Here is a 115,343-nt window from a genome sequence, read left to right on the forward strand (position 1 = left end):
TTTCCGCGGCGGCAAGCCCGATCGCACACCGTCCGAACTGCTGGATCAGGACAAGAAATAATAAGACGCCATCATCCCGCGTGAGCCACAAGCCCGCGCGGGATGATTTTTTAATCCCCGTCCCAGAAAAATCATTATGCATAGAAAGTCATAATTATCATTTCGTAAACATTTCGATGAAATTAACGCCATGAGGCATGCTTGCGGTTACAATACCGCGAGGCCTAACTACACACCTTTAAGCCGGTCCTGTGAGACCGGGAAGGAGAATTATGGCGAACAACCATACCGCGGGCGCTGCCGCCCGCACCTTCGCGCCCAGCGAGCTTTGCCAGCGTATGCTGGCCAAAACCAGCAAGGGCACCTGCGGTCCCTGCATTCTGTATCTTGAGGATGGGACCATTTTTTATGGACGTGCATGCGGCGCCGAGGGCACCGAGACCGGCGAAGTCTGCTTCAACACCTCGCTCGAGGGCTACTTTGAGGTCATGACCGACCCGAGTTATGCCGGCCAAATCGTAACCATGACCTATCCGCAGATCGGCAACTACGGTATCGACGAGGCCGACGTCCAGTCGGCCTTCCCCGGCGACGCCGTGCGCCCTGCGAGCGCTCCGGCCATGCGCGGCATGATCGTTCGCGACATGTGCGCCACGCCTTCTAACTGGCGCTCGGCCGTCAGCGTGCCGGAGTACCTGCGCGCTCACGGCATCGTCGCTATCGAGGGTGTCGATACCCGCGCCCTGGTGCGCCATCTGCGCGATAATGGTTCCAAGATGGGCATTATCTCGACCGAGATCTTCGACGTCGACGAGCTTGCCGAGCGTCTGGCCGCAGCGCCCACGCTGGTAGGCGAGAACCTGGTCAAGACCGTGAGCTGCCCTGAGCCCCACGCCTTTGCCGCCGTCGACCTGCCTGCCACGCATGACTTTGCACTTGCGGCTGCCGCTCCTGCCTGTCACAAGGTGGTCGCCTACGACTGCGGTGTGAAGCGCGGTATTCTGGAGGGGCTGGTCCGCGCCGGCTGCGACCTTACCGTCGTGCCGTGGGATACGCCCGCGAGTGAGGTGCTCGACATGAATCCCGACGGTGTCTTTTTGTCCAATGGCCCCGGCGACCCCGACGCCGTGGTGGAGACCTACGAGCAGGTGCAGCAGCTGATCGGCAAGGTGCCGGTCTTTGGTATTTGTCTTGGTCACCAGATGATCAGCCTGGCCTGCGGCGCCCAGATGGAAAAGCTTAAGTTCGGTCACCGCGGTGGCAACCAGCCGGTTATGAACCTGGTAAGCCGCCGTGTGGAGATCACCGCGCAAAACCATGGCTTTGGCCTGCTGTTCCCCAGCTTGGGCAAGCTTGTCCCCGAGCTTTCCGGCGGCGAGACCGAGCATGCGGCCGATGGAGATCTGCGCGTCTGGGTGCGCCGCGGAATCGCGCCGGTCGTGGTGAACGAGCGCTTTGGTCGCATTCGCCTGACACATGTGAACCTCAACGACGGCACCGCCGAGGGCATCCAGCTGCTCGACGCACCGTGCTTCTCGGTCCAGTACCACCCCGAGGCCTCGCCTGGCCCCACCGATGCCCACTATCTCTTTACCGCCTTTACGCGACTCATGGACGGCGAGGAGAACTACCTGGACATCGACACCGCGAAGGACCGCCTTGCCGGCTGGAACTTTGCCGACGATGGTTCCGCCGTTCTACCGAACGGCGGACCGGTCGACGCTGCGGCTGCATCTGGCACATCATCTTGCCGCTCTGCTTCGGACGCGCGGGCATAAGCCCAGCGCGCCCTCGCATCACGGCAACCTGATGCACCAGCTGCACCCTCGCTGACTTTTCCAAAACATTGAGTCAGCCTCTCTAGGAGGTTTTAAACATGCCGAAACGTACTGACATCAAGCGCATCCTCGTTATTGGTTCGGGCCCCATTGTCATTGGCCAGGCCTGTGAGTTTGACTACTCCGGCGCCCAGGCCTGCAAGGTGCTCAAGGAGGATGGCTTTGAGGTCATCCTGGTCAACTCCAACCCGGCGACCATCATGACCGACCCGGGTCTTGCCGACCGCACCTATGTCGAGCCCATCACCGCCGAATTTATCGAGCGCGTAATCAAGAAAGAGCGCCCGGACGCGCTGCTGCCCACGCTGGGCGGCCAGACCGGTCTGAACGCCGCCGTCGAGCTGGCAAAGGACGGTACGCTCGACAAGTACGGCGTCGAGATGATCGGCTGCGACCTGGCCGCTATCGAGCGCGGCGAGGACCGCAAGCTCTTTAACGAGGCCATGGCCGAGATTGGCCTGGAGGTCGCGCGCTCGGGCTATGCCTACAGCGTGGCCGACGCCGAGACTATCGCCGAGCGCGTGGGTTATCCCTGCGTACTGCGCCCGAGCTTTACCCTCGGCGGCGCCGGCGGCGGCATCGCTCACACCCACGAGGAGCTCGTCTCCATCGTGAGCCAGGGCTTGGAGCTCTCGCCTGCCCACGAGGTGCTGGTCGAGGAGTCCATCGAGGGCTGGAAAGAGTATGAGATGGAGGTCATGCGTGATCACGCCGGCAACGGCATCATCGTGTGCTCCATCGAGAACCTCGACCCCATGGGCGTGCATACCGGCGACTCCATCACCGTGGCGCCGGCGCAGACGCTCTCCGACCTTGAGTATCAGCGCATGCGCGTGGCCTCGCTCGCCATTCTGGAGAAGATCGGCGTCGAGACCGGTGGCTCCAACGTGCAGTTTGCCGTGAACCCCAACACCGGCCGCCTGATCGTCATCGAGATGAACCCGCGCGTGAGCCGCTCGTCCGCCCTCGCTTCCAAGGCCACGGGTTTCCCCATCGCCAAGGCCGCCGCGCGCCTGGCTGTGGGCTACACGCTCGACGAGATCGTCAACGACATCACCAAGGCTACGCCCGCCTGCTTTGAGCCCACAATCGACTACTGTGTGGTCAAGGTGCCGCGCTTTGCCTTCGAGAAGTTCAAGGGTACCGACCCCACACTCACCACGCGCATGAAGGCCGTGGGCGAGATTATGGCGATCGGTCGCACCTTTGAGGAGGCCTTTGGCAAGGCTATGCGCTCGCTGGAGGATGGCCACCAGGGCATTTGCGCCGGTGGCAAAGAGGGTGCCGATAAGATGAGCGACGACGAGCTTGCTCAGGCCGTGGCAACCCCGACCGAGCATCGCATCTTCTTTGTGGTCGAGGCCCTGCGCCGTGGCTGGGGCATTGCCCGCATCCATGCCATCTGCGGTATCGATCCGTGGTACCTCAACCGTATCAACGACATGGTGCAGGTCCAGGAGAGCATCCGTGGCCTGCGTGTGGAGGATATCGACGCCGACGCGATGCGCCTGCTCAAGCAGTACGGCACGAGCGACGCCGAGATCGCCGCGCTGACCAGCTCGGACGAGCGCTTTGTGCGCGCCTATCGCAAGGGCCTGGGCGTGGTTCCCAGCATGAAGACGGTCGATACCTGCGCTGCGGAGTTCTCGAGCGCCACGGAGTACCATTACAAGACCTACGAGAACATCTACCGCACGAGCCCAGTCGCCAAAAAGTGCGTGGCCCCCGACGAGACCATGCCGGCAGATAGGCCCAAGGCGATGATTCTGGGTGCCGGCCCCAACCGTATTGGCCAGGGTATCGAGTTCGATTACTGCTGCGTGCACGCGAGCTACGCGCTGGCGGCCCGCGGCTTTGAGACCATCATGGTCAACTGCAATCCCGAGACCGTCTCGACCGACTACGACACGTCCGACCGCCTTTACTTTGAGCCGCTCACCTACGAGGATGTCATGGACGTCATCGATGTTGAGCGCCCCGACGGCGTCGTGGTGACGCTCGGCGGCCAGACCCCGCTTAAGCTGGCGCGCATGCTCGAGGAGAGCGGCGTGAACATCATGGGTACCAAGCCCGATGCCATCGACTTTGCCGAGGATCGCGAGCGTTTTGCCGCCCTGCTCGACAAGCTGGGCATCATGTACCCGCCGGCGGGCCAGGCCACCTCGTTTGAGGAGGCCGAGGCCGTGGCCGCGCACATTGGCTACCCGCTGCTGGTACGTCCGAGCTACGTGCTGGGCGGCCGCGGCATGATGATCGCCTACGATGCCGAGCACCTGCGCGATTACATGGCCGAGGCCGCGCGCATTAGCCCCGACTACCCGGTGTACCTGGACCGCTTCCTGGAGGGTGCGATCGAGTCTGATGTCGACGCCCTGTGCGATGGCGAAGAGGTCTACATTGGCGGCATTCTGGAGCATATCGAGGAGGCCGGTATCCACTCTGGCGACTCCGCGACCTGCATCCCGCCGTTCAGCTTTAGCGAGAGCCTGCAGGCAAAGCTTCGCGAGACCACGCGCCGCATCGCGATGGCGCTGGGCGTACGCGGCCTGGTCAACGTGCAGTACGCCATCAAGGGCGAGACCGTCTACGTGATCGAGGCAAACCCGCGCGCGAGCCGCACCGTGCCGTTCATCTCCAAGGCAACCGGCGTGCCGCTGGCCAAGTGCGCGGCGCGTATCATGGCGGGCGATTCTATCGCCAGCCTGGGTCTGCCGAGCGACGAGCGTCAGCTCGATTGGTTCTGTATGAAGGAAGCCGTTATGCCCTGGGGCCGTTTCCCGGGCGCTGACGTTATCCTGGGGCCCGAGATGAAGTCGACGGGCGAGGTCATGGGTATCGCCAAGAGCTATCCCGAGGCATACGCCAAGACACAACTGGCGATTGACTACAAGCTGCCCGACCCGAGCGCCGGCAAGGTGTTCATCAGCGTGTGCGACCGCGACAAGCGTCATATCCTTTCGGTCGCTCGTATCCTGCGCTACCTGGGCTTTGATATCTGCTCCACCGAGGGTACGGCGCGCGTGCTGCGCGGCGGCAACGTGACGTGCGAGGTCGTGGAGAAGATCAGCGGCCCGCACGACGGCGAGCGTCCCAACATTGGTGACCTCATCGCCGATGGCAAGATTGCGGTAATCATCAATACGCCGTACGGCCCGGGCTCGCGTGGCGATGGCTACCTGCTACGCACCGAGGCCGTCCGTCGTGGCGTGACCTGCGTGACGGCGATGTCTGCGGCCAACACGTACGTGAGTGCCATCGAGGCCGTGCGCGAGGACCAGCAGGGTCACGGCAGCGCCAACGACATGGGCATGGACGTCATCGCCCTGCAGGACCTGCCGCAGCACACGGTGTAGTGTGACCTGTCCGGCCGGGGCGGGAGGGGCCGAGATTTCCCCCTTTCGCTCCGGCTGCAAGCAGAGTCGCTCAGGAGGAAACTCGGCCCCTCCCGCCCCGGCCTGCGGTGACTTGGCTGCACCGTGTGCTGCGGAAGGGGCTTTGCGCGATGACTAGGGCTGAATAAAAAGTGAGTGTGGGATCCGCCGTTCGTTCGAACGGCGGATCCCACGTTAATATTTCAGCCAACGTACGTCATAGCAATTCCCGGTAGGTCGCAGGGCGCTTCGCGGGCGGGCCAGGCTTTATCTGAACGACTTTGCGAAGCAAGCGGAGTGAAGATAAAGCCTGGCCCGCCCGCGAAGCGCCACAAAGACCGCAGGGACGGGAGCAGCTATACTACTCTCAGTAGTTAAGGGTCGCGGATCCGCCGCGTCACCGCTCTCAACGGGAGGTCTTTGTTTATGGCAGATCAAAAGCCGGTTGTCGGGATCATCATGGGCTCCAAGTCCGATCTGGGCGTTATGGAAGGTTGCACCGCCGAGCTCGAGGCGCTCGGCGTGCCCTATGAGCTCGTCATTGCGAGCGCACACCGCACGCCGGCGAAGGTCCACGAGTGGGCTTCGACTGCTGCCGATCGCGGTATCAAGGTGATTATCGCCGCCGCTGGCAAGGCCGCTCACCTGGGTGGTGTCGTGGCTGCCTTTACGCCGCTGCCGGTTATCGGTGTGCCTATGAAGACGAGTGACTTGGGCGGCATGGATTCGCTGCTGTCGATGGTGCAGATGCCTTCGGGCGTGCCCGTGGCCTGCGTTGCCATCAACGGCGCCAAGAACGCCGCCATCTACGCCACGCAGATTCTAGGCGCTTGCGACCCCGAGTACCGCAAGGTTATCGAGAAGATGAAGCAGGAGATGGCCGACGCCTAGGCGTTCTGCCGTTTCACCGCAGTATAAGGAGAGCCATGTCCGACTATCAGGGAAAACGATTCAAGGCTTCTCAGATTCCCAATCCATCGAAGCCGGGTGCTGCCCATGCGGCGCAGCAGGGTCGGGCATCCTCTCCTCAGCAGCCGCGCGCGCTGCGCCCCGTGACACCGGCGACGCATCGTCGACAGGACGCGCCAGCCGCATATCGACCTTCATCTTATAGCAACGCTAAGAAGCCGCTCCGGTCTTCATCGCATGCCGCGCCGTCGGATTACACCGAGCCGCCGCGCAAAAAGCGCCGCTCCATTATTCCCATTCTGCTCATCATCATCGGCATCGGTCTGATTGTCGCCGCCGCCGCTATCTTTATTAATGCTCAGATTGGCTATAAGCAGGCGAGCGATTCGTATCAGAAAATCGAGAAGCAATATGTAAGCGATAAGGACGCCAGCGGCGTGCCGATTATCGACTTCGATGCACTTGCCCAGACAAATCCCGAGGTTGTGGGTTGGATTTACGAGCCGGGAACCAACATCAACTATCCCGTGGTGCAGACCAATAACAACTCCAAATACCTCAACACGCTGTTTGACGGTACGTCCAATGCATCGGGTGCGATCTTCTTGGACAGCGACGATACCGCGCCAGGAATGGTTGACCAGCAGACTACGATCTATGGTCACCACATGAACGACGGATCGATGTTCAATGTGATCTCGGACACGGCCGATCAGGCGACGTTCGACAGCATAGAGTACGTGTATTACATCACGCGCGACGCCACCTATAAACTGCGACCACTGGCGACCAAAGTTGTCGAGGACACGTATGCCAAGGCGCGCACGCCCAATTTTGAGGGCGATGACGGGCTCAAGAACTACCTGTCCGAGATGCTCGACGGCGCCTCTGCCGTGGCGAGCGATGCCACCGATCGTGCCGCTTCGGCAACCAAGGTCGTGACGCTTGTGACCTGTCGTTCGTTATCGCTGAGCAACACGCGTGCTGTCATGGTGCTCACGCCGGTCGAGGAATAAGTTGTTCGAGAGTAGCTAAAAAGCCCCGTTCCAAATTGGCTACTCGACGACGGTAAGGGAGAAATGATGCTCGAGAATGGCAAAACGATGCCTTCGGTTGATGCTTGGCTGCGCGAGGCCAAGGCCGATTCGTCGGCACCTGCGTGCGGTATGTATCTGACACATAACGGTGTGGTGCGCGCGACGCCCAAGGCCGAGGCGCGCGGTGTCGAGACCGATGGCGTGGCGCCGGGCCACAAGGTGGGCGGCATGGTGTTTGGCTACGACGCCAGCAAGGTGCAGGCTGCTATCGAGGCCACGCGCGCGATGCCGGGTATCGGCTATGTGCGCGTGTGGCTGGCAAGCGGCGAGCTTGCCGTAGGTGACGACATCATGCTCGTGCTCATTGGCGGAGACATTCGCCCGCATGTGGTCGATGCGCTGCAGTCGCTCGTCGGCACCATCAAGAACGAGTGCGTGAGCGAGGTCGAGCGCGAGGCGTAAGGCCTCGTCGGCAATCCGAGTCTGTCTATAGCGAAAGCCCGCCGGCAGTTCATGTAGATCTGCCAGCGGGCTTTGATGTGTTGGAGCTATTTTGCTCTGGCGTTTGCTACACGCGTGTGGCGTCCTTGGGGCTCATGGTCATACTCTGAAAACGGTTCTCCATATATTCGTTATCGAAATGCTTGTCATAGAACTGTGCGACGGGAATATTTCGAACGGTTCCGTTGACGCGCTGATACCAATAGTCGAGCGATTGCAACGTCATGACGCCGTCGATCAACATGACGGCGGTCAGGATGACGGTAGCAGAGTAGCGGCGTTTCCATGGAATCATATTGATGAGCTTAAGCAGGCGCGGCAGCAAGACCTTGATCCAGATGAGGCCACCCAGGCCCCACATGCAGGCAAACGGCGTGCATGTGCGTCCCCCGGTCAATACCGCGATGGGATCGGGCATGCCGAATAGCCTAATGTGTGAATAGCTCCACGACACCACGCCAAATGAGGTCTGCATAAACCAGCCTACAAACACCTCGAAAGCGCCGCCGATCAGGGCACTTACCAGGAAAATGATCAGAGGATTCTTTTTATAGAAGCGGTTGAGCGCCATGGTCATGAGCACCGCGCCAAATCCGTAGATGGGGCTAAAGGGGCCAAATAGCATACCGGCACGGTCCTGATAGACGCCGGGATCGACGACGACCATATGCCAGACTTCCTCGAGAATGAGACCTAACACGCTGCAGACGAAGAATACCCAGAACAGGTTGAAGTAGTTGAGCTTGATGTAGCCCTCGCCGGTTTCGTCGCGGCCGAGCATCCCCTCGGCGGCGGCATCGCGGTCGAGCATCTCTTGCAGACGGCGCTGCAGTTCGCGCTCCTGGCGTAGCGTGGGGTCGACGGTGGCCGACAGCGCAATGAGGATGACAAGCTGGACGGCGGGGCGCAGCAGGAAGGGTCCGATGCCCTGGAGCATCACGTCAACTAAAAGCTCCACGACGGTAAATGCGATGAGGACGTAAGACAGGCGGGCGGCATTGCGCCGCTGGTCCTTGATGAGGTCCAGGCCAAAGACGATCAAGATGATCGCGCTTGCCGCCGAGAGCATAATGCCGGCGACGATAAGGCCAACCGCGACCAGGGTGTTATCACCGAGCTTAGCGGCGACGTTGCCGTTAATGAGTGCGGTGATGACCTGCCACATAAAGACGGCGACTGACGGGAGCGTGCCCACGCCAGATAGGGTGCACAGGACTGCGTAGACCTTGATGATAAGGGGGATCTTCTTGGCCTCCGTGGTGCTGGGGACACTGGGGTCGAGTTGATTTCGATCCATACGCTACCTTTCTCGTCTTGTAGGAGCCTACAAGGATACGCCGACGACCAGCTAAAAGACAGGACGAACGTCCCAATTGCAACAATGTAGCCCCTAGCGCGGGCGAGACACGGCGCACGGGAAGTCTTCGAGGCCGTTGCCCCTGAGAGTGGACTACCCAATAAAATGTTTGGTCGCAAAACGGATAATAAGCTCGGTGGGCTTTTAAAAAGCGCTGCTCATGCGCGGGGGAGCGCGTCGCGCCGTGCGTATAATAAGGCGGGTAACGCCAAAATACGAGGCTCTGAGGGGATGCCATGTCTCAAGAAACCATCCGCGCGGCCGAGCGTGCCGCGGGACAGGTGAACGCCATGTCGACGTATGATCCGGACTCTGACCAGCTGCATGAGGAATGCGGCGTTTTTGGTGTCTGGGCGCCCGATCGCGACGTGGCTCGACTGACGTACTTTGGCCTGCGTGCACTGCAGCATCGCGGCCAAGAATCGGCGGGAATCGCCGTTGGTGACGGCGGTACGGTTATGGTCCGCAAGGATCTGGGCCTGCTCGACCGCGTGTTCTCCAATGCCGACTTGTCGACGCTCTCCGGTCAGCTGGCCGTGGGTCATGTGCGCTACGGCACCGCCGGCGCCAAGAGCTGGGAAGCCTCTCAGCCGCACCTCTCTACCATCAATAGCGTCATTATCGCGCTCGCGCACAACGGCACCCTCGTCAACACCGACGAGCTGCGTCGTCAGCTGATCGAGCTGGGCGTACCGTTCCTCTCCAACTCGGATTCCGAGGTCGCGACCAAACTCATCGGCTACTTTACTCAGCGTACTGGCCATCTGCGCGAGGGCATTCGCAAGACCATGGAGCTCGTGCGCGGCGGCTACGCCATGACGCTAATCAACGAGCAGGCGCTCTACGCATTCCGCGATCCGCACGGCATTCGCCCGCTCGTGCTGGGCAAGCTGGTGGATGAGGGCCTGGACCAGGCCGATGCCGCATCCGTTTCGCAGCTGCCGTCGCAGGACGGCGCCGCGACGGTCGACGCCACCACCCATGTCACGCGCGCCGGCGGCTGGGTCGTTGCCTCCGAGACCTGCGCGCTCGATATCGTGGGCGCCGAGTACGTCCGCGACGTCCGTCCCGGTGAGATTTTGCGCATCAGCGCCGAGGGCCTTGTGTCCGAGCAGGGCGTGCCTGCCGCCGAAGAGCCTGCTAACTGCATTTTTGAGCAGGTCTACTTTGCTCGCCCCGATTCCATCATGAACGGCAAGAGCGTCTACGCCTGCCGTTATGACATGGGTCGTCAGCTGGCACATGAGGAGCCCGTCGAGGCCGACCTGGTCATCGGCGTGCCCGACTCCGGCCTGCCGCCCGCGGAGGGCTATTCGCACGAGAGTGGCATTCCCTTTGGCGAGGGCCTCATCAAGAACCGCTATGTGGGCCGTACGTTTATCGAGCCTACGCAGGAGCTGCGTGCCATGGGCGTGCGTATGAAGCTCAACCCGCTGCGTGACAACATCGAGGGCAAGCGCCTGGTCGTCATCGACGACTCCATCGTGCGCGGCACCACCATGGTGCAGCTCGTCAAGATGCTGCGCAACGCCGGCGCCAAGGAGATTCATATCCGCATCAACTCGCCCGAGGTCATCTGGCCGTGCTTCTACGGTATCGATACCGACGTGCAGTCGCAGCTTATCAGCGCCAACAAGACGGTCGACGAGATTTGCGAGTATATCGGCGCCGATTCGCTGGCCTTCCTTTCGGTCGAGGGCCTGCTTAAGGTCATGCCCAAGGGCGGTTACTGCGATGCGTGCTTTACCGGCCGCTACCCCGTGGCGATTCCCGAGAGCTTTGGCCGCGACAAGTTCATGGAGGGCTTTAAGCCCCGCAACCTGGACAGGCCGCTGCACTTTGATGACGACGCCGTGGTCGAGAAATACGACGATCGCAGCTGGGAAGAGGAACACGGCGAGGCCTAAAACCTGCCATGTAGGGACAGGTTTATTTTGGCAGGTTTTATCTGCTGTTTTGTTGATACTACGGCGCGCGCCGCTGCGGTGTGCGCCGATATGAACGCAACTATGAGCACCGTTTGGCGCCCGGGCGGCGGACGGTAGTGGGAGAGGAAGGCTCAGATGAGCGACAGCAAACATGTGACGTATGAGGATGCCGGCGTCGATACCGCCGAGGGCGGCCGCGCCGTCGACGCTATTAAGCAAATGGTTAAGGACACCAACCGTCCCGAGGTCATCGGCGGTATCGGTGGCTTTGGTGGCCTGTTCTCGGCTGCCGCGCTTAAGGATATGGAAGACCCGATTCTGATTAGCGGTACCGACGGCGTGGGCACCAAGCTCGTGCTCGCCCAGATCATGGACCGTCACGAGACGGTGGGCCAGGACCTGGTTGCTATGTGCGTCAACGACATTCTGGCTTCGGGCGCCGAGCCGCTGTTCTTCCTGGACTACGTTGCCATCGGCCACATCGAGGCCGAGCACATGGCAAAGATCATCAAGGGTGTAGCCGACGGCTGTAAGCTCGCGGGCTGCGCGCTCGTGGGCGGCGAGATGGCCGAGCACCCGGGCGTTATGGCTCCTGCCGACTACGACCTTGCCGGATTTACCGTGGGCGTCGTCGACCGTCCCAAGATGCTCGACCCCGCGAACGTCCGCCCGGGCGATGTGATCCTGGGCCTGCCTTCCACCGGCGTGCACTCCAACGGCTACTCGCTCGTGCGCAAGGTCATCGGCGTCGACGGCATTAAGCCGGGCACGCCCGAGGCCGCCGCTAAGGCCGAGGAGCTGAGCCGTCCGCTCGAGGAGCTCGGCGGCGCATCGCTGGCAGACGCCCTGCTGGCTCCCACGCGCATCTACGTCAAGCCGATCCTGGAGCTGCTGCGCGGCGGCGCCAACGTTCATGCCATTGCCCACATCACCGGCGGCGGTATTACCGAGAACCTCAACCGCGCGCTCGCCGACGACGTCGACGCTGTGGTCACCCGCAACGGTGCCGAGATGGGCTGGGACGTTCCGCCCGTCATCACCTATGTGTCGCGCCAGGCCGAGCTTGCGCCCAACGAGGCGTGCAAGACCTTCAACATGGGCGTTGGCCTGTGCCTGGTCGTCGCCCCCGAGGACGAGGCTGCCGTGACCGAGGCTCTGGTCGCGCTGGGAGAGAAGCCGTTCCGCGTGGGCGAGTGCGTCGAGGGCTCCGGTAAGGTCGTGTACTCCGATGAGCGCTAACGAGCAGATGGCTGCTGCCGCGAGCCTGGGCTTTGTGCCCTACACCCGTCCGACCGGCACCGATACGGCCGAGCCGCTCAAGATCGGTGTGCTCATCAGCGGTTCGGGTACCAACCTGCAGGCGCTGATCGACCTGATCGCCGCCGGCAAGCTCAACGCTTCGATTGAGCTTGTGGTGTCGAGCCGTCCTTCGGCTAAGGGTTTGCAGCGCGCTGAGCGCGCGGGCATCCAGACGCTCACGCTGTCCAAGGATGTCTACGCCGACCCCATCGCCGCTGACGAGATCATCGCGCACGAGCTTCTCGAGCGCGGCTGCGAGTATGTGGTCATGGCCGGCTACATGCGCATGGTGCACACGCCTCTGCTGGCGGCGTTTCCCAACCGCGTGGTCAATCTGCATCCGGCGCTGCTGCCGAGCTTTACCGGTGCGCATGCGATTGACGATGCCTTTGCGCGCGGCGTCAAGGTGACCGGCGTGACCGTGCACTTTGCCAACGAGATTTACGACAACGGCCCCATCATCGCCCAGCGCGCGCTGGCTGTCGGGGAGGGCTGGGATGTCGACACGCTCGAGGAGCACATCCATGCGATTGAGCACGTGCTGTATCCCGAGGTCGTGCAAATGCTCGCCGACGGCCGCGTCCACGTGCTGGAGAGCGGCAAGGTCGCAATTGACGCGCCTCGCGGCTAGCGGCGCACAGTACAATTTAGCCGAGTAGTCAGGGTGGTCATTGGCGCCAAGGCGCACGTGGCCACCCTTTGTTTGGGTAGTCACCTGCGACGTTCTTTAACGGCTAGTCATTTAAGAACGTCCCCGATGGCTAGGTGAGAGAGGTGAGCGCATGGCGGATAACGAAGCGCTGTTTACGCCTGAGCTGGTGTTTTTTGATTGGGAGTGTGCGACGCCGGATGAGGTGTTTGCGCGGCTCGAGGGCGAGCTTGCTCCACGTGGCTACATTGCCGAGGGTTGGCTCGACGCCGTTCGCACGCGCGAGGATGCCTATCCCACGGGTCTTGCCATGCCGGCGGCAAACATTGCCATTCCGCATACCGATCCGGGGTTTGTGGCCAAGCCCTATATCGCGGTGGTGAAGCCCGCCGCGCCCGTGACATTTAACGCTATGGCTGGCATGGGCGCTCCGGTGTCGGCGCAGATCGTCATTAATCTGGGCATCGCCGAGCCGGGAGGCCAGGTCGAAGCCCTGCAGGCGCTCATGAACATCTTTATGGACGCCGATGCCGCAGCCGACGTGCTCGGCCAGACCACGTCCCAGGGCATGGTCGACGCCATCCGCCGTCACTTCTAAGGTGGGGCTGAGCCGGCACTTGGGGACGTTCCTTTTCTGCCGGCAGTTAGGGACAGTTCCCAAGTGTCGGCACATAAAGAACGTCCAACTGCCAAGTGCCACATCTGTCCCCTTTGCACCAAAATGGTGCAGATTAACCTGTCCCCAATGCACCAAGCGTGCCGCGGGGGCCGCGTTGTGACACAATGGCGTTTGTTCGATTCGTTATGCGAAAGGCCAACTATGGCAAATAAGAAAAAGAACCCTGCGCCCGAGCCGACGCCCGAGCAGCAGGCTCGCGCTGCCTCCAGCTCTCGCAAGAAGCAGCGCAAGACGTACGTGTCTAAGACCGTCAAGATCGTCCTGGTGGTCATCGGCGTGCTGGCGATGCTGCTTTCCGTCTCGGCGATGGCGTGCTCCGGCCTTATGTCGCAGGCCGAGGACACCTCGGGCTACAAGCTGACCGGCGGTGTTGCTGCAACTATCAACGGCACCAACCTCACCGAGGACACCGTGACCAAGCAGATCATGAGCATGCGCACGTCCTACGGCTACACCAAGGATAAGGATTGGGCGCAGTATCTGGTTGACAACGACCTCACGCCCAAGAAGTACCGCAAGCAACTCATCGACTCCTACACGCAGCAGATTCTGCTTCAACAGGCACAGAAGGAGAACGGCGTGACGGTGTCGGACGAGGAGGTCGAGAAGGCTTGGAAGGACGCGTGCAAGAGCGCGGGCGGCGCCAAGGCCTTTAAGAAGACCCTCAAGACCTACGGCTATACCGAGGACACCTACAAGGACTCACTCAAGGAGAGTCTGGCGCAGCAGAAACTCAAGGATGCCGTTGCGCCCACGAGCAAGCCCAAGGACAGCGAGATTGTCGATTACATCAACGAAAGCCTGTCCAGCTACAACGACGCCCGCCGCTCGTCGAACATCCTGATCAAGGTTGATTCTGACGCTTCCGACGAGGACAAGGCTGCCGCCAAGGCCAAGGCGCAGGAGTGCCTGGACAAGATCAACTCCGGTGAGCTGAGCTTTGAGGACGCCGTTGAGCAGTACTCCGAGGACACCGGTTCCAAGGAGAAGAAGGGCGATGTGGGCTGGGATAAGCTCACCACTTTCGTCGACAGCTACCAGACGGCGCTCGAGGGACTCAACAAGGGCGACGTGAGCGAAGTCGTCGAGTCGACCTATGGCTACCACATCATCAAGTGCACCGACTACTTCCATGTCGATAATCAGGTTGATGACATCAACCAGGTGCCCAAGGACATCAAAAAGTACGTCTCCAACGTGGTGAAGACGCAAGCGGCCAGCACCGCGTACAGCGAGTGGCTGGAGCAGTACAAGAAGGATGCCGACATCACCGTCAACCCCATGCCCAAGGACGTACCCTATAACGTGAGTCTGAAGGGCGTCACCAAGAGTTCGACCGACGATTCGTCGAAGACTGAGTAACCATGGGGCGGTGCTCGCGTGAGTGCCGCCCACGCTATTAGAGAGGATTTGCAGATGACCAACGAAGAGCTGCAGAAAGAAATGATCGCGGCCATGAAGGCCAAGGACAAGGTTCGCCTGTCCATCATTCGCCAGGTCAAGGCCGAGGTGAAGAATATCGAGGTTAACGAGCGCCGCGATGTGACCGAGGAAGACGTCAACAGCATGATCAAGCGCCTGATCAAGCAGACGAGCGAGACGCTGGAGATGTCCATCAAGGCCGGCACCGACCAGGAGCGTACCGACAACCTGACCGAGCAGGTCAAGATCCTGGAGAGCCTGCTGCCCGCGCAGGTTTCGGGCGAGGAGCTCGAGGCCCTGATCGAGCAGGTTATCGCCGAGCTGGGCGCCACGTCCAAGAAGCAGATGGGCCAGGTCATGGGTGCCCTGGGCAAGGCCACCGGCGGCAACTTCGATAAGCCGGCCGCAGCAAAGATCGTCGGAGCCCGCCTCGCGTAGGGGCCGAGTGGCACACAGTTGAGGCTGAGGGGGCGTGGCCGTCATGGTCGCGCCCCTTTTTGCTGGGCGGGGCACTCATTGGGGACAGGCTTAAATGAGTGCCCAATGAGCAGGTACTCATTTAAGTCTGTCCCCAATGAGTGGGTGGAAGGTTGCGGGTTCTTTACGGGAATGTAGTGTGGGCTGCGGAAACGTGGTTCTTTCCGTACAATAGTTCAACTCGTGTAAACGCAGGGAAGGGACATTCATGGCAGACATGATCGAGATCAAGCATCTCAACAAGTACTTTGGCGACCTGCATGTGCTCAAAGATATCAATCTCACCGTCAAACGCGGCGAGAAGCTCGTAATGATCGGGCCTTCCGGTTCGGGTAAGTCGACGCTCATCCGTTGTGTCGATTATCTGGAGGAGCCCACGTCGGGCGAGGTCGTCATCGACGGTACGCCGCTCACCAAAAAGAACCACCTGGAGATGGCTCGCAAGTACAGCTCCATGGTGTTTCAGCAGTTCAACCTGTATCCCAACATGACGGTGCTAGGCAACCTGACGCTCGCGCCCATCAAGCTGCAAAAGAAGAGCAAAGAGGAGGCGACCGAGATCGCCTTTGCCGCGCTCAAGCGCGTCGGCATGGCGCACAAGGCCGGCGAGTATCCGCAGAACCTCTCGGGCGGTCAGCAGCAGCGCATCGCCATCGCCCGCGCCCTGTGCACCAAGCAACCCATCATCCTGTTTGACGAACCGACCTCGGCGCTCGACCCCGAGATGGTCCAGGAGGTTTTGGACGTTATGATTGAGCTCGCGCAGGAGGATATCACCATGATCTGCGTGACGCACGAGATGGGCTTTGCACGCCAGGTGGCCGACCGCGTCATCTTTATGGAGGACGGCCGCATTCTGGAGGAGGGCACGCCCGAGCACTTCTTCGATAACCCCGAGAACCCGCGCTGCCGCGAGTTCCTGTCCAAGATTCTGCACTAGGCGCGGTGATGGACATGACGGATATGACGAGGGCGGCCGTGTCGCGCCGTCACTTTTTGCAGCTGGCTGGCGCCGGCATGCTCGCGCTGACGGGGACCGCGCTTACCGGTTGCGGCAACTCCACCAGCGGCGAGGGCTCCGACAAGGGGTCCAAGCTTGCGGCCATCAAGTCGCGTGGCCATTTGAATGCCGGCGTTAAGAAGGATGTTCCCGGCTATGGCTATTACGACACCGCCAAGGGCCGCTTTGAGGGCATGGAAGTCGATTTGTGCTACCAGATCGCCGCTGCCGTCTTTGGCGTGAGCTACAAGGAGGCCCGCGCCCAGGAGCTTGTCGAGTTTACCGACGTAACGCCCAAGACACGCGGCCCGCTGATCGATAACGGCCAACTCGACGTGGTCGCGGCGACCTACACCATCACCGACGAGCGCAAGAAGAGCTGGGATTTCTCGACGCCGTACCGCACCGACTACGTGGGGCTCATGGTCAAGAAGCGTTCGGGCTTTACCTCGATTGAGGATCTGGACGGCAAGGTCATCGGCGTGAGCCAGGGTGCTACCACGCAGGGCCTGATCGAGCAGATGATCAAGGACAACGGCTTTAGCTGCAAGCCAGAGTTTAGGGCCTTTAGCGGCTATCCCATCATCAAGAGCTCGCTCGACGCCGGCAATATCGACGTCTTTGCCATGGACCGCTCCACGCTGGCCGGTTACATGAACGAGACCGTTGAGCTGCTGCAGCCCGAGGTCAAGTTTGGCGAGCAGGGCTACGGCGTGGCGACCAAGAAGGGCTGCGACCTTTCGGCCGTGGTCGATCAGGTGATTTGCGATCGCCTGGCCGACGGCTGGCTCGACCAAGAGGTCAAGACCTGGGGTCTTGTATAGGCGCATCGTCCAAGGAAGGAATCAAATGCTCGAAGGATTATTTGACGCCGACCGTTGGTCGACGACATTTCAAAATATGGGGCCCTTCTGGGAGGGCTTTGGCGTGACGCTGCAAGTGGTCGTTGCCGGCCTGCTGTTGTCGCTGGTGCTGGGCACGCTGCTGGGCGTGTTCTCTACCACTCGCTCGCGCGTGCTGCGCGCCATAAGCCGCGTGTACGTGGAGTTTTACCAGAACACCCCGTTGCCCGTGCAGGTGCTCTTTATGTACATGGCCGGTCCGCAGTTTTTGCAGGCCATAACCGGTGCCGACCAGCCGGTGCGCATCGCGCCGTTCGTGCTGGGCTTCTTGGGCGTGGGTCTGTATCACGCGGCCTACATTTCGGAGGTCATCCGCACTGGTATCGAGGCGGTTCCGCGCGGTCAGATGGAGGCGGCCCAGAGCCAGGGCTTCACCCGTGCGCAGGCGTACTGGTACATCGTACTGCCCCAGACATTCAAGATCATTCTGCCGCCGCTGTGCAACCAGGCGCTCAACCTGGTCAAGAATACGTCGGTGCTGGCGCTTGTGGCCGGCGGCGACCTTATGTACCGTTCCGACAACTTTGTGAGTCTGTACGGTTACCTGCAGGGATACATCGTCTGCTGCCTTATGTACTTCATCATCTGCTTTCCGCTCGCCATACTGGTGCAGTGGCTCGAGCGCCGCTCCAAGGAGCGTCCGCGCGGTGTGAGCCTGGCCGAGCTGGGGCTCGACAACGTAGAGGAGGCCTAGCGCATGGAAATCTTCAACGCGACCAACCTGCTCTACATTTGGGGCGGCTTTGTTAAGACGATCGAGATCTCGGCGCTGTCGATCTTTTTCTCGCTCATCTTTGGCACGGTACTGGCGCTCGTTAAAAGCTATGCACCCCGCCCGTTCCGTATTTTGGTGAGCGCCTATATCGAGCTGTTCCGTTGCACGCCAAACCTGCTGTGGATCCTTTTTATCTACTTTACGGTGCAGGGTTTGGACATTGTGATTTCGACCATCGCCTTTACGCTGTTTACCAGCGCCGTTATGGCCGAGATTGTGCGCGGCGGCCTCAACTCGATTCCGCGCAGCCAGTTTGAGGCGGCGCAGAGCCAGGGCTTTGGCTTCTTTGCCACCATGCGCTACATCATTCTGCCGCAGACGTTTAAGACGATCATTCCGGCGCTGTTTAGCCAGTGCACAACTGTCATTAAGGACAGCTCGTATCTTTCGGGCATTAACGTGGCCGAACTCATGTACACGGCCAACGTCGTGATGGCCCACGCGATCGACCTGTCGCAGGTGCTTATGCTCTACGGCCTGGTTTTCGCGATGTACTTTGTGCTCAACTTTGGTATCTCGCTGCTGGTGAGAGCGTATCAGAGGCGAATGGTGGCAGCGTAGAATGTGGCAAAGGGACAGCCCCTTTGTCACATAGAGAAAGGAATCGCGATGAGCGATCTGGAGAACAAGAAGAGTCCTGTGGTCATTACCATCGCGCGCGACTTTGGTGCCGAGGGCCACGAGATCGGCCGTATCCTTGCCGATGAGCTGGGGATTCCGCTGTACGATAACGAGCTGCTGGTACGCGCGTCGCTGCGTGCGGGCGAGTCGCTCGATAAGATGGCCGCCTACGACGAGCGCCTGGCCGTGGAGAACATGGCGTTTCTGCCCGACCGTTACGATGCACGCTCGTACTCGGACAAGTTGTTCCAAAAGATGAGCCAGGTGATTTTGGATCTGGGCGAGACCGAGAGCTGCATTATCGAAGGCCGTCTGTCCGATTACCTGCTGCGCAACAACCCCAATCACATTGCCGTGCTGGTGACCGCTCCTTTTGAGGACCGCGTCGAGATTGTGCGCAAGAAGCGTGGCCTTAACAAAAAGAAGGGCGCCAAGCTGGTCAAGCAGCAGCAGAAGGCGCGCGAGGCGTTCTATAAGCGCTACAGTGCCGGAAAGTGGAAGATGACGAGCGGCAAGGACATCGTCGTCAACCGCGCCAAGCTGGGCCGCGAGGGCTGCAAGGACGTCATCGCCGCAGCCTACCGCTACAAAGTGGCGCAGCTCGAAGGCTAGCCGCCCAAAACCACCACAAAGGGGACAGGCACCTTTGTGGTGGTTTTTGTTTTAGGCGGAGGGGAAGGCCTTGGTGAGACCGGCGCGCGTCTGCGTGTCGGTCTTTTGGTAGATAGAGCTCAGGTGGCGCTGTACCATGCGCATCGAGATGCCGAGTTCCTCGGCGATCTGCTTGAGCGGGCGTTCATCCTGGGTCACGGCTATGAGCACGTCGACTTCGCGCGGGGTGAGAGCGTGGTTGGCGATGAAGGCCTGGCGTTGCTCCTCGATGGTGGGGGCGGCGAGCGCTTCTTCTGCCAGCTGCTCGCGCTCGCGCTCCTGCTCGGTTTGGGGTAGGCGGAACAGGCCGGCTGCCACGAATGCCGCGCAGGCGGCGACGAGCAAAACGAGCGCGCCGATCATAATGAGGGCAACGTTGTTCAAGGTCACGAGAGCAAGCGAGATGCCCGATGTGGTGAAAGCGCATACATTGTTGGCGGCGCGGCCCATGCCAGCCCAGAGGGCGGGCGCATGCATGCGCGGTGCCAGCTGTGTAAAGGTGGCGGTAAAGAACGTGACAAAAAAGCCCGAGCTCAGGTAAAAGACGACAAGGCCCAGGTTGGGATCGGCGCCGGCTTCCACAGCCAAGATTGAGATGGTGGAAAGTACCGTGACGCCGAGCATGATGAGGCCCATGTAGCGACGCTCGGCAAGATCAAAGACGATACCGGCGACGAGACCGCTCGCCGCCAAAAAGAGGCGCGGCCAGGTCTGTACGGCGATGGTGCCGTGGGCGTTGGAGAACGTGACGACGTTGTCGAGCGTCGAGAACAGGCAGGCGAGAATCACGACGAGCGCGATACTCCAGCACGCCTGCTTGGCGAGGGCGTGCGAGGGCTCGGCAAAGGGATTGATGGCGGGGCTGGAACTCTCGGCAGCCTTTTGGGGAACGACGCTGAGAGCGGAGATGGAGATCGTTGCCGCGCCAAGAATGATGAGCTCGACGATGCCACCGCAATCAATCAGGTTGACGACGAACTGCATCAGGATGCCCGCGGCATAGGCTGCCCCCGCACCGGTGGCAAGCTTGGGGTCATCCTGGAATGTCAACGAAAAGGCGTGGTGAGTGGCGGCGCCCAGCAGGCCGAGCCCGAGGAATGCGAGGCATCCCAGAATCTCGAGCGCAAGCGGGGCCGTAGGGAACTGGATCTGGGTCAATCCCAGGATGGCGATGGGAACAGCGGTGTTGGCGGCTGCCAGTGAGTGGCCTTTGCGCTGTGCAAGCCCGAACAGCGGCGCGTATCCGATAAAGCCGATCACGCTGGCGCCCAGAATAAAGCCCTGTGCGATCACAACGCGTTCGGCACCGGCGAGCAGCCCGACGTTGACGTCGAAGCGAAACTCGGCGGCAAGGAAGACAAAGGTAAAGAGCGCAAGTGCCAGAAGCGCGTTGATTTTAGGCTTACTCAGGTTCAAGGACGGTCCTTTGGGTGGACGGAACAATCGTGCCCTCGATTGTAGACTATGACGGTAGGGGGTGGGCCTTTCGGGGGGCGGGGCGCGCTTGGCAATTGCATGCTCGTTGCCTTTTGCGCTGGCAGGTGCGCCACATGAGAATTTGTGCCCCGGGATCCGGATATCTTCCCGTAACATGGTGTTACAGAAGCACCCCTTACGACAAGGAGGCTCATATGCGAAAGTAAATCCATGACAACCCAATCGACCACGGCTGCTCGTGCGCGCTCTCCCGCGGAACGTGGCGTCGCGTGGGCGTCAAGCTTGCCTGCGCGGGGGCTTGCGCGCTCATGGCCGGCCAGCTGCTGCTGCCGAGCGTGGCGCTCGCCGCCGAGTGGGTCAACGTCGGCGGCACGCAGTACGACGCGGGCACCGCTGCCGGCGACGAGGCGGGAACCTGGTCCTGGGATGGCGCTAACGACATGAAGCTCAACGGCTACGACGGCGGCTCCATCGGCGCCAAGGGCAACCTCACCATCGGCGTGACGGGCACCAACACCGTCACGGCCGACGCCGGGCAGAGCGCCATTGCTGTTAAGAACGGTAACCTTGCCATTGCCGGCGACGGCACCCTGAATGCGACGGCCCAGAACGATGTAATTGCGGCGTCGGGAGACGGCAGGACCGGCGGCGATGTGACCATTGATGGCGCTGACGTTAACGTGACGGCCACGGGCGGAGCATATGAATCCATTGGTATCCATGCGGCAGCGGGCGACATAGTCATAAAGAATGGTGCCGACGTCCATGTCGAGGCAAAGTCGAACGCCGATGTCTTTGCAGTCCTTGCCGAAAATGTTCCTCCCAGGCATTCTGCCATCGAGGGTGCACAGGCCGAAGAGGCGGACTACAGCGCCAAACATGGTGGCTGTATCATGGTGGACAACGCTAAATTAAATGCGACGGCGGGTAATGCAGGGGGCATGTCGGTCGCTCTGTATTCGTTTGGTATTAAGACGGAAACATATTTGAAGATTGCCAACGGGGCGGATGTTTCGCTCGCGACAGGGAGCGCAGGAAAAATCTCGGCTGGTGTTTGGATACGCGTGCAAGACGGGGCGTCATGGATACACGTCAGTCACTCGAACCTCACGGCTCAAGGTGATGCCGGGACTGATGAGCTTGTAGGGGCAAATCGCAAAGATGTCTATGGAATTTTTTTACAGTCTGGCTCCCCGTCGGCTACCCCTCGAATTAGCTTCTTTCAATCAAATGTTGTGGCGTCGGGCTCGACGGCGGCAGTCTATGCCGTCAATATGGGGTCCTTCAGGGCCCCCTATATCAAACTTGAGGGAGGGTTAAAGATTGCGATTCCCGACGGAGGTACCGTGCGCGACACCGTTGGAAGTGGGCGTGTCATCGGCGTTCCCGGGTCGTCTGTCATCCAGGACATTAGAACTTCCGACGAGGTCGCCCGTAACGTGGTAATCAGCTCTGGAGATGCGGCCGAACCCGAGCCCGCCCCGCAGCCTGAACCCACCCCGGCTCCCACGCCACAGCCGGGCGGCGGCAGCGGGACCGACGTGCCGTCCGTGACGTCGACCCAGGCGAGCTCCACGGCCGCTGCTCCCAAGCCGGCCGCGCAGGTCGCCGCGGTCCAGAAGTCCGCGGGCGCTCTTGCCGCCACGGGTGACAACGCCGCGACGGCGGCGGCAGCCCTCGGCATCGCCGGTGCGTCCGTCATCGGCGCCGGCTTCGTCGCGTCCAAGCGCCGCAACCGCTAGCGCAAGCTTTCATAGCCATTTTCAGCCGCCGCGTGGGCACAAATGCCCTCGCGGCGGCTCTTTGTGTTTCTGCAGGTAGAGGCCTAGGTTCGCATCTACGAACCTAGGCATACGGAGTCATTTGGCACATCTTGGTGGTACAGGACCGCCACAAAGGGGACAGGCACCTTTGTAGCGGTATGTCCCTACGACCAAGGAGGCCGTTATGTACGGAAGTCACTTTGACAAGCAAGCTCAACGTGAGTCTACCTGCTCGCTGGTTCACGGTACCTGGCGTTGTGTGGGTGCCAAAATAGCTTGCGCCGGCGCGTGCGCGCTTATGGTTGGCCAGTTGTTGCTGCCGAGTTTGGCGCTGGCGACCGAGTGCGCGGATCCGGATGCCGTGGCGGGTGAGGTTGCTACGGCTCCGGCGACTCCGGCGGTTGCGGAGGATGCGGCTCCGGCGACCGCACCTACAACCGATGCTGCTCCGACGGTACAAACCGTTGCTGAACCTCAGCAGACGACTCCGGCTGACACCACCGATGAATCTAGCGATGCGGCGCCCGCTGAGCAAAACGCTTCTGGCGACGACAACGCCGCCATGCCGGCGAGCAACGCCATCATGCCCTGCGGTGTGACCGATGTTGTTGGCGGCAGCGACGTTAGGGTCAATACGACCGTGGTTCCCCGCTACACGGACTGCGTGCTTCCGTGCAATGTCACACTCGAAAAGGGCCAGTCGTATACCTATGATTTTCCCGATGTCGAGGGCGGCATGCCGAATGAGCCGCTCTGCGAACTTGTCGAAACCAAGTACTACCGGGCTGATACTGCTTCGGGCACCCTGGTTGAAGTCCAGGACGCATCTATGTCCGATGTGACGGCCCGCTTTGAGCCTGTTGGCGATCACATGAGGCTGACGCTGACCTTTACGGGTGGCGCGGCAGGCGGCTCGTATCGACTCACGCGCAATGAGGCTCTCTATATTGGCACGGCACTGGAGTATACCGGAACTGACTATGAAGGCAGCTCGACTATCCTCAACGAAACCAGGTACGATTATTACCTTCGCTATGCCATCAATAGCGAAATTACGCTCGTTGCATCGGAAAACGAAGCCCTCCATAACCTGGACGTCAACGACGTGAAGACCGACTACGCGCCCGGCGAGGCGCCGCGCGCGACCGCGACGATCCCCGCCGCCGATGCCGACAAGTACGAGATCGCCTACGAGTGTTGGGAGGAAATGGAGCTCAATATGGAATCCGGGGAGTCGGTACCCGTCGCCTTCTGGTATTCCGATCCTGCAAAGTACAAGCCGGGCATGAAGAAGATTGAACACTTCGAAGAGGGCAAGTTCTACATGTACTCCGTTGAGCTGAGGCTCAAGGGCGACAATACCGTGGCCGATGACTGCAATATGAACGTCAACGGTCATTGGGCGCACCACGTCAAGACCGTCAACGGCGTCTTCGTCCCAAACGCTGACAATATGCTGTGCGAGGCTCCGATTGATGAATGGCGGGCAATCGACCTTATCGAGATTAATGGCGCCACGACTATCTTTAAGGCAGGCGACAAGCCGGTCTTTACGGCGGGCACTCCGGCGGGTTCCGACTCTATTCTCCAGTGCGAGTTCTGGACGGGCAGCGACGGCGGCGAAGTGAACTCCGTGGATTTCTGGGATCAGAACATTACGAATCACATCGACGCCTTTAAGCCTGGTGTGACCTATCGTTACGGCCTGTACTTTAAGCCGGCGCGCGGTTTCTACTTTACGCCCAATACCAAGTTGAAGATCAATGGGGTTGAGTGTGGCTATCAGGTGGGCGAGGCAAGTGAGGTTGATCCCGAGAGCGGCTGGATCTACACCCTGTGGCTCGACGCCGATTTGACCTTTACGCCTGAAGCCATGCCGGCTCCCGATCCGCAGCCTACACCGGAACCCAAGCCGACACCGCAGCCTGAGACCAAGCCCGAGGCCAAACCTGAAGCTAAACCCTCGGCCAAGCCGGCTACGACCACCACGGTGAGCAAGACGGTTGAGAAAACCACGCAGGCCAAGAAGGGCGATGCTGTCCTGGCTACCACGGGGGATACCACCGCGATGACGGTCGCCGCCCTAGGCATCGCCGGCGCAACCGTAGCCGCCGCCGGCCTCGCCGCGACCAAGCGCTGCAAGCGTTAGAGCTGGGTGACGGCTCTCGTTCTCGGCCTCAGCAAAATCTCAATCTGTAACACCGAGCCAGATATTTGGGCTCCAGGTGTTACAAATTGAGATGAACTATCCGGGCGTCAACCTAACGTCTCGATTTATAACACGTAGCGAGGAATTTGGTCTCTAACTGTTACAGATTGAGACAAAGCGGAGGCGGCTGGCACAATATCTTGATCTGTAACAACTACAAGGCTCAACGGGCTCCAGGTGTTACAGATTGAGACAAAACGACCAGGCAAGTCCCAAACCACCACAAAGGCACCTGTCCTCATCGTGGTGGTTTGGGCGGCCGGTATAGAAAAAGTCCCCGCCGGGCGTGTGCTCGACGGGGACTTTGCCGTTTGGTGGCTAACGCTGATGGTGATTACTCGCCCAGCAGGCTCTTGGTGATCGAAGCGGCAGCCTTCTTGCCGGCGCCCATCGCCAGAATGACCGTAGCGGCGCCGGTGACGATGTCGCCGCCAGCCCAGATGCGGGGATCGGTGGTCTGGCCGGTCTCCTCGTCGGCGACGATGTAGCCCCACTTGTTGAGCTCCATCTTGCCGCCGATCTTCTTTGCGAAGGGGTTGGCGTTGGTGCCGATAGCCGAGATTGCGACGTCGCAGGGGATCTCCTCGATGGCGCCCTCGATGGGCACCGGACGACGGCGGCCGGACTCGTCGGGCTCGCCGAGCTCCATCTTCTGGACCTTGACGGCGCACACGGAGCCGTCCTCGCCAGCGACAAACTCGAGCGGGGAGACGAGCGGCAGAACCTCGACGCCCTCGGCCTTGGCATGGTGCAGCTCGGCGCGACGGCAGGGCATCTCGTCCTCGGTACGACGGTAGGCGATGATGGCGTGCTCGGCGCCCAGGCGCTTGGCGGTACGGACGGCGTCCATAGCCACGTTGCCGCCACCAAAGACGACGACGTTCTTGCCGTGCTTGGTGGGGGTGTCGTACTCGGGGAACTTGTTGGCCTTCATCAAGTTCACGCGGGTGAGGTACTCGTTAGCGAAGAAGACGTTGGGCAGGTTCTCGCCGGGGACGTTGAGGAACTTGGGCAGGCCAGCGCCGGTCGCCACGTAGATGGCGTCGAAGCCCTGCTCGAACAGCTCCTCGGCCGTGGCCATGTTGCCCACGACGGAGTTGTACTCAAACTTGACGCCCATGTCCTCCAGGCCGTCAATCTCGCGCTTGACGACCGCCTTGGGCAGACGGAACTCGGGGATGCCGTAGACCAGCACGCCGCCACCGGTGAAGAAGGCCTCAAAGACGGTAACGTCAAAGCCGTTGCGGGCGAGCTCGCCAGCGCAGGTGATGCCAGACGGGCCAGAGCCCACGACGGCGACCTTCTTGCCGTTCTTGGGGGCCATCTTGGGCGTGGAGGCGAGCTCGGGGCGGTCACCCAGGAAGCGCTCGAGCTGGCCGATGGCCACGGGCTCGGACTTCTTACCACGGATGCACTTGCCCTCGCACTGGTTCTCCTGCGGGCAGACGCGGCCGCAGATGGCGGGAAGCATGGAGTCCTCGCGGATGGTATCGAGGGCGCCGCCGAAGTCCTTCGCGCGGATCTGCTCGATAAAGCGGGGGATGTTGATGTTGACGGGGCAGCCCTCAACACAGAACGGCTTCTTGCAGTTGAGGCAGCGCTCGGCCTCGGCCAGCGCCATCTCCTCGGTGAAGCCCTTGTCGACGGGGCGGAAGTCGCAGGCGCGCTCGGCAGCCGGCTCCTCGTTATCGGGGGTGCGGGGCGACTTCATATCGGCAACGAAACGACCGTTAACTAGTGGCATGCGCAGCTCTTTTCCTCATAGGCCTTGAGGGACTCGCCCTCTTCGGAACGGTAAGCGGCCTGGCGGGCACGAAGGTCATCCCAGTCGACCAGGGTGGCATCGAAGTCGGGGCCATCGACGCAAGCAAACTTGGTCACGCCGCCCACCTCGACGCGGCAGCAGCCGCACATACCGGTGCCGTCAACCATGATGGGGTTGAGCGACGCGGTGATGGGGGTGTCGTACTTCTGGGCGGTGAGGGTCGAGAACTTCATCATCGGAACGGGGCCGACGCAGAAGACCTGGCTCACGGCCTTGTCCTGCAGCAGGCGCTCCAGCGGAGCGGTGACAACGCCCTGCTCGCCGTAGGAGCCGTCGTCAGTGGTGATGTGGATGTGGTCCTCGTCGAGGAGCTCGCGGAACTGGTCCTCCATGAGCAGGAGGTCCTTGGTGCGGGCGCCCATGATGGCGTGCACCTCGTGGCCGGTCTCGACCAGGTGCTTGGCGACCGGGAAGGCAATTGCCAGGCCGACGCCGCCGCCAATGACGGCGCAGGGGCCCTCAGCCATCTCGGTGGGCACGCCCAGCGGGCCCACGACGTCGCGCAGCGACTCGCCGGCCTCATAGGTGGAAAGCATTTCGGTGGTCTTGCCGATCACCATGAAGATGAACTCGACCCAGCCCTCGTCACCGTTCCAGCCAGCTAGGGTAAACGGGACGCGCTCGCCCGTCTCGTTGGCGCGAACCATGAGGAACTGTCCAGCGTGCGCATGCTTGGCGATTGCGGGCGCCTCGATGCGGAACTTGAACACCTTCTCCGAGAACTGCGTCTTCTCCAGGATCTTATACATAGAACCCCTCTCTTGTTAGGGCGGCCGAACCGTGCCTCCACGGAAATGGACGGCAGCCCGAATAAAACCGTACGCGCACAGGCGTTGTGCAGACATACGGTGCAAATTATACCCTCATGGACATGTCGCTTACGTGTATCTTTGGCTGGCGGGAAAAGCGACCTACCAAAAAGGGACAGGTTTATTTTGGTAGGTTTTATCAGGCAAAACGGCAAAGGGGCCGGTCTCGCGCTTCGGTGAGGCCGGCCCCCTTTGGAGCGCTGCATATGTATGGCGGCACAGGGTTTATTACGGCGCGGCCGCCGCGGCGTTTCCGCATATAAAACCTGCCAAAATAAACATCCCTAAATGGTAGGCTTTAGTGCTTGCCGTTGGCGGAGGCGGAGCCGTTGACGTGGTCGCGGGCATAGATAACGCCGTGCACGATCGCCAGGCCGGCGGCGTCGGCGGCGCGGGCGCAGGTGTCCTGGAAGTCCTCGGCCTCGCGGGCGCGCAGCTGCTTGAGCACGTAGTCGGCGACAGCCATCTTGCCGGGGGGGTTGCCGATACCGGTACGGATGCGGCTGAAGTCGCGACTGCCCATCTTGTCGATGATGGAGCGCAGGCCGTTGTGACCGGCGTGGCCGCCGCCCACCTTGACGCGAACATCGCCGGCGGGAATGTCGAGCTCATCGTGGATCACGAGCAGCTCCTCGGCCTCGATCTTGTACTCGCGGCAGAGCTTGGAGATGGGGCCACCCGAGGTATTCATATACGACTGCGGCTTGACCAGCACAATCTGGCGCTTGCCGCCCTCTTCCTCGGGATCGTTGATATTGATGAGCGCGACCTCGGCGCCTGCCTGATTTTTCCAGTACGTGACACCGGCCTGGCGGGCCAACTCGTCGATTGCTTTGAAGCCAGCGTTGTGGCGGGTCTCGGCATACTCATCGCCAGGGTTGCCAAGTCCGGCAACCATGCGAATCTTAAGCGGCTGTGCAGCTGCCATATTTGTCCCTTCGTTACACAAAAAGTTTAATCAACGACAAAGGCTACCACGCCCGCCGAAGGCGAGACTTCGTTTCAGCGAAATCCCACCAGACAAAAGCACGGCCGCGGCAGAGCGAGCCGCCGAAACAGAAGAAACCCCCGCGCGACCTTTGCGAAGCAAGGGGGAGCGCGGGGGTTTCTTCTGTTTCGGCGGCGATGCGCCGGGTTGCAAGGACGATGCGACTACAGCGCGAAGTCGCCGCCGACGAGCGTAGAGACGGGTTCCTCATGGTAAACGGCGGAGATGGCCTGAGCGAACTCCTCGGCGACCGAGATGGTCTTGATCTTGCCGCCGACCTCGACGGGAATGGCGTCGGTGACGAGGCACTCGACGATCGGGGCGTCATTCAGACGCTCGATGGCCGGACCGGAGAAGATGCCGTGGGTGGCGCAGACGTAGATGTCGCCAGCGCCCATAGCCTTGAGCTCCTTGACGTTGGCGCACAGGGTGCCAGCGGTGTCGATCATGTCGTCGTTGATGATGCAGGTCTTGCCCTTGATGTCACCGATGATGCCCATGACCTCGGCGGCGTTGTGGCGCGGACGACCCTTGTGGGCGATGGCCAGGTCGCAGCCGAGCATGTCGGACAGCTTCTTGGCGGCCTTGGCGCGGCCCACATCGGGGGAGACGACAACCAGGTTGTCGGTGTCGAAGTGCATGTCGTTGTAGTACTGGCCAAACAGCGGCAGCGCGGACAGGTGGTTAACCGGGATATCGAAGAAGCCCTGGATCTGACCCTGGTGCAGGTCGAGGGTGATGATGCGGTTGACGCCGGCGCGCTCGAGCAGGTTGGCGACGAGGCGGGCGGTGATGGGCTCGCGCGGGCCGGCCTTGCGGTCCTGGCGGGCATAGCCGTAGTGGGTGATGACGGCGGTGATGGAGCGGGCGGATGCGCGCTTGGCAGCGTCGGTGGCGATGAGCAGCTCCATGAGCATGTCGTTGACGTTGCCGCCGGCCACGGACTGAATCAGGAAGACGTCGGCGCCGCGGACGGTCTCGTCGTAGCGGGCGTAAATCTCACCATTGGCGAACTGCTTTAGCGTAAGGCCCGAAAGCTCGACCCCAAGGTACTCAGCAATCTTCTGAGCGAGGGGACGGTTGGAGGAACCGGAATACACGCGGATGGACTTGCGCATATTCTCCGACTTCTCGGGATCATTAATCGGCATTACCCTTCTCCTTTATACATCGAATGCCATATAGATGCCTTTTTGCATTGTAACCGCGCGGCGGGGTTAATCGGGTCTTGATAACGTCTTTACCGTCAACGGACACGAACCGACCACTCATTCTGTCGCGCAGGTCAGCATAGAAAAAGGAGCCGTCCCCATGGGAACAGCTCCTTAGATGCTTGGTAAAACGTTATACCTCGTCGTCCTCGTGCAGGCGGCGGCGATAATCGGCGGCCCAGCCCTCAATATTTACCTGACGGGCGCGGCCCAGGCCGAGTGCGTCAGCCGGAACCGGCTCGGTGATGACGGAGCCGGCGGCCACGAGCGCGCCGTCGCCGATCTGGGCAGGCGCGACCATCATGGTGTCGGAACCGATGAAGGCATCCTTGCCGATGACGGTCTTGTGCTTGTGCACGCCGTCGTAGTTGCAGGTGATGGAGCCCGCGCCCACGTTGACGCCGGAGCCCATGGTGGTGTCGCCGATGTAGGACAGGTGTGGAACCTTGGAGCCCTCACCGATCGTGGACTTCTTGATCTCCACGTGCGTGCCGGCCTTGGAACCGTCGAGCATGTGGGTGCCCGGGCGCAGGTAGGCGCGCGGGCCGCAGTCGACGCCGTTCTCGATGACGGCCTCGATGGCGATGGTCTCATCGATGGTGCAGCCGCTGCCGACGGTGGTGTCGGTGAGGCGGCTGTTGGGGCCGAGCTGGCACTCCTCGCCCACGGTGACGCGGCCGATCAGGTGCGTCTGCGGCCACACGACGGTGTCGCGGCCGATAACGGCATCGGGGCCGATCCAGGCCTGCGTGGGGTCGATGAAGGTAACGCCCTCGGCCATCCAGTGCTCGTTGATGCGGTCGCGCGCGATGGCGGTGAGCTGTGCGAGCTGGATGCGGCTGTTGACGCCCAGGCCGTCGCGGTAGTCGTCACAGTGGAAGATGGAGACCGCCTGGCCGTGACCCTTGAGGATCTCGAGCATGTCGGGCAGGTAGTACTCGGACTGCGCGTTGTCGTTGCCGATCTCGTCAATGTGGGCGGCGAGCTGCGCGCCGTCGAAGGCGTAGCAGCCGGCGTTGCATTCGAGCAGCGTGGCGGCCTGCTCGGGCGTGCAGTCCTTCTGCTCGATGATGCGCTCAATCTGGCCGTCGGCGCCCAGCTTGATGCGGCCGTAGCCGAAGGGGTCGGGCGGGGTCATGGTCATGACGGTGCAGGCGAGCTCGCCGGTAGCGACGGTCTGCGCGAACTTGGCGACGGTGTCGGCGGTGATGAGCGGCAGGTCGCCGTTGAGCACGACGACGGGGCCTTGCGTGATGCCGCAGGCCTCGAGCGCGACCTTGACGGCGTGGCCGGTGCCCAGGCGCTCGGTCTGCTCGACGCACTCGACCTTGGTGGCGCTGTTGGCGTAGGCGCCGTCGATAAGGGCGCGCATCTCGTCGGCGTGGCTGCCGATGACAACCACGACGCGGCTGCAGCCGGCCTTGATGGTGGCGTCGACGATCCACTGGACCATGGGCTTACCCAGGATCTTGTGCGAAACCTTGCAGTGGTTCGACTTCATGCGGGTGCCCTCGCCGGCAGCGAGGATAATTGCGGTTGCGTCCATGTGATCTCCTGTTACGTTATAGAGACGTGTGTTTGGAAACGATACACGGCGCAATATGATACCGCAGGCATATGTTGAGCGCGTAGCGATTGGTTTGCGGCGGTTGGGGCTTGCGCCGCCGTCGTGGCGTTTGCGCTGCTTGCGTGCGGCGTTGGCGGTGCTGCGGAGCTGTCGTTTGAGCGAGGGGACGGGGGTGCCCGTGGACAACATACAAGAGGAGTTTGGCGGCGAGCCCGTCGCGGCGTTCTCGATGTCGCATCCGGCTGTGCCGGCACTCTATATAGTGCTGACGCTGGGGCTCGCCATGTTCTCGATGCAGCCGGTGCTGATTGCGCTGTCGCTTGCGGGCGGGCTGGCGTATGGATTTGTGACGCGTGGGGCTGCCCGCACGCTGGGCGCACTCCGCTGGCAGCTGCCGGTGATTTTGATTATCGCGCTGGTCAATCCGCTGTTTAGCGCCTCGGGCTCGACGGAGCTGTTCCGTATTGGCATGCGCGCGGTGTATCTGGAAAGCATGGTATACGGCCTGTGCATGGGCGGGCTGTTTGTGGCGAGCGTGCTGTGGTTTGAGGCCGCGGCGTCGATGCTCGAATACGACAAGGTGCTCGCGCTGCTGGGCAATGCCGCACCGGTGATCGCGCTCATGATCTCGATGTGCATGAGGCTTATCCCGCAGTTTTTACGCCGCGGTCGTACGGTGCTGGCGGTGCAGGATGCGATTGATGTGCCGGGCCGCGCGCCCACCGATCCCGTGCGATCGCGCCTGCGGGCGTCGAGCGTGTTGATGGGCTGGGGCATGGAAGATTCGCTGGAGCGCGCGGACGCGATGCGCTCGCGCGGGTGGGGTGCCGCGACACGTCGTACGACGTATGCGCGGTATCGACTGGGGCGCAGCGACGTTGCCGCGCTGGTCGGGCTCGCGCTGTTTGGTGCCGCCGCGGTGGCCGTGGCGGCGACCGCGACGACGCAGTATTCGTTTTATCCGCAGCTCTCGGTGCCGGCGCCGTGGCCAGGCTATGTCGTGTACGCCGCCTGGATGGTGTTGCCTTGCGCGTTGCACGCGATTGATGAGAAGAGGTTTGGCTGATGGCTCGGTTTGATAGGAGCTCGGCGGCGGGTGTGGCATATGGCTCGGCCGCGCCGGCGATTGAGGTGCGAGGCCTTAGTTTTGCCTATCCCGGGGTCAAGGCACCGGTGCTCGAGGGGCTTGATTGGCGTGTTTCCCAAGGTGCGTTTGCACTGCTTGTTGGCGGTACCGGTTCGGGCAAGTCGACGCTGCTGTCGCTGCTCAAGCCCGAGATCGCTCCAGCGGGCGAGCGCACTGGCGATGCGCGCGTGCTGGGCGAGAACGTTGCCGACATGGACGTGCGGGCATCGGCAGAGCGCGTGGGTTATGTGTTTCAGGATCCCGAGAACCAGATTGTGTGCGAGACCGTGTGGCACGAGATGGCGTTTGGCCTAGAGAATCTGGGTGTGTCGCGCGACGAGATGCGCCGCCGTGTTGCCGAGACCAGCTATTTCTTTGGTCTGGAGGACTGGCTTCATCGTGATACCGATACGCTTTCGGGTGGCCGCAAGCAGCTGCTGTCGCTTGCCGCCGTCCTGGCGCTGCGCCCGCGCGTGCTGCTGCTCGACGAGCCCACGTCTCAGCTCGATCCCGTTGCCGAGAAGAATTTCCTGCACGCGCTGTTTCGTGTGAATCGCGAGCTGGGCTGCACGGTTGTTGTGGCGACGCATCAGCCGCGCCCAATGCTCGAATACGCGACGTGTGCGTACCGGATTGAGGATGGCCGCGTGCACGAGGCGGCGGATATGGCTTCTTTGGTATGCCGAGAATCGCTGTTTTCCGATGACACGTTGGGGTGGGGTGCCATCCGATGTGCAAAAAACGGAGTATTCAGCAGGCGTGAGGACAATTTGGGCTCTCTGGAGCCGCCCGGGGACGTATCGAGCGCGAAAAAAAGTTTGGAATTGGACAAATCGTCCGAATTTGTGGCGCAAACGTCGCTCGAGAACGGCTTGGAAGCCTTCTCGCGCACGGATGGAAGCAGAATACTCCAAAAAATGCACGGCGGGTCGGCTACCACCCTGTCGGAAGGCTGGTTTCGCTACGATCGAGCGTCCGGCTGGGTGCTGCGCGGGCTCGATGCGTCGTTTTCGGCCGGTGCGGTGCATGCGATCGTGGGCGGCAACGGATGCGGTAAGTCGACGATACTCTCGGTGCTGGCGAAGACCGCCAAGCTGCAGCGCGGCCGCATGGTGCGCGGAGCGGCCTCGGCGGCGCTGCTGCCTCAGAATCCCAAAGCATTGCTGGTTGCCGAGACGGTTCGCGATGAGCTGATGGAATGGGCCTCGACCTGCGGATATGACGAGAACTTGGCGCGGGAGCGTGCGGCGAGCTTGGGGTTGTCGGGTCTGGATGGACGCCATCCGTACGATCTTTCGGGCGGACAGCGCCAGCTGCTCGCACTGGCAAAGCTGCTGCTGATCGGCCCCGAGCTGCTGCTGCTTGACGAGCCCACGAAGGGCTTGGACCTGGAGAGTCGCCGCACCATCGCCCGCGCCCTGCGTGACCATGCGAAGGCTGGCGGCACCGTCATCATGGCTACGCACGATTTGGACTTTGCCGAGCAGGTAGCCGACGACGTCGCCATGATGTTTGACGGCGAGATTGCCTGCATGGAGTCCCCGGCCGACTTCTTTGCCGACAACGTGTTCTATAGGGCGTGATGGGATGACGGACTGTCGTTTCTCGCGTTTGCTTGCAAAACTGGAGATCCCGCTGTTGTTGGCGGTGCCGGCGGTGATGGCTGCCGCGTTGCTGGCGGGTGTTGAGCAGGCAGCGTTGGCCATGCTGGTTGTGGTGGCGTTGGTGCTTGCGCTGTTCTTTGCGGGCTATGAGGCATCGCGTCCAGGCCTGCGTCAGATTATGCCCACGCTGGTGCTGGCGGCGCTGGCGGCGGCGGGGCGCATCCTGTTTGGACCCATTCCCGACTTTAAACCCGTGAGTGCCATCGCCATTATCGCCGGGGCGACACTCGGTCGTCGTAACGGCTTTATGGTCGGTGCGTTGGCGGCGCTGACCAGCAATTTCTTTTTTGGGCAGGGCATGTGGACGCCGTGGCAGATGTATGCCTGGGGGCTCGTGGGATACGTTGGCGGTGCGCTGGCGTATGCGGGTGCATTCGACCGCGCCGATGGCACCGTGCGTATGCCGGCGCTGCTGACCTACGGCTTTGCTTCGGGTTTGCTGTACGGCGTTGTGATCAACGCCTACGACATCATTGGTTTTGTACAGCCGCTTACTTGGGCAGGTGCCGTGGCACGTCTTGCCACCGCCGTGCCGTTCGATATCACGCACGGACTCGCGACCTGCGTGTTTTTGGCCGCCTTGTACAAGCCCTGGTGCCGTCGCATTAACCGTGTCGTCGTGAAATACGGGCTGTAAGGCATTTCGCGTTTCCTCACGAACTTGCGGTGGAATAGTTCTCGTTTTTGGCTATTTGCTGCCCAAACAGGAACTATTCCACCGCAACTTATAGGGGGAGAGGGGTCACATGATCTGTTTTCCTCTGTCCCCCAGGAATTGCTTGGCGCTAGAGCTCTAGCGTGAGGGTGACGGGGCAGTGGTCGCTGCCGAAGATATCGCCGCGGATACCGGTGTCGCGCACGGTATTGGCGATTGAATCACTTACCAAGAAGTAATCGATGCGCCAGCCGGCGTTGTTCTTGCGGGCATTAAAGCGATAGCTCCACCAGCTGTAGACGCCCTCGACGTCTGGATTAGCCGTGCGCCAGGTATCGGTAAAGCCGGCGTTGAGCAGCTCGGTAAACTTGCCGCGCTCCTCGTCCGAAAAGCCGGCGTTGCCGCGGTTGGACTTGGGGTTCTTAAGGTCGATCTCCTCGTGTGCCACGTTAAAGTCGCCGCAGGTTACGACGGGCTTGCCGGTCTCGCGCTCAAGCGCGCTCAAAAAGCCGCGATAGGCATCATCCCAGGCCATGCGCACATCGATGCGCGCGAGCTCATTTTGCGCGTTGGGCGTGTAGACATCCACAAACCAAAACTTGTCGAACTCCAGCGTGCAGACGCGGCCCTCGGTTGCGGCTTGGGCGACGAGCTCGGCCGCCTCGCCCTCGCCGGCGTAGGGTAGCAGCGCGTCGGCGTGCAGCACGCGCAGCGGTTCCTGGCGGCTAAAGACCGCAGTGCCCGAATAGCCTTTACGCTCGGCGTAGCTCCAGGTTTGGTGATAGCCGGGCAGGTCGACCTGCACCTGGCCTTCTTGCAACTTGGTCTCTTGCAGCGCCAAGATATCGACGTCGAGTTCTTGCGCGATCTGAATAAAGCTCGGGTCCTTTTTGAGCACGGCGCGCAGGCCGTTAACGTTCCACGAGGCAAAGGTGTAAGTCTGAGGCATGGTGTCCTTTCGACGGGGTTGGCAGGCTTAAGATTAACGCAATAAGGGCGGGGTGGGCTCCGTGCATGCTGACTTAAAGGCTGCATGCTGGGACGTCGCTCAACGCTGCCCGATTAACAAGGACGGAGGACTCATATGACTCAGGCAATATCGGACCCCAGGCAGGCCTCCGCCGCCCTGGCGGATCTGTTTGACACCCACAAGCGCGTGGTCTTCTTTGGCGGCGCTGGTGTTTCCACGGCAAGTGGCATCCCCGATTTCCGCAGCGTGGACGGCCTGTATCACCAGCAGTTTGCCTATCCGCCCGAGACCATGCTGTCGCATAGCTTTTACGAGGCGCATCCTGCCGAGTTCTTCGACTTTTACCGCACCAAGATGATCGCGCTTGGCGCCAAGCCCAACCGCTGCCACACCAAGCTGGCCGAGCTGGAGCGCGCCGGCAAGCTCGACGCCGTGGTGACGCAAAATATCGACGGTCTGCACCAGGCGGCCGGCTCGCAGCGCGTGTTCGAGCTGCACGGATCGGTTCATCGCAACATTTGCCAGTCGTGCGGCGCGGTCTATAGCGCCGAGTGGATTTGCTCGCGCGAGCACGAGGACGCCGCGGGCGTGCCTGCGTGCCCCGCGTGCGGCGGCCGCATCAAGCCCGATGTAGTGCTCTACGAAGAGCCGCTCGACGAGCATGTGTTGACCGGTGCCGTTGCCGCCATCGTCGCGGCCGATGCCCTCATTGTGGGCGGGACCTCGCTCGTGGTGTATCCGGCGGCAGGCCTTACGCGATACTTTACCGGCGATACGCTGGCTATTTGCAATCTTGCTCCTACCGATCAGGATGCAAATGCCGACCTGCTGATTTCTTGCGACATCGCGGCCGCGTTTGCGTTCTAGCCCGCGTGCGCGGATACAATAAAAAGACTGAGTGCAAAGCGACCCCGCCGCCAGCTCCCCAAGCTCGGCGGCGTGGGCATTTTAGGAGGATGTTCATGGCGAACGACAGCAAGACATGGCGGTGCGGAAAGTACGAGCTCAGCTTTGACCGTCCGCGCATCATGGGCGTCCTCAACGTGACGCCCGATTCGTTTAGCGATGGCGGGGAGCACTTCGACCCCGATGCCGCCATCGAGTACGGCCTGGCGATGCTCGACGCCGGCGCCGACATCATCGACGTGGGCGGCGAGTCCACGCGCCCTGGTTTTACCCCGGTCAACCCCGACGAGGAGGCTCGCCGCGTGCTGCCCGTGGTGCGCGCGCTGGCCAAGGAGGGCGCCATCGTCTCGATCGACACGCGTCATGTGGCGGTTGCCAAGGCGGCCGTGCGCTGCGGCGCCTCGATCGTCAACGACGTGACCGGCTTCACCGATCCCAAGATGGTCGAGTTTGTTAAGACGAGCACCTGCGGCATCATCGTGATGCATGCCGGCGAGGTCGCCGCGCCCGCACGCACGCACGCAACGGTGCAGCTCGATACCTCGGCAGCGGCGTTTGTTGCCGAGAAGGCGCGCGAGGCGGCTGCCGAGGCCGCGCGTGAGGCCGAGAAGCCGGCTCGCCGCCGTCGCGGCAAGTTGCTGGGCGAGCCTAAGCCGGAGGCCAAGCTTCCGGGCGGCGTGGTGCAGCCCTCGTTGCCGTTTGGCGAACCGGAGCCCACGTCCGAGCCTTCAAGCGAGCAGGAGACGCCGGCCGCCGAGCAGGCTGCTGCCGCCGAGACCGTCGCGCCCGCGCCCGAGGCCGCGCCCGCAGCCACCGAGGCCGCATCGGAGTCCAATGACCGCCTGGCCGCCATGATGCGCCGCAGCGCCCGCCGCGAGGAAGCCTACGTGCCCACCTCGCAGCTCCGCCGCTTCACCCTGCCCGATTCGGCGCCCATCATGCGCCGCGTCATGGGCTTTCTGTCCGACCAGGCCCGCACGCTCATCCATGCCGGCGTGTCGCGCGACCGCATCTGCATCGATCCTGGTCCGGGCTTTGGTAAGTCGGCTAACGAGGACATCGTCATCCAGCGCGAGACTGCCAAGATGGCGTCACTGGGCTATCCGCTCATGTGCGCCGTGTCGCGCAAGCGCTTTGTGGGCGCCGTCTCGGGCGTGACCGAGGCCGCCGAGCGCGATGCCGCTACGTTTGGCGTGTGCCTGGGCGCTATCCAGGCCGGTGCCAACATCGTGCGCGTGCACGACGCCGCGGGTTTTGCGCAGTTCCTGAACGGCTACTGGGCGGTTGCCAAGCCACAGCCGCGCCGCGCGTTTGTGGCCGTGGGCTCCAACCTGGGGCATCGCTGCGACAACATCCGCGCCGCACGCGAGATGATCGCCGAGATCCCACTCACCTGCGTGTCTAACTCCTCCAAGATTTACGAGAGCGAGCCTGCCTACGAGACGCGCCAGGACGCGTTTGCCAACGCTGTCATCGAGATTAAGACCGAGCTGGCGCCGTTGGTGCTGCTCGACGAGCTCATGAAGATCGAGGCTGAGCTGGGCCGCGACCGTTCCAAAAAGGCCAAGGCCAACGGTCCGCGTACCATCGACCTGGACCTGCTGTGGATGGACGGCGAGACCCACGGCGGCAAAAAGCTGCGCCTGCCGCATCCGCTGATCGGCGAACGCGACTTTGTGCTGGTGCCGCTCGAGGACCTGATGCACGACCCGGCGCGGTTCTTCCGCTACAACGGTGTCGAGGTCAAGGAGCCCGAGGACCGCGTGGGCCATATCGTGGGCGAATTGGGGCGTATGTAGATGATCGAGATGAATGCTGTTGCCGCCGGCACCGAGCTCGACGCGGCGCGCGACGCGGGCCGCGAGGGTGCGTCCGCGGGCTGGTGCGCTTGGAGCGCGGGCGAGGCGTCGTTGACGTTTTCGCTGGTCGTGCGCCCGGATGTGAACATGCATGCCTTCCACGGCCTGCCGTTTGTGGCCGCGATGGGCATGATGGACGCGCTCGTGGGCGCGGCGTCGACACCGGGGCTGGGCCTTGCCGGTAAGGTGGGTATCCAGTGGCCGAGCGATATCGTGTGCGGTGCGCCTGCGTTTGAGACGTCGCTCGCGCGTGTTGCCGTGAACGGCGGTGCCGGTGCTGCGGGCATGTTCGGTGCCGTGACGGTGGATATTGAGCGTTCGGCGCTGAGCGAGCTTGGTGTGGACGTGGCTGACGAAGCGCTGCTCGAGACGCTGGCCGCCGCCGTGCTGGCCCGCGTGGACGCCTGGGCGGTTGTTGCCAACACGCCGCAAGGCGCCGCAGGGCCGCTGGCTCCCGTGCTGGGCGAGTACTTCGACATGGTGCCGCTGCTGGGCCGCCAGGTTGCGGCGGTGTCTCCCAACGGCTTGCCGCTTGCGGTCGGTGTGTTTGCGGGCCTGGACATCTGGGGCCGCGCGACCATCAAGACCGATGCCGGCGAGCAGGAGTTTCCGCCCGAGGCTGTACGAATTCGCGGGCTGTAGCGCGGGGCGCCAGCGCTCAAAGATAACGATGACAACAAGACCCTCCTTGGCCTGTGCCGGGGAGGGTTTCGCTTATCTGGGGAATGGGTTGCCAGCGCCCTATTCCTCAAAATTGAAAATTTTTCAGTTTTGAGGAATAGGCTTGGCGAGCATTTGCGGGGACTGTGGCATCGGGCGTGCTCGACTTAAGCCCCTGTCCTACCCTAGCTCCTGCATGCGGCGGTAGATTTCGCAGATACCCTTGATGGTGAGCTGTCCGTCGACCACGTCGAAGGCATCGGTCGAATCGGCGACGATGCCGGCGAGACCGCCCGTGGCGATAACGGTGGCATCCTCGCGGCCCAGCTCGCGCTTCATGCGCGCGACCAGGCCCTCGGCCATGGCGGCGGCGCCCATCACGGCGCCGACCTTGATGCACTCCTCGGTATCGCGGCCGATGGCGTGCTCGGGCGCCTCGAGCGGAACGCTGGCGAGCTTGGCGGCACGGGCGGCAAGCGCGTCCATGGAGATGCGGATGCCCGGCGCGATCGCTCCGCCAATGTAATAGCCGTCCTCGTCGATGACGTCGATATTGGTTGCGGTGCCAAAGTCCACCACGATTGCCGGCGCGCCGTAGAAAGTTTCGGCCGCAACGGCGTTAGCGACGCGATCGGCGCCTACGGCTTGGGGGCGCGCCGCCCGCAGCTTGGTTACGGCGGCCGTTTTCGGCCCGATGACGATGGCGTCCGCGGCAATGCGGTCGGCCACGGCGTGCCACTCGCGCGAGAGCTGCGGCACCACGCCGGCAAAGGCGATCGCGTTGACCGCGCCGAGCGAGAGGTCGTACATCTTAAAGAAGCCCATCAGGCGCACGTGGATCTCGTCGGCGGTATAGGAGCGGTCGGTGGGCATACGCCACGACTGCACCAGCTCGTCTCCGTCAAACAGGCCCATGGCCGTCTGCGTGTTTCCCATATCGATAGCGAGCAGCATGTCTACTCCCGGTGTTGGCATAAAAGGACGCGCACCATTGTATACGTGCCGTCGACGGCGCTCGGCTGCGATTCGTTTACGGTGATAGGGGCTGAGGGGTTTAAATATGAAGGAATTATGCTCTACGAGATTTTCCTTGCCGTTTACCGAACTCCCGCGTAATATTCCTTCTTGCGCACATGAGGCGCCCAGACATTGCGGGGTGGAGCAGTCTGGTAGCTCGCCGGGCTCATAACCCGGAGGTCGTAGGTTCAAATCCTGCCCCCGCGACCAAGAACTTGCAGCTCGTCGGCCTAGCCGGCGAGCTTTTTTGTTATCCCGGGACTGTGTTTTCGGTCCAATTCTTGGCCTCTCAAACAAAATCTCGATCTGTAACATCTAGACCCGATTTGGGCGGCTAAGTGGGCTTATAGGACAAAATGTGTGTCCCGATAGAACACCCGTTTCCATCCATTAATCCAGCCAGAACGGGTACGGGCCCCTGTGGTGGAGGTCCTCCCACACGGCCCTGTCGCCCCACTCCGGCCCTCCGTCCTCGCGCGACGGCGAGGCGGAGTAGACGCTGAACAGGAAGTCGATGTCCGCGTCGGTCGGCATCGCGGCGGGCTTCCCGCGCGCCGTCCTCGCGTCCCCCGAGTGCGCGTGGCACCACCAGAACACCGCCTTCACGCGCTTGACCGACGTCAGCCCCCGGTGGTTGCGCAGGACGGCCCTCAGCTGCGAGTTCACCCCTCCCTCGATCATGTTGTTGGTCGACGGCAGCGGGCCGGCCTTGGCCAGGGCGGGGTCGAGGTAGGTGAACAGCGTCCCCGCCGACACCAGCGACGACAGCGACGAGCGCGCCCGCCTCAGCCTCTCGTGGGTGCAGGCCCTCCTGCCGTCCACCACGGTCCTGTCCTCCAGGAAGTCGGCCCAGAACCCGCACCAGTCGAGGTAGCGCTCGACCCAGAGCTCGGCCTGGTGCAGCGTCTCGATGCCCATGAGGTCGCGCGCGATGAGGTAGAGCTCGCGCCCCGCCTGGAGCTTCGGCCGCGTCGTCGTGTAGCGCTTGACCTGCGAGAAGGCGTGGAAGGTGCACCTCTGGACCCTGGTGCGCGGCCAGGTCTCGCGCACGGCCTTGGCGAACCCGCTCCCGCCGTCGGTGACGACCACCTCGGGCGCCGGGATCGGCGACATGAGGGCCGACCACGCCCCCGAGTTCTCGGACCTGGCCATGTACCAGGAGACCACCCTCTCGCCGCTGCAGCATATGAGCACCACGAGGTCGCGCGCGACCCAGATCCCGTCGACGTAGAGCACGCGGTGCAGCTCGCCGTCGGGGACGGGCATGGGCCAGACCTCCCAGAACTCGGCCGTCCTGCGCCTGAAGGACCGTCCGCCGCCCGGCATCGCCGCCTGGGAGTCCTTGGAGAGGAGCCACCCGAGGAACTCGTCCAGCCTCGTCGCCGTGTCGTCGTACCTTACCGTCGTCGACGCGCCGCAGGCCGTGCACCTCCACCGCTGGGACCCCGATGAGGTCCTGCCGTTGCGTTTGGTCCGACCGCCGCAGTAGGGGCAATAAACGGCCTTCATGGGCACCTCTTCCGAAAGGGTATTTAACGGTTCCGGAAAAGGTTATCTACCTGCGGGAACGATAGGCAACCGGACACACATTCTGTCCGAGCGGTTAAAAGCGGGCACGGAATTTAAACGGCTGAAAAAGGGGCATCGACCTGCGCCGATGCCCCCAACGTGGACACACATTTTGTCCTATAAGCCGCTAAGTGTTACAGATCGAGATGTTTCGGCAGGACGGTCTTCGTTTGTCTAAATCTGTAACACGAGGGACGGATTTTGCCGAGTTGTTGTTATAGATTGAGATTTTCTAGCAGGCGGGTTTGGTTTGTCTCGATCTGTAACAGGTAGGGGTCAAAAGTGGGTCTAGCTGTTACAGATTGAGATTGTTGAGGTTGGGTCGAGGGGAATATCTCGATCTGTAACAGTAAGACCCGGTTTTGCCGCGTAACTGTTACAGATTGAGACAAGCCGACGGGCCGCCCCGCCCATCCCCATCCACCTGCCGCTACCTGCTGTCCGCCGATTTCCGTTGCGCTGTTGTATTCCCATGCCATATCCTCTAGACAACTACGCGGCACCATCGCCGCCGCGCCTACAAGAGAGGAATGTCCATGACCGCACCTGCATCCAAGCTGCTCCAGCCCATTACGGTTGGCCCCCTTGAGCTCAAGAACCGCATTATGTTCCCGCCGCTTACCACCGGCTACGAGGAGCGCGACGGCTCCATTGGCGAGCGCAGCCTGGCTTTTTACGAGCGCCTGGCCCGTGGCGGCGTGAGCTACATCGTCATCGGCGACGTCGCTCCCGTCATGACCGCAAGCCCCACGCCCAAGCTGGCGACCGACGCTCAGATCCCCACGTTTAAGGCCCTGGCCGACGCCGTCCACAAACACGGCGCCAAGGTCGCGCTGCAGCTGTTCCACCCCGAGTACGACGTGCCCGGTGTCGGCCGCATGGTCATGGGATCCATGGCTGCCGCCAAGGCCGCGCAGGAGGCCAAGGCCGCCGGCGACGAGGAGACCTTTGCCGCCAAGATGGCCGAGTCCAACGAGATCCGCAACCAGGCCTACGCCAAGCTGCATCACGACATGCAGCACTTTGTGAACGAGGCGAGCGTAGAGCAGCTCACCCAGATTAAGGAGGCCATCGCTGCCTCGGCCGCTCGCGCACAGCAGGCCGGCATCGACGCCATCGAGGTCCACGGCGACCGCTTGGTGGGTTCGCTGTGCTCGGCCATCCTCAACCAGCGCACCGACGAGTACGGTGGTTCGTTCGAGAACCGCGTTCGCTACGCGCTGGAGGTCGTCGCTGCCATTAAGGAAGCCGCGCCGCAGCTGATGGTGGAGTACAAACTCCCCGTGATTATGGAGAACCCCGACGGCACGCCGCGCGGCAAGGGCGGCCTGCAGCCCGACGAGGCCTGCGAGTTTGCCAAGCTGCTTGAGGGCGCGGGCATCGACATGATCCAGGTCGCACAGGCCAACCACACCGGCAACATGGGCGACACCATTCCGCCCATGGGCGCCATGCCCTACAACTGGACGCTGCCCGTGGCCGAGCGCGTCAAGGCCCTGGTCTCCGTGCCGGTGGCAACCGTGGGCCGTGTTGTCTCGGTCGAGGCCGGCGAGAAGATTCTGGAAGACGGCGCGGCCGACATCATCGCCTACGGCCGCTCGCTCATGTGCGACCCCGACATTGCGCTGAAGGCCGCCACGGGTGAGCCCATCCGCGAGTGCCTCAACTGCAACAAGGGTTGCGTCGACGCGATTCAAAACCGCAAGTACATTTCGTGCGTGCTCAACGCCGAGAACGGCGACGAGGCGACCATCGCCATTAAGCCGGGCGAGGGCGACAAGAAGATTGCCGTGGTGGGCGGCGGCATCGCCGGCCTGGAGGCCGCGCGCGTGGCGGCCAAGCGCGGCTACGACGTGACCGTTTACGAGGCGAGCGACCATCTGGGCGGCCAGATTGTGCTGGCGGCCGCGCCCCCGCGCAAGGACGAGATCATGCGCTCGGTCGAGTATTACGAGAAGATTCTGCCCGGTCTGGGTGTGAAGGTTGAGCTCAACCATGCCGCTACCGCTGAGGACCTCAACGCCGCCGACGCCGCGATTGTGGCTGTGGGCGCACACGACGTGGTCATTCCCGTTCCGGGCGCCGATTCGGACAAGGTCGTCTCGAGCTGGGACGCGCTGGCCGGCAAGGTGGAGCTTACGGGCCGCGTCGCCGTCATTGGCGGTGGCCTGGTGGGCACCGAGACTGCCGAGTACCTGCTGCAGCACGGCTGCGAGGTGGCGATCGTGGAGATGCTCGACAAGATTGCCGCGGGCGAGTCCGAGACCATTCTGCCGCTGATCATGAGCGACTTTGCCGAGCACAACGTGGAGCAGCACGTGAAGACCCGCCTGACCGCCATTACCGACGAGGGCGTGGAGGCTGTTCACACCACCGAGGACGGCGCCGAGGAGCCGGTAAAAATCGCCTGCGATTACGTGGTGATGGCCGTGGGCTCCAAGGCCAACGCGTTTGACTTGGATGGCGTGACGGTGCCCGTGACCCGCGTGGGCGACTGCTCGGGCGAGCGCACCGCCGACATTGCGAGCGCCATTCGCACGGCATATCACGCGGCCAACGAGCTGTAGTTGAACATCGCGGCCAGGCGGGGCGGTAGCACGGATCCGTCTCGCCCGGCTGTGTCCCGTCGGGTGTCAACCGGTGCGGGGCCTGCAAGCGCAGCAGGTCCCGCCCTTTTTGTTTTGCTCCGGTGGATAGCAATGCGAGGTAATCATGAGGAGTGAGGACGTCTACTGCCTTGCGGATCACTCAAAATTATTGGGGGAGGGGTTAATAACCATATCCTCTATACCAAAGGACATAAAGAGATGCCAATTTTGTTGACAAGCGAATGACGATTAGCTGCGAGTCAGCTACCAGCGTAAATAATCGATAAAGAAATGTCGTAATTTGGTGCCAAATGCCCAGATAACGCCGCGTCTACTTTAATTAACTGCTTTGAGCAAACAGTAAAATGCTACTATCTAACTTGCACGTAAGAAAGCAGATTAACGGTTAAGGCTAAGAAGTGGCAGGTATGTCGGAAGCAACTAGGACTCGCACGCATGCGCCCGAGGTTAGGCAGCGCGCCATCGAGATCCTCCAAGAGGGGGTCGGTCATCGCGCCCTCGCCGCGGAGCTTGGCATTCCCCAGGCCACGGCTCGTCAGTGGGCCCGCGCGTATGCCGTGGGCGGTGCCGACGCCGTTCTCAATGCCGGTTCGCATCATCACACCTACTCGTACGACGTAAAGCTCGCTGTGGTTAAGGACCGTCTGGAAAACGGCTTGACGGTTCGCGAGGCCATGATCAAGCACAAGATTCCCAGCGAGTCTTCGGTCAAGGCTTGGTGCCGTCAGTACCGCGAGAGCGGTGAGGCCGCACTGGTCGATAAGCCGCGCGGTCGCAAGCCGCGCGTTAAAAAGGCGGAATAGCAAACGGGATGGTGCGCCCACAGGGGCGCATTTTTCTTGCTGCGCCAACTTTTTGGACCGGCGCGAGCCTGTCGGGACATCCTCCAACGTGGCCAATAAACTGCACGCAGTGGCCCGCGCGCCTGTCGCTGCGATAGGGGAGCGTCGCCTCTCTGCTCCAAAGCGGACGCGCCCTTGCCCCGTACGCCTAAAACTCCCCAGTTGACCGAAAACCTGCCGCCGCTGCTCCTCAATTGAGCTATAACGTTAAACAATTGCAGCGTTTTTGCATGGGGGAGTGATGGTATGACGCTACTGTATGTCCTTACCCTGTTTCCGCTGGTACCGGCGCTGGGCATGCTGCTCGCGCGCGGTGACCGCGCCCGCGATGCGGTGGGGCTCATAGGTTCCGGCATTATTATGGCGGTGACAGTTGTAGTCGCCGTCATGTTTTTTGGCACGGGTCCGCAGAGCTTTGAGGTTGCCCCCGGCACCTCGCATGTGCTCTCGATCATCAGCTCCGCCATCGACGTGATTCTGTGCGCCGTCATCCTGTACAACGCGCGTAAATATAAGAGCACGCTCACCACGGTGCTCGGCGTGGTGCAGCTGGTGGGCTCGCTCGCCTTTGCAGCCATGACGCTGCCCGCGGCCGAGGCCGTCACGGCGACGCCGCTCTACCTGGACTACATGAGCGTGATCATGGTCCTCGCCGTCGGTATCGTCGGCAGTCTAATCTGCGTGTATGCCCTGGGTTACATGAAGGACTTCCAGGCCCATGACGAGCACGAGGCCGCGCTGCGCGGGCAGACCGCGCCCGACCGTCGCCCGCAGTTCCTGGCGCTTATGTTCCTGTTCCTCTCGGCCATGTTCGTCATCGTGACGAGCGATAACCTTGAGTGGCTGTTCTGCGGCTGGGAAATCACCACCGTGTGCTCGTTCCTCATGATTGGCTACACGCGCACGCCCGAGGCCATCAAGAACGCCTTCACCCAGATCATCCTCAACATGCTGGGCGGCATCGCGTTTTTGGCCGGACTCATGTACCTGCACGTTAACGGCATGCCGCTGACCATCTCGGGCATGATCGAGCTTTCCGGCGCCGGAACCGCGCAATCCGCGCTGCTGGTGATGCCGGTCGTTCTGCTGTCGCTCGCCGCCCTTACCAAGGCCGCGCAGATGCCGTTCCATACCTGGCTGCTCGGCGCCATGGTTGCCCCCACGCCCACGAGCGCCCTGCTGCATTCGTCCACCATGGTCAAAGCCGGCGTGTTCCTAATGGTCAAGCTGAGCCCGCTCTATGCCATCTATCCCGTGACCGGCTTTATGGTTACGAGTGTGGGTGCCATCACGTTTTTGCTCGCGGCCCTCATGGCCATCTCGCAGAGCAATGCCAAGCGCGTGCTCGCGTTCTCCACCATTTCCAACTTGGGTCTCATCAGTGCCTGCCTGGGTGTCGGCGCGCCCGAGGCCGTATGGGCGGCCATCTTCCTGATCTTGTTCCACACGGTGGCTAAGTCGCTGCTGTTCCTGTGCGTAGGCACCGCCGAGCACCATATCGGCAGCCGCAATATCGAGGACATGGACGGCATGTTCAGCCGCATGCCGCACCTGACGCGTCTGATGATGCTGGGCATTATGGGCATGTTTGTGGCGCCGTTTGGCATGCTCGTGTCCAAGTGGGGCGCCCTGGTGGCGTTTGCGCAGACCGGCAACGTGCTAATGATCATGGTACTTGCCTTTGGCTCGGCCGCGACGTTCTTCTTCTGGGGCAAGTGGCTTGCCAAGCTTTCGGGCGTCGACCCCACGGCTCAAAACGTTGAGGCCAATGTCCATAAGACCGAATGGATGGCCCTCAACACCATCGCCGCGCTGCTGATTCTGTGCTGCGTGGCGTTCCCGGTTATCTCGAGCGGTCTGGTGTCGCCTTACCTCGCCATGGTGTTTGGCCGCGTGCCGTACGTTATTGGCAAGGACGCCATGTATCTGATGGTGGTTATCGTGGCTTTTATCGCCGTGGTGCTGCTGACTTCATTCCGCGTGAGCAACAAGCCGCACGTCAACGTGTACCTTTCGGGTGTGGGAACCGACAAATATCGCCATTTCCGCGGCTCGATGGGACACGAGGTGAAGGCCGAAAAGCGCAATTGGTACTCGGAGGACGCCCTTGGCGAGAAGCGTATTGGCCCCGCGGGCAGCGTCGTGTGCTGCAGCATTATCTTGTTTGCGCTGCTGTGTTGCGCGTGGATTGGGCCCGAGCGGCTTGCCATGAGTGCGCCCTCGGTGCTGCGCGGTAAGTATTTCGAAGGCTCGGGCGTCGTGGGCATATTTATTGGTACCGTGGTGTTTGCCCTGCTGGCGCCGCTTGTGGGCGGCCTGATCGACGGTCTTGACCGTAAGCTTTCGGCTCGCATGCAGGGCCGCGTGGGCCCGCGCCTGCTGCAACCCTTCTACGATGTGGCCAAGCTCCTGCGCAAGGCCCCCGCCAGCGTAAACACCATGGACGACACCTACATGGCGTGCGCGCTCATCTTTACCGTGGTGGGCGGCGGCATCTTTGTGTCGGGCTCCAACACACTGCTGTGCGCCTTTATGGTGACGCTCGCCGCGATCTTTGTGGTGCTGGCGTCCGCCTCGACGCAAAGCCCGTTTGCCCAGGTTGGCGCCGATCGCGAGCTGCTGCAGGTCATGAGTTACGAGCCCGCCGTTCTGCTGATGAGCGTGGGCCTGTACCTTGCCACCGACAGCTTCGATTCCATCGCCGTGACGGGGCAGTCGGTCCCCATCATCGTGTACAGCGCACCCATTTTCCTCGCGTTGCTCGCGGTGCTTACCATCAAGCTGCGCAAGTCGCCGTTTGACCTTTCGTACTCGCATCACGCGCATCAGGAGATCGTCCAGGGCGTCGCCACCGAGATGAGCGGCGGCACGCTGGCCAAGATGACCCTTATGCACTGGTGCGAGACCGTGCTGTTTTTGATGTGGGTGGGCATGTTCTTTGTTTGGGACAACCCCGTGAGCTGGGTTGTAGCCCTGGTCGTGATGGCCGCGACGTATTTTGTCGAGGTCCTGATCGACAACACCTTCGCACGCAGCACCTGGCGCAGCTGCTTTAGGCTCGGATGGGGCGTGGCGCTGGTGTTTGGCCTGCTCAACCTTATGCCCATCCTCGTCGACGTATTTATTTAGGAGGCGGCATCCATGGATCATAAAATGTCGCGCTCGCCGTGGGTTATTCATTACGACGGTTCGAGCTGCAACGGATGCGATATCGAGGTGCTGGCCTCGCTCACGCCGCTGTTCGATGCGGAGCGCTTTGGCGTGGTCAATACCGGCAACCCCAAGCATGCGGATATCTTTTTGGTGACGGGGTCGGTCAACGCGCAGAATCTGCCCGTCGTGCGCCAGATTTACAACCAGATGCTCGAGCCCAAGTGTGTGGTGGCCTGCGGTATCTGCGCGTGTTCGGGCGGCGTGTTCCGCGATGCCTATAACGTAATCGGCGGCGTGGACCGCGCGATTCCCGTGGACGTGTACGCGCCCGGGTGCGCCATTCGCCCCGAGACGGTGATCGATGCCATCGTGGAGGCGTGCGGCATCCTGGACCAGAAGGAGGCCGTGATGCGCGCCGGCGGTGACCCGCTTACCGTGGGCGGCGCTTCTACCTGGGATGGCGGCGTTGAGCTGGGCGAGGACGGGTTTGTGGCTGCTGCGGAGGCCGGCGACGCGACCGCCGCTGCAAAGGAGGCCGAGTAATGCAAAAGGCTATCTATACCACCGTCGGGATTGACGAGCTCCTGCCGCATGTCCAGGCGCTCAAGGGCGTCGGCGCGCGCTTTGTGCAGATGCACGCCGAGCGCAACGTCGACGACGGTACGTATCGCTTGGTCTATACGTTTATCAACGTTCGTGCTGCTCAGGAGCATATTGCGCAGGACGGCAGCTATGCGATTGAGAACCTGGTGGTTGAGGGCATCGACCAGTACCAGGAGATTCCGTCCATCAGCTCGTATTACCCCGCGGTATTCCCGTTTGAAAATGAGGCCCACGACCTGTTTGGGCTTGCCATCACCGACATGCAGGTCGACTTTAAGGGCTTTTTCTACCAGGTTTCGACTGCCGAGCCCATGAGCGTTATCACGCCCGAGGTGAAGGCCGCGCGCGAGAAAGCCATGAAGGTCCGTGCTGCCGCCGAGGCCAAGGCGCGCAAGGCCGCGGCCGAGAAGGCCGTCGCTGCCGCGGCTGCTGCAGGGGAAGGCGCTGGCGATGCTGTGGGCGCTGCCGTCGCTCAGCCCGCTGCGGCTGCCGGCTCCGATGCCCAGCATGACGATGCCGCTGCCAAGGCCGCGCTCAAGGCTGCCGAGATGGAGGCAAAGCTCGCTGCCATGGATCCCGAGAAAGCGGCCAAGGTCCGCGCGGCGCTTGCCGCCAAGGTCGCCCGCGACAAGCAGAAAAAGGAGGCGTAAGGTCCATGGCTCATCGCTCCGTAATTCCGTTTGGCCCGCAGCACCCGGTGCTGCCCGAGCCGCTTCATCTGGACCTGGTGATCGAGGATGACCGCGTCATCGAAGCAATTCCGCAGATCGGCTTTGTGCACCGCGGACTCGAGAAGCTCACCGAAAAGCGCGATATGCATCAGTTTGGCTACATCGCCGAGCGCATCTGCGGCATCTGCGCCGTGGGCCATAGCTGTGGCTACGCCAGCGCCTGCGAGCGCATGCTCGGCATCGAGGTGCCTGGTCGCGTGCAGTATATCCGCACCATTCTGCATGAGCTTTCGCGCATTCACTCGCACCTGCTGTGGCTGGGCCTGCTCGCCGATGCCTTTGGCTTTGAGGCGCTGTTCTATCGTTCGTGGACGCTGCGCGAGCAGATTCTCAAGATCTTTGAGAGCACTTGCGGCGGTCGCGTGATTCTGTCGATTAACGAGATCGGCGGCCTTAAGCACGATATCGAGGACTCCGAGCTGGCGGGCATTGTCCAGACGCTCGATGCCATGCGTCCTGACTACGAGGCCCTGGTGCATACGTTTGTGGACGACAACAGCTGCGGCGAGCGCCTGCATGGCGTGGGCGTGATTAGCAAGAAAGACGCGCTGGAGCTTTCGATGGTCGGTCCGTTTGGGCGCGCATCGGGCGTGGATTACGACGTGCGCATGTTTGACGACGGTGCCTATGCGGACTTGGCTGCGTTTGAGCCGATTGTTGCCACCGATGGCGACTGTTATGCCCGCTGCCAGGTGCGTTGTGCCGAGGTTACGCAGGCCATGGACATTATCAAGGAGCTTGTCGGCAAGATTCCGCACGACGGTATCGGCGGGCGTACCAAGCTCACGCCGGCCGACGGCGCGCGCGGCGAGGTTGTGATTGAACAGCCGCGCGGCGAGGCATATTACTATGTGCGCGGTAACGGTACCAAGAACCTGGACCGTTTCCGCGTGCGCACGCCGACGTCGCAGAACCTGGCTGGTCTGACGCATGCGCTGCAGGGCGTGCTCCTTGCCAACGTGCCCATGATTATCCTGACCATCGACCCCTGCATTAGCTGCACGGAAAGGTAGGCGCGGCATGAGTTTACTGACATTTGCCAAGACGGCCTTGGGCTCTATGGTCAAGCAGCCGGTAACGGTGTGCTATCCGCAGGAGAAGCTCGCGGCACCCGAGCGCCTGCGCGGGCATATCGTTAACGACATGAACGTGTGCATCTGCTGTGGCATGTGCGCGCGCCGCTGCCCGGCGGGCGCACTCGCGGTCGATCGCAAGGGCGGAACGTGGTCGATCGACCCGTATGCCTGTGTGGTGTGCGGCGAGTGCATCGAGAGCTGCCCCAAGCACTGTCTGAGCATGGACACCGCCCGCACTCCAGTTGCGGCGAACAAGACTCCCACGGTAGAAACCAAACCGGAATAACTCTGGACTGGGGCTGGTATAGCGCTGGGATAGGGCCGGTGGGGCAAAACTGCCCCACCGGCCCCGCGCTTAAACGCGCGGTTGTACCGCCACGAACAAAACCATGCCGGATTACGGGGCTGGATAGCGAACCTCCGACCATACAGAAAATTGCAAAAACAAAACCGCAGGTAGATAGCCTGCGGTTTTCATGAAAAGCGGTTATGGTCGGGGGTATCGAGTTAAACGTAGTAGATGGGCCGATTTCGTGGCGGGCGCCGTCGGCCGATCTCCGCGGGCGGAGGAAAACGGATCATTTTGGTCCCGCGAGACTTGCGGAGGCGCTCGTGCAGGGCCGCCCGAACAAAACAATGCCGGTTTACGGGGCTGAGTCACGAGCCCTCAACCATGCCGATATCCGTGAAAATAAAACCGCAGGTAGATGGGCTGTCATTTTGCAGAAAATGAGGCTATGGATGAGGGCTCCGACTTTTGCCCCGTAATCCGACATAGTTTTGAAATGGCATTAAATCGGTAGCAACTATTTTTCTTTGCCGGGGCGGTCGGTCTTCGGGCAATTACCCCCGCAGGTAGGCGATGGCGATCTGCGTGCGGTTGCGCAGACCCATTTTGGCAAGGATCGAGCTGATGTGGTTGCGCACGGTGCCTTCGCCCATATAGGCGGTGGCAGCGATCTCCTTGTTGTCGAGGCCGCGGGCGATGAGCTCGGCGACTTCGAACTCGCGGTCGGTCAGGCTGGCAAAGGCGGCGGGCCGGCGGGTCGCGCCGGCCTCGACGTCCGCCCCATCAAAGTTGATATCCTCGATCGCCTTACCCTCGAGCACGCGTTTGCCGTCCATGACCTGCGCCAACGCTGGCGGAATGGCGGCGACATCGGTTTTGATCAGATAGCCGCGGGCACCCAGTTTGAGCGCCGACACAATGTACTCGTCATCCGAGAATGTCGTCAGAAACACCACGCGCGCCGCAGGGTCGCGCTCGAGGATCTCGCGTGCCGCCGAAAGGCCGTCGCGCTCCGGCATCTGAATGTCGAGCAGTGCGATATCGGGTGCGTGCTCGGCGTAGAGCGCCAACGCATCGTTGCCGTTGGCGCCGGTGCCCACCACCTCGATCTGCGGCTGGGCGCCCAGGATAATCTTGAGCGAATCGACCACCAAGCGGTCGTCGTCGACAACGATGAGCCTCATCGGTCCTCATCTCCTTGCTGTTTGGGAACGGTGGCAAACACGCGCCAGCCGCCGACGCCGGCGCGCGGACCGGCGGTGAAGGTGCCGCCAAGCGCCTCGATGCGCTCGCGCATGGAGGCGAGCCCCATGCCCTCCGCGGCGCCACGGCCGATTGCTTGGACCCCGCCCACGCCATCGTCGGTAACGATGAGCTGGTAAAACGACGGATGCTCCATGCACCGTACGGTGACAGTATGGGCGCAAGCGTGGCGCATGGTGTTGGAGAGCGCCTCGCGCAGGACCGCCGTAAAGCAGTTCGCGACGTTTGCGGGCGCATGTTCGGTCATAACTTCAAGCTCAATCTGCGGGCCACCGTCCGAGCGCGCGCCTTCAACAATGCGTTCGAGCTGCACGGAAAGGTCGACGGCGTTGTCGTTGAGCGCGTGGACGCTGGTGCGCACAAGCTGGAGCGCCTCGTCAACCGTGCGTTTGACGTCGGCGAAATCGGCGGCGACGCCGGGCTCGTCGGCATGGACCACGCGCAAGGCTTCGGCCTGCAGTGAGGCGCGCGTGAGCTGGTGGCCCACGTTATCGTGGATTTCGCGCGCGATGCGGGCGCGTTCGGCGAGCGTCGCGAGCTCGACTTCGTAGTCCTGGCGGTCGGCGAGGTCGCGGTTGCGTGCCTCGAGTGCCAGGGCGCGTTCTTGCAGCTTGTCGCGGGTGCGACGCATGCGTTCCTGTTCGCGCTCCAGCTGGGCTGTGCGCAGTGACAACAAGGTGGCGGCAACCGAAAGGATAGCGGTCAGCAGAAGCGTTCGGGAGGTGAGCGCGCCGCCGCGAAGGTCCGCGACAAGCGCAAAAGCAAAGACGGAGCCAATGCCCAGCGCGACCCAGGCGTGTTCGCGGCGCACGCGTCGCGCGATGTCATAGAGAGCGAGAGGTGCAAACGGCACAAACGGCGGCACGAAGACAGCCGCGATGATGTAAACGTAACTCGCGGCCTCGCTTGTGCGGCGCGTGCGTTCCTCCTGTACGACCTCGGCCAGCGAGGTGGCAATAACGCCAAGGCAAAACGCCGCGACCAGGCGAGCGTCCACAGCAAGACCCATGGCGGCCGCAATACAGCACGCCAGCACGATCGATTTGTCGAAAAGCCTGTTCATACGGGTATTGTACGCGAAGGCGCGCGCGGTGGAGGGGCTGCCTGCGCAACCGTGACATTCCTCCCGCGCGGCAAAGCGGCGTCGATCGCTCGCGCGAGCGGGGGTTTCACCTCTGCCCCCTCGCACTCGTGACAAAGCTCACTGGTGCGCGCCGTCCGCTCCTGCGATGATGCAATCGTACCGGGCCGCAATCAACAGAAGGGCCGCCTCATGACAGACATCGTCCACGTCGAAAACCTCGTCAAGCGCTACGACGATCTTATCGCGCTCGACCACTTTAACCTGAGCATCGCCCCCGGCGAGATCTTTGGCCTGCTGGGCCCCAACGGCTCGGGTAAGACCACGTCCATCAACTGCATCCTGCAGCTGCTTGCCTACGACAAAGGCAGCATCGAGCTGTTCGGCGAGCCCATGACGCCCGCCCGCTACGACCTCAAGCGCCGCATCGGCGTGGTGCCGCAGCAGGTGGCGGTGTTCGACGAGCTCACCGTGCGCGAAAACATCGACTATTTCTGCAGCCTTTACGTTAGCGACCGCAAGCGCCGCCGCGCGCTGGTGGACGAGGCGATCGACTTTGTCGGCCTGGGCGACTTTACCAAGTTCCGCCCCGGCAAGCTCTCGGGCGGCCTGGCGCGTCGCCTCAACATCGCCTGCGGCATCGCGCACAAGCCCGAGCTGATCTTTTTTGACGAGCCCACGGTGGCGGTCGACCCGCAGAGCCGAAACGCCATCCTGGAGGGCATTTGCCGCCTGCGCGACGAAGGTGCCACGGTGGTGTATACCAGCCATTACATGGAGGAAGTCGAGCAAATCTGCAGCCGCATCATGATCATGGACGGCGGGCGCGTGCTGGCGCAGGGCACCAACGACGAGCTCAAGCGCATGATCCAGATGGGCGAGAAGATCGTGATCGAGGTCGGCGAGGTGCCGAGCGCGGCGCTCGGTGCCGTCGCGAGCCTGCCGCATGTCCTGGATCTGTCGGCGACGGCAGGCCAGCTCACGTTTTCGTGCGAGGCGAGCCCGCATAACCTGACGGACATTCTCGATGCGCTGCGTTCGCATGACGTGGCGCTCGGCCGCATTTATTCCGAACCACCGACCCTCAACGACGTGTTCCTCGAGATCACCGGCCGCGAGCTGCGCGACTAGGGGGCAGTCATGTTCAACACCATCATCACTACGGTCAAGACGCTGCTGCGCCGGCCGAGCACGTGGGTTTGGGGCGCTCTCTTTCCCATCGCGCTTTCCACGATGTTTATGTTTATGTTTGCGAACCTCAGCTCCGACGGCAAGATCGACCCGGTGCCAGTGGCTGTCGTAGCGGATGAGGCCTGGGACGCCTCGACCTTTAAGGATGCGGCGGCTTCGCTTGCCAAGGAAGGCGACGATCAGCTGCTTGAGATCTACGAGCTCGACGACGCAGCCGATGCGAACCGTGCGCTCAAGGCCGGTGAGGTCGCGGGTATCTATACGGTCGACGCTGCGGGCACGCCCAAGCTCACACTGCTTTCGAGCTACGACAGCTCGCGCGCATCATCGGTGCTCACCGATCGCAGTATCCTGGAGACGGTGGCAAGCTCGTATACACAAAATGCCGAGCTCATGTCCCAGATTGCCCAGGACAACCCGGCGGCGCTCGCCGACCCGGAGGCGGTTGCGCGCGCTCTGTCGCTCGAGGGCGGCACCCGCCGCGTAAGCCTGACACGCACCACGCCCGATGGCACGGTCATCTACTATTACGCGCTCTTTGGCCTGGTGGCGATGATGTCTGCCGAGTTTGCCGCCTTGAGCGTCGTCGATCTGCAGCCCAATCTGTCGGGCCTTGGCGCGCGCCGCTGCGCGGGTGGTCTTTCCAAAACGGCGTCGCTGGCCGGTATCTTTGTGGGCTCGTGGCTGGTCTCCTTTGCCTCGATGGCGATCGCGATCGGCTACGTGCGTCTGGTCGTGGGCGTCGACTTTGGCGGGCGCGAGGGGCTGTGTTTGGTGGGCGGCGCCGCTTCCGCGCTTGCCGCCACGGGCTTGGGACTCTTTGTGGGCACGCTTCCCGTTAAGGGCGGCAAGGCGTCCAAGTCTGGCATCCTCACGGGCTTTGCCACTACGTGCGCCCTGTTCGCCGGCCTCTACGGCGAGCCAGCGATGGCGCTTGCCGACGACGTCGCCCGCGCCTGCCCGGCTGAGTGCTGGCTCAACCCCGTCAAGCTTATCTGCGACATGTTCAACCGCCTGTATTTCTTTGAAGACTTGGGACCTTTTGCCGTTCGCGCCGGCGCGCTGGTCCTCATGACGCTGGTGTTTGTCGCCGCCGCTACGCTGATCTTTGGAAGGAGCCGCTATGAGCACCTTTAAGACCGCGCTTCGCATGGCGCTGGCGCACCCATTCTACCTGCTCATCTATACGGTGTTCATTTCGCTCATGGGCGTATTCATCGCGGCCTCGGTGAGCTGGAACTCGTCGCAGCTCACCGAGTACAAGCCCTACGATGCCAACGTGATCGTGGTCGACCGCGACGGCAGTGATCTTTCACGTGCGCTCACCAAGCATCTAGGTTCGCGTTTTGACCTGGTCATGGGCGTCGGCGACGACACCTACGACCTTGCGGACGCGCTCTCCAAGAGCAACAGCGCCAAGGGCAGCGCCGACTGCGTGTTCTTTATCCCGGAGGGGTTTGAGGACGACCTCGTTGCAGCTGCCCGCGTGGGGGAGTCCCTGCCCAAGCTCGATGTGACCTACGGTGCCGGCACCATGGCGGCGGCGCTTTCGTCTGCCGAGGCCTCGCGCTGGATCTCGCTCGCGGGCGCTGCGGCGGCGCTTGAGCCCGCTGCTTCTAACGGCGACGTTGCCAAGGCCGCCGAGCATGCCGCTGCAAAGCGCGCGGAGGTCCAGATCGAGCAGGTCAAGGTCGGCTCGACTGCTGCCGCCACGCTCGAGTCGTACTTCAACTTTGGCGCGTACGCGATTATCTCGTCGGTCATCGTGTCGGTGGGACTGGTGTTCTCGGGCATGAACGAGCCCGAGCGCGTGCGCCGCATGGATGCCAGCCCGGTCTCCGAGCGTCAGCGTTCGCTTGCCGTGTTTGCGGCCGCCGCCGTGCTCACCGTCTGCATTTGGCTCGTGTCGAGTATGATGGGCGTCGTGGGCTTTGCCGGCGCGGTTGCCGAGGTCGGCGCGGGTCGTGTGTGTCTGGCGCTGGCAGCGACGTTTGCCCTGGCGTGCACGCCGCTGGCCGTTGGCTTTGCGTTGTCGAGCCTGGGTGCGCGCGAGGAGCTGCTCAACGGTGTGGGCAACTTACTCGGCATGCTCATGACGTTTTTGGGCGGTGCCTGGATGCCGCTGTCGCTCATGGGCTCGGCCGTGCAGACCGTGGCGCACTTTGTGCCGACATATTGGGTGAACGATGCGATCAGCAAGGCACTTGCCTCGGATCTGACGTCTGCCGTGCTGAGCGACATCGCCTGCGATCTGGGCGTCACCGTGCTCTTCGCCGCCGCCATCGCCGCCGTAGGCCTAGCCCTCTCGCGCACCAAATCCCGCGCCTAGCCACCTAGTCATCGGGTACTCATTGGGGACAGACTTAAACGACTAGTCATTGGGGACAGTCTTTGCCGATCGGCTGTTTTGCCGGCTGGGTTGGCAAAGACTGTCCCCAACTGCCGGTAGGAAAGGAACGTCCCCAACTGCCGGGTGGCGAAAGAGTGCCCCCAACGACTAGTCGTTTAAGAACGTCCCCAATGACTAGTCTGAAATAAAATCCAGGCCTCGCTCCAAAATAGTTCGCCAAGGTTTACTATTACGATCATAAAGTAGCAATAGGCTAACAATGGGGGATAGCATGGCGACGAAGCAAGCCTACGTCCAGGTCAAGGGGCTCAAGAAGCACTACGGCGATGGAGATGCACGCCTGACGGTGCTCGACGGCATCGACACGTCCATCAACCGCGGAGAGATCTGCGTCATGCTGGGGCCTTCGGGTTCGGGCAAGTCGACGTTTCTTAACCTGATCGGCGGCCTGGAGGATGCCGACGGCGGCTCCATCATGGTGGACGGCTGCGACCTCACGGTGCTCAAGCCTACCGACCTGGGCGAGTATCGCCGCCGTGAGCTGGGTTTTGTTTTCCAGTTCTACAACCTGGTGCCCGATCTCACCATCAAGGAGAACATCGAGGTCACGGCGCACCTGTCCAAAAACCCGCTCAATGTCGACGACCTGCTGCGTTCGCTGGGCCTCTACGAGCACCGCAACAAGTTCCCGCGCCAGGTCTCGGGCGGCCAGCAGCAGCGCTGTGCCATCGGCCGTGCGCTCGTCAAAAACCCGGGCCTGCTGCTGTGCGACGAGCCCACCGGCGCGCTTGACTACAAGACGTCCAAGGAAATCCTGCAGCTCATGGAGGATGTCAACCGCACCTACGGCTGCACCATCATCATTGTCACCCACAATGCCGCCATCGCGCACATGGCCAATCGCGTGCTGCGCCTGCGCGACGGGCACATCGTCGAGGATGAGCTCAACGAGTCGCCCGTTGCGGCCGCCGAGCTCGATTGGTAGGCGGCGCCATGGCACCTCTCGCAAAACGTCTCCCGCGCGAGCTGCGCCGCAATATCGGCAAGTACCTGGGCATCTTTTTGCTTATGTGCGGAAGCATCGCTCTCACCTCGGGATTTTTGCTCGCAGCGCATTCCATCGGCTGCCTTATCGACGACATGCGCGATGCGTACACGATTGAGGACGGCCGCGTGACCACCTCCTTCGAGGCTACCGACGATCAACTCAAGGCCGCCGAGGACGCGGCCGGCGACGTCGGCGGCGTTACGCTCTACAAGAATTTTTCCATCGACGCCATCATCAAAAAGGCGACCGGCGACGACGGCACCAAGCGCACACTGCGCACCTATGCACACCGCACCGAGGTCGATATCGCGTCCTACTGCGAAGGCAAACAGCCCAAGGCGGACGACGAGGTGGCCATCGACCGTGTCTTTGCCATCAACAACGACCTCGCCGTGGGCGATAAAGTCGAGCTCGAGGGTCGCAGCTACACCATCTGCGGCATCATGACCCAGCCCGATAGCCAGGCGCTGTTCCTCAACAATTCGGACTTTACGGTGAACACCATCACGTACGGTGTGGCCGAGGTCACCGACGCCGGCTTTGCCGCGCTTAAGGACGCCGGCGGCGCGCCTGCCTACACCTACTCCTTTACCTTTACCGATCGTGATCTCTCCACCGCGGATCGCGTCGATGCGGAGCAGGATATGGTGGAGGCGCTCACCGATGCCGATGCACGCGTGGATGACCTCATCGACGCCGATTCCAACCAGGGCATTGGCTACGCGCGCGATGACGTGGACGGCGACTCCATGATGTGGATGACGCTGCTCGACATCATCATCGTGATCATGGCGTTCGTCTTTGTGGTCCTTACCGACGCCACCATCGAGGAGGAGAGCGCCATCATCGGCACGCTGCTCGCCAGCGGTTATCGCCGTCGCGAGATCGTGCTGCACTACCTGGCACTTCCCGCCATCGTGGGCGTGGTCGCGGCGCTTTTGGGCACTGCGCTCGGCGTTGTGTTCTTTACCGAGCCCATGCGCAGCCTCTATTACGGTTCGTACAGCCTGCCGCCCTTCCAGGTGTACTGGAGCTGGGAGATCTTTGTGAAGTGCGCCGTGGTTCCCGCCGCCGCGCTCATCCTCATCACGCTGGTGGGCCTGTTTCGCAAAATGGGCAAGACGCCGTTGCAGTTCCTTCGTCACGAGGCGAGCGGCAAATCGGGCACCAAGCGCGGTATGCAACTGCCGGAGCGCATGGGTTTTGTTTCCCGCTTCCGCCTGCGTATCTTTCTGCGCAACCTGGGCAACTTTGCCACGCTCTTTGTGGGCATTGCGTTTGCCTCGCTGCTGCTGCTCTTTGGCCTGGCGATTCTGCCCACGATGACGCACTACGCGGACAACCTCGAGACAAGCCTGGTCGCCGAGCACCAGTACACGCTCAAGGCGCCGCTGGAGCTCGAGGGCACTGCCGAGGAGCGCGAGCAGTGGTCAGCACTCGAGCGCTTGCAGTCGGTTGACGGCGCGCTGCTTTCCGCCGCCCAAGATGCCGATGACGAGCTTGACGACGCGGCCGATGCGGCGCAGACGGCAGCCGATGCCGCGACCGCATCTCCGTCTGCCGAGAGCCTGACTGCGGCGCAGGATGCGCTTACCAAGGTCCAGGACAAGAAGGATGCGCTTTATGCGCGCCTCGATGACCTTGCCGATATCCTCGGCTGCAACCGCGACGAGGCTATCGACCTGATTGACAAGGCCTCTAAGATCGACACCGACAACGACGACATTCACCCGGTCAACACGATTGACAACGGCGCGGGCGCAATCGCGCAGGCCGAGAAATATGCCGTTTACCAGTTGCAATACGACCGAGGCGATGGGAATGGCGAGGAGACGATTTCCGTCTACGGCATTTCAACCGATTCGTGCTATTGGAAAGGGCTGGACGTCGGCGACGGACGCGTCGTCTTTGGCGGTGGCTTGCTCGACAAGTTTGGCTGGAGCGAGGGTCAGAAGGTCACGCTCGGCGACAAGTATGAGGGCGAGAATTATTCCTTTGAGTACGTGGGCAAGGACTGTGCCTGGGGCTCCAAGTCGGACATGAATATCTATATGAGTATCGATGACTTTAACGAGCTCTTTGGCAACGATGCGGCCTACTTCAACGGCTATGTGAGCGACGAGAAGCTCGACCTCGACGCGCGCTACTTTGCCGGCGACACCACGCCCGACGACATGCGCGCCGTGGGCGACCAGTTCATCGGCATGATGAGCAAAATGATCGGCATGATGGTCGGGCTCGCGGTGTTTATCTTCCTGCTGTTTATGTACCTGCTGACCAAGGCTGTGATCGACCACAGCGCCCGTTCGATTAGCTACATGAAAGTCTTTGGCTATCGCGATAGCGAGATTTCGCATCTGTACATCCGCTCGATCACGTTGTGCGTTGCGGCGTCACTCGTGCTGAGCCTGCCGGTCATTATTGGCTCGCTCACGGCCATCTTCCGCTCGATGCTGCTCGCCTACAACGGCAATATCGAGATCTATGTGCCCGCTTGGTCCATGGCGGCGTGCGTAGGAATCGGCTTTGCGACCTACCTGGTCGTGGCGCTGCTGCACACGCGTTCTATCAAACGTGTGGGCCTGGCCGAGGCGCTCAAAGTCCAAGAGTAGTCATTTAAGAACGTCCCCAATGACTAGGTTCCGTACTTGACTTTAACTCTGCTTTAACTGGTACCATCCTCTATGTCTGTAACGCCATATAGACCGAGGGGATATATCTATGACCGCAACTGCACCCGCAGCACCCGCTAAGGTGTACTTCACCAACCTGCGCACGCATGCTCGCGAGAGCCAGCTCGACAAGCTCAAGCGCCTCATACGTCACGCCGGTATTGAGCAGATCGACTTTGAGAACAAGTTCGTCGCCATCAAGATTCACTTTGGCGAGCTGGGCAACCTGAGCTTTTTGCGCCCCAACTACGCCCGCGCCGTCGCGGACGTGGTGAAGGAGCTGGGCGGCAAGCCCTTCCTCACCGACTGCAATACGCTCTATGTCGGTAGCCGCAAAAACGCGCTCGAGCACATCGACACTGCCTACCAGAACGGCTTTACCCCGTATGCCACGGGTTGCCAGATTATCATCGCCGACGGCCTCAAGGGTACCGACGAGGCGCTCGTCCCGGTCGAGGGCGGCGAGTACGTGCGCGAGGCCAAGATCGGTCAGGCGCTCATGGATGCCGATATTGTGATCAGCCTCACCCACTTTAAGGGTCATGAGCAGGCCGGCTTTGGCGGCGCCATGAAGAACCTGGGCATGGGCGGCGGCAGTCGCGCCGGCAAGATGGAGCAGCATGCCGCCGGCAAGCCGAACGTCGCGGCCGAGCACTGCATTGGCTGCCGTGCCTGCGAAAAGATTTGCGCGCACAACGCCATTTCGTTTGACGATACCCGCGAGCGCGAGCTTGCCAACGGCAACACCCGCACGGTGCACGTGGCCGCCATCGACCACGATCGCTGCGTGGGCTGCGGCCGCTGCATCGGCGTGTGCAACCAGGACGCCATCAAGCCCGGCTATGAGGCCGCGGCCGACGTGCTCAACTGCAAGATCGCCGAGTATACGAAGGCCGTTGTCGACGGCCGCCCGAGCTTCCACATCTCGCTTGCCATGGATATCAGCCCCAACTGCGACTGCCATCCCGAAAACGACACGCCTATCGTCAACGACATCGGCATGTTCGCGAGCTTCGACCCGGTCGCCATCGACCAGGCCTGCGCCGATGCCGTCATGGCATCCGAGCCGCTGCCCAACACCGAGCTCACCGATAGCGCGACCAAGATGGAGCACAACCACGAGCATCTGGAGGGCGAGCAGGCCAAGGATCCCTTCTGCATCACGCATCCCGACACCGACTGGCGCGTGTGCATCGCGCACGCCGAGAAGATTGGCCTGGGCACGAGCGAGTATGAGCTCATCGAGGTCAAGTAGCGCCTAGCTATTGGACAAAATAAGCGCCTTTGTAGCGTTAGTTGAGCAAAAGCCGCCCGTGAGCACAGCGCTCACGGGCGGCTTTTTGGAAGTGCGGCGAAAAATCGAATCCCGCCGACCACAAACCGTTTTTTGGCAACAAAACCCCAGACGTTGCTTTTTGCCTAAAAATTCTTGTCGAGGAAGTTGCCGACCGTGTCCCAGTAGAGTTCGGGGTCGACCTGCGCGCTCTTGGCGTGGGTGGCGCCATGGATGGTGAGCTTTTGCTTGACCTTGCTGGCGCACGCGTCGTAGTTTTGGTCGAGCATATCGTACGGCACAAAAGTGTCCTGGTCGCCGTGGATAAACAGCATGGGAACCGTCGCGTGTTTGAGTTGCTCCACGCTGCTCGCCTTATGAAAGTCGTAGCCCGCGCGCACGTTGCATACCAAGTTTGCTACATCGAGCAAGGGAAAGCTGGGCAAGCCGAACACGTTCTTGAGCTGCAGAGAAAACTCGTCCCAAACACTCGTATAACCGCAGTCCTCGATAATGCATTTCACGTTTGCGGGCAGAGATTCCCCCGCGACGTTCATGGCGGTTGCCGCACCCATCGACTCGCCAAAGACCAGGATGCGTGCCTCGGGGTCAGCCTGAACGATTTGCTCGATCCATGCGACGACATCGAGCCGCTCGGGCCAGCCCATGCCGATATAGTCGCCGCCGGAGCGCTCGTGGGCGCGCGCGGCGGGCGCGAGTACGTTCATGCCGCGGTCGTGGAATCGCTTGACGTATCGGGCCATACCGATGGGCTCGTTGGTATATCCATGCAGGCAGACGGCGTAGTCGTGCGTGCTCTCCGACGCAGCAAAATACCAGGCGGCAAGCTCGGTCCCGTCGTCCGCGGTGAGGCTCCTGCTCTCGCGGTTCTCTTTAAACCATGCCCGCGCCTCGGTATCCTCGGCATCCGGCTGCTCACCTTCTTTGTCGTTCTTGCTATCCTGCATCATCTTCATGGTGTATGGCGCGCGGGGATTCAGCGCGAAGTCAAACAGAAAGTTGCCGGCAAATCCGAGCAGCGCAACGACAACCACCAGTGCAACGATGCCGGCTATCTTGAGCTTTCGATGGGAACGTGCGTTTTGAGCCATGCGGTATTCTCCTATAAGATGTTAATACATCAACATTTAATGCAAGCGCATTATGGACGTTCGCCGTTGATGCGTCAACAGGCAAAGAATGGGTAAACAAGGGGTCACGTATGGTGCAAATTTCACACGTACCCAGACGCTTTGATATAGTGTTGAGAACTCTTTACGTTGGAGGATGTAACCGGCATGTCCGATTCGAGCGACAGTTCTAAGCCGCGACCCAAGACCGCGGCCGTTCCACACTACACGGTGGGCGAGGAGATCATGAACTCCGTCACCCATGGTGTCGGCTGCCTGCTGGGTATCGCGGGCCTGGTGCTCCTGATCGTATTCGCCGCCCTGCGCGGCGGAGGCCCGGCCCACATGGCCGCGGCAATTGTCTATGGCGTCAGCATTATCCTCGAATACCTAGCCTCCACGCTCTACCACGCGATTCAACCCGCGCGCGCCAAGCGCGTGTTTCGCATCATCGACCACAGCTGCATCTACCTGCTCATAGCCGGCAGCTATACGCCGTTTTGCCTCATCACGCTCGCAAACGACGGCGGCGCTGTGCTGTTCTTTGCCGTATGGGCCATCGCCATCATCGGCATCGCCCTCGAGTGCTTCCTACGCGAGCGTCAACCGCACTGGGTAAGCGGCCTGGTCTACCTGCTGATGGGCTGGCTCGTTGTCTTTAAGCTGCCCGAACTTGTGGCGCTGCTCAACCCCGTGGCGCTTGCCCTGCTCGCCGTCGGCGGCGTGTGCTACACCGCGGGCGTGCCGTTCTATATCGCCAAAAACGTGCGCTATCTTCACAGCGTGTTTCACCTGTGGGTACTCGCCGGCAGCATCTTCCAGTTCATGGCGGTGATCCTCTTCGTAATCTAGCGATCGCGCCTGCGCCCGCGGGCCCGTCCGGGCGCCCGCCGGGCGCAACTGCCCTATCCGCCATCAACGTTTTGACCTGACGTCCCGAATCTTGGAGGTTCGAGAAACTCCCGATGGACATAACCATCTCCCTTATCACCACCCTCGTTTTGACCCTCATCAACGGCTACTTCTCTATGTCAGAGATGGCGCTCACCACGGCCAAGCGCGCCGTGCTGGAGCACGAGGCCGAGGAAGGCGACAAGCGCGCCGAGCGTGCCATTAAGCTGGCTGCCGACTCCGACCAGCTGCTCGCCACCATCCAGGTCGCCATCACGCTCGTGGGCTTCGCCTCGTCCGCCGTCGCCTCGACGAGTCTGTCCGACCCGCTCGCCACGTGGCTCATGAGCTTTGGCATCGCGCCGCTCTCCGCCATCGCACGCGGCCTGGCGCCGGTCATCATCACCGTCGCGGTCGCCTTCGTCTCCATCGTGATTGGCGAGCTCGTGCCCAAGCGCATTGGCCTGGCCAACGCCGAGGGCGTGTCAAAGCAGGTCGTGGGCCCGCTTTCCGTGTTCCAAAAGATTGCTCGTCCGCTCGTGTGGCTGACCGGCGCCTGCTCCGATGGCCTGGCCCGCATCCTGCGCATCAAGAGCGCCGACGACCGCCAAAACGTCTCGGAAGAAGAGATCAAGTACATGGTCTCGGAGCAGGACGACCTGCTCGACGAGGAAAAGCGCATGATCCACGAGATCTTCGACCTAGGCGACACCGTTGCCCGCGAGGTCATGGTGCCGCGCGTGGACACCACCATGTGCGAGGACGACGAGACGGTCGCCGACGTGCTGTCCACCATGCGCCAGACCGGCTTTAGCCGCATCCCCGTCTATCACGAGGATCCCGACAACGTCGCGGGCATCGCGCACATCAAGGACCTGATTCAGCCCGCGCTCGACGGTAAGGGCGACCAGCCCATCGCCGATTACCTGCGCGACGCCACCTTTGTGCCCGACACCAAGGACATCCTGCCGCTGCTGTCCGAGATGCAGACTTCGCACGACCAGATCGTGGTGGTCGTGGACGAGTACGGCGGCACGGCCGGCATCATCACTATCGAGGATATCGTCGAGGAGATCGTCGGCGAGATCGAGGATGAATTCGACCCCGACAACAAGTATCTCACGCGCCTTTCGCGCCGCGAGTGGCTCGTTGATGGGCGTTTTTCGTGCGATGACGCGATTGAGCTTGGTTGGCCGCTCGAGGAAAGCGATGATTATGAGACCATCGCCGGCTGGATTTTGGAGCTTTGCGACTCGGTGCCCGACATCGGAGAGGTGTTTGAGGTCGCGGGGTACAAGTTCAAGGTGCAGTCGATGCGTGGCCAGCGCATCTCGCTCATTCGCGTGATCGCTCCGGCCGAAACCGATAAGAAGGATTCCGAGTCTTCGGTAGACGAGCCGACGACGTCGGGTGCGGGCTCTGTGGACCCGCACGATGGCGACGAGTAGGGCAAGGAAGAGTAGGGGAGAGTTATGGCAGGCCTGTTCAACATCCTTAAGGTCACCGTCAGCGAGGACAAGATCTGCGCGCATGTGCTGGTGAACCCCGGCATGCCGCTCATGACCTCGGAGGACATCGAGGCCACGGCGCGCGTGTACTACCTGGTGCCGGCGATTGCCAAGCACCTGTGCCTGGGCGATTCCGGTCGCGAGTTCCAGGACTGCATGGGCCAGACCGAGCTCTGCCACCTGCTGGAGCATGTGACGGTCGAGCTCATGAACGAGACCGGTCTTGCCGGTAGCATCTCGTGCGGCCGCACGCGCGTAAGCGAGCACGACGAGCGCGTCTTTGAGGTTGAGCTTTCGTGCCCCGACGACGCGCTGGCCATCGGTGCGCTGTCTTCGGCCACCTTTATGATGGACTGGGCCTATCTGCACGCCGACCAGCCTGCCCCCGACGTGGGGGGCACGGTCGCGGGCCTGCGCAACCTGGTGCTGGGCATGCGCGCCGAGGCCGAGGGCAAGGATCCTCACGAGGCCGTCGCCGCTGCGAACGGCGAAGATGCTGCCGAGGACGAGGGCGCTGACGAGGGCGCTGACGAGGGCGATGCGCCGGTCGACGCCGAGCCCGTTTCCGATGCGACCGCCGAGCCCGTTCCCACCGAGCCCCAGGGTGTCCCCAACTTTGACGACGAGCCCCAGGTGGCGATTGATACCGAGGGCGCGGTTGCCGAGAACCACGAGGCCTCCGCTGCCGTCTTTGGCGGTGCGGCGACGGTTCCGGCAGGACCTGCGCATGAGGGCGGTCTGCCGCTCGTGGACGGCGCCGGCGAGGACCCGGGTGCCACGGTGGCCATGCCGGCTATGCCCCAGGAGTAGGCCTAGGCGTTTATCACCATCACATACCTGCGCCTTTGCCGTACGCAGATGAGCGGAGCGGCAAGTGATGCGCTGCGGGTATAATGGACAGCATTCAAACGGTGGGCACCGACGTGCCCGCAGGAGAGGAATGATCATGGGTAAGACTTTCAGCTTTGTCTCCGGCGCACTTTTTGGTGCCGCTGCCGGCGCTATTGTCGGCGTTGCTCTGGCCCCGCGCTCGGGCGCCGAGACCCGCGCCATGGCTGCCGATATCGCCAACGACGCCTGGGACAATATGCGCGACACCTACGAGCACAGCGCCGAGGAGGCCCGTGCTGCGGTGAATGACTTTGGCCCGATGGTCGACGCCAAGACCGACGACCTGCGCGCCAAGGTCGACCTGGCCCGCGAGCGCATGGACCAGCTGCGCGAGCAGCTCAACGACGCCATTTCGGGCGGCAACGTGACGCCTGCCGCCGACGTTGTGGTCGAGAACGCCGTCGAGGCTGATACCGAGGCTGCGGAGCCCTCGACCGAGGCATAATGCGCGCCGGGGATTTTGTCGGCGCCAAGATCTATCGCAAGCCCACCGAGGACAAGCGCACCAAAAAGGACGGCACGCCGCGCAGCCCTAAAAAGCTCGGAAAGATTCACTTTCCGGTCTTTACCCCGGGCGGTACGCGCGTGGTCGGCTTTATGGTCCGCCAGTCCGATATCGCGGGCATGATCGAGCGCCCCGATCGATTCGTAGCGCTCGACGCCATTGGTGTCTACGAGGGCGCCATTGCGGTCGATGACGTCAAGGACACGTACGATGCCGCCGCCGCCAAGCGCCTCGACATCAACCTGGACGATTGCATCATCTGGGTCGGTATGGACGTGCGCACGGAATCGGGCGACGTCGTGGGCTATTGCTCGGATGTGGAGTTCAAGCCGCGTTCGGGCATCGTGCAGGCATTCTATGTGACCGCCGGTGCTGCTTCGAGTGTTTTGGTTGGTGACACGCAGGTGCCGCCGACGATGCTGCGCGGCTACGAGAACGGCGCGATGGTCGTCTCGGACGAGGCCAAGTCGCTCGGGTATTCGGGCGGCGCCGCCGCAAAGGCTGCCGAGGCAAGCGTCGTGGTGGGCGATAAGGTCAAGAAGGGCGCCAGGGTGCTCGATGACAAGGGATCGGTTGCCGTGGACAAGGGCAGTCGCGCACTGGGCAAGCAGCTCGGCAAGACGCGCGGCATGTTCAAGGCCTTTAAGGACGAATACCAAAAGGCGAGTGGCGGCTCGTCAAAAGCTACAAAATAGCGACGTACCAAATGATGGGAGGCAAGCCGGAGACCTGTTGCTCCGGCTTGCTGTGTTTATGGGGGAGGGCACATGCGCCAAAACGGATCCAGCTTAAACGGGCGTTCGGGCGCGCGTCCGACGGCGCGCCGCGATCTGGGGCAGCTGCCCAGCGGTCAGCGCAAGCGTCACCGTAAGCCCGGCGCGATGTATCTCAACCATAGCCGCGGCTTTAGCGACCGCAGCGCTCGCATCGGCAACAGCCGTACGCCCCGTCGTTCGTCTCGCCTGCCCTATGCGCTGATCGCCGTGGGTTGCGCGCTCGTGCTGTTTATCGCTGCCGTCGTGGGCTACGTCAACCGCAGCGTGGACGTGGAGCTCAACGGCCAGAAGACCGCGGTGCGCGTGGGCTCTACGCTGCAGAATCTCATCGACGAACAGGATTTGACTGACACCTACGACGCAGGCGACCTGCTAGCCGTCGATGACAGCGTGCTCAAGCGCCATGGGGGCGAAAAGCTGTCGGTGAAGGTCGACGGCAAGCGCGTGAAGCAGGGCAAATGGGATAGCCGCGAACTTGAGGGTGGCGAGAAGGTGACGGTCAAGGATGGCCGTAACATCTACGAGAAGCACGAGGTTCAGGCTACGGTTATCGAGCCCAAGCTCAAGGTCGAAGGCACGGGCGCTATCGAGTATGTGCAGACGTGGGGTGTCCAGGGCCGCTCCGAGGTGTGGGTTGGTGAGCAGTCGGGCAAGACGCAAGACCGCGGCGAGGTTGTGCCCGCCACCGATTGCGTTGTTGCGTGCGCCAGCGTGGCGCCCAAGGGCAACAAAAAGTACGTGGCGCTGACGTTTGACGAGGGTCCGAGCGGCGCCACCAAACAGATCTTGCAGGTGCTCAAGGAAAAGGGCGTCACCGCGACGTTCTTCCTTTCGGGCGATGCGGCCGAGGCCTCGCCTGCCACGGCCAAGGCGATTGTCGATGCCGGGTGCGAGATCGGATCCAACAGCTACAGCGACGATTCGCTCAAGGATCAGGACCGTGAGGCGGTACGCGAACAGATCACGAAAGGCACCGATGCGATTAAGTCGGCGACCGGCGTGAAGACGATGCTGCTGCGTGCTCCCTACGCTGCCTTTGACGAACAAAACTGGATTGATGCGATGGACCTGGTCTCCGCCGTGGTCTCGTGGAATATTGACTCGGGCGACTGGCTGCTCAACGGTGCCGACGAGCAGGTCTCGACGGTGCTCGATTCGGTGACGCCGGGCAATATCGTGCTGCTCACCGATAGAGACGAATGCGCCGAGCAGACGCTCGAGGCGCTGCCGCAGATTATCGACGGCCTCATTGCCGACGGCTACAAGATCGTGACGCTCAGCGACCTGGTCAAGACGGACACGTCGCTGAGCAAAAAGCTCACCTCGCTGACGAAGGCCACCATGCCCAAGGACGCCGTGTTCCCCCAGCTTGCCGAGGACGACGACACCACAGAGTAGTTATTGGGTAGTCATTTAAGAACGTCCCCAATGACTATGTCACGGATGCGTCAGTGTTTGGTATGCCTGCAATGTGCAGCGCATAAATTCGATGCCGCAGGGCGATGCTGATGCTATAGTTACTGCGGTTAATGAGGGTCAAGAGAAAGGTTACAGGTGAAATCCAAACCTCGACCATACAGTCGATGACCCCATGCAGGTGCTTTTTGCGCATGCACGGGGTGTAAGCGTCGAGCGGCGTGCCGCCCGCGCATGCGTATACATATCCAGAAGCCCACGGAGCGTGCGCCATCACGGCCGCAGCCCGAAGGAATAATGATGGGGAGCACCATTGAATTATCTGAGTGAGATGCTCAAGTTGCCGGTCTTGGACGTCGATGGCGAAAAGCTCGGCGTAGTGAACGATTTTGGCATTGCCACCGGCGAAGTTTTTCCGCACGTGACGTCGCTCGCGTTCCGCGGACCCGGCAAGACGCCGTTTATGATCAGCTGGCGCAAATGGGTCGACCGTATCGACGAGACGGGTGTACACCTTAAGACGTCGGCCACCGAAATCCGTTTTTCGTACCTGCAGCCGACCGAACTCTTGCTTGCCCGCGACGTGCTCAACAAGCAGATTGTCGACACGCAGGGCATGAAGGTCGTGCGCGTAAACGACATCAAGTTTTCCATGTCGGGCGAAAACCAGCTGCGCCTGCTGGGCGCCGAAGTGGGCGCCCGCGGTCTGCTGCGCGCGATCAGCCCCGCACTCGAGCATATCGTCGAGGGCTTTATGAAGCACCTGGGCAAGCCGCTCAGTGAGGACATTATCGCTTGGTCCTACATGGACCTGCTCGATCGCTCGACTAAGAACATCCAGCTCTCGGTGTCGCACAAGACGCTTGGCGAGCTGCACCCTGCCGACATTGCCGACATCATCGAGCAGCTCGACCCGCGCCTGCGTGCGCAGGTGTTCGCGCAGCTCGACACCGCCCAGGCCGCCGAGGCCATCTCGGAGTTCGATGATGACGAGCTCATGACCGAGATGCTCGAGGGCCTGTCCGATACGGACGCATCGTCGATGCTGGCCATGATGGACCCGGACGACGCCGCCGACCTGATCGACGAGCTCGATTACGAGAAGGCCGAGAAGCTCCTGCGCCTGATGGGCGTCAAGGAGGAGAAGGCGATTCGTAACCTGCTGGGCTATGAGGACAACACCGCCGGCCGCATCATGACCTCGGAGTTTGTCTCGCTGCCCGCCACGGCGACGGTCGGCGATGCCATCGAGGCGATTCGCAAACTCGATGAGGACTTCGAGAGTGTCTATTACGTCTATACCGAGGATCCGAGCGGCATGCTCACCGGCGTGCTCTCGCTGCGCACGTTGATCGTGGCCGACCGCGATGCCACGCTGGGCCAGCTCGCCTATCGCGACCTGGTCTACGTGTCGCCCGACGAGGACCAGGAAGACGTGACGGACGAGATGACCAAGTACGACCTGGTTGCCATCCCTGTCTGCGACGAGAACCGTCATATCCTGGGCATCGTGACCTTCGACGACGCCATGGACGTTATCGCCGAGGAGCATCAGGAGGACCTGCAGATCGCCGGTGTCGGCTCGGGCGATAGCGCGTCGGACGACTCGACGAACGTGCTCAGCTGGTTCGTGCATCGTCAGTACTGGGTCGTCGTGTGGGGCATCGCCTCGTGCATTATGGCGACGGTGCTGGGGACGGCGCTGGGCTCCGCGCATCTGGTGGTGTTCCCCATGTGCGCCATGCCGCTCGTGCTGCTGGCGGCCTCGCGCATGGTGTCGTTCGTCAAGAACTACTTCCTGGAGTATGACGGTCACGACGATGAGCCCAAACCGTACCTGGGATTCTTCTTCCAGAGCACGGGTATGGGCCTGATCCTTTCGCTTGTTACTTACCTGTGCGCGCAACTGGTGCGCACTGCCGCGTTCCTCGATGCCCCTATGTTTGAGGAGCAGCTCTTTACCGGCTGCTTTAACATCGCGGCCATCATCTGCCTGGTGGGCAACATGAGCGCCGTGATTTACCTGATGGTGCTGTTCTGGCGCGATGAGCACGACCTCAATACGTCGGGTACCGCCATGAACGTCATCGCCGTCATGATCTCGTGTGTGGCGTACTGCATCGCCGCGGTGCTGCTCACCATGTCGGTCATGGGGTAGGTGGTCGCGTGCAAAATACGAAGCAAAAGTTGACCATCGCGGCCATCTTTGGCGCTATGGGTCCCGGTCTGCTGGCGGCGCTTTCGGGCAATGACGCCGGCGGCATTGCAACGTATTCCAGCGCGGGCGCCAGCTATGGCTACAAGATGCTCTGGATGCTTCCCGTCATGACTGTGCTGCTCATCGTGACGCAGGAGACCGCGGCACGCTGCGGCTGCGTCACGGGCAAGGGCCTGGCATCGCTCATTCGCGAGCGCTTTGGCGTGCGCAAGAGTGTACTTGCTATGGCGGCGCTGTTGATCGCCAACACGGCTGTTACCATTTCGGAGTTTGCGGGCATCGCCAGCGGCCTTGCTCTCTTTGGCGTGCCGGCGAGCATTTCGGTGCCGTTGGTGGCGCTGCTGGTGTGGATGCTTACCATGTCGGGTAGTTTCCAGCGCATCGAGAAGATTCTGCTGCTGGTAAGCTGCGTCTTCGTGACCTATATTGTCGCCGCGTTTATGGCTGGCCCCAACTGGGGTGAGGTCGCGGTCGACCTGGTCGTGCCTAACATTCAAAATGACCCCAGCTACGTGTCGCTCGTGGTCGCGACGATCGGTACCACCATCGCGCCGTGGATGATTTTCTTGGCGCAGAACAACGTGGTCGATAAGAACGCGGGCGAGGACGATATCGTGCTGCAGCGCATCGATACCGTGAGCGGCTCGCTTGCTGCCGATGTCATTGCCGGCTTTATTATCATCACGACCGGTACGGTGTTGTTCCCGGCGGGCATTCAGATTAGCGATGCTGCCGATGCTGCCCGCGCGCTGGAGCCTATTGCGGGTCAGTGGTCCACGGTGTTGTTTGCCTCGGGCCTGGTCGCGGCGAGCTTCTTGGCTGCCTGCGTGCTGCCGGGCGTTACGTCGAGCGCTATCTGCGAGGCATTTGGCTGGGAGCGCGGTGCCGACCGCAGCTGGGACGAGGCCCCGGTTTACCGCGGCATCATTACGGCCATCATCGGTATCTCTGCCGTGCTGGTGCTTATGCCCGGCGTCGATCTGTTCCAGATTATGATGACCTCGCAGGTCATCAATGGCGTGCTGCTGCCCGTGGTTCTGGTGTTCCAGGTGGTTATCGCCGCCGACCGTCACATCATGGGTGCCAACCGCAACGGCCGTGTGTGGAACGTGCTCACTTGGGCGACTATCGCCGTGATTACGGTGCTCACGGTTGTCATGTTTGTCCTGCAGGCGATGGGCTACAGCGCTTAGCGCCTCTTTTGCTTCCGAACAGGCCGCAGCGATGGGCTGCGGCCTGTTTTTGTCTGCTATAGGGTGTTAGCTATATGGCAGTGGGCAAAAAATGCCAAATATGAGTACTGTTGCTAAGTGAATAGCATTTACATCCAAGAGGATAATAAACATAACCTATAGTATGTTCATTAAAATTGGCTGTAATACGCCTTAAACCAGTCAGGTTGGCTGCTTTAGGGGGTTGTAGGGGTCGCTCGGACGTCATTTTGGGTGGTTTTGCCTGCTACTAAAATGGTAACAGTACTCATATTTGCCCTTTTTTGCCCACAGACCTTTGAGAGTGCGGCGAAAAGGGCTTGTTTTGATTGTTTGGGGCAGGCACGAGGCGCGGAAACGATGTCTGGAGCGACGGAGCGGCCTGGAATTCATCCGTAGAGGTCTTCATTGGCTGCGCCAGGAGTGTCCCTAACTGCCGGAGGGGGTGTCTGCCGTGGCAGACACCCCCTCCGGATGTGGGAAGTTTGCGCTGCAGGTTACTTGTCGGTGCCTAGCTTGTGCGGCTTGAGAGCGAGCGCATTGACGAGTGCGTCGGTGGCAGACTTGACGGCTGCCGGCTGCGGATCGTTGACGTGATCCTCGGGGTGTACGGGCAGGTCCTTCTTGACGGCATCGTGGATCAAGTTGAGGTACTCAGTCACGCCAGTGGTCGATAGATGCGTGCCATCGCCATCGAACAGGTCGTTGCGGTTGGCACTGTATCCGTACCAGTCGATAACGCGTACGTTCTTGTAGCGCGTAGCGGCGTTGGCGATGGCCTGGTTGGTAGAGCCAACCCACGGCTGCGGGCTGCGCGTGTTCACAAACACCACAATACGCTTATCTCCTGCATCGGCCATGATGGCGTCGATTTGGTCGTCGGTTACCAAGCCGTTGGTGCCCAGCGCAAAGACCACGATCTTGCCGGCAAGGTTCTGTTGAAGATAGCCCTCAAATGTCGCACGGCCCGCATCGAACTGGCGGCCCTTTTCGGCATCGATATGGCTGTGCGGGAACACGCCGTCAAAGGAATCAACGGCGCGCAGCGACACGGAGTCACCGATCATCAACAGGTCGTAGGAGCCGTCGGGGAAGCCGTCGTTGTCCTTGTCGGTGTCGTCGGCCGCCTGCTGGTCGGTGGGTGCGGTGTTTTTGGCTTCCTTGTTCAGAACTTCGGCGCCCTCGCCGCTCAGCGCAGACGTCTCGGGCACAAAGATCAGGCCGCCCAGTGCAACGACCAACACGACAGCGCAGGCTGCGCAGGCAGGGACGTGCGCGCGCACCCAGTTGGCGGGCGTGGCGGTGCCGTCGCGGAACTCGGATACGGTGCGCCCAAAGGCGCCCTTTCTAAACGGCGTCTCGATAAAGCGATATGAGCATTCGGCCACGGCGACCACCAACAGCACCTGCAAAATGTACTGCCACCACGGTGTATCGTTGATGTTGGCGACCGGGTTCATAAGCAACAGCAGGGGATAGTGCCACAGGTAGATGCTGTACGAGCGCTTGCCAACCCATACGAGCGGCTCGGCGGACAGCGCGCGGGCAACCATTCCCTGGGGCTGCACGCAGGCCGCGATGACCATGAGCGTGAGGATCGAGCACAGCAGCGTGCCTCCGCGATACTGGAAGGCGGTGTAGCCGTTGGTGAGCGCGACCATGGCGGCAAGGCCAACCAGACCCACGACGCCCAACACATCGATGGATGCGGGCGAGGACCAAAAACGCACGAGGACGCTCGGCTGTGCCGGGGCGGTCTCGGCTGCTTCGTCGGCCTTCTCGCCAGGCTTGCCCTCGGCGTTCTTGCCGTGCTTGGCGGCCCCGACCAAGCGGTCGAGCCCCAAACGACGAGCGAGACGCACCGGCGCCAGGTCGCGATCGGGGATAAAGGCCATCCAGGCACCCAGCAGCAGCGAGAACACGCGGGTGTCGGTGCCGTAGTACACGCGGCTGGGGTCGGCGGCAGGGTTGTAAAGCACCATCATGGCGAGGGCAGATACCGCGGCAAGGCCCAGAACCACGCGGCGCGTGTTGGGTTTGCTCACATGCATGGATACCATGGCAAACAGCAGTGGCGGCCAAATCAGGTAGAACTGTTCCTCGATGGCAAGCGACCAAAAGTGCGTGAGCGGCGAGGGGTCGCCCAGAGCATTGAAGTACGAGACGTTTTGGGCAATCTGCCACCAGTTGTTGAAGAACAACAGCGACGGCAGGATGTCGGGGCGCATCTTGGTGAGCATCACGTGGTTGAAGACGGTGCACAGAGCACAGGTCACCACCACGACGGTCACCACGGCGGGGACCAGGCGACGGATGCGGCGGATCCAGAAGCTCTTGAGGTCGATGCGGCCGGTCTTAGCGACTTCGTTGAGCAGCAAGCGCGTGATCAGATAGCCCGAAAGCACAAAGAAGATCGTGACGCCGAGCAGGCCGCCCTGAGCCCACGTGAGGTTAAGGTGATAGAGCACCACCGCGACGACGGCGAGCGTGCGCAGGCCGTCGAGTGCAGGGATGTAGCGGGACTTGGGGCGAGCAGGCGTCTGCTCCGCGGCGGGAGTGTTGGCGCGGCCCGCGTTGTTGGCAGAAGTGCGATGGGGGCTCGTGGTGCGTCGCGGCTCGTTGGCACGGCGTTCGCTCTTCACGCGTTCGTGCGGCGCCGGCTCGTTGCCCGTGCGGCGTCGACCGCGCGAGCCCGATTGCGAGAATTGTTCCATAAAACATCATCCAATGACGAGAATAATCAGCACGTATTCATTGTAGCTGCCTGCTCCTGTGAATGCTTGCTGCTGGCGCAACCTCAAGGGTGCGTTCACATCAAAGTGAACTAAAGTTATAGAGGTGCGAAGGCGCGCAATCGACGGTCGACGGTGGGTGCAAAGCCCGCAGATGAGGAGGTTTCCATGGCAGATCGCGGCATCGTTGCGGTGTTCGGCAGCATGAACATGGACCTTTCGGTGGCGTGCGAGCGCATACCGCGCGCGGGCGAGACAGTCGGTGGTAGCGGTTTTATCACCAACGCCGGCGGCAAGGGCGCCAATCAGGCTGTAGCTGCCGCGCGTATGGGCGCGTGCACGCACATGATCGGCGCGGTCGGTCGCGACGCGTTCGGCGCGTCGCTCGTGGTGGGGCTCCAAGACGCCGGCGTGGACTGTGACTTTGTAGTGCATCGCGATGACGTGGAGACGGGAACGGCGACCATCATTCGCTGCGAGGGCGACAACCGCATCATACTGTCACCGGGCGCCAACTATGCGCTTGCGGGCGCGGACGTTGCCTGCGCGTTGAGGCGTCTGGTGGCCCATGAGCTCGACGGCGACGCCAGCGAGATTGCCCCGGCTGCCGGAAGCGTCTTTATCGCCCAGGGTGAATGTGACCTTGCAGCGACGGCCGATGCGCTTGTTTGCGCTCACGAGCTGGGGTTCTATACGGTCTTTAATCCAGCGCCTGCTTGTGAGTTGCCTGCGGAGGTCTGGCCTGCGGTCGACTTGGTCTGCCCCAACGAGACCGAGTGTCAGGTGCTAATGGGTATCCTGCCCAAGGACGATGGGAGCTGCGCCGCCGCGCTCAATGCCCTGCTTGCTAAGGGCGCCGGCGCCGCGGTCATCACGCTGGGCGGCGCCGGCTCGGTTACGCTCGGCGATGGCGGTGAGCTGCTGCGCATGCCGGCACTTTCGAGCGCGGTAGTCGATACCACGGCTGCCGGCGATACGTTTATCGGCGCGTTGGCGGCGGCTCGCCTAGAGGGCTTGCCGCTCTTTGAGTGCATGGCCGCGGGTGCTCGCGCCTCGGCAGTGACGGTGTCGCGCCTGGGCGCTCAGCAATCGATTCCCACGCGCGCCGAAGTTGAACATTGGTTTGGTTAAACGATAAAGACGGAGAAGCGGAGTAGAACAATGGCAATCAAGAAGCTGATCCTTGATCTGGATATGGGTGTGGACGATGCGATGGCGCTGGCCTATGCCATCGCGAGCCCCGAGGTGGAGCTCGTGGGCATCACCACGTGCTTTGGCAACGTGCGCGTCGAGCAATCGGCGCACAATTGCCTGGCGGTGCTCGATCTGCTGGGTCGTCCCGAGGTGCCGGTGTACCTGGGCGCCGACCGTCCTCTGCAGGCGACTGAGCCTTATACGCCGCCGGCGTCCACCGCGCTCATTCACGGCAAGAACGGCATCGGCGGCGCGAGCGTGCCCGTGTCGCCCTACGAGCCGGTGGGGGCGACCTCGGCCGACGGCAACGCTGCGGTCGATTATCTGATCGATGCCGCGCGCACCTATGGTCCCGATCTGGTCTACGTAGCGACTGGCCCGCTCTCCAACCTGGCGCTCGCCCTGGAGCGCGATGCGGCGGCGGTGATGTCCATCGGCCGCGTGGTCGTGATGGGCGGTGCCCTTACCGTGCCCGGCAACGTGAGCGCGGGCGCCGAGGCCAATATGGCGAGCGACCCCGAGGCAGCCGACGCGGTGCTGCGCTCGGGCCGTAAGCTCACCATGGTGGGTCTGGACGTGACGCATCGCGTGGTGCTCACGCGCCGCGACATTGCCGGCTGGACGGGCTCGGGCACTATGGCGGGCTGCGCATTTGCGAGCATGGTCGAGCACTACATTGGCTCGTACGAGATGAACGCACCCTACCTGGGTGGTTGTGCGCTGCACGATCCGCTGGCCGTTGCCGTGGCGATCGACCCCACGCTCGTAGGTGCGCTCGGCTGCAACCTGCGTGTTGATCTGCTGGGCGAGTACCGCGGTCGCACCATCTGCGATGAGCGTCGCCTGTCCGATCCGGACAAGAGCGCGCTTGTGGCACTGACCGTGGATGCTCCGCGCTTCCTGTCCGAGTTCAAGACACGTATGGCCCGTGTCCTTGGCTAAGTTGTCTTTTTGGGACGGGGCTTTTTTGACTGGTATGATTGGTGCGACCATTCGAACCAGCTAAAAGAGCCCGTCCCAAATTGATTGCCGAGAGGATCTGCCATGGAGCGCATCGCGAGTTTTTCCGTTGACCATCTGCTGCTTGAGCCCGGCGTGTATGTGAGCCGCATCGACCGCGATCCGGCGACCGGTGCTGCCGTCACCACGTTTGACCTGCGCCTGACCACGCCCAACAAGGAGCCGGTCATGAACACCGCCGAGTGCCACACCATTGAGCACCTGGGCGCGACGTTCCTTCGCAATCATGCCGAGTGGTCGAGCCGCATTGTCTACTTTGGCCCCATGGGCTGCCGCACGGGCTTTTACCTGGTTGTCTTTGGCGAGCTGACGAGCGAGAAGATCTTGCCGCTCGTCCGCGAGCTGTTTGAGTTTATCGCCGACTTTGAGGGCGATGTCCCCGGTGCCGCTCCCGAGGAATGCGGTAACTACCTGGACCAAAACCTCCCCATGGCCAACTGGCTTGCGCGCCGCTACCTCGACCGCGACCTGGCCGATATCGACGAGAAGCACCTGCACTATCAGCAGGCGTAAGGGCTTTATCGCCCAAAACGCGCGCATTGGGCGCCTTCGCTTATGCGGGGGCGCCTTTTTGTTGATTGGTCGGGACGAGCGTTCAAAATCGCTCATGTTTGTTCTAGAATGTTCGTATAGTCACATTTACAAACAGGAGTGAACATGCATATCTACTCTGTCAACGATCCCGAGTTCAAATCCTATGGCAACGTTTGGGATAACGTTCCGTCCGAGCTTACGTCGCCCGTGCTCGAGGCGCTCTCTGCCACGCCCATTCCCGAGGGCAGCAAGTACGTTGCAAGTGCGCCGGAGCTCGAGGACGTCAAGGATGCCGACAAGCTTGGCTTTCTCATGTTTGGTGGCCGTCCCTTCCAGCTCGGCTGGTGCAACGGCCACAATACACGACTCAACTGCCTGGAGTATCACCGCGCGAGCGAATTCAACCTGGGCGCTCGCGACTTTATCCTGCTCGTGGCGCATCGCTGGGAGATCGAGGACGGCAAGCTCGACACCGCGTGCGTCAAGGCGTTTCGCGTGCCGGCGGGTACGGTCGTCGAAGTCTTCAACACCACGCTCCACTACACGCCGTGCATGGTCGACGACGGTGGCTTCCAGGTGATGGTGGCGCTGCCCGCCGGCACCAACGGCCCGCGCCCCGAGGTCGCGGCCGACATGCCTGCGGCCGGCGACAGCTACTGCTACTGGAAGGCCGACAAGTGGGTCCTCTGCCATGCTGACAGCCCCAAGGCAGCCGAAGGCGGCTACGTAGGCCTCATCGGCAAAAATCTCGACATCACCGTGGACTAGCGCATCGCCCCAAACCACCACAAAGGTGCCTGTCTCCTTTGCGGTGGTTTGGGGCGGGCGGATATCGGGAAGTGCCAGACGGGGGAGGCTGCCGGGCGCCTTGCCGTCTGCGGATTTTGGGACATGCGGCCCGCTTTTTCGACCCATCTGTCGGTACACTAAAAGCACTATGGGTACCTGCGAGCGACATATCGGCCACGCGGCCGCCCGATCCGCACCCGTGGCGGATCCCAGGGGTGGCAGGCTCTTCGCCATGCCGCGATTCCTTGTTGGCATAACACATCGGATGTACCGCCACCGCGTCTTTGCTATCGCCGGCGTCATCACTGCGCTGTTCCTCATGCTTTTGGCAGTCTTGCCGGCGCTGTTCGCCTTCGACCCCAAACTTTCTAACGCCGTGCCCGCCTATAGCGAGGTGTCCGAAGAGGTCGTGGATGCGCTCGCCCACTCGAGCTCTCTCCCGCTGCTTGTCGCCGCAATTATATTTTCGATCTGGGGCGTATCGGTCTATCTGCGCTGTTTGGACTATGTGCTGCGCCGCCGCCTTGTTGCCGTCGCCACCATCTGCGCCCTGTGGATGATCGAAGTCATTCTCAAGTACAAGTCGTTCACGCCGTTCTATGCCACCGTGCTGTGGTACCTGTACTACGTGCCCATGACACTCATTCCGCTGCTCTACCAGTTGTGTGGTCTGCGCCTTGCGGGCCTGGAGCAACACCGCCTGGGTCGCCGCTACTGCGCTGCGCTGTGGATTGTGGCTATCCTGCTTATCGGATTTGTGCTCACCAACGATTTTCACCAGCAGGTCTTCCACTTTGACCGTACAAGCGACACCTGGAGCAACGATTACACGTACGGCTGGGGTTATTTCGCCGTCCTCGTGTGGACGGCCTTTAACTTTGTGGCCTTTTTTATCCTGGTGGGCCGGTCCTCGTCCTTTCGCATCCAACGTTTCTCGGGCACGGCGGCGCTCGTGCTGCTGGGCGGCGCGTTCTTTGCCATCTCATATGCGTTGCGTGCGCCCTGGGCATGGAGGCTCAACTTCTCGCTCATCTATTGCGTCTTGTGCGTGGCGGCGATGGAAATCTGTCTCGATTGCGGTGTCATTCCGTCATATCACGACATCGCCGGCATTTTCGATACCCTGCCGCTCGACCTCAAAGTTCTAACGCGCGACCTGCAGGAAGTCTATGCCACGCCGGTGTCGAAGCCAATGCCGGCGGGCGTGTGCGAAGAGCTGCGAGCCCAGGAACACGGGCATGCCCATGCCTTTGCCGTGGCGTCCGATCCCGATGTGATGTACCGTGCCTTTCCACTGCTGGGCGGATCGGCCCTGCTTGCCCAAGACGTGTCGGATCTCAACGAGCTTAACCGTGAACTGGCACATCGTCGCATGGAGCTGCAGCGTCAAAACGAGCTGCTCGCTGCCGACTACGACCTTAAGACGCACCTGGCAGATCAAGAGGCCGAGACCTTGCTGGTTCAAGACGTGGACCAGGCGCTTGCCCGCGCGCTCGAAGGGATGTACGACCCGCTGAGCTCGCTGCCGCCGTTGACCGATGAAGCGTCTTCGCACGAGCGTTACCGCATGCTGCAGCGAGCCAAGATGCTCGTCGCCTATTGCAAGCGCAAAGGGTCGCTCACGTTGGCACAGCACGGGGAGAGCGGTTTTGATCGCGACCGCATTCAGCTCATTGCCAACGAGCTCGCAAGCGACCTGCGCACCATCGATATCGATTGCGCCTCGATTATCGCTATACGGCGCCCGCTGCACGCCAGTACGGTAAGCGCCCTGTACGACTGCGTGTATGACTTTGCGTTTTTTGCCTACACCACCGACCATCCGGCGCTTATGTATCACTTGGGCGACCATGACCGATGCAGTGTCGAGCTGCGCGCCACGCTTTTTTCCAACGATGATGCAGATCTTTCGCAGACGCCCGCCGCGCAAGAGCTCGAAAGCGCTCTGCAAGGGCGCAACGTGGCATACCGCCTTGAGGGCGAGCCCGGCCAGCTGCGCATGATCGTCTTGATGCCGCGGGCGGGTGAGTGACGATGCAGATTTCGCTCATCCTTCCCCAAATCGTTGCGCTCGATGTTGTCTTTGCCCTGGCTGCGTGTCTGCAGACGATTCACGTCCCGCTCATCGCATCGCGCCGCTCGTCCTATAACCGTAAGGTGATTTGTGCCTACGAGGCGAGCCTTGTACTTCACCTAGTTATTTCGGCGCTCATCTTGTTCGCGTCGTCTGGCTCATATCTGGTGGCGCCGCTTGACGTTTGCGCCAGGGCAATGGGCAGAGCGTTGTGGCTCAATGCCGTGATCTTTGCCTACGGCGTGGTGCTTATGGTGCACTATCGTCGCCCCGTCATGCTGGCCGAACTGTTGCTCGTTGCCGCCGTGACGCCGCCGGTGGTTTTTGCCATGGGCTCGGCGTGGACCGTTGTCCTTATCGCAGAGGGAGCGTTTTTCCTGTTCCGCTCCATTGCGGCGCTCTTGATGGATGTCCGCAACCGCCAGGAGGATATCACCGCGTTCTCGACGATCGAGACCATCAACGTGATTCCCGTGGGCATCCTGTATCTGGACCCGAGGGGCCGTCCGCTGCTCATGAACCGCTGTATGCGAAAAAACCTGGTGGAGCTTCATATGCCCACCGATCTAGGCGATATGAGCGGTACATGGAACGACCTGCGCAAACTCAGCATGCAAATGCCCGAAAGCAGCCAGAACCGCGTGCGCATTAATCTGGACCGCTTTGGTGAGGCGCGCGTTGTGGTCGAGGTTTCTCCCGCCGAGATTCGCTTGTTCGTGCACGATGACGTTATGGTTTCGGGCCGCCTCTTCGAGCGCATTATCGGCCTGGATGTAACAGAGTATGCGCATGCTCATGATCGCCTGGCGCAAGCCAACCACCTGCTTGAGCTTGCGGGCCAAGAGCTCCAAGCCCAGATCGAAGAAGTCAAAAAAGTTGCTGACAATGCGGCCTATCTGCGTATGCGCGCTCGCGTGCACGACGTGATCGGGCAGCGCCTGTCCATCCTCCATCGTTATCTGGAGGAGGGGCGCCTGGATGACGAGTCACTCGAGCAGATCGACCCGCTGCTGCGCTCAATCGCTGCCGATCTGCGCAGCGGGGGCGACACCGAACCGGCAGAGCAACTGGGAGATATCGTCCATGCCTTTGGCCTGGTGAGTGTGCAGATCGATGTTGAGGGTGCGCTTCCTGAGGACGCGCGTGTCGCCGCCGCATTTTTGCAGATTATCCGCGAGGCCTCGACCAATGCCACCAAGCATGCGCAGGCGCATCGGGTCCGCGTGCGTCTGTGGCAGGAGACGTCGGAAGACGGCGCTGTTGCGCGGATGACCGTTTCTAACGACGGCGCGCCTGCACCCGTATCGTATCGCGAGGGAACGGGTATCCCTGGTATGAGGCATGTCGCACAGAATCTGGGCGGCAGCCTGGAAGTCCACACCGCCCCGCCCTTCACGCTTACGGTGTCCATCCCGCTCGCCTCCAACGCCACGGTCCAAAGGAGAAGTTCATGATCCGCGTCCTTATAGTCGAAGACCAGGCCATCCTGCGCGAGAGCCTGGCGCGCTCCGTTGGCGACCAGCCCGATATGACCGTTGTTTCCGCCATTGCCGATGCTTCCGAGGCCTTGGGTGTCGCGCTCAAGGAGCGCCCGGACATGATACTGATGGACGTATGTACCGAGCATGATTCCAACGGCATCGTGGCGGCGGCGCGCATCAAAGAACAACTGCCCGAGTGCCGCGTCATTATCATGACGGGTATGCCCGAAATCACCTTTGTGGACCAGGCGCGCGAGGCGGGCGTCGACAGCTTTGTGTACAAGAACGTCGGTATCGACGAGCTATTCGCCGTGATGCGCTCCACGCTGGCGGGTTACTGCACGTTTCCCAAGCCGCCCGAGAGCATCTTCTCGGGCACGGCGGCCCTCGACGATGTCGAGCTGTCGATCTTGCGCCTTGCCTGCGAGGGTAAAAGCCGCCGCGAGATCGCGGCCGAGCTGTTTATGAGCGAGGGCACCATCAAACGCCGCATCTCGGAGATTCTCAATAAGACCGGCTACGACAACATCATGCGCTTGGCCGTGCGCGCAGTAACGGAGGGCAGCATCGTTCCCAACATGGAGCGCTAGCGCTCGTTACGCATCGGCATAAAGCGGCGGGGCCGCAGGATCAACTCCTGCGGCCCCGCCTGGCAAGTGCGCGGATGTGTCCGCCAATCCGTGGCCGTCGATGTCTGCCGCTACGCGATGGTTGCGCTGTAGGAGGCGACGTCCTCGTAGGAATCGGTCAGGTAGGCGTCGATGCCGATGGTCGTATTGACCAGGTCGTCAAGGCTGTCAAGCTCGCCGCTCGAGAACGTGAATTCCTCGGTGGCGCTGGTGCCGGGCATCAGGTTAGCCGAGAACCAGGGTTCCTTCATAGTGCCGTTGACGTTGGTCTTGCCGGAAGGAGCGTAGAAGGTCAGGTCCTTGTCGCTCTTGTTGGTGATGTTGACGACAAAGCCGATGTCGCCCCAGTCGTCTTTGAACTTCTCGGTGATGGTGATGGTGCACAGGTCGTCATCGGCGACGGTGACGGCGGGGGAGATTTCGACGCTCTGGACATCTTCGTCTTCGACGGCCTCATCGATCTCCTCTTCCTTCTCGGCCGCCTCGCGATCCTTCTTCACCGTACCGGACAGATCCTTGTCGGACTTCGTAAAGATAAGCTTGTCGCCTTCCACCTCCAGGACGAGCTTGTCGTCCTTGAGCTTCAGGTCGTGCGACTCATCTTCGGCGGTAATCGTTACGGTGGTGGCGTCCTTGGCCTCCCATTTCAGGTCGGCGACCTCAAGGAACATGTCGAGGACGCCCGTGCCGTCTTCGTCGAGGATCAGGATACAGTTGAGGCCCCACTCCTTGAGCATATCCATGTACTCATCGGTGAGCTCTTCGCCGTCCAAGGTTCCACCCGAGAGTTCCCAGCTGCCGACGAAGTTGGCCTTGGGGTCTTTGCCGCCGCCGCTGCAGCCCGTCAGGGCAAAGGCGAGCGCCAGGACGCATGTCAGAAATGCGAGTACGGACTTTTTGAACGTTGTCTTCATGGTGTCCTCCTTCGTGTGTGAAAACCCATAGAAGCAAATGCGGGGGTGGCGGATCCCCCGCCAATTACCAGATGGAGGGGCTAGGGCCTGGGCGTTCCGCAGTTGCTGCAGAACTTGCCGCCGTTTTCGCTACCGCAGTTGGGGCAGAACCACTTGGCCGGTGCCGGGGCGGGCGCGGGACTGCCGCACTCGGAGCAGAACTTGCCGGTGTTGGTGGCGCCGCAGCTGCAGGTCCACGTGCCGGCCGCGGGTGCGGCGGCGGGGGCCGGTGCGGGGGCGGGCGCCGGAGCCGGCTGCGGGGCGGCCTGCTGCTGTGCCTGGCCGGCGGCGAACAGCTGGCTGGCGTTCATGCCGCCCATGCCGCCTGCCATGCCCATGCCCATAAAGCCGGCCATTGCGCCGTTGGGGTTAGCGGCTGCCGCGCGCATCGCGTCGCTCTGGGCGCTGGCAATGTTGGCTGCCGCCATGGTGGGATCGCGCATGACCGCGGCTTTCTGCAGGTCCTTGATCATCTGCTCGTCCTCTTGCGAGGCGGCGATGGAGTTAACGCCAAAGCTCACGATCTCGACGCCGCGCAGGTCACGCCAGTCGGCAGAGAGGACCTCGTTGAGCGCGCGGGCGAGCTCGGTGGTGTGGCCGGGGATGGCGCTGTAGCGGATGCCCATCTCCGAGATCTTGGCAAAGGCGGGCTGCAGGGCGGTGAGCAGCTCGGACTTAAGCTGGCTGTCGATCTTGTCGCGCGTGTAGCTATCGGTCACGTTGCCGCATACGTTGGTGTAGAACAGCAGCGGGTTGGTGATGCGGTACGAATACTCGCCGTTGCAGCGCACGGAGATGTCGACGTCCAGGCCAATGTTGTTATCGACCACGCGGAAGGGCACGGGCGAGGCGGTGCCGTACTTGTTGCCGATGATCTCCTTGGTGTTGATGAAGTAGACGCGCTGGTCCTTGCCCGCGTCGCCGCCAAAGGTAAAGCGGCTGCCGATATTGGCGAAGGTCTCCTTGATGGAATCGCCCAGGTTGCCGCTAAAGACGCTCGGCTCGCTTCCGGTATCGAAGACGAACTCACCGGGCTCCAGCGCGACTTCGATGATTTTGCCGTTTTGCACCACGAGCATGCCCTGGCCGTCGTTGACGGCGATGACCGAGCCGTTGGAGATGACGTTGTCCTCGCCGCGCGTGTTGGAGCTGCGGCCACCGGTGCGTTTGCTGCCCTTGCAGGCCAAGACGTCAGCAGGCATCGATTCGCAGTAGATAAATTCCTTCCACTGGTCGGCCATGACGCCGCCGGCAGCTCCCAATCCAGCTTTCAAGAGTCCCATGGTGATCTTCCTTTCTCGTCAAAGGCCGGGTGGTATTGGTTGGATCGCTTAGTCGTCCTTGTCGTCTTTCATGACAACGGTGGTCTCGGTGTGGCTGAAGGTGTCGTGCTTCTCGGTCAGGTCGAGCTCGCCACAATACTCATCGGCATGGGTTGCTTCGTTGGCCGTCTTGAGCTGGCCTACCAGTAGCACGTCTCCGATAATCACGATGATCAGCGGCGCGATGACGTTGATGAGGATGCCCTCGATATCAAAGGTGAGGTAATCCGGATCGAAGGCGTATTCCCCCATAAAGAGAATCTGGGAGAGGATAAATCCGATCACGAAAAACAGCACCGAGGCGATGGCGAGCTTGGGCTTGGAGCAGGGGAGCTCGCCGACCAAACGGCCGGTCTGGCCGTTCATGGCAAACAGATAACTTTTGCCGTTCCACGAGGTGGAAAGCATCCACACGGGGAACAGGGCGTAGTCGCTGTCTTCCCAGGTGTAGTCGAGCTGCTTGCTTTCGACCGTGGCGTCGTCATACTCGTCGACGACGGTCTCGCGCAGGGCCGAGATCGTGCTTTCTTCCATACGGCGCTCGGCGCGCGCCTTGCAGGTCTCGCAGTCCTCGTCGTAACGGTTGGCGATGTAGCCGGGCATATATGCGACCGAGAACGGACGCAGTGCGTCGTAGTCAAACGGCTCGATGGCGTCCATGTGGCCGTCGGGCATCTTGGACGATCCGTCGACGGGCACGCGCTTAAACGAGATATTGCCCTTGCGATAGGCATCGTAGTGGTCGGTGGTCGTGACGGTGCGGTCGGATTCCTCGGTCACGGTCTCGTTGGTCGCGTCAAAGTGCACTTCGCCGTCAACGCGGGCGCCGTAGAGCCAAAACGGTACGTAGACACCTTGGACCTCGTCGATGTGGTTGCCGGTGACAAAGCTCTTGGGCAGCAAGATCTTGCCCTTGTAGTGTTCCTTGAGTGCGGCCGTGACGTCGTCGCGCCCGAGCTTAAACGGAATCACCAGGTCGGGTGAGAAGTCGCCCGAGAGCTGGCCGGGCGCCACGGCGGAGTTGCCGCAGTACGGGCAGGTGGTGACGGCGACGGTGCCGTCGGACACGAGCTCGGCGCCGCACGACGAGCAGATGTAGCCGGCGTTTTGGGCGAGCTCCTGCACCGCGTCGTCGGCGACGGGCTTTGGCGTTGCGGCTGCGGCATCGGCTTTGGCGTCTGCCTTGTCCTGGCGCTCGCGATAGAGGGCCTCGACTTCTTCGACTTCAAAGCGCGAGTCACAGTAGTCGCAGACGAGCTTTTGCTCGGCGCTTGCAAAATGCAAGGGGCCACCGCAGGCAGGGCACTGATAGTTAACGCTCTCGAAGGCCATGATCGGTCCTTTCGCTGCCGGGGGCTATGCGCCGATGGCGCCGCCGCAGTATTCGCAGCGCCCACTGGCATCGGGAATGGTGGTGGCTCCGCAGAAGGGGCAGGTCACCGCGGTCTTGGGGGCCTTGGCGGCCACGACGCTGTCGCGTGTCTTCTGACGCAGCTGCACCAGCGCATCGCGGACTTCGGTTGCCTGGCGCTTGGCCTCGCGATATTCGATGGAGCCGCGCTGATCGATGGTGGAGTCGTTCACGCGCAGGTTGATCTCGGTGAAGTACGGCGTGTTGACGTGGATGGTCAGATTAAAGTCGTAATCTAGGTCGTAGCGCGGCGGGTTGTAGCTCTCGCGCTCGCCGTCCTTGGTCTCGCGATAGATCTCGGTGCGATGCTCGTCGATATCCATATCGCAGCCGAGTACCTGCGAGAACTCGATGATGTCGGGATTGGCGTCGCGCCAGCGGCTCTGCGAAGTGATGATCAGCAGGCCCGCGTCCTCATCGAGCATAATATTGGTGCGCCCGGCAGAAAGCGTGCGCGTGGGGTTGAACGAAGACAGGCGCTCGGCGTTGGCCTCGCGGTAGGCGAGTTGCTCACGGATATCGTCCGCGGTGCTGGAGCGATAGCCGTGAAAGTAGGGGGAGAGCTTGCCGGCGCACTCTTTGCACAGGTAGCCTTCATTGATTTTTGTCTTACCTAGAAGTCCCAGCTCGGTACCGCAAATCGCGCACTCTTTCTTCTCGAACATCTTGTCAAAGAAGCCCATGGCTGCCTCCCATCAACTGGTAGCGTGTGTCGCTTTTGATGATGGGGGAGTGCGCGATCCTTCGCGATACCCAGACGGCTCAAGGAGTCTCCACAACTGGGACACATGGCCCATTTTTGACTAGTCATTGGGGACGTTCTTAAACGACTAATCGCGGGGGACACTCTTCGGCCACTCATTGGGGACGTACTTAAATGAGTGGTAGTTGGAGACACTCCTTGCCGAGCTAGAGGCCGCGCGTGTCCCTTCTGGTCCATGAGGCTCAAAACCGCGGTTTGACGTGAACGGCTGGGGTCAAATTTGCAGCATTTCAAGCCTGGCTTCGATATTGAGACTGGTTCTTTATTAAAATAGATTTCCAGACAATTGAGCGGCTGGGGGTTAACCATGAGGGGCATGGGAGACACAACCGCATATTTGCGTCGGGGCATTCGGGAGATTATATGCCTGGCGCTGTTCTTCTTCACGTTTTTGGCGTGCGAGTATCTTTTTGATGTGCGCATGGCCGAGTTCGTGTCTCCGAACGAGGTCGTTATTTATGAGAGCCTTGTTATCGGCGCGAGCGTGATTGGCTTTTTTGTGCGTCCTATTCTGTACTATCGCCGTCCCCATGCCATTGACGCGACGAGCGACATCACGGGCGTTTTGCTGGTGGCGGCATTGCTGCTGTTGATTATGGCGGTTCAGGTTGAGGTGGTAATCGCCGGCGGTTTGGTAGCGTGCTGCGCGCTGGGCTACTGCGGATCGACTGCCCACGCAAACTTTGCGCGGCGCTTTGCGCGGACGCCCTGCTTGGCGCGCGCCGCCGCACTTTCCTACGCCATGGGCGTTCTGGTGCAGGTTCTCAACCACATGGTGATGCCTGTCGGCATTCCTCAGCAGGCTGTTCTGGTCGTCTGTGCGATCGCGCAGGTGGCGTTGCTCCACGGCGCCCGACGCGCCAAGCTGCGCGACGAGTCCGATCCCAGCTTTGAACCCAGTGTTGCCGGGCTTTCGGTAGATGCTTTGGAATATGGTGCCAAGTGGCAAAACGATCCCGAGGCAAAGGCGGCATTCCGCTGCGCCGTGGTCCGCCTGACCATAGCGACAGCGTATCTTTCCGGCGTATTCGCCGCTCTCAACGCGGGCCTCACAACCCTGCATGCTGTCGGAGCCGTCGATTTGGGCGATTGGCCGCGCCTGCTGCTTGTCGTGAGCTCGTTGGTCGCTGGCGCACTATTTGACCTGCACGGCCGCTCGTATATGAATATCGGCATGACATGTGCCGCCATACTGTCCACGCTTTCGTTCTTTGTGCTCATCGTCGATGGCAATGGCGGCAACGAGCTTGCTGCCACGATCATCTTTTATCTGGGCTCGGGCTTTTTCGTGGTGTTCTTTACCACAAAATATGCCGCCGTCTCGCTCTATGCGCGCTGGTCATATTTTTGGCCGTGCATGGGTCGCGTCGTCAACAACGTGTGCTCGATGTTCGTGACGGCGCCGGCAGTGGCGATTATCTCGAGTCAAAATGTGCTGGCTGCGGTCGGTGCGGCGCTCGTGATGTTTGTGGGCATTGCGATTACGCTGCTGGGGCAGTTGGGGCAACGAGCCGATGATGCCGCGATGCGGGACGGACTGCCGCTTGCCACCGACGATCTTGGTGGGGATCTTGCGCCCACATGCTCCGACCCCGAGCCCGTGGAGGCAGCGGAGCTCACGTCCGATGAACGCCTTGATGCCTTCGTCGCCACCTTTGGGCTTACAGAGCGCGAGCGCGATATTCTTGAGGTCTTGGTCGTTTCGGACCAGAGCGTTCAGGACATCGCCACAACGCTCTTTCTTTCGCGCTCCACGCTCTATCGCCACATTTCCTCGATCAACAAAAAGGCCGGTACCGCCTCGCGCGTGGCCCTCATCAACTTCTTCTGGTCCTGGACACCCAAGGACTAGCTAATCTCCCAATAAGTTGCGGTGGAATAGTCCCTAAATTAAAGTCACGGGGCTTTAAACAGGAACTATTTCACCGCAACTGCTGGGGGGATAGACTGCGGCGGCGGCAGAGGCAACGGCAGCGGCGTTGGCAGCTGTGGTAGTGGCAACGGCAGCTGGCAGGGTGTTTTCCGTCTACTTGCTACAGCAGCTCGCCGTGGCGGGCAATGTAGCGGCGCTTTGCCAGCTGGGTGAGCGCGATATAGGCGGTAACGATGCCAATGAGCAGCCCAAAAAAGCTCGTGGGCAGCGGCATGAGGCCGAGCGCATCGGCGATGGGGCTTGCCGGCAGCCAGGTGACGAGCGCCAGGCCCAGCACGGTAAGAACGCACAATGCGGGCGCGGCGTGGTCGCGCGGGCTCGGCAGATTCGGGGAGCGCAACATGTGGACCACGAGTGTCTGCGACCACATGGACTCGACAAACCAGCCGCTCTGGAAGAGCGCAGCAAAGGTCGCCATACCCGCGACGTCGCCCGCGGCGGCAAGCTCGGACCAGCTTGCGTCCACGGCGGCGGGGCACACGACAAAGAAGAGCGCGGCGAAGGTCACGATGTCAAACAGCGAGCTCACGGGGCCCAGCTCGAGCATAAAGCCCTTGATGGACGCGGCGTCCCAGGCACGCGGGCGGGCAGTCCAGGCGTCATCGACGGTGTCCCACGGCAGTGCGATGCACACGATCTCGTAGACCAGCGACAGCAGTACCAGCTGCAGGGCGCTCATGGGCAAAAACGGCAAGAACAGGCTCGCGACGGTCACGGACAGCACATTGCCAAAGTTGGAGCTCACCGTGGTCTTGAGGTACTTGAGCAGGTTGCCGTAAGTGCGGCGGCCTTCGATGATGCCGCGCTCGAGCACGCCCAGGTCCTTCTGAAGCAAGATGATATCGGCGGATTCCTTGGCAATATCGACGGCCGAATCGACCGAGATGCCGCAATCGCTCGCACGCGTGGCGGCGGCGTCGTTGATGCCGTCGCCCATAAAGCCCACGGTGTGGCCGAGCATCTCGCGCATGACACGTACCAGGCGCGCCTTCTGCAGCGGCGAGAGCTTGGCGAAGAGGTGGGTTTTCTCGGCGCGCTTGGCAAGTTCGGCGTCATCGAGCGCATCGATCTCGGAGCCGAGCAAGACGTTGCTCGCATCGATACCAATCTGCTCGCAGACGGTGGCGGCGACGCGGTCGTTGTCGCCGGTTAGGACCTTGACCGCCACGCCCTTGGCCTCGAGGGTGGCGACGGCGCCCGCGGCACTTGCTTTGGGCGGATCGAGGAAGGCCAAAAAGCCCATCAGCACCATGTCGCACTCGTCGGCGATGCCAAACTCGCCCACGCAGCGCGGATTGGTCTTCTGCGCCACGGCAATTACGCGTAGGCCCTCGGCGTTAAGTCCGGCGATCTGCTTGCGAATCTGGGCGAGCTTCTCGTCGGTGAGCGGCTGAGCGATGCCATCGATCTCGACAAAGGAGCAGATCTCGAGCATTTCCTCGGCAGCGCCCTTGGTAACCATCTGGGTTTTGCCTTGGGCGTCGGCGACAACTACGCTCAGGCGACGGCGCGAGAAATCGAAGGGAACCTCGTCGACCTTGGTGTAGCGGTCGCGCAGGCTCTGGCCCAGCATGGAATCGGGTGCGACGGTCGAGGGCGTCACATCGGCACGGTCGATTACGGCCAGGTCGATAAGATTTTTGAGGCCGGTCTGGAAGAAGCTGTTCAAAAACGCATGGCGCAGCACGCGCGCGTCCTCGTTGCCATCGGTGTTGAGGTAGCGCTCGAGCACGATGCGGTCTTCGGTGAGGGTGCCGGTCTTGTCGCAGCACAGGACGTCCATCGCTCCGAGGTTTTGAATCGCCGGCAGCTCCTTGACGATAACCTGGCGACGGGCGAGGTCCTTGGCGCCCTGCGACAGGCTCGTGGTCACGATGACGGGAAGCATCTGCGGCGTGATGCCCACGGCCACGCTCGTGGCGAACAGCAGCGCGTCGATGACGTTGCCCTTGGTGGCGGCGTTGATGGCAAAGACGGCCGGCGCCATAACGAGCATCAGGCGCACCAGCAGCATGGAGACGCTCGAGACGCCGCGGTCAAACGCGCTTTTTTCGCCGCGCCCGTTGAGCATCTTGGCGATGCCGCCCAGGTAGGTGTCCGAGCCGGTGGCAACGACAAGCGCCATGGCGGCGCCGTTTTGCACGGAGGTGCCGGTAAAGACGATGTTCTTGCAGGCAGAGAGTGGCAGTGCGGAGCCGTCGGCGCCCTCGACGACGGTGACGGCGGTGGTCTTCTCGACGGCCTCGCTCTCGCCGGTGAGTGCGGACTCGATCACAAACAGGTCGCGCGCGGTGATGATGCGGGCATCTGCCGGCACCATATCGCCGGCAGAGAGACGGATTACATCGCCGGGGACGAGCTCGTCGAAGGGGATCTCGATGCGCTCGCCGTCGCGCAGGGCGGTGCAAGTGTTGGAGACCAGGTCCTTGAGGGCCTCTGCCGCATTGCCGCTGCGGGCTTCCTGGATAAACTTCATGCCGCCCGATACCAGCAGCATGGTGCCGATGACGATGACCGTGGAGGGGTCGCGCTGCGGTTCGGGCACGGCGAGCACGTCGATGTAGAGCGAGACCAGTGCGAGCGCGGCGAGGATGCCGGCGAAGGGATCGATGAACGCGTCGGCGATGCGGCGGGCGAGCGTTTTGGTCGTTGCCTCGATGGTGTTGGGGCCGACGGCGTTCAGGCGCTCAGTTGCCTGCTCGACGGTGAGGCCGTTTGCCGTGGCGTCAAGCAGTACGAGGGCGTCCTCGGCACTATGGGTGGCGGCGAATATGGTGTTCTTGGACAGGCCGGTATGAGCGGCAGGGCGCGCCGTGCGGCGGCGCTTGGAGATGGCTTCGAGTACCGTGACGGTTTTGAGCATCAGCATAGGGTCCTCCTTGTTGAGGGGAGTTAGCGTACGTGTCGTATTTGCTTCAAAAAACCTAGATGTCGCTCACGTCAAGCTCTTGAGCCCACAAAGGGTGCAGCGCGCCTTTGCGGTGGTTTTGGCGATCTGCCGGTGGCGTTTATGCGTGTGCGGAGTCCTCGCGGCGTGCCGAGGGCGACATGCAGGTTTTTCGACTAGGACTGCCTTCCATGGCACACCTCCTAAAGGCTGAGCGCAGCGCACTTTGGGTATCTCGTACCCCTTTTTAATCCGCCCGTATTCTTGATGAGGGGGTTTGACATGTCAACCCCATTGTTCGGAAAACCATTCCCCCTGACAAAGCCTTTACAGAATGCCGTGGCCCCAAAGCGCGCCCGCATCGACGCTTCGCCTGCGCTAAACTGGAAGGCACGTACGCGATTACGAGAGGAGCCCGCATGGAGGCTTACAAGCAAGAGTTCATCAAGTTTATGGTCGAGTCCGACGTCCTTAAGTTCGGCAGCTTTACGCTCAAGAGCGGCCGTCAGTCCCCGTTCTTTATGAACGCCGGCGCTTACGTGACGGGCTATCAGCTCAAGAAGCTGGGCGAGTATTACGCCCAGGCCATCCACGATAACTTTGGCGACGACTTTGATGTGCTGTTTGGACCGGCCTACAAGGGTATTCCGCTGGCCGTCGTGACCGCCATTGCCTACCACGAGCTGTACGGCAAGGAGGTCAAGTACTGCTGCGACCGCAAGGAGGCCAAGGACCACGGTGCCGATAAGGGCAACCTGCTGGGTTATGAGCCCAAGGACGGCGACCGTGTGGTCATGGTCGAGGACGTTACCACCAGCGGCAAGTCCATCGACGAGACCTATCCCAAGGTCAAGGCTGCTGCCGATGTCGAGATCAAGGGCCTGATCGTGTCCCTCAACCGCATGGAGGTCGGCAAGGGCGGTGTGACCACCGCGCAGAAGGAGATCGAGGCCAAGTACGGTTTCCCCGTCGCGAGCATCGTCTCCATGGCCGAGGTCGTCGAGACCCTCTACAACCACGAGATCGACGGCAAGGTTGTCATCGACGACGAGCTCAAGACCGCCATCGACGCCTACTACGAGCAGTACGGAGCTCGGGAGTAGGTAGTTACGCGGGTTTACCAACCCGCGTAACGGCTCGACGCTGCGCGGGCCGCATTTGGACAATCTGACGTTCAACTTCAAGGGCGCGACCAGAAGGTCAGCGCCCTTTCGTTTCACGTCACCTTGTCTCAAATGCGACCCGCTCGCTGTCCGTTCTCTACCTGCGGCGTCGTCTTGCTCCGAATGCGGCTCGCTCGCTGTCGTTGCCGAAACATCGGCGTTGCCGGAGTAGTCATTGGGGACGTTCTTAAATGACTAGTCAGAAATGAGCGTGGATAATCTCTCGGTTTTGGCCTGTGTGCGGGCTCAAAGTGGGAGATTATCCGCGCTCGCTTTAATTTGCTTGGGCTGCGGTGCCTATCTAATCGGCTCGGCGTCTTCCCTGAGAATCGAAAGATACTCTTCATACCCGTACTGCCGGTATCTCTGTCTTGACTCGTCGAGCGGACGGAGGATACCCAATTCTTCAAATGATTTGACGAGCGAGCTCGCGGTACTCCTGCCGATATCGAGTTGGGCAGCGATGAATGCGGTGTCGACGATGGGGTGCTCTTCAAGAATGCCCAACAGCCTTTGCCCGTTTGCAGCGGTCCTTCCGAGATTTTCGGTAATGGTTGCTGTGGAACGGTTATGGAGGTCAACAAGGTTTTTTAAAGACCCTACCGAGTCCTTCGCACTCTCGAGAAGACTGTTGCAGAAAAACTCTATCCATTCCTCGTAAGTGCCTCTCTCCCTTACGGATGTGAGTTGCCGGTAGTACTCGCTTCGATTTTTCTTGAACTGGAACGATGGATAGAACAAGCAAGAATGAAGAACGCCATCATTGATGAGCATAAGTGTAATGAGAAGCCTGCTCAGGCGACCGTTTCCGTCTAGGAATGGATGGGCAGTTTCAAATTGGTAATGGACGAGCGCCGCCCGCACAATCGGATCCATTTCGACTTGAGGCTCATTGATAAAGCGTTCGAGGTCCTGGAGCGTGTTACTCAAATCTTCAATGTTTGGAGGGACAAACGATGCGGTTGCAATGGTGCAGCCTGAGGGGCCAATCCAGTTTTGTGAGGAGCGCAGCTCGCCTGGATTCTTCTCCGTTCCGCGCACTCCGTCCAGCAGGACCGCATGAACTTGCCTAAGAAGTCTCGTGCACAAGGGCATCTTTTTGAGCAGTTCTACGCCGCGGTCGACAGCGCGGACGTAATTCACGACGTCTGCGACATCTTTATGATGGAGTTGTGTTTGCGATGGACTAAGTAGGTCGTCAAACGTGCACTGGGTTCCTTCAATTTGCGAAGAAAGGAGTGCTTCTTTGCGCACGTACATTGTCAGATACATGTCGGCGTTGGGAACAAAGTAGAGCATGCCTTCAAGCTCTCCAAGCTTTCGTGAGCATGCGGAAAGCGTGCGATAGGTTTCCTCGGTGAGGTTTAGCTGCCTCAATGATTGCAAGGGCGTTGGAAAAAACGAATAGTAAGCCAATTTCCCCGATAGATTATTGCGGAGCGTTCCCTGGCCGTTCTCCTCGATTTGCATCGCGCCCTCCATATCTTTAGTGCCGGAAACTCGTTATTAGGCTAATCATATCAATTCTAATAACGAGTTTAAGGATTAAATAGTTATTAGAATTGATGTAAACAATCTAATGATGAGAAGTCGTTATTACTTGACCATGGAGCTCGGCTTGGTACAGGGGGGGGTTGTCCAAAATGAGAGCGGATAATCTCCCGTTTTTGGCTCGGTGACGGCCTCAAAGTGGGAGATTATCCACGTTCGCTAGTTAAGCGTCCAAAAATCCACACTCGCCAAACGTGCCAAAAAGGACAGGTTTATTTTGGCACGTTTCGGTCGGTGTCAGGAAGTGTTAGGGACAAGGCGGCGGCAGGACTCGAGAGCGAAAAGAAGTATCGGGTTTGGTGCGCCCGCTTCTGCCCGTCCCGTGCGCAGGCGATACTCGGCTTATCGACCTGCGATGCAAAGGAGATGCTCGTCCCACGAGCACTACCGGGAAGGGCTCGCGATTCGAGTCCCCACCTTAGCATTTGAACCATTTGGCACTATAATTACCGTAGGCATGCGCACAACGTTGCGCTTAATCAAGAGGAGAAAACGTATGGGTCTGTTTGACATGTTCAAGAAGAAGGCTGAGCCCGCGGCTGCCGCTGCTCCGGCCTCCATCTCTGCTTCTGCTGGCGCCGACGTGCTGTGCTCGCCCGTCAAGGGCAAGGTCATCAAGATGGCCGACGTGCCCGATCCCGTCTTTGGTGGCGAGGTTCTGGGCAAGGGCTGTGCCGTGTGGCCCGAGGACGATCTGGTCTACGCTCCCTGCGACGGTAAGGTGACCGTCACCATGGGTCACGCCGTGGGTCTGCAGTCCGATAGCGGCATCGAGGTTCTGGTGCACGTTGGCGTCGATACCGTCAACATGAACGGCGACGGCTTCGAGGGCTTCGTCAAGGCCGACGACGTCGTGAAGGCCGGCCAGCCCATCCTCAAGATCGACCGCGCCAAGATTGCTGCCGCCGGTTACAAGGACTGCGTCGTGGTGGCCGTGTCCAACACCGCCGAGTTTGCCGACGTCGAGCTCACCGTCGAGGCCGACTCTGCCGTCGCCGCCGGTGACGCCATCGTTAAGGTCGTCCGCAAGTAAACTGCGGCGTTCAAAGGATGTGCAAGGGTGGTCGGGTTTTCCGGCCACCTTTTTTATTGCATCGCGGGGAAGCGTTTTATTGTACGTTGGGCGGGCTTGCAAACCGTTCGGATGCTAAAACGAACCGACCACGCCTTCGCGTTGCCGAGGGTGTTCATAAGTGGATAGTATGGGCTTACTTATTACAACGTGTGCCGCGTCCGGGAAGCGCGGTGCCGCTCATTGGGAGGAACAACATGAAAAAGAAGCTGCTGCTTGCGCCCCTCATGGCCGTCTTGGTTGCATGCGTGGTCGTGCTTTCCGGCTGTGGAGGTCCTTCGGTTGAGGAGCTCATCACCGAGGATCTTACGACGCAGTTTGACGAGGTCAAGAACGGTGGCGACGACTTCCTCTCTGGTCTGGAGGAGGCTTCGGGCGACGAGTTCGAGCAGCTGGGTATCGATCCCAAGGAGTATGCCAAGACCTATCTCGAGGGCTTTGACTACAAGATCGGCGACGTGACGGTCGACGAGGACAAGGGCGTCGCGACCGCCGAGGTCTCTATCACCTGCAAGTCTATGAACAAGATCGTCGAGGACTTCTCCACCCAGTATCAGGAGAAGGTCGCTGCGCTTGACACGGTTCCTTCCGATGACGAGCTGTACAAGATGGCCGGTCAGGTTATGGTCGATGTGACCAAGGCCACCGAGCCCAGGAAGACCACGGTTATCTTCAAGTACACCTGCAACGACGACGGCGAGTGGTCTGCCGACGACTCCGTCAACTCCGAGATGATGGATGCAATGCTGAGCTAGTTCGTTGCGGCGTTTTACCAAACGCCGCAACTGCTCGACGTTGCGCGGGCACCAGAGCGACAACTTGTCATTCAAAGAGGACGGTATGACCAGAAGGTCTATGCCGTCCTCTTTTCATGCCAATTTGTTCGCTCTGGTGTCCGCTCGCTGTCCGTCCTCTACCTGCGGCGTTGCCATTGTTGGGGTAGTCGTTGGGGCGTTCTTGTCTGACTAGTCGTTTAAGAACGTCCCCAACGACTACTTTCCGCGCAACAGCATTGTCGCAGCTGCGTTAAGCAGTGTCGCTCGTTACTCGCCCAGGATTAGCGCTGCGAGCTCGCCCTGGGTGTCCACCACGTAGTCGGCGCCGGCGGCTTCCAGCTCTGCGCGGCCGCGGAAACCCCAGCTGACGCCCGCACTCTTAAGGCCGGCGTTGTGGCCGGTCAGGATATCGACATTGGAATCGCCTACGTAGAGCGTGGTCGCCGGGTCGGCGCCTAGCTCTTCCATCACATGCAGCGTGACGGGTGCTTCGGGCTTGGGCGGAAACGCATCGACACGGCCCTGCACCAGCGCAAAGCGCTCGGAACCAAAATACTTTTCGATAAGCGGAGCCGCCGAGACGTGGTCCTTGTTAGTGAGCACGGCAAGCTGAACGCCCGCGGCGCGCAAGCGGTCGAGCATCTCGATCGTGCCGGCATAGGGAGCGGTGTGGTCTTCCTTGTGCTCGCCGTAGTAAGCCCTAAACTCGGCAAGCGTCTGCTCAAACATGCGGCCGTCGCCTGCGTACTCGGCGGGCATAAAGCGCTCAACCAGCTTGAGCATGCCGTTTCCCACCTTGTAGCGGTACTCGTCAACGGCAAACGTGGGCCAGCCGTGCGCCTCGCAGGTATGGTTGCCGGCGGCCGCCAGGTCCTCGAGCGTGTTGAGAATGGTGCCGTCCAGGTCAAAGATCACATGGGAAAAAGCTGCTGCCATGGGTGCTCCTGCCGCTTGAGTTGTAAAACGCACCCCATGATACTGGGCATGCGTGCCGGGCATGTTTGGAATCTGAATATCTTTAATAGCCCTGAGCCTTTGTCGTTAGCAAATTCTCGGCAGCTGCTCTCCTACGAGCATGTCGAGGATGCGGGTCGAGCCCCAGCCGGTGCGCACGCGCACGGCGGGATGGGCGCCCTCGGCAAGTGGCAGCACGCGGCCGATGATGGCGGCATTCTCGCCGTAGCGGGCGGCGCGCATGGCGCTCAGCGCGGCATCGGCTTGCTCGGCCGGCACGACGGCAACCATCTTGCCCTCGTTTGCCACCTGCAGCACATCGTAGCCGAGCATCTCGCAGGCGGCCTGCACGTCGGGACGCACGGGCACGGCATCCTCGTCGATCTCCATGGCAACGCCGCTGGCCTGCGCAAACTCGTTGAGCGTCGAGGCCAGGCCACCGCGCGTGGGGTCGCGGAAGCAGCGTGTGTCGGGTGCTGCGGAAAGCACATCGGCAATCAGGTGGTTGAGCGGCGCGGCATCGCTTTCGATGGTGCTCGAAAACGCCAGACCCTCGCGTTGGCTCATGATAGCGATGCCGTGGTCGCCCAGTGTACCCGAGACCAGGATGACATCGCCGGGCTGGCAGTTTGCGCCGCTGAGCGCCACGCCCGCAGGCACCTCGCCCACGCCGGCGGTATTGATATAGACGCCGTCGGCCCCGCCGCGCTCGACCACCTTGGTGTCGCCCGTGATTATGGACACGCCCGCCTCGTGCGCCGTCTCGGCCATCGTCTGCACAATCTGGCGGAGCCTATCCATGGGATAGCCCTCTTCGAGGATAAAGCCGCACGACAGGTAGCGCACGTTGGCGCCCGAGGTCGCGACGTCGTTGACGGTTCCGCACACGGCGAGGCGGCCGATGTTGCCACCGGGGAAGAACTGCGGCGAGACTACAAAGCTGTCGGTCGACATGGCGATGCGCCCGCTCGCGGGCAGCGCGGCGACGCCGGCATCGTTGCCTTCGAGCAGCTCGGGCGACCCAAAGGCATCCAAAAAGACCTCATCGATGATGCGTTTCATCATCTGGCCGCCGGAGCCGTGGCCCAGCAGGACGGTGCTATCGGTAACGCTATGGGACATATCGAAAACTCCAATCGTGGGTGGTGCCGGTGTGCGGGTGTGCCCGGGCTAGTCGCGGTAGCGGTAGTACGCCGCGCAGCTGCCCTCGGAGCTCACCATGCACGGGCCGACGGGGTGCTCGGGCGTGCAGGTGCGGCCAAAGAGCGGGCAGCTGCTCGGCGCAATGGCCCCGCGCAGCACGTCGCCGCAGCGGCACCCGCGCGGCTCGACCGTCGCCTCAACGGGCACGTCAAAGCGAGCGCGGGCATCAAAGCGCGAGAACTCGGGGCGGATGGAAAGGCCCGAGTTGGCAATCAGCCCCAGCCCGCGCCATGTGGTATCGCACGGCTCAAACACCTGCTCGACCAGCTGGCGCGCCACGGGATTGCCGTCTGCGTTGACGCCACGGCGGTAGGCGTTGTCAATCGCGGGCTGCCCCTCAACAACCATCTGGACCAGCATGCAGATACCCTGCAAGATGTCGACCGGCTCAAATCCCGTTACCACGCCTGGAGTCTTAAACTCGTCGACCAAAAAGCCAAAGGGGGCCAAGCCCGTGATGGTGGCGACGTGGCCCGGCAGGATAAAGCCGTCGATGGTGGTCTCGGGGTCGTTGGCGATGGCGCGCAACGCCGGCGGCGTGGCCTTGTGGGCGCAATAGACCGAGAAGTTCAAAAGCCCGCGCGCCTCGGCCTCCAAGATGGCGGCGGCGATGGTGGGCGTCGTAGTCTCAAAGCCCACGCCCATAAAAATGACCGGGCGATCAGGGTTTTGCTCGGCAATGTCGAGCGCGTCGAGCGGGGAATAGACGATACGGATATCGCGCCCCGCCGCCTTTTGCGCAGCGAGCGAGGTGGATGATCCGGGCACGCGCATCATGTCGCCAAAGGTGGTGATGATGGCGCCGTCTATGTTGGCGAGCGCGATTGCGTGGTCGATGTCGCGGTTGGCGGTGACGCAGACGGGGCAGCCCGGGCCGCTCAGCAGCTTGAGCCCGGCCGGCATAATGGAGCGAAAGCCATAGCGCCCGATGCTCACGGTATGCGTGCCGCAGACTTCCATAAGGTTGATGGTGCGGTCGCCGACAAGCTCATGAATGCGCTCGATGAGCTCGCGAGCCAGCTTGGGATCGCGGAATGCCGAGAAATCGATACCGGAGCGCGCCGGCTGCTCGGGCGCCACTAGTAAGCCTCCGCCGGGTTGGTGGTCAGCTGGTCTTCTTCGACCAGCTCGGACATGGCATTAACAAGCTCGAGCGTTTCCTGTGCTTCCTGCTCGTCGACAATCTGGATGCCAAAGCCGGCGTGTACGAGAATATAGTCGCCAACCTGCGCCGTCGGCACGAGTCGCAGCGACACGGGGCGCTCGATGCCCATCATGTCGACGGTGGCCTTGAGGTCGTCGTCGCGTTTGACTACTTTACCGGGAACGGCAAGGCACATATTGTTCCCCTTTTATACGCTTTGCGCTGGACGGGCGCTCAATAATCCATCAGTTGATGGTAGCGCTCGCGGGCGCTGCGGGCAAACGCGCTACACCTGTGAGACGGCGGCTTGCGGGCTGGCCGAACAGCCTATTGTGGCGCGACCTGTGCGAGGCGAGTGCGTGCGACTGCTGCCTGACCGTAGGCGATGCAGCCGTCATTGACGGGTACGGTGTGGGGGACAAGGACAGTAAAGCCTGCGCTTTTGAGCTCGCGGGTGAGAAGCTGAAGCAGAAGTCGGTTCATGAACACGCCGCCCGAGAGCGCGACGGTGTCGATGCCCTCGTGCACGCAGATATCGCTGGCGATGCGCGCCGAGGAGCGCGCGACGGCGACATGGAAATCGAGTGCGAGCCTGTCGGCGGGCGCTCCGGCTTCAATTCCTCCCAAAAGTGCCTCAAAGAGCGCTTTCTGGTCCAGAACATAGGGGCCGTCCAGCCACGATGGGCCAGATGCGAAATAGCCGGCGTTGTCGTCGGGAAAATGGGCGATTTCGTTGTCGAGCGCGCGCCAGGCGGCGGCTTCGAGTTCTATGGCGGGTTCGCCCTCGTAGGTTGCCTTGTCGCAGATGCCCAGAATTGCTGCCGCGGCATCAAAGAGACGCCCCATGCTGCTGGTACGCGGGCTGTTGATGCCGCGCTCGATCATGGTGGCTGTCACACTGCGCGTTTGTTCGTCGAGGCTGTCCAAAAGCCGAGCGGCACCTGGGTGCTCGAGCAGGCCGAGCTCACTGAGCAGGGCAAAGGCGTTGCGGCGGGCGTCGCGCACGGAGGCCGCCCCGCCGGGGAGCGCCCAGGTGCGCAAATGCGCGGCGCGTTCAAAGCCGCCAAGGCTGGCAACAAGAAACTCGCCGCCCCAAATGGTCCCATCGGTGCCGGCGCCGGTGCCGTCAAAGGCGATGCCAAGGACGCGCGCGTCGGTTGTAAGCTGGCCCGCGGCGATGGCCTCGGCCATTACGCTCGCGATATGCGCATGATGGTGCTGCACCTCGACGAGCGGCAGATTGCATTTTCGCGCCTGCTCGCGCGCCCACTGGCCCGATAGATAGCTGGGGTGTACATCGCAGGCCAAGGCGGCGGGCGCCAAATCAAAGAGATCTTCCAAGCGCGTGCGCGCGGCGTTCCAGGCATCGAAGGTCCCGCCGTTTTCAACATCGCCGATATGCTGCGACACAAAACAGGGCGCCTCGCCGTTCGTCCCTTCACGTGTGAGCGCAATCGTGGCCTTTTGTTGTGGCCCGCAGGCGAGCACGCAGGACGGAGCGCCGTCGAGCGCCGGCAACGGCAGCGGCTGGGGTGCATATCCCCGAGCGCGGCGCACGGGCATAACGGCGCCGTCGACCATGCGCACCACGGAATCGTCATAGCGCGAGAGAATCGCGCGGTCGTTACCGAGCAACGCGTCGGCGATGCCGGCGGCAACGAGGTGTTCCCAGGCAAGGTCGTCGTCGGTCTCGATGGGTTCTTCGCTCAGGTTTCCGCTGGTCATGACGAGCGCGTGCATACCGCAGACTTCTGCCGCGGCAAGCAACAGATGTTGAAGCGGCGTATAGGGGAGCATGACGCCGAGCTCGGGCAGGTCGTGCGCGACAGATGGCGCGAGGGCGAGGATGTCGGGGGAACCGTCGTTGTCCTCGCTAACAGTGCGCCGGCGCAGCAGCACGATGGGGCGGATACTGCCGGCGAGCAGATCGCGTTCAGCATCGTCGATATGACACAGGCGCTCGGTATCAGCAAGACTACGTACCATGACGGCAAGTGGTTTGTTGCTGCGGCGTTTGCGACGGCGCAACTCGGCCACCGCCTGCTCGTTGGCAGCGTCACAGGCTAGATGGAATCCGCCCAGGCCCTTGATGGCGACGATGCCACCGCTGGCCAGCAGCTCAACGCAGCGCTCGATGATAGCGTCGCTGGCCTCGCGTGTGGTGCCGACGGCCGGTGTCGCGGACGAATTCCCGCACGCATTGCCGTTTACAGCCTCGCGCCACGTAATATGCGGCCCGCAATCAAAGCAGGCATCGGGCTGCGCGTGAAAACGCCGGTCGAGTGGGTCGACATACTCCGCAGCGCACTTGGGACACATGGGAAAACAATCCATCGACGTGGCCGCTCGGTCATAAGGCAGCGATCGGATGATGGTAAAGCGTGGGCCGCAGTTAGTGCAGTTGATAAAGGGGTAGTGATAGCGTCGGTCGGCGGGATCGAACAACTCGCGCAGGCAATCGTCACAGGTGGCGATATCGGGCGAGACGAGCGTCGTGTGCGCGGTCTGGTCCTGCGACGCCACAATGTGAAAGCCCTGCTCATCGGCAGCGCTCCAGCCGCCAGGCTCCAAATCCGCAATATCGACTCGCTCAACGCGAGCTGCCGCAGGCGCATGCTCAGAAAGCGCGGCAACAAAAGCATCGAGCGCATCGGCCAAAGCGTGCGCCTCGATATGCACGCCGTCGCCCGCATTGAGCACCCATCCACAAATGCCATGTGCCATGGCCTCGCGATACACAAACGGTCGCATGCCAACGCCCTGCACAATGCCCGTCACATGAATATGCACATGCCGCATGCGACACCCCTCATCAAAACCGACCAAAAAGGGACAGGTTTATTTTGGTAGGTAAAACTTCTAAACCTGCCAAAACAAACCTGTCCCTATTTGGCAGGTGCGCTGCGGGAAATCCCGCTACAGCCCCAGGCTCTGCTTGGTGGCGGCGCACGTGAGCTCGCCGTGCTTAACGCCGCGCAGGCCCAGCAGGCGGTCGGCTAGTTCGTAGACGCGCTCGCCGCGACCCTTGAGTGCCAGGATTTCCAAGCAGTTGTGGTGATCCAAATGCACGTGCATCGTCGATACGATCTCGTCGGTGTAGTCGTGCTGCACCTCGTCCAGGCGGCGCGTCAGATCGCCGGTGTGATGGTCGTAGATCATGGTGAGCGACCCGATAACGTGCTCATCGGGCGTGCGCATCTGCTCTTTGGCGATCGAGGCGCGAATCAAATCGCGCACGGCCTCGGAGCGGTTGGCCACGTCGCCGCGGCGCGCGATCTGCTCGTCAAAACGGCGCAGCAGGTCGTCGGGTGCGGTAACCGAAAAACGGACCAGCTCGGAGCCGGAGCCACTACAGTGGCAGCCCGCGTCACCGTCCGCCCCGTGCGGATGCTCGTGCTCGTACTCGCAACAGTGCTCGTGTTCGGCCACCTTACACCAGCTTCACGGAGCCGACGGAGTTGTGGTCGGCCTCGATGGCTTCCTCGTAGCCCTCGAGCGCGTCATGCGCCTCGTGGAGCGCGGCCATGGCGGCCTCGAGCTTGGCGCCGATGCGCTCCATGTCAAAATTCTCGGTCGCATGCAGCAGCTGATGGCTCCACTCGTGAGCGAGCTCGATGGTGTCGTCGACCTGCTTGACGCTCATGGCAAGCTGGCTCATGTTCATTCCAACATCATGCATGGGAAATCTCCTTTTGTATGGGGCAGTTCAGTGGTTCAGATTTTACTACGCCCGCTCTGCGCGCAGCTGCATAAGAAAACGGGTACGAGTCTGTGCGACCCGCACCCGTTCACTGGGGGCTGTTTGTGACTACCATACTATCCGTGGTTGCACTCGGTGCATTCAGAAGTCCGGCGAGCGGCGTAAAAGCGCTCATGGACGGCAGGCAGACGGCAACATGTAACAAGCGTATTACAGATGCTTCTCCAGCAGCGCCTGCAGCCTCGCCTTGGGCAGAGCGCCAACCGAGCGGTCAATCTCCTCGCCGTTCTTAAACACAATCAGCGTGGGGATGCTCATGACGCCATACTTCATGGCCAGGTCCTGGTTGTCGTCGACGTTGCATTTGGCAACGGCAAGCTTGCCCGCCAGCTCATCGGCAACCTCGTCAACGATGGGCGAGAGGGATCGACAGGGCCCGCACCACGGTGCCCAAAAATCGACCAGCACGGGCAGGCTGTCGTTAACGATGGAATCGAAGTTCTCGGGGGTAATCTGATTAATGTCAGCCATGGTGACCTCCATAATGCGACGCGGCTCGGCCGCGTAAAACTCAGTACGACCGTGCTTATACCCAGCCGCCCGCAAAGCAACCACTCGCGGGCGGCTCTTTTATATAATGGTGGGCACGCAAACGATTGGAGAGCGCATGCCCACGTCACAAAGCCAGAAAAAAGAAGCCATCGCCCAGGCGACCGAGCAGGAGCTCGCATCGCTCGCGGTCCGTGGCGTGCGTATTGCGGGCAACGCGTGCTCGCCGATCGTGCTGGTCAAAGGCGATTTGGACGAGGCCGAGCGTTCGGGTGGCGAGCTTGCCGCCGGCCCGGATGGCGCGGCGTTGCGCAAGGCGCTTGGGGCCATCGGCTACGCGCCCGAGGATTTTTGCGTGCTGGCAAGCGTCGCCGGCGTGGGTGACGGGGCGGTCGCGACAGGCGAGGGCCTACCGTGCGAGCTGTTCCGCGAGGCGCTCGAGGCCTTGGACCCCGAGGCGGTCTTGCTGCTGGACGATCGCGCGGCCGATACCATGCGCGAGACCTATGCCGACATGCTTGTGGCAATCGACGACTTCGATACCGCTATGCTCAAGCCCGGCTTGGTCGCCCATGTGCAGGGCCGCCGCGTGCTCGCGCTCGACGGCTTTGAGGCGGCACTCACTGACAAAGCCGCCAAGCAGCGCATGTGGGCATACATCAAGCAGCTGACCCCGGCAGCCGCTCCGCTGTAGCGAGGCTGGCGGCAGCCCCTACATCACGGCGCGCAGCTCAAACCGATCGCCGTTAATGCGGAACTGACAGTTGCCGTTCATGCGCTCCACGGCAAGTTTGATGCTCTTGGTGCCAAAGCCGTGGCCCGCATGCCGGGTCACGGGCATGCCGTCGACCATGCGCGGCGCGCGGTCAAACGTGTTGGAAACTAACAGCAGCAGCTGGCCGTCCTCTAATCGCAGGTCAAAGTCGACGAATCGCTTTCCCTGGGGCGCGGCGCTCGCGGCGGTGATAGCGTTTTCCAAGGCATTTGAGAGCACGCTAAACAGGTCGGCGTCACCTACGTGGATGGTTTCGGGTACGGCGGCGCGCAGGTTGGCGGTAATGCCGTTTCTATTGATATCCGAGTTAAATGACGAAAGCGCGATGTTTACGGTCTCGTTGGCGCAGAAGCGGCGTACGGCGGTGCGATCGCCGGCTTCGCAGAGTTCATCGATGCGTTTGAGCGCCTCGTCGGTGTGGCCCTCCTCAATTAAAGCGGCCAGGCCGCGTAGGAAGTGGCGCATATCGTGGCGAAGAATCGACAGCTCGCGCCCAGATTGACGCCAAGCCTCGAGCTCTTTGATGGCGGCGCTGTCGCGGGTTTCGAGCATCCAGCGCTCTCGCTCGGCGGTTTCCTTTTCTTCGTATTCGCGCAGGTAAACGGCAAGAAACATAAGATAGAAGGCACAGAGCGCAAATGCCAAAAACTCAACCGTTACCACCGAGCCCGAGTGGAACAGCGTGGTGTAGACGTTGGTGGCATAGTCAAAGACGTAATAGACGAGCGGCAGGATTAAAAGGATGCCCAGCTCGGTGGTGCTTTTAATCGCCAAGCGTGGACCGATGTCGCCGGCCCAATGCAACAGGACGGCAAAGACGGCGAGTGTGGTCGCGATGCGCGCCAGATAGTACGCGATCTGCGAATCGGTTGCGGCAAAGGCGGCGATGCCCATCCAATTGCTGAACTGGCAGCTCAGATAAGCACTCGTAATGCCGAGCGCGGCAAGCAGCGGGCTCAGGCGGTAGCGCGCACACAGGTAGACGATAAGCGGCAGGTGCACGGCAAGTGGATAAACCTGTCGGGCAAATAGTTCGCCGCCAACGACATTGGCGATCGAAAAGGCAGCGCCGGTCACGATGCCGACCAACACCAGTTCAAGCGCATGACGCCGGTTGATCTCGACACCGCACAGCGCCGCCGAGGCAAAGACGCCAAAGAGCAGCGTCGTGGCGTGGTGGATTGCCCAAAGGACCATTTCGACCGAGGAGACCATCAGTGTCTCCCACCCTCAAGGCGCACCGCAAAGTAGGCGTCTTGGAATCCCTGCTTGCAACTGCGCGAAAGCGGGATGCACGCGCCCGAGCGCATGACGATGTCCGTGCGGTCAAAGTGATCGATATTGCGCAGGTTGACCTGGTAGCTGCGGTGGCATTTAAAGAAGACCGCGTTTTGCTCCAAGCGGTCCTCGACGCTGCGGAACGACTCGAGTGCCTCGATATCGCGTCCGTCGCGCAGGTGGAAGACCACGTGCTTGTTGCGCGCCTCGGCATATTCGATGTCGGACAGGCGCAGGGCGTGGTAGCCAAAGGAAGTTTTGATCACGAGCTCGTCGGTTGCCGCCGGGCGCATGCTCGAAAGCTCGTCGAGTAACTGCGCCAGGCGTTCGTAAGTCACTGGCTTGAGCAGATAGTCGAAGGCGCGGACCTCGTAGGATTCCAGCGCGAACTCGGGCGACGAGGTGAGGAACACCAGGCGCACGGCGGTGTCGGCCTGGCGCAGTTCGCGTGCGGTGTCCATGCCGTTGACGAGCGGCATGATCATGTCGAGCAGAATGATGTCGGCGCGCGATGCGGCATGGCGGGCCAGCAGGTCCTCGCCGCGTGTGACGAGCGCAACATCGACCGCCGTGCCCGTCTCGGTCGACCAACGGTCGATCATCCGGTGCAGTCTATCTAGAAAAGTGACATCATCGTCGCAGGCAATAATCTTGAGCATTCGGCCCCCTTAAGTAGTTCGATTTTGCCACATCGGGTACGCGCCGCTTGCGGGGGTGCGGACCGTTTGCGCCCCACGGCGTGCAACTCGCGCCAAGCGGTATTGCGGTGGCGAAAGATGCCTCCTGCGCCATCGAGAGCTCAGCTATCCTCAGCTTGCCAGTTCGAATATGGACCTGCCACATGATTGAATCTTTATTTCAACTTTACACCTAGGTTTACAGCTGTCTTGTCAGCTGTAAACCTAGGTGTCATACTAAAGCCCCAAGATTCGCCAAAAGAGAGGGGCCTTGATGGCACAGAGCGCGAACATGGATGCGTCGGAGCTTGCACGCGATATCGCGGCCGGCTTGGCATCGGCAACGACGGCAACGGAGCGTGCGGCACTGGTGCCCGCAGAGCTCGTCGAGGCCATTCAGCAACTAAAAACCCAACGTGACGCGGTGATCCTGGCGCACTATTACGTGGCGCCCGAGGTCCAAGCCGTTGCCGATTACGTCGGCGATAGCTTCTACCTGGCAAAGCTCGCCAAGAGCCTGCCGCAGCAGACCATCGTGTTGTGCGGCGTGGAGTTTATGGGCGAGAGCGCCAAGCTGCTCAATCCCACTAAGACCGTGCTGCTGCCCGAGCCGGGCGCGGACTGTCCCATGGCGCACATGGTCAAGCGCGAGACGGTCGACGCGGCGCGCGCCGAGTACGGCGACGACCTGGCTGTCGTCTGCTACGTCAACTCCACGGTCGAGATCAAGAGCTGGAGCGACGTGTGCGTCACCAGCTCCAACGCCGTCAAGATCGTGTCCGAGCTGCCGCAGCAGCATATCCTGTTCATTCCCGACCAAAACCTCGGTCGCTTCGTAGCCGAGCAGGTGCCGCAAAAGCACGTCATCCTCAACAACGGCTACTGCCCGCGCCATCACATCATCACCGTCGAGCAGATCGTCGACGCGACGGAGGCCCACCCCGACGCGCTCGTGCTGGCGCACCCCGAGTGCAAGGCCGACGTTCTGGCCGAGGCCGACTACATCGGCTCCACCGCCGGCATCATCAAGTATGCCGAGGAGTCCGACGCGAGTGAGTTCATTATCGTGACGGTCCGCGGCGTGCTCTACGAGCTCGAGCGCCGCTGCCAGGGCACCGGCAAGAAGTTCTATTTCCCCGCGGTGCAGCCCACCTGCGTCAACATGGATCTCATCACGCTCGAAAAGCTCGTGCGCTGCCTGGAGACGGGCGAGGGCGAGGTGCAGATCGGCGTGTCGGACGAGGCTGCCGACCAGGCCAAGCTCACGCTCGACCGTATGCTCGAGTACGCAGCACGCTAGAACAATGTTGCATGAGGGGCGGTCCCTTATGTCACATTCAAGGGAGAGGATTCCTGTGGAAACCAAGCAATACCCCGATATGGAGTGCGACGTCGTCATTGCCGGCTGCGGCGTGGCGGGTCTGTACGCGGCCCTCAATCTGCCGACGAGCACGCGCGTGATCATGCTCTCCAAGGGCGCGGTCGATGAGTGCGATTCGATGCTCGCGCAGGGCGGCATCTGCGTGCTGCCCGAAGGCTCGGACTACGATGCCTTCTTTGAGGACACCATGCACGCCGGCCACTACGAGAACCGCCGCGAGAGCGTCGACATCATGATTCGCTCGAGCCGCTCGGTCATCAACGACCTGCTAGCGATGGGCGTGGATTTTGAGCGCAAGGCCGACGGCAGCCTCAATTTTACCCGCGAGGGCGCGCACAGCCGTCCGCGCATTGCCTTCCATGCCGACATTACGGGCAAGGAGATCACGACCAAGCTGCTCCAGGCCGTTCGCAAGCTGGACAACGTGCAGATTTTGGAGCACGTGGCCATGACCGACATCCTGACCGCCGAGCGCGATGACGCCACGGTGTGCACCGGCGTCGTCGCCGTAGCCGTGGACGAGGACAACTCGGTTCGCCCCGCCGACGAGCTGGCAAATGCCGCTGAGGGCGTGCATGCCGGTAAGCCGTTTAAGATCCATGCCCGCCACACGCTGTGGGCGACGGGCGGCATTGGCGGCGTCTACGACCACTCGACTAACTACCCGCAGCTCACGGGCGACGCCTGCTACATCGCTCAGGAGCATGGCATTAAGATGGAGCACCTGGACTACGTGCAGATCCATCCCACGGGTCTGTTCTCGCCGCAGCCGGGTCGCACGTTCCTGATCAGCGAGAGCTGCCGCGGCGAGGGCGCGATTTTGCTCAACGCCGCCGGCGAGCGTTTTACCGACGAGTTGCAGCCGCGCGACGTTGTCGCCGCCGCCATCCGCGAGCAGATGAAGCAGGATGACACCGAGCACGAGTGGCTGAGCTTTGCCCCCGTCGAGCGCGACGTGGTGACCGGGCACTTCGCCAACATCCGCGCGCGCTGCCTGGAGGACGGTCGCGACATCCTGGATGAGCCCATTCCCGTTACGCCGACGCAGCACTACTTTATGGGCGGCGTGTGGGTCGACAAGGACGGCCGCACCTCGATGCCCGAGCTCTACGCCGCGGGCGAGACGGCCTGCAACGGCGTTCACGGCAAGAACCGCCTTGCTTCAAACAGCCTGCTCGAGGCGCTGGTCTGGGGTCGTCGCGCCGCGTGGTATATGCGTACCGGCGAGTCGCTGGCCGTGGAGCAGGCGGGCGATCCCGCGCTTGATGGCCGTCATCGCGCCCTGGGCGCCGACCCTCTGGCAATCGATGATTTGGCCCGTGCCGCCGGCACGCAGGCCGTGGAGGAGTAGACCATGAATCCCATTACCATGAAGCTCGTCGTCGATGATCTGATTCTGCAAGCTCTGCGCGAGGACATTACGTTTGAGGACGTGAGCACGGCGAGCGTGTGCCCCACGGCGCGTCCCGCCACGGTGGAGCTTATCGCCAAAGCCGATGGCATCATTGCCGGCCTGGATGTGTTCGCTCGCACCTTTGAGCTGCTGGATTCGCAGAGCTCCGTGTTGTTCGATGTCTCGGATGGCGACGAGGTGCATGCCGGCGATCACGTGGGCCAGGTGCGCGGCGACGCGCGCGTGTTGCTTTCGGGCGAGCGCGTGGCGCTCAACTACCTGCAGCGCATGAGCGGCATCGCTACTTACACGCATCGGATGGCGGCTGCGCTCGAGGGCACCAAGACCGTGCTTGTCGACACGCGCAAGACCACGCCGGGCATGCGCGTCTTCGAGAAGGCCGCGGTCGAGATCGGCGGCGGCAGCAACCACCGTTACAACCTGTCGACGGCTGTCATGCTCAAGGACAACCACATCGACGCCGTCGGCGGCGTGACGCGTGCGATCGAGATGGCGCGCGCCCATGCATCGTTTACCGCGACGGTCGAGATCGAGTGCGAGAACTTGGACATGGTGCGCGAGGCTGTGGAGGCCGGCGCCGACATCATCATGTTCGACAACATGACCCACGACGATATGGCTGCCGCGATTGAGCTTATCGCCGGCCGCGCCAAGACCGAGTGCTCGGGCAATGTGGATGCCAGCAATATCCGCGCCCTGGCCGATCTGGGCGTCGACTTTATTAGCTCGGGCGCGCTGACACACTCCGCCCCGATTCTCGACCTCTCGCTTAAGCACCTGCGCCTGCTGGACGGTAAATAATGGACGCCCGTGAGCGTCGCCGTGCCATCATGGCCGTGCTCGAGGGAGCCAAGGGACCCGTATCGGGCAGCGCGCTTGCCCGCGAGGTGGGTGTGAGCCGCCAGATTGTCGTGCAAGACATCGCTCTGCTGCGCGCCGACGGGCACGATATCGTGGCGACCAACCGTGGTTATGTGCTGCAGGAGGCCCCCAGCAGCCCCGCCGTGCCCACGCGCTTGGTCAAGGTTCGCCACAGCGTGGAGCAGGCAGGCGATGAGCTCACGAGTATCGTCGACGCCGGCGGCGCCGTGCTCAACGTGATTGTCAATCACCGCGTGTACGGTAAGATTACGGCCGACCTGGACATCCGCAATCGTCGCGATGTCGAGCGCTATCTGCGCGATATCGAGAGCGGCAAGAGCTTTCCGCTGCTAACGGTGACGAGCGGCTATCACTTCCATCGCATTGCGGCGGAGGACGAACAGACCCTCGACGAGATCGAGGCGATGCTCAAGGAAAAAGGCTACCTAGCAGACCTGATGCCCTACGAAGACGATTTGTCCTAGTCGACGCCGCATCTATAAGTTGCGGTGAAATAGTTCCTAAAATCGGCATCTAAGCCATAAAACAGGAACTATTCCACCGCAACTGCCAAGGGTCCCGCTCCAAATTAGCTGCCCACACATGCAAAAGGAGGCCTCCGCGGCGATGCGGAGGCCTCCTTTTTTGTGCACGGTGTACTTTTGAGTGTGCAGGTGGGGGAGTTGTTACTCCTCGACGATCTCGGTGATCGCGCCAGCGGGGCAAGCGTCCTGGCAAGCGCCACAGGCGACGCAGGAGTCCTCGTCAGCGACGGTAGCGACGTCCTGGAGCTCCAGGACGCCAGCGGGGCAGGAGTCGACGCAAACGCCACAAGCGATGCACTCGTCGGCATCAATTACGGGATGAGCCATGGTAGTTTCCTCTCTGTTGACCGACGCTACAGGCGATGCGCGCCGGTTTGATTCGGGCAAAAACATACCACGGGAGCGACCGTTTGCAATACCCTCTGACCGGCATCTTCATACCGTTCGCCGAGTATGCCAAGGTTTACTAAAAAACACGCAGGTGGGGCCGTTGAGCTGCGTAAATGTTAGCTAAAGGTGACTTGAAATATAGGGCGATTGAGCGTGCTTGCGGAAACCGCATCCCATTATTTTGTCGAAAAACGGGTTGCAGTTTCCGGTTAGGCCCGCTAGCGGAAAATGCGAGCCGGCATCAGCTCCCAAAACGGGATACGGTTTCCGGTTGAGCCTTCAGACGGAAACTGCGACCCGGAATTCACGCTCAAACCGGGATTTGCTTTCCGCAGGGCCATCCCGAGGGGTTCCAGACCCAAGCCTCAGCCATCTCTACATAGATCTCGATAGATTTGCCGAGAACTCATTCAGCGCATCTACCTGCGCATTTAAGAACCTAAACTCTCAGCAATAAGAAATCTTATATGAATTGACTTAGATTTTGTATATTCCGGCCCATAAGGGGATACACTACATCCTGAAAGACAAGCCGAAGCGCCGCGCGACAGATCGTCGAGGCGGCGCGAACGCAAAAGAGAGAGGGAATTTCTAATGAGTAAGATTCTTGGCATCGACCTTGGTACTACTAACTCCGCTATGGCCGTCCTCGAGGGCGGTTCTCCGACCATTATCGTGAACGCCGAGGGCGACCGCACCACCCCGTCTGTCGTGGGCTTCCGTGCCGACGGCGACCGCGTCGTGGGCAAGGCCGCTAAGAACCAGGCTGTCACCAACCCCAAGAACACCGTGTTCTCCATCAAGCGCTTCATGGGCCGCAAGTACTCCGAGTGCACCTCCGAGATCAAGACCGTGCCGTATGAGGTCAAGGAGGGCCAGGGTGGCCGTGCCGTCGTCGACATCGAGGGCAAGGATTACACCGCTGAGCAGGTGAGCGCCATGACGCTCGCCAAGATGAAGGCCGACGCCGAGAAGTATCTGGGCGAGACCGTCACCGACGCCGTCATCACCGTCCCGGCCTACTTCAACGACGCCCAGCGTCAGGCCACCAAGGACGCCGGTAAGATCGCCGGCCTCAACGTCAAGCGTATCGTCAACGAGCCGACCGCTGCTGCTCTTGCCTATGGCCTGGACAAGCAGGGCACCGACCAGCGCATCCTGGTCTTCGACCTGGGCGGCGGCACCTTCGACGTCTCCATCCTCGACCTCGCCGACGGCGTGTTTGAGGTTCTGTCCACCTCGGGCGACAACCACCTGGGCGGCGACGACTGGGATCAGCGCGTCATCGACTGGATGGCCGATAAGTTCCAGCAGGAGAACGGTGTCGACCTGCGTCAGGACCCCATGGCCCTGCAGCGTCTGAAGGAGGCTGCCGAGAACGCCAAGAAGGAGCTCTCCGCCGCCCAGCAGACCACCATCAACCTGCCGTTCATTACCATGAACCAGTCCGGCCCGCTGCACCTCAACTACACGCTGACCCGCGCCGAGTTCGAGAAGATCACCCGCGACCTGCTCGAGCGCTGCAAGCAGCCTGTCACCAACGCCCTGCGCGACGCCAAGCTTAAGCTCTCCGATCTGACCGAGGTCATCCTCGTCGGCGGCTCCACCCGTATGCCCGCCGTCCAGGAGCTCGTCAAGACCATGACCGGCAAGCAGCCCAACATGTCCGTGAACCCCGACGAGGTCGTTGCCGACGGTGCTGCCGTCCAGGGCGGCGTGCTCACCGGCGACGTCGAGGGCATCCTGCTGCTCGACGTTACCCCGCTGTCGCTGGGCGTCGAGACCATGGGCGGCATCATGACCAAGATGATCGACCGCAACACCACGATCCCGACCTCCAAGACCGAGGTCTACTCCACCGCTGCCGACAACCAGACCAGCGTCGAGATCAACGTGCTCCAGGGCGAGCGCGAGCTTGCCCGCGACAACAAGTCGCTCGGTAAGTTCCAGCTGACCGGCATCCCGGCTGCCCGCCGCGGCGTGCCGCAGATCGAGGTCACCTTCGACATCGACGCCAACGGTATCGTCAAGGTCTCCGCTAAGGACAAGGGCACCGGCAAGGAGCAGCAGATCACCATTTCCGGTTCCACCGCGCTTTCCGACGACGAAGTCGATCGTATGGTCAAGGACGCCGAGGCTCATGCCGAGGAGGACAAGAAGCAGAAGGAAGAGGTCGAGGTCCGCAACCAGACCGACAGTCTGTGCTACTCCACCGAGCAGACCCTCAACGAGCTGGGCGACAAGGTTTCCGCCGACGTGAAGTCCAAGGCCGAGGCCGCTATCGCCGACGCCAAGAAGGCGCTCGAGGGCTCTGACGTCGAGGCCATCAAGGCCGCCGGCGAGTCCCTGCAGTCCGTGGCCTACGAGCTGGCCCAGGTTGTCTACGCCGACGCTCAGCAGCAGACCGACGGTGCCGCAGGCGCCCAGCCTGCCGACGATGATGTTGTCGACGCCGACTACGAGGTTGTGGACGACGAGGACAAGTAATCATGTCCGCTCGTAAAGCTCGCACGGAGGCGGCCGCCGTTGGTGCCGCCCCCGTTGACTCTGAGGAGAAGGACGTGAAGATTCCCGTAGAGGCCGCAGACGTTACCGAGGCCAACGAGGCCCCGGCCGCCGAGGCTGCCGAGAACCAAGTAGAGGATTCCAACAAGGAGGCGACGATGACCGAGGACGAGATGGTGGAAGCCGCTATCCGCGCCGGTGAAGAAGCCGCCGACAACGACTTTAAGCTCAAGTTCGAGCAGGCTCAGAAAGAGCTTGCCGACGTGCGCAATGAGCTCGATGCTGCGGCAGAGGCTCAGAAGGCCGCCGAGGACAAGGCAAAGGACGCCACCGAGCGCACCGCCCGTCTGCAGGCCGACTGGGAGAACTTCCGTCGCCGCACCGCCAACGAGCGTATCGCCGAGCGCGAGCGCGCGACCGAGAAGCTTGTCACCGCGCTGTTGCCGGTGATCGACGATATCGAGCGCGCGATCGACCATGCCCGCAGCCAAGAGCTTTCCGACGACTTTAAGCAGTTCGTCGATGGCGTTGACGCGGTACATGCCAAGCTGCTCGACGTGTTTGCGCACGAGGGCGTTGAGCCGATCGATCCCAAGGGCGAGGCGTTCGATCCGCTCGAGCATCAGGCTGTGGGTCGCGTCGAGGACGCATCGCAGTACGACGAGACCGTCAACGATGTGTACCAGAAGGGCTACCGCATGGCGGATCGCATCCTGCGTTCCGCGATGGTGACGGTGACCTACGGTGGCGAGAAGCGCCCCGCACCGGAGCCCGAAGCGGCGCCCGAGGATGCTACGGCCGATACGGCCGAGAGCACCGAGGAGTAATTGAGAAGGGCCCCGGGGCAACACCCGGGGCCCTTTCTGGCCTAGTGCCATATGAAAGCATGAGCCGCCGCCCGCTGGGCGGCGGACGTAACAGGAGAGGAGCTACGATGGCTGCAGGCAAAACCTTCTATGACATCCTGGGCGTATCCAAGAGCGCCTCCGACAAAGAGATCAAGAGTGCGTTTCGCAAGCTCGCGCAAAAATATCACCCCGATGCCGGCGGCGACGAGGCCAAGTTCAAGGAGATCAGCGAGGCCTACGAGACGCTTTCGGACGAGAAGAAGCGCAAAGAGTACGACCAGATGCTCATGTTTGGCGGCATGCCGGGCGCGGGCGGCGCGTATGGCGGAGGCTACGGTGCCGGCGCGGGTGCCAGCGGCTGGGGCGACATCTTCGACAGCATCTTTAGCGGCAACGGCGCCTGGGGCAGCGATTGGGGCTCGGGCTTTGCCGGGGCTGCGGGCGCTGCCGGTGCCGG

At 61.6% G+C, this 115,343-nt stretch carries 96 protein-coding genes and 1 tRNA gene (2 of these 97 cut by a window edge); 66 read left to right on the forward strand and 31 right to left on the reverse strand.

Annotated features, from left to right (window positions below; all coding sequences use genetic code 11):
• From AAAX75_RS02655 to AAAX75_RS02680, 6 genes are all read left to right on the forward strand, one after another.
• On the forward strand, window positions 1-61 hold the 3' portion of the coding sequence (locus AAAX75_RS02655) for a hypothetical protein (RefSeq protein ID WP_349074444.1). Its footprint begins 902 nt before the window's first position; 61 of the gene's 963 nt are visible here — the last part of the coding sequence; its start codon lies off the left edge, out of view; its stop codon occupies window positions 59-61.
• Window positions 62-272: 211 nt separating this feature from the next.
• Window positions 273-1,778 (forward strand): glutamine-hydrolyzing carbamoyl-phosphate synthase small subunit, encoded by a 1,506-nt coding sequence (gene carA, locus AAAX75_RS02660; RefSeq protein WP_349090999.1) that lies wholly within the window; start codon window positions 273-275, stop codon window positions 1,776-1,778.
• 98 nt (window positions 1,779-1,876) lie between these two features.
• Window positions 1,877-5,191, forward strand: a complete 3,315-nt coding sequence (gene carB, locus AAAX75_RS02665) for a carbamoyl-phosphate synthase large subunit (protein WP_349091000.1) — start codon at window positions 1,877-1,879, stop codon at window positions 5,189-5,191.
• A 444-nt stretch (window positions 5,192-5,635) separates the two neighbouring features.
• A complete protein-coding gene (gene purE, locus AAAX75_RS02670) occupies window positions 5,636-6,100 on the forward strand; it encodes a 5-(carboxyamino)imidazole ribonucleotide mutase (protein ID WP_006235810.1) in 465 nt (154 codons plus the stop codon).
• A 35-nt stretch (window positions 6,101-6,135) separates the two neighbouring features.
• Window positions 6,136-7,134 carry a class B sortase gene (locus tag AAAX75_RS02675; protein ID WP_349091001.1) on the forward strand — a complete coding sequence of 333 codons (999 nt, stop codon included), beginning with the start codon at window positions 6,136-6,138 and terminating at the stop codon, window positions 7,132-7,134.
• 66 nt (window positions 7,135-7,200) lie between these two features.
• Window positions 7,201-7,617 (forward strand): molybdenum cofactor biosynthesis protein MoaE, encoded by a 417-nt coding sequence (locus tag AAAX75_RS02680; protein ID WP_349091002.1) that lies wholly within the window; start codon window positions 7,201-7,203, stop codon window positions 7,615-7,617.
• A 106-nt stretch (window positions 7,618-7,723) separates the two neighbouring features.
• Here AAAX75_RS02680 and AAAX75_RS02685 read toward each other — a convergent pair whose 3' ends face one another.
• Window positions 7,724-8,953: a putative ABC transporter permease gene (locus tag AAAX75_RS02685; protein ID WP_148331752.1), complete on the reverse strand. Its 1,230-nt coding sequence runs from the start codon at window positions 8,951-8,953 to the stop codon at window positions 7,724-7,726.
• 296 nt (window positions 8,954-9,249) lie between these two features.
• On the opposite strand from AAAX75_RS02685, the gene AAAX75_RS02690 reads away from it, so the two are divergent.
• From AAAX75_RS02690 to AAAX75_RS02740, 11 genes are all read left to right on the forward strand, one after another.
• Window positions 9,250-10,920: an amidophosphoribosyltransferase gene (locus tag AAAX75_RS02690; RefSeq protein WP_349091003.1), complete on the forward strand. Its 1,671-nt coding sequence runs from the start codon at window positions 9,250-9,252 to the stop codon at window positions 10,918-10,920.
• A 156-nt stretch (window positions 10,921-11,076) separates the two neighbouring features.
• The gene (gene purM / locus AAAX75_RS02695; RefSeq protein WP_349091004.1) at window positions 11,077-12,180 is read left to right on the forward strand and encodes a phosphoribosylformylglycinamidine cyclo-ligase; all 1,104 of its coding nucleotides are present in this window, start codon (window positions 11,077-11,079) and stop codon (window positions 12,178-12,180) included.
• Window positions 12,170-12,871, forward strand: a complete 702-nt coding sequence (purN, locus tag AAAX75_RS02700; RefSeq protein WP_349091005.1) for a phosphoribosylglycinamide formyltransferase — start codon at window positions 12,170-12,172, stop codon at window positions 12,869-12,871. Before purM ends, purN begins: the two co-directional genes overlap by 11 nt.
• A 151-nt stretch (window positions 12,872-13,022) precedes the next feature.
• Window positions 13,023-13,487, forward strand: coding sequence for a PTS sugar transporter subunit IIA (locus AAAX75_RS02705; RefSeq protein ID WP_349091006.1), 465 nt, complete (start codon window positions 13,023-13,025; stop codon window positions 13,485-13,487).
• A 222-nt stretch (window positions 13,488-13,709) separates the two neighbouring features.
• A complete protein-coding gene (locus AAAX75_RS02710) occupies window positions 13,710-14,930 on the forward strand; it encodes a peptidylprolyl isomerase (RefSeq protein WP_349091007.1) in 1,221 nt (406 codons plus the stop codon).
• Between the two features lie 54 nt (window positions 14,931-14,984).
• The gene (locus AAAX75_RS02715; RefSeq protein ID WP_055310319.1) at window positions 14,985-15,428 is read left to right on the forward strand and encodes a GatB/YqeY domain-containing protein; all 444 of its coding nucleotides are present in this window, start codon (window positions 14,985-14,987) and stop codon (window positions 15,426-15,428) included.
• Window positions 15,429-15,675: 247 nt separating this feature from the next.
• Window positions 15,676-16,407, forward strand: a complete 732-nt coding sequence (locus tag AAAX75_RS02720) for an amino acid ABC transporter ATP-binding protein (protein ID WP_349091008.1) — start codon at window positions 15,676-15,678, stop codon at window positions 16,405-16,407.
• Between the two features lie 8 nt (window positions 16,408-16,415).
• Complete coding sequence (locus AAAX75_RS02725; RefSeq protein WP_082435536.1) at window positions 16,416-17,291, forward strand: transporter substrate-binding domain-containing protein; 876 nt, start codon at window positions 16,416-16,418, stop codon at window positions 17,289-17,291.
• A 25-nt stretch (window positions 17,292-17,316) separates the two neighbouring features.
• A complete protein-coding gene (locus tag AAAX75_RS02730; protein WP_022094217.1) occupies window positions 17,317-18,063 on the forward strand; it encodes an amino acid ABC transporter permease in 747 nt (248 codons plus the stop codon).
• 3 nt (window positions 18,064-18,066) lie between these two features.
• On the forward strand, window positions 18,067-18,705 hold the full coding sequence (locus tag AAAX75_RS02735) for an amino acid ABC transporter permease (RefSeq protein WP_349091009.1): 639 nt from the start codon (window positions 18,067-18,069) through the stop codon (window positions 18,703-18,705).
• Between the two features lie 48 nt (window positions 18,706-18,753).
• A complete protein-coding gene (locus AAAX75_RS02740; RefSeq protein WP_148331746.1) occupies window positions 18,754-19,377 on the forward strand; it encodes a cytidylate kinase-like family protein in 624 nt (207 codons plus the stop codon).
• 51 nt (window positions 19,378-19,428) lie between these two features.
• On the opposite strand, the gene AAAX75_RS02745 is transcribed toward AAAX75_RS02740, so the two are convergent.
• The gene (locus AAAX75_RS02745) at window positions 19,429-20,832 is read right to left on the reverse strand and encodes a helix-turn-helix transcriptional regulator (protein ID WP_349091010.1); all 1,404 of its coding nucleotides are present in this window, start codon (window positions 20,830-20,832) and stop codon (window positions 19,429-19,431) included.
• A 290-nt stretch (window positions 20,833-21,122) separates the two neighbouring features.
• On the opposite strand from AAAX75_RS02745, the gene AAAX75_RS02750 reads away from it, so the two are divergent.
• Window positions 21,123-22,595 carry an LPXTG cell wall anchor domain-containing protein gene (locus AAAX75_RS02750; protein WP_349091011.1) on the forward strand — a complete coding sequence of 491 codons (1,473 nt, stop codon included), beginning with the start codon at window positions 21,123-21,125 and terminating at the stop codon, window positions 22,593-22,595.
• A 205-nt stretch (window positions 22,596-22,800) separates the two neighbouring features.
• On the forward strand, window positions 22,801-24,765 hold the full coding sequence (locus AAAX75_RS02755) for a hypothetical protein (RefSeq protein ID WP_349091012.1): 1,965 nt from the start codon (window positions 22,801-22,803) through the stop codon (window positions 24,763-24,765).
• A gap of 394 nt (window positions 24,766-25,159) precedes the next feature.
• Here AAAX75_RS02755 and gltA read toward each other — a convergent pair whose 3' ends face one another.
• The 5 genes from gltA to glmU all read right to left on the reverse strand — a co-directional run bounded on the left by gltA (window position 25,160) and on the right by glmU (window position 31,204).
• A complete protein-coding gene (gene gltA / locus AAAX75_RS02760; RefSeq protein ID WP_022094914.1) occupies window positions 25,160-26,569 on the reverse strand; it encodes an NADPH-dependent glutamate synthase in 1,410 nt (469 codons plus the stop codon).
• Window positions 26,560-27,399 (reverse strand): sulfide/dihydroorotate dehydrogenase-like FAD/NAD-binding protein, encoded by an 840-nt coding sequence (locus tag AAAX75_RS02765; RefSeq protein ID WP_006235793.1) that lies wholly within the window; start codon window positions 27,397-27,399, stop codon window positions 26,560-26,562. The genes gltA and AAAX75_RS02765 overlap by 10 nt, the downstream gene beginning before the upstream one ends.
• Window positions 27,400-27,757: 358 nt before the next feature.
• Window positions 27,758-28,387 (reverse strand): aminoacyl-tRNA hydrolase, encoded by a 630-nt coding sequence (gene pth, locus AAAX75_RS02770; RefSeq protein ID WP_349091013.1) that lies wholly within the window; start codon window positions 28,385-28,387, stop codon window positions 27,758-27,760.
• A gap of 224 nt (window positions 28,388-28,611) precedes the next feature.
• Window positions 28,612-29,598 carry a ribose-phosphate pyrophosphokinase gene (locus AAAX75_RS02775; protein WP_022094252.1) on the reverse strand — a complete coding sequence of 329 codons (987 nt, stop codon included), beginning with the start codon at window positions 29,596-29,598 and terminating at the stop codon, window positions 28,612-28,614.
• 193 nt (window positions 29,599-29,791) lie between these two features.
• Complete coding sequence (gene glmU / locus AAAX75_RS02780) at window positions 29,792-31,204, reverse strand: bifunctional UDP-N-acetylglucosamine diphosphorylase/glucosamine-1-phosphate N-acetyltransferase GlmU (protein WP_349091014.1); 1,413 nt, start codon at window positions 31,202-31,204, stop codon at window positions 29,792-29,794.
• A 199-nt stretch (window positions 31,205-31,403) separates the two neighbouring features.
• Between glmU and AAAX75_RS02785 the strand changes: the two genes are divergently transcribed.
• From AAAX75_RS02785 to AAAX75_RS02795, 3 genes are read left to right on the forward strand one after another with little or no spacing between them, the layout of a single operon-like run.
• On the forward strand, window positions 31,404-32,291 hold the full coding sequence (locus AAAX75_RS02785) for an energy-coupling factor transporter transmembrane component T (RefSeq protein WP_271734009.1): 888 nt from the start codon (window positions 31,404-31,406) through the stop codon (window positions 32,289-32,291).
• On the forward strand, window positions 32,291-33,934 hold the full coding sequence (locus AAAX75_RS02790; protein ID WP_195521589.1) for an ABC transporter ATP-binding protein: 1,644 nt from the start codon (window positions 32,291-32,293) through the stop codon (window positions 33,932-33,934). Before AAAX75_RS02785 ends, AAAX75_RS02790 begins: the two co-directional genes overlap by 1 nt.
• Window positions 33,935-33,938: 4 nt before the next feature.
• On the forward strand, window positions 33,939-34,652 hold the full coding sequence (locus AAAX75_RS02795) for a DUF6580 family putative transport protein (RefSeq protein WP_195239926.1): 714 nt from the start codon (window positions 33,939-33,941) through the stop codon (window positions 34,650-34,652).
• Window positions 34,653-34,800: 148 nt separating this feature from the next.
• Here AAAX75_RS02795 and AAAX75_RS02800 read toward each other — a convergent pair whose 3' ends face one another.
• Entirely contained in the window at window positions 34,801-35,619 is an 819-nt protein-coding gene (locus tag AAAX75_RS02800; protein ID WP_195521590.1) for an exodeoxyribonuclease III, read from the reverse strand.
• Window positions 35,620-35,754: 135 nt separating this feature from the next.
• On the opposite strand from AAAX75_RS02800, the gene AAAX75_RS02805 reads away from it, so the two are divergent.
• From AAAX75_RS02805 to AAAX75_RS02815, 3 genes are all read left to right on the forward strand, one after another.
• On the forward strand, window positions 35,755-36,507 hold the full coding sequence (locus tag AAAX75_RS02805; protein ID WP_195521591.1) for an NAD-dependent protein deacylase: 753 nt from the start codon (window positions 35,755-35,757) through the stop codon (window positions 36,505-36,507).
• Between the two features lie 95 nt (window positions 36,508-36,602).
• The gene (folP, locus tag AAAX75_RS02810) at window positions 36,603-38,345 is read left to right on the forward strand and encodes a dihydropteroate synthase (protein WP_347478964.1); all 1,743 of its coding nucleotides are present in this window, start codon (window positions 36,603-36,605) and stop codon (window positions 38,343-38,345) included.
• Window positions 38,346-39,047 (forward strand): hypothetical protein, encoded by a 702-nt coding sequence (locus AAAX75_RS02815; RefSeq protein ID WP_349091015.1) that lies wholly within the window; start codon window positions 38,346-38,348, stop codon window positions 39,045-39,047.
• Window positions 39,048-39,245: 198 nt separating this feature from the next.
• Here AAAX75_RS02815 and AAAX75_RS02820 read toward each other — a convergent pair whose 3' ends face one another.
• On the reverse strand, window positions 39,246-40,019 hold the full coding sequence (locus tag AAAX75_RS02820; RefSeq protein ID WP_347478968.1) for a type III pantothenate kinase: 774 nt from the start codon (window positions 40,017-40,019) through the stop codon (window positions 39,246-39,248).
• Window positions 40,020-40,215: 196 nt separating this feature from the next.
• Between AAAX75_RS02820 and AAAX75_RS02825 the strand changes: the two genes are divergently transcribed.
• Window positions 40,216-40,292: transfer RNA gene (locus tag AAAX75_RS02825), tRNA-Met, on the forward strand.
• Between the two features lie 180 nt (window positions 40,293-40,472).
• Here AAAX75_RS02825 and AAAX75_RS02830 read toward each other — a convergent pair.
• Window positions 40,473-41,591 (reverse strand): IS1249 family transposase, encoded by a 1,119-nt coding sequence (locus tag AAAX75_RS02830; protein WP_349091016.1) that lies wholly within the window; start codon window positions 41,589-41,591, stop codon window positions 40,473-40,475.
• Window positions 41,592-42,187: 596 nt separating this feature from the next.
• On the opposite strand from AAAX75_RS02830, the gene bilR reads away from it, so the two are divergent.
• The 7 genes from bilR to AAAX75_RS02865 all read left to right on the forward strand — a co-directional run bounded on the left by bilR (window position 42,188) and on the right by AAAX75_RS02865 (window position 50,951).
• A complete protein-coding gene (gene bilR / locus AAAX75_RS02835) occupies window positions 42,188-44,218 on the forward strand; it encodes a bilirubin reductase, long form (RefSeq protein ID WP_349091017.1) in 2,031 nt (676 codons plus the stop codon).
• Between the two features lie 449 nt (window positions 44,219-44,667).
• Window positions 44,668-45,063, forward strand: a complete 396-nt coding sequence (locus AAAX75_RS02840; RefSeq protein ID WP_349091018.1) for a transposase — start codon at window positions 44,668-44,670, stop codon at window positions 45,061-45,063.
• Window positions 45,064-45,348: 285 nt separating this feature from the next.
• Window positions 45,349-48,231 (forward strand): proton-conducting transporter membrane subunit, encoded by a 2,883-nt coding sequence (locus AAAX75_RS02845; RefSeq protein ID WP_349091019.1) that lies wholly within the window; start codon window positions 45,349-45,351, stop codon window positions 48,229-48,231.
• A 12-nt stretch (window positions 48,232-48,243) separates the two neighbouring features.
• On the forward strand, window positions 48,244-48,798 hold the full coding sequence (nuoB, locus tag AAAX75_RS02850) for an NADH-quinone oxidoreductase subunit NuoB (RefSeq protein ID WP_349091020.1): 555 nt from the start codon (window positions 48,244-48,246) through the stop codon (window positions 48,796-48,798).
• Entirely contained in the window at window positions 48,798-49,508 is a 711-nt protein-coding gene (locus tag AAAX75_RS02855; RefSeq protein ID WP_349091021.1) for an NADH-quinone oxidoreductase subunit C, read from the forward strand. Before nuoB ends, AAAX75_RS02855 begins: the two co-directional genes overlap by 1 nt.
• Window positions 49,509-49,513: 5 nt before the next feature.
• Entirely contained in the window at window positions 49,514-50,602 is a 1,089-nt protein-coding gene (locus AAAX75_RS02860) for a nickel-dependent hydrogenase large subunit (RefSeq protein ID WP_349091022.1), read from the forward strand.
• Window positions 50,603-50,609: 7 nt separating this feature from the next.
• Complete coding sequence (locus AAAX75_RS02865; RefSeq protein ID WP_349091023.1) at window positions 50,610-50,951, forward strand: 4Fe-4S dicluster domain-containing protein; 342 nt, start codon at window positions 50,610-50,612, stop codon at window positions 50,949-50,951.
• Between the two features lie 557 nt (window positions 50,952-51,508).
• Here the strand turns inward: AAAX75_RS02865 and AAAX75_RS02870 are convergent.
• Window positions 51,509-52,138: a response regulator transcription factor gene (locus AAAX75_RS02870; protein ID WP_349090619.1), complete on the reverse strand. Its 630-nt coding sequence runs from the start codon at window positions 52,136-52,138 to the stop codon at window positions 51,509-51,511.
• Window positions 52,135-53,280: a histidine kinase gene (locus AAAX75_RS02875; RefSeq protein ID WP_349091024.1), complete on the reverse strand. Its 1,146-nt coding sequence runs from the start codon at window positions 53,278-53,280 to the stop codon at window positions 52,135-52,137. Before AAAX75_RS02875 ends, AAAX75_RS02870 begins: the two co-directional genes overlap by 4 nt.
• Window positions 53,281-53,490: 210 nt before the next feature.
• On the opposite strand from AAAX75_RS02875, the gene AAAX75_RS02880 reads away from it, so the two are divergent.
• The 6 genes from AAAX75_RS02880 to AAAX75_RS02905 all read left to right on the forward strand — a co-directional run bounded on the left by AAAX75_RS02880 (window position 53,491) and on the right by AAAX75_RS02905 (window position 61,814).
• Window positions 53,491-54,429: an ABC transporter ATP-binding protein gene (locus AAAX75_RS02880; protein WP_349091025.1), complete on the forward strand. Its 939-nt coding sequence runs from the start codon at window positions 53,491-53,493 to the stop codon at window positions 54,427-54,429.
• A 9-nt stretch (window positions 54,430-54,438) separates the two neighbouring features.
• Window positions 54,439-55,626 carry an ABC transporter permease gene (locus AAAX75_RS02885; RefSeq protein ID WP_349091026.1) on the forward strand — a complete coding sequence of 396 codons (1,188 nt, stop codon included), beginning with the start codon at window positions 54,439-54,441 and terminating at the stop codon, window positions 55,624-55,626.
• Window positions 55,613-56,818: an ABC transporter permease gene (locus tag AAAX75_RS02890; RefSeq protein ID WP_349091027.1), complete on the forward strand. Its 1,206-nt coding sequence runs from the start codon at window positions 55,613-55,615 to the stop codon at window positions 56,816-56,818. Before AAAX75_RS02885 ends, AAAX75_RS02890 begins: the two co-directional genes overlap by 14 nt.
• 292 nt (window positions 56,819-57,110) lie before the next feature.
• Complete coding sequence (locus AAAX75_RS02895; protein WP_271731181.1) at window positions 57,111-57,824, forward strand: ABC transporter ATP-binding protein; 714 nt, start codon at window positions 57,111-57,113, stop codon at window positions 57,822-57,824.
• A gap of 8 nt (window positions 57,825-57,832) precedes the next feature.
• Window positions 57,833-60,499: an FtsX-like permease family protein gene (locus AAAX75_RS02900; protein ID WP_349091028.1), complete on the forward strand. Its 2,667-nt coding sequence runs from the start codon at window positions 57,833-57,835 to the stop codon at window positions 60,497-60,499.
• 109 nt (window positions 60,500-60,608) lie between these two features.
• Entirely contained in the window at window positions 60,609-61,814 is a 1,206-nt protein-coding gene (locus AAAX75_RS02905) for a DUF362 domain-containing protein (protein ID WP_349091029.1), read from the forward strand.
• Between the two features lie 164 nt (window positions 61,815-61,978).
• Here AAAX75_RS02905 and AAAX75_RS02910 read toward each other — a convergent pair whose 3' ends face one another.
• Window positions 61,979-62,944 (reverse strand): alpha/beta hydrolase, encoded by a 966-nt coding sequence (locus AAAX75_RS02910; protein ID WP_349091030.1) that lies wholly within the window; start codon window positions 62,942-62,944, stop codon window positions 61,979-61,981.
• 186 nt (window positions 62,945-63,130) lie between these two features.
• On the opposite strand from AAAX75_RS02910, the gene AAAX75_RS02915 reads away from it, so the two are divergent.
• The 8 genes from AAAX75_RS02915 (at window position 63,131) to AAAX75_RS02950 (ending at window position 72,360) form a co-directional block, all read left to right on the forward strand.
• Complete coding sequence (locus tag AAAX75_RS02915) at window positions 63,131-63,814, forward strand: hemolysin III family protein (protein ID WP_172676303.1); 684 nt, start codon at window positions 63,131-63,133, stop codon at window positions 63,812-63,814.
• A gap of 113 nt (window positions 63,815-63,927) precedes the next feature.
• The gene (locus AAAX75_RS02920) at window positions 63,928-65,301 is read left to right on the forward strand and encodes a hemolysin family protein (protein WP_349091031.1); all 1,374 of its coding nucleotides are present in this window, start codon (window positions 63,928-63,930) and stop codon (window positions 65,299-65,301) included.
• A gap of 24 nt (window positions 65,302-65,325) precedes the next feature.
• Complete coding sequence (locus tag AAAX75_RS02925) at window positions 65,326-66,171, forward strand: hypothetical protein (RefSeq protein ID WP_349091032.1); 846 nt, start codon at window positions 65,326-65,328, stop codon at window positions 66,169-66,171.
• 136 nt (window positions 66,172-66,307) lie between these two features.
• The gene (locus AAAX75_RS02930) at window positions 66,308-66,697 is read left to right on the forward strand and encodes a YtxH domain-containing protein (RefSeq protein WP_035136593.1); all 390 of its coding nucleotides are present in this window, start codon (window positions 66,308-66,310) and stop codon (window positions 66,695-66,697) included.
• Complete coding sequence (locus AAAX75_RS02935; protein WP_349091033.1) at window positions 66,697-67,452, forward strand: PRC-barrel domain containing protein; 756 nt, start codon at window positions 66,697-66,699, stop codon at window positions 67,450-67,452. Before AAAX75_RS02930 ends, AAAX75_RS02935 begins: the two co-directional genes overlap by 1 nt.
• 72 nt (window positions 67,453-67,524) lie before the next feature.
• The gene (locus AAAX75_RS02940; RefSeq protein ID WP_349091035.1) at window positions 67,525-68,931 is read left to right on the forward strand and encodes a polysaccharide deacetylase family protein; all 1,407 of its coding nucleotides are present in this window, start codon (window positions 67,525-67,527) and stop codon (window positions 68,929-68,931) included.
• 331 nt (window positions 68,932-69,262) lie between these two features.
• Window positions 69,263-71,107, forward strand: a complete 1,845-nt coding sequence (locus AAAX75_RS02945) for a CBS domain-containing protein (protein WP_349091037.1) — start codon at window positions 69,263-69,265, stop codon at window positions 71,105-71,107.
• A 56-nt stretch (window positions 71,108-71,163) separates the two neighbouring features.
• Entirely contained in the window at window positions 71,164-72,360 is a 1,197-nt protein-coding gene (locus tag AAAX75_RS02950) for an Nramp family divalent metal transporter (protein ID WP_099432833.1), read from the forward strand.
• A 515-nt stretch (window positions 72,361-72,875) separates the two neighbouring features.
• Here AAAX75_RS02950 and AAAX75_RS02955 read toward each other — a convergent pair.
• On the reverse strand, window positions 72,876-75,092 hold the full coding sequence (locus AAAX75_RS02955) for an acyltransferase family protein (protein WP_349091038.1): 2,217 nt from the start codon (window positions 75,090-75,092) through the stop codon (window positions 72,876-72,878).
• A gap of 186 nt (window positions 75,093-75,278) precedes the next feature.
• On the opposite strand from AAAX75_RS02955, the gene AAAX75_RS02960 reads away from it, so the two are divergent.
• The 7 genes from AAAX75_RS02960 to AAAX75_RS02990 all read left to right on the forward strand — a co-directional run bounded on the left by AAAX75_RS02960 (window position 75,279) and on the right by AAAX75_RS02990 (window position 82,792).
• Window positions 75,279-76,241 carry a ribokinase gene (locus tag AAAX75_RS02960; RefSeq protein ID WP_349091040.1) on the forward strand — a complete coding sequence of 321 codons (963 nt, stop codon included), beginning with the start codon at window positions 75,279-75,281 and terminating at the stop codon, window positions 76,239-76,241.
• A gap of 30 nt (window positions 76,242-76,271) precedes the next feature.
• Window positions 76,272-77,246: a nucleoside hydrolase gene (locus AAAX75_RS02965; RefSeq protein ID WP_349091041.1), complete on the forward strand. Its 975-nt coding sequence runs from the start codon at window positions 76,272-76,274 to the stop codon at window positions 77,244-77,246.
• Window positions 77,247-77,348: 102 nt separating this feature from the next.
• Entirely contained in the window at window positions 77,349-77,837 is a 489-nt protein-coding gene (locus tag AAAX75_RS02970) for an S-ribosylhomocysteine lyase (protein WP_349091043.1), read from the forward strand.
• A 144-nt stretch (window positions 77,838-77,981) separates the two neighbouring features.
• Window positions 77,982-78,626, forward strand: a complete 645-nt coding sequence (locus AAAX75_RS02975) for a DUF4867 family protein (RefSeq protein WP_161115218.1) — start codon at window positions 77,982-77,984, stop codon at window positions 78,624-78,626.
• A gap of 253 nt (window positions 78,627-78,879) precedes the next feature.
• Window positions 78,880-80,679: a histidine kinase N-terminal 7TM domain-containing protein gene (locus AAAX75_RS02980; RefSeq protein WP_349091045.1), complete on the forward strand. Its 1,800-nt coding sequence runs from the start codon at window positions 78,880-78,882 to the stop codon at window positions 80,677-80,679.
• A gap of 2 nt (window positions 80,680-80,681) precedes the next feature.
• Window positions 80,682-82,175: an ATP-binding protein gene (locus tag AAAX75_RS02985; protein ID WP_349091047.1), complete on the forward strand. Its 1,494-nt coding sequence runs from the start codon at window positions 80,682-80,684 to the stop codon at window positions 82,173-82,175.
• Complete coding sequence (locus tag AAAX75_RS02990) at window positions 82,172-82,792, forward strand: response regulator transcription factor (RefSeq protein ID WP_006236292.1); 621 nt, start codon at window positions 82,172-82,174, stop codon at window positions 82,790-82,792. The genes AAAX75_RS02985 and AAAX75_RS02990 overlap by 4 nt, the downstream gene beginning before the upstream one ends.
• A 110-nt stretch (window positions 82,793-82,902) precedes the next feature.
• On the opposite strand, the gene AAAX75_RS02995 is transcribed toward AAAX75_RS02990, so the two are convergent.
• The 4 genes from AAAX75_RS02995 to AAAX75_RS03010 all read right to left on the reverse strand — a co-directional run bounded on the left by AAAX75_RS02995 (window position 82,903) and on the right by AAAX75_RS03010 (window position 87,200).
• On the reverse strand, window positions 82,903-83,745 hold the full coding sequence (locus AAAX75_RS02995; RefSeq protein WP_349091048.1) for a hypothetical protein: 843 nt from the start codon (window positions 83,743-83,745) through the stop codon (window positions 82,903-82,905).
• An 80-nt stretch (window positions 83,746-83,825) separates the two neighbouring features.
• A complete protein-coding gene (locus AAAX75_RS03000) occupies window positions 83,826-85,067 on the reverse strand; it encodes an SPFH domain-containing protein (protein ID WP_089573532.1) in 1,242 nt (413 codons plus the stop codon).
• 48 nt (window positions 85,068-85,115) lie between these two features.
• A complete protein-coding gene (locus tag AAAX75_RS03005; protein ID WP_349091050.1) occupies window positions 85,116-86,438 on the reverse strand; it encodes a hypothetical protein in 1,323 nt (440 codons plus the stop codon).
• A gap of 24 nt (window positions 86,439-86,462) precedes the next feature.
• Window positions 86,463-87,200: a DUF4428 domain-containing protein gene (locus AAAX75_RS03010; RefSeq protein WP_349091052.1), complete on the reverse strand. Its 738-nt coding sequence runs from the start codon at window positions 87,198-87,200 to the stop codon at window positions 86,463-86,465.
• Window positions 87,201-87,596: 396 nt separating this feature from the next.
• On the opposite strand from AAAX75_RS03010, the gene AAAX75_RS03015 reads away from it, so the two are divergent.
• Window positions 87,597-89,132, forward strand: a complete 1,536-nt coding sequence (locus AAAX75_RS03015; RefSeq protein WP_349091054.1) for a helix-turn-helix domain-containing protein — start codon at window positions 87,597-87,599, stop codon at window positions 89,130-89,132.
• Window positions 89,133-89,313: 181 nt separating this feature from the next.
• On the opposite strand, the gene mgtA is transcribed toward AAAX75_RS03015, so the two are convergent.
• Entirely contained in the window at window positions 89,314-92,082 is a 2,769-nt protein-coding gene (gene mgtA / locus AAAX75_RS03020; protein ID WP_349091056.1) for a magnesium-translocating P-type ATPase, read from the reverse strand.
• Window positions 92,083-92,519: 437 nt separating this feature from the next.
• Between mgtA and pyrE the strand changes: the two genes are divergently transcribed.
• Window positions 92,520-93,203 (forward strand): orotate phosphoribosyltransferase, encoded by a 684-nt coding sequence (gene pyrE, locus AAAX75_RS03025; protein ID WP_117848347.1) that lies wholly within the window; start codon window positions 92,520-92,522, stop codon window positions 93,201-93,203.
• A gap of 357 nt (window positions 93,204-93,560) precedes the next feature.
• Here the strand turns inward: pyrE and AAAX75_RS03030 are convergent, their stop codons facing one another.
• Window positions 93,561-94,733: a Fic family protein gene (locus tag AAAX75_RS03030; RefSeq protein ID WP_349091057.1), complete on the reverse strand. Its 1,173-nt coding sequence runs from the start codon at window positions 94,731-94,733 to the stop codon at window positions 93,561-93,563.
• Between the two features lie 577 nt (window positions 94,734-95,310).
• On the opposite strand from AAAX75_RS03030, the gene AAAX75_RS03035 reads away from it, so the two are divergent.
• Both AAAX75_RS03035 and AAAX75_RS03040 read left to right on the forward strand, forming a co-directional pair.
• Window positions 95,311-95,847 carry a PTS glucose transporter subunit IIA gene (locus AAAX75_RS03035; RefSeq protein ID WP_195445966.1) on the forward strand — a complete coding sequence of 179 codons (537 nt, stop codon included), beginning with the start codon at window positions 95,311-95,313 and terminating at the stop codon, window positions 95,845-95,847.
• A gap of 236 nt (window positions 95,848-96,083) precedes the next feature.
• On the forward strand, window positions 96,084-96,641 hold the full coding sequence (locus tag AAAX75_RS03040; RefSeq protein WP_035136614.1) for a hypothetical protein: 558 nt from the start codon (window positions 96,084-96,086) through the stop codon (window positions 96,639-96,641).
• A 288-nt stretch (window positions 96,642-96,929) separates the two neighbouring features.
• On the opposite strand, the gene AAAX75_RS03045 is transcribed toward AAAX75_RS03040, so the two are convergent.
• The 8 genes from AAAX75_RS03045 to trxA all read right to left on the reverse strand — a co-directional run bounded on the left by AAAX75_RS03045 (window position 96,930) and on the right by trxA (window position 104,194).
• Window positions 96,930-97,598 (reverse strand): HAD-IA family hydrolase, encoded by a 669-nt coding sequence (locus AAAX75_RS03045; protein ID WP_195362162.1) that lies wholly within the window; start codon window positions 97,596-97,598, stop codon window positions 96,930-96,932.
• A gap of 105 nt (window positions 97,599-97,703) precedes the next feature.
• On the reverse strand, window positions 97,704-98,738 hold the full coding sequence (hypE, locus tag AAAX75_RS03050) for a hydrogenase expression/formation protein HypE (protein WP_035136616.1): 1,035 nt from the start codon (window positions 98,736-98,738) through the stop codon (window positions 97,704-97,706).
• Between the two features lie 48 nt (window positions 98,739-98,786).
• On the reverse strand, window positions 98,787-99,899 hold the full coding sequence (gene hypD, locus AAAX75_RS03055) for a hydrogenase formation protein HypD (protein WP_226812470.1): 1,113 nt from the start codon (window positions 99,897-99,899) through the stop codon (window positions 98,787-98,789).
• Window positions 99,899-100,159: a HypC/HybG/HupF family hydrogenase formation chaperone gene (locus AAAX75_RS03060; RefSeq protein ID WP_055310039.1), complete on the reverse strand. Its 261-nt coding sequence runs from the start codon at window positions 100,157-100,159 to the stop codon at window positions 99,899-99,901. The genes hypD and AAAX75_RS03060 overlap by 1 nt, the downstream gene beginning before the upstream one ends.
• A 131-nt stretch (window positions 100,160-100,290) precedes the next feature.
• Window positions 100,291-102,762: a carbamoyltransferase HypF gene (gene hypF, locus AAAX75_RS03065; protein ID WP_349091058.1), complete on the reverse strand. Its 2,472-nt coding sequence runs from the start codon at window positions 102,760-102,762 to the stop codon at window positions 100,291-100,293.
• Window positions 102,763-102,879: 117 nt separating this feature from the next.
• Window positions 102,880-103,392 carry a nickel-responsive transcriptional regulator NikR gene (gene nikR / locus AAAX75_RS03070; RefSeq protein ID WP_226812468.1) on the reverse strand — a complete coding sequence of 171 codons (513 nt, stop codon included), beginning with the start codon at window positions 103,390-103,392 and terminating at the stop codon, window positions 102,880-102,882.
• Between the two features lies 1 nt (window position 103,393).
• The gene (locus tag AAAX75_RS03075; protein WP_006235225.1) at window positions 103,394-103,642 is read right to left on the reverse strand and encodes a hypothetical protein; all 249 of its coding nucleotides are present in this window, start codon (window positions 103,640-103,642) and stop codon (window positions 103,394-103,396) included.
• A gap of 231 nt (window positions 103,643-103,873) precedes the next feature.
• Window positions 103,874-104,194 (reverse strand): thioredoxin, encoded by a 321-nt coding sequence (gene trxA / locus AAAX75_RS03080; RefSeq protein ID WP_022093990.1) that lies wholly within the window; start codon window positions 104,192-104,194, stop codon window positions 103,874-103,876.
• Between the two features lie 136 nt (window positions 104,195-104,330).
• Between trxA and AAAX75_RS03085 the strand changes: the two genes are divergently transcribed.
• A complete protein-coding gene (locus AAAX75_RS03085) occupies window positions 104,331-104,906 on the forward strand; it encodes a hypothetical protein (protein ID WP_152067939.1) in 576 nt (191 codons plus the stop codon).
• A gap of 18 nt (window positions 104,907-104,924) precedes the next feature.
• Here the strand turns inward: AAAX75_RS03085 and AAAX75_RS03090 are convergent, their stop codons facing one another.
• Both AAAX75_RS03090 and AAAX75_RS03095 read right to left on the reverse strand, forming a co-directional pair.
• On the reverse strand, window positions 104,925-106,202 hold the full coding sequence (locus AAAX75_RS03090) for a GHKL domain-containing protein (RefSeq protein WP_349087524.1): 1,278 nt from the start codon (window positions 106,200-106,202) through the stop codon (window positions 104,925-104,927).
• Window positions 106,202-106,924: a LytTR family DNA-binding domain-containing protein gene (locus tag AAAX75_RS03095; protein WP_349091060.1), complete on the reverse strand. Its 723-nt coding sequence runs from the start codon at window positions 106,922-106,924 to the stop codon at window positions 106,202-106,204. Before AAAX75_RS03095 ends, AAAX75_RS03090 begins: the two co-directional genes overlap by 1 nt.
• A gap of 292 nt (window positions 106,925-107,216) precedes the next feature.
• Between AAAX75_RS03095 and nadA the strand changes: the two genes are divergently transcribed.
• From nadA to AAAX75_RS03115, 4 genes are read left to right on the forward strand one after another with little or no spacing between them, the layout of a single operon-like run.
• A complete protein-coding gene (nadA, locus tag AAAX75_RS03100; RefSeq protein ID WP_117583639.1) occupies window positions 107,217-108,242 on the forward strand; it encodes a quinolinate synthase NadA in 1,026 nt (341 codons plus the stop codon).
• Between the two features lie 55 nt (window positions 108,243-108,297).
• The gene (locus tag AAAX75_RS03105) at window positions 108,298-109,674 is read left to right on the forward strand and encodes an FAD-binding protein (protein WP_226812466.1); all 1,377 of its coding nucleotides are present in this window, start codon (window positions 108,298-108,300) and stop codon (window positions 109,672-109,674) included.
• 3 nt (window positions 109,675-109,677) lie between these two features.
• Entirely contained in the window at window positions 109,678-110,538 is an 861-nt protein-coding gene (nadC, locus tag AAAX75_RS03110) for a carboxylating nicotinate-nucleotide diphosphorylase (protein WP_349091061.1), read from the forward strand.
• Window positions 110,538-111,083, forward strand: a complete 546-nt coding sequence (locus AAAX75_RS03115) for a transcription repressor NadR (protein ID WP_316365645.1) — start codon at window positions 110,538-110,540, stop codon at window positions 111,081-111,083. Before nadC ends, AAAX75_RS03115 begins: the two co-directional genes overlap by 1 nt.
• Before the next feature lie 201 nt (window positions 111,084-111,284).
• Here the strand turns inward: AAAX75_RS03115 and AAAX75_RS03120 are convergent, their stop codons facing one another.
• On the reverse strand, window positions 111,285-111,470 hold the full coding sequence (locus tag AAAX75_RS03120) for a 4Fe-4S binding protein (RefSeq protein WP_006235216.1): 186 nt from the start codon (window positions 111,468-111,470) through the stop codon (window positions 111,285-111,287).
• Window positions 111,471-112,127: 657 nt separating this feature from the next.
• Here AAAX75_RS03120 and dnaK point away from each other — a divergent pair.
• From dnaK to AAAX75_RS03135, 3 genes are all read left to right on the forward strand, one after another.
• Entirely contained in the window at window positions 112,128-114,020 is a 1,893-nt protein-coding gene (gene dnaK, locus AAAX75_RS03125) for a molecular chaperone DnaK (protein ID WP_055310046.1), read from the forward strand.
• Window positions 114,021-114,022: 2 nt separating this feature from the next.
• The gene (locus AAAX75_RS03130; RefSeq protein ID WP_349091062.1) at window positions 114,023-114,865 is read left to right on the forward strand and encodes a nucleotide exchange factor GrpE; all 843 of its coding nucleotides are present in this window, start codon (window positions 114,023-114,025) and stop codon (window positions 114,863-114,865) included.
• 107 nt (window positions 114,866-114,972) lie between these two features.
• On the forward strand, window positions 114,973-115,343 hold the 5' portion of the coding sequence (locus AAAX75_RS03135) for a DnaJ C-terminal domain-containing protein (protein WP_117876925.1). The gene runs 595 nt beyond the window's last position; only the first 371 of its 966 coding nucleotides appear in the window; its start codon is at window positions 114,973-114,975; the stop codon falls past the right edge of the window.

It is taken from the genome of Collinsella sp. CLA-ER-H7 (assembly GCF_040092345.1).
GTDB lineage: Bacteria > Actinomycetota > Coriobacteriia > Coriobacteriales > Coriobacteriaceae > Collinsella.

Bases quoted from the DNA above. Each gene is read 5' to 3' on its own strand.
- carA (WP_349090999.1), top strand. From the start codon at position 273: ATGGCGAACAACCATACCGCGGGCGCTGCCGCCCGCACCTTCGCGCCC.
- carB (WP_349091000.1), top strand. From the start codon at position 1,877: ATGCCGAAACGTACTGACATCAAGCGCATCCTCGTTATTGGTTCGGGC.
- purE (WP_006235810.1), top strand. From the start codon at position 5,636: ATGGCAGATCAAAAGCCGGTTGTCGGGATCATCATGGGCTCCAAGTCC.
- AAAX75_RS02675 (WP_349091001.1), top strand. From the start codon at position 6,136: ATGTCCGACTATCAGGGAAAACGATTCAAGGCTTCTCAGATTCCCAAT.
- AAAX75_RS02680 (WP_349091002.1), top strand. From the start codon at position 7,201: ATGCTCGAGAATGGCAAAACGATGCCTTCGGTTGATGCTTGGCTGCGC.
- AAAX75_RS02685 (WP_148331752.1), bottom strand. From the start codon at position 8,953: ATGGATCGAAATCAACTCGACCCCAGTGTCCCCAGCACCACGGAGGCC.
- AAAX75_RS02690 (WP_349091003.1), top strand. From the start codon at position 9,250: ATGTCTCAAGAAACCATCCGCGCGGCCGAGCGTGCCGCGGGACAGGTG.
- purM (WP_349091004.1), top strand. From the start codon at position 11,077: ATGAGCGACAGCAAACATGTGACGTATGAGGATGCCGGCGTCGATACC.
- purN (WP_349091005.1), top strand. From the start codon at position 12,170: ATGAGCGCTAACGAGCAGATGGCTGCTGCCGCGAGCCTGGGCTTTGTG.
- AAAX75_RS02705 (WP_349091006.1), top strand. From the start codon at position 13,023: ATGGCGGATAACGAAGCGCTGTTTACGCCTGAGCTGGTGTTTTTTGAT.
- AAAX75_RS02710 (WP_349091007.1), top strand. From the start codon at position 13,710: ATGGCAAATAAGAAAAAGAACCCTGCGCCCGAGCCGACGCCCGAGCAG.
- AAAX75_RS02715 (WP_055310319.1), top strand. From the start codon at position 14,985: ATGACCAACGAAGAGCTGCAGAAAGAAATGATCGCGGCCATGAAGGCC.
- AAAX75_RS02720 (WP_349091008.1), top strand. From the start codon at position 15,676: ATGGCAGACATGATCGAGATCAAGCATCTCAACAAGTACTTTGGCGAC.
- AAAX75_RS02725 (WP_082435536.1), top strand. From the start codon at position 16,416: ATGGACATGACGGATATGACGAGGGCGGCCGTGTCGCGCCGTCACTTT.
- AAAX75_RS02730 (WP_022094217.1), top strand. From the start codon at position 17,317: ATGCTCGAAGGATTATTTGACGCCGACCGTTGGTCGACGACATTTCAA.
- AAAX75_RS02735 (WP_349091009.1), top strand. From the start codon at position 18,067: ATGGAAATCTTCAACGCGACCAACCTGCTCTACATTTGGGGCGGCTTT.
- AAAX75_RS02740 (WP_148331746.1), top strand. From the start codon at position 18,754: ATGAGCGATCTGGAGAACAAGAAGAGTCCTGTGGTCATTACCATCGCG.
- AAAX75_RS02755 (WP_349091012.1), top strand. From the start codon at position 22,801: ATGTACGGAAGTCACTTTGACAAGCAAGCTCAACGTGAGTCTACCTGC.
- gltA (WP_022094914.1), bottom strand. From the start codon at position 26,569: ATGCCACTAGTTAACGGTCGTTTCGTTGCCGATATGAAGTCGCCCCGC.
- AAAX75_RS02765 (WP_006235793.1), bottom strand. From the start codon at position 27,399: ATGTATAAGATCCTGGAGAAGACGCAGTTCTCGGAGAAGGTGTTCAAG.
- pth (WP_349091013.1), bottom strand. From the start codon at position 28,387: ATGGCAGCTGCACAGCCGCTTAAGATTCGCATGGTTGCCGGACTTGGC.
- AAAX75_RS02775 (WP_022094252.1), bottom strand. From the start codon at position 29,598: ATGCCGATTAATGATCCCGAGAAGTCGGAGAATATGCGCAAGTCCATC.
- glmU (WP_349091014.1), bottom strand. From the start codon at position 31,204: ATGGACGCAACCGCAATTATCCTCGCTGCCGGCGAGGGCACCCGCATG.
- AAAX75_RS02790 (WP_195521589.1), top strand. From the start codon at position 32,291: ATGGCTCGGTTTGATAGGAGCTCGGCGGCGGGTGTGGCATATGGCTCG.
- AAAX75_RS02795 (WP_195239926.1), top strand. From the start codon at position 33,939: ATGACGGACTGTCGTTTCTCGCGTTTGCTTGCAAAACTGGAGATCCCG.
- AAAX75_RS02800 (WP_195521590.1), bottom strand. From the start codon at position 35,619: ATGCCTCAGACTTACACCTTTGCCTCGTGGAACGTTAACGGCCTGCGC.
- AAAX75_RS02805 (WP_195521591.1), top strand. From the start codon at position 35,755: ATGACTCAGGCAATATCGGACCCCAGGCAGGCCTCCGCCGCCCTGGCG.
- folP (WP_347478964.1), top strand. From the start codon at position 36,603: ATGGCGAACGACAGCAAGACATGGCGGTGCGGAAAGTACGAGCTCAGC.
- AAAX75_RS02815 (WP_349091015.1), top strand. From the start codon at position 38,346: ATGATCGAGATGAATGCTGTTGCCGCCGGCACCGAGCTCGACGCGGCG.
- AAAX75_RS02820 (WP_347478968.1), bottom strand. From the start codon at position 40,019: ATGCTGCTCGCTATCGATATGGGAAACACGCAGACGGCCATGGGCCTG.
- AAAX75_RS02830 (WP_349091016.1), bottom strand. From the start codon at position 41,591: ATGAAGGCCGTTTATTGCCCCTACTGCGGCGGTCGGACCAAACGCAAC.
- bilR (WP_349091017.1), top strand. From the start codon at position 42,188: ATGACCGCACCTGCATCCAAGCTGCTCCAGCCCATTACGGTTGGCCCC.
- AAAX75_RS02840 (WP_349091018.1), top strand. From the start codon at position 44,668: ATGTCGGAAGCAACTAGGACTCGCACGCATGCGCCCGAGGTTAGGCAG.
- AAAX75_RS02845 (WP_349091019.1), top strand. From the start codon at position 45,349: ATGACGCTACTGTATGTCCTTACCCTGTTTCCGCTGGTACCGGCGCTG.
- nuoB (WP_349091020.1), top strand. From the start codon at position 48,244: ATGGATCATAAAATGTCGCGCTCGCCGTGGGTTATTCATTACGACGGT.
- AAAX75_RS02855 (WP_349091021.1), top strand. From the start codon at position 48,798: ATGCAAAAGGCTATCTATACCACCGTCGGGATTGACGAGCTCCTGCCG.
- AAAX75_RS02860 (WP_349091022.1), top strand. From the start codon at position 49,514: ATGGCTCATCGCTCCGTAATTCCGTTTGGCCCGCAGCACCCGGTGCTG.
- AAAX75_RS02865 (WP_349091023.1), top strand. From the start codon at position 50,610: ATGAGTTTACTGACATTTGCCAAGACGGCCTTGGGCTCTATGGTCAAG.
- AAAX75_RS02870 (WP_349090619.1), bottom strand. From the start codon at position 52,138: ATGAGGCTCATCGTTGTCGACGACGACCGCTTGGTGGTCGATTCGCTC.
- AAAX75_RS02875 (WP_349091024.1), bottom strand. From the start codon at position 53,280: ATGAACAGGCTTTTCGACAAATCGATCGTGCTGGCGTGCTGTATTGCG.
- AAAX75_RS02880 (WP_349091025.1), top strand. From the start codon at position 53,491: ATGACAGACATCGTCCACGTCGAAAACCTCGTCAAGCGCTACGACGAT.
- AAAX75_RS02885 (WP_349091026.1), top strand. From the start codon at position 54,439: ATGTTCAACACCATCATCACTACGGTCAAGACGCTGCTGCGCCGGCCG.
- AAAX75_RS02890 (WP_349091027.1), top strand. From the start codon at position 55,613: ATGAGCACCTTTAAGACCGCGCTTCGCATGGCGCTGGCGCACCCATTC.
- AAAX75_RS02895 (WP_271731181.1), top strand. From the start codon at position 57,111: ATGGCGACGAAGCAAGCCTACGTCCAGGTCAAGGGGCTCAAGAAGCAC.
- AAAX75_RS02900 (WP_349091028.1), top strand. From the start codon at position 57,833: ATGGCACCTCTCGCAAAACGTCTCCCGCGCGAGCTGCGCCGCAATATC.
- AAAX75_RS02905 (WP_349091029.1), top strand. From the start codon at position 60,609: ATGACCGCAACTGCACCCGCAGCACCCGCTAAGGTGTACTTCACCAAC.
- AAAX75_RS02910 (WP_349091030.1), bottom strand. From the start codon at position 62,944: ATGGCTCAAAACGCACGTTCCCATCGAAAGCTCAAGATAGCCGGCATC.
- AAAX75_RS02915 (WP_172676303.1), top strand. From the start codon at position 63,131: ATGTCCGATTCGAGCGACAGTTCTAAGCCGCGACCCAAGACCGCGGCC.
- AAAX75_RS02920 (WP_349091031.1), top strand. From the start codon at position 63,928: ATGGACATAACCATCTCCCTTATCACCACCCTCGTTTTGACCCTCATC.
- AAAX75_RS02925 (WP_349091032.1), top strand. From the start codon at position 65,326: ATGGCAGGCCTGTTCAACATCCTTAAGGTCACCGTCAGCGAGGACAAG.
- AAAX75_RS02930 (WP_035136593.1), top strand. From the start codon at position 66,308: ATGGGTAAGACTTTCAGCTTTGTCTCCGGCGCACTTTTTGGTGCCGCT.
- AAAX75_RS02935 (WP_349091033.1), top strand. From the start codon at position 66,697: ATGCGCGCCGGGGATTTTGTCGGCGCCAAGATCTATCGCAAGCCCACC.
- AAAX75_RS02940 (WP_349091035.1), top strand. From the start codon at position 67,525: ATGCGCCAAAACGGATCCAGCTTAAACGGGCGTTCGGGCGCGCGTCCG.
- AAAX75_RS02950 (WP_099432833.1), top strand. From the start codon at position 71,164: ATGGGTCCCGGTCTGCTGGCGGCGCTTTCGGGCAATGACGCCGGCGGC.
- AAAX75_RS02955 (WP_349091038.1), bottom strand. From the start codon at position 75,092: ATGGAACAATTCTCGCAATCGGGCTCGCGCGGTCGACGCCGCACGGGC.
- AAAX75_RS02960 (WP_349091040.1), top strand. From the start codon at position 75,279: ATGGCAGATCGCGGCATCGTTGCGGTGTTCGGCAGCATGAACATGGAC.
- AAAX75_RS02965 (WP_349091041.1), top strand. From the start codon at position 76,272: ATGGCAATCAAGAAGCTGATCCTTGATCTGGATATGGGTGTGGACGAT.
- AAAX75_RS02970 (WP_349091043.1), top strand. From the start codon at position 77,349: ATGGAGCGCATCGCGAGTTTTTCCGTTGACCATCTGCTGCTTGAGCCC.
- AAAX75_RS02975 (WP_161115218.1), top strand. From the start codon at position 77,982: ATGCATATCTACTCTGTCAACGATCCCGAGTTCAAATCCTATGGCAAC.
- AAAX75_RS02980 (WP_349091045.1), top strand. From the start codon at position 78,880: ATGCCGCGATTCCTTGTTGGCATAACACATCGGATGTACCGCCACCGC.
- AAAX75_RS02985 (WP_349091047.1), top strand. From the start codon at position 80,682: ATGCAGATTTCGCTCATCCTTCCCCAAATCGTTGCGCTCGATGTTGTC.
- AAAX75_RS02990 (WP_006236292.1), top strand. From the start codon at position 82,172: ATGATCCGCGTCCTTATAGTCGAAGACCAGGCCATCCTGCGCGAGAGC.
- AAAX75_RS02995 (WP_349091048.1), bottom strand. From the start codon at position 83,745: ATGAAGACAACGTTCAAAAAGTCCGTACTCGCATTTCTGACATGCGTC.
- AAAX75_RS03000 (WP_089573532.1), bottom strand. From the start codon at position 85,067: ATGGGACTCTTGAAAGCTGGATTGGGAGCTGCCGGCGGCGTCATGGCC.
- AAAX75_RS03005 (WP_349091050.1), bottom strand. From the start codon at position 86,438: ATGGCCTTCGAGAGCGTTAACTATCAGTGCCCTGCCTGCGGTGGCCCC.
- AAAX75_RS03010 (WP_349091052.1), bottom strand. From the start codon at position 87,200: ATGGGCTTCTTTGACAAGATGTTCGAGAAGAAAGAGTGCGCGATTTGC.
- AAAX75_RS03015 (WP_349091054.1), top strand. From the start codon at position 87,597: ATGGGAGACACAACCGCATATTTGCGTCGGGGCATTCGGGAGATTATA.
- mgtA (WP_349091056.1), bottom strand. From the start codon at position 92,082: ATGCTGATGCTCAAAACCGTCACGGTACTCGAAGCCATCTCCAAGCGC.
- pyrE (WP_117848347.1), top strand. From the start codon at position 92,520: ATGGAGGCTTACAAGCAAGAGTTCATCAAGTTTATGGTCGAGTCCGAC.
- AAAX75_RS03030 (WP_349091057.1), bottom strand. From the start codon at position 94,733: ATGCAAATCGAGGAGAACGGCCAGGGAACGCTCCGCAATAATCTATCG.
- AAAX75_RS03035 (WP_195445966.1), top strand. From the start codon at position 95,311: ATGGGTCTGTTTGACATGTTCAAGAAGAAGGCTGAGCCCGCGGCTGCC.
- AAAX75_RS03040 (WP_035136614.1), top strand. From the start codon at position 96,084: ATGAAAAAGAAGCTGCTGCTTGCGCCCCTCATGGCCGTCTTGGTTGCA.
- AAAX75_RS03045 (WP_195362162.1), bottom strand. From the start codon at position 97,598: ATGGCAGCAGCTTTTTCCCATGTGATCTTTGACCTGGACGGCACCATT.
- hypE (WP_035136616.1), bottom strand. From the start codon at position 98,738: ATGTCCCATAGCGTTACCGATAGCACCGTCCTGCTGGGCCACGGCTCC.
- AAAX75_RS03060 (WP_055310039.1), bottom strand. From the start codon at position 100,159: ATGTGCCTTGCCGTTCCCGGTAAAGTAGTCAAACGCGACGACGACCTC.
- hypF (WP_349091058.1), bottom strand. From the start codon at position 102,762: ATGCGGCATGTGCATATTCATGTGACGGGCATTGTGCAGGGCGTTGGC.
- AAAX75_RS03075 (WP_006235225.1), bottom strand. From the start codon at position 103,642: ATGCATGATGTTGGAATGAACATGAGCCAGCTTGCCATGAGCGTCAAG.
- trxA (WP_022093990.1), bottom strand. From the start codon at position 104,194: ATGGCTGACATTAATCAGATTACCCCCGAGAACTTCGATTCCATCGTT.
- AAAX75_RS03085 (WP_152067939.1), top strand. From the start codon at position 104,331: ATGCCCACGTCACAAAGCCAGAAAAAAGAAGCCATCGCCCAGGCGACC.
- AAAX75_RS03090 (WP_349087524.1), bottom strand. From the start codon at position 106,202: ATGGTCTCCTCGGTCGAAATGGTCCTTTGGGCAATCCACCACGCCACG.
- AAAX75_RS03095 (WP_349091060.1), bottom strand. From the start codon at position 106,924: ATGCTCAAGATTATTGCCTGCGACGATGATGTCACTTTTCTAGATAGA.
- nadA (WP_117583639.1), top strand. From the start codon at position 107,217: ATGGCACAGAGCGCGAACATGGATGCGTCGGAGCTTGCACGCGATATC.
- nadC (WP_349091061.1), top strand. From the start codon at position 109,678: ATGAATCCCATTACCATGAAGCTCGTCGTCGATGATCTGATTCTGCAA.
- AAAX75_RS03115 (WP_316365645.1), top strand. From the start codon at position 110,538: ATGGACGCCCGTGAGCGTCGCCGTGCCATCATGGCCGTGCTCGAGGGA.
- AAAX75_RS03120 (WP_006235216.1), bottom strand. From the start codon at position 111,470: ATGGCTCATCCCGTAATTGATGCCGACGAGTGCATCGCTTGTGGCGTT.
- dnaK (WP_055310046.1), top strand. From the start codon at position 112,128: ATGAGTAAGATTCTTGGCATCGACCTTGGTACTACTAACTCCGCTATG.
- AAAX75_RS03130 (WP_349091062.1), top strand. From the start codon at position 114,023: ATGTCCGCTCGTAAAGCTCGCACGGAGGCGGCCGCCGTTGGTGCCGCC.